General features: G+C 29.6%; 86 protein-coding genes (1 of these 86 running past the window's edge). 67 read left to right on the top strand and 19 right to left on the bottom strand.

Going from position 1 to position 83,797, the window contains the following annotated elements:
* The coding region (locus K354_RS0107360) for a Cache 3/Cache 2 fusion domain-containing protein (RefSeq protein WP_024954862.1) at positions 1-1,260 on the bottom strand (1,260 nt) is incomplete at its 3' end.
* A gap of 133 nt (positions 1,261-1,393) precedes the next feature.
* On the opposite strand from K354_RS0107360, the gene K354_RS0107355 reads away from it, so the two are divergent.
* From K354_RS0107355 to K354_RS0107300, 12 genes are all read left to right on the top strand, one after another.
* On the top strand, positions 1,394-1,678 hold the full coding sequence (locus K354_RS0107355; RefSeq protein WP_024954861.1) for a DUF362 domain-containing protein: 285 nt from the start codon (positions 1,394-1,396) through the stop codon (positions 1,676-1,678).
* A 172-nt stretch (positions 1,679-1,850) separates the two neighbouring features.
* On the top strand, positions 1,851-2,264 hold the full coding sequence (gene ndk / locus K354_RS0107350; protein WP_024954860.1) for a nucleoside-diphosphate kinase: 414 nt from the start codon (positions 1,851-1,853) through the stop codon (positions 2,262-2,264).
* A gap of 6 nt (positions 2,265-2,270) precedes the next feature.
* Positions 2,271-2,624, top strand: coding sequence for a YceD family protein (locus K354_RS0107345; protein ID WP_024954859.1), 354 nt, complete (start codon positions 2,271-2,273; stop codon positions 2,622-2,624).
* A gap of 114 nt (positions 2,625-2,738) precedes the next feature.
* On the top strand, positions 2,739-2,891 hold the full coding sequence (gene rpmF / locus K354_RS0107340) for a 50S ribosomal protein L32 (RefSeq protein ID WP_024954858.1): 153 nt from the start codon (positions 2,739-2,741) through the stop codon (positions 2,889-2,891).
* The gene (gene plsX, locus K354_RS0107335; protein ID WP_024954857.1) at positions 2,892-3,881 is read left to right on the top strand and encodes a phosphate acyltransferase PlsX; all 990 of its coding nucleotides are present in this window, start codon (positions 2,892-2,894) and stop codon (positions 3,879-3,881) included. It begins immediately after the preceding gene.
* A gap of 10 nt (positions 3,882-3,891) precedes the next feature.
* Positions 3,892-4,890, top strand: coding sequence for a beta-ketoacyl-ACP synthase III (locus K354_RS0107330; protein WP_024954856.1), 999 nt, complete (start codon positions 3,892-3,894; stop codon positions 4,888-4,890).
* Between the two features lie 102 nt (positions 4,891-4,992).
* Positions 4,993-5,940 (top strand): AAA family ATPase, encoded by a 948-nt coding sequence (locus K354_RS0107325; protein ID WP_024954855.1) that lies wholly within the window; start codon positions 4,993-4,995, stop codon positions 5,938-5,940.
* Entirely contained in the window at positions 5,937-6,728 is a 792-nt protein-coding gene (locus tag K354_RS0107320; RefSeq protein ID WP_024954854.1) for a DUF58 domain-containing protein, read from the top strand. Before K354_RS0107325 ends, K354_RS0107320 begins: the two co-directional genes overlap by 4 nt.
* The gene (locus tag K354_RS0107315; RefSeq protein WP_024954853.1) at positions 6,716-7,057 is read left to right on the top strand and encodes a hypothetical protein; all 342 of its coding nucleotides are present in this window, start codon (positions 6,716-6,718) and stop codon (positions 7,055-7,057) included. Before K354_RS0107320 ends, K354_RS0107315 begins: the two co-directional genes overlap by 13 nt.
* The gene (locus K354_RS0107310; protein ID WP_024954852.1) at positions 7,047-7,955 is read left to right on the top strand and encodes a vWA domain-containing protein; all 909 of its coding nucleotides are present in this window, start codon (positions 7,047-7,049) and stop codon (positions 7,953-7,955) included. The genes K354_RS0107315 and K354_RS0107310 overlap by 11 nt, the downstream gene beginning before the upstream one ends.
* Positions 7,952-9,640, top strand: coding sequence for a VWA domain-containing protein (locus tag K354_RS0107305; protein ID WP_024954851.1), 1,689 nt, complete (start codon positions 7,952-7,954; stop codon positions 9,638-9,640). The genes K354_RS0107310 and K354_RS0107305 overlap by 4 nt, the downstream gene beginning before the upstream one ends.
* Entirely contained in the window at positions 9,624-11,036 is a 1,413-nt protein-coding gene (locus tag K354_RS0107300; protein WP_024954850.1) for a BatD family protein, read from the top strand. The genes K354_RS0107305 and K354_RS0107300 overlap by 17 nt, the downstream gene beginning before the upstream one ends.
* On the opposite strand, the gene K354_RS0107295 is transcribed toward K354_RS0107300, so the two are convergent.
* Entirely contained in the window at positions 11,014-11,841 is an 828-nt protein-coding gene (locus K354_RS0107295) for a prephenate dehydrogenase (RefSeq protein WP_024954849.1), read from the bottom strand. The two genes, K354_RS0107300 and K354_RS0107295, sit on opposite strands and share 23 nt — an antisense overlap.
* A gap of 144 nt (positions 11,842-11,985) precedes the next feature.
* On the opposite strand from K354_RS0107295, the gene bamA reads away from it, so the two are divergent.
* A complete protein-coding gene (gene bamA / locus K354_RS0107290; RefSeq protein ID WP_024954848.1) occupies positions 11,986-14,199 on the top strand; it encodes an outer membrane protein assembly factor BamA in 2,214 nt (737 codons plus the stop codon).
* A 9-nt stretch (positions 14,200-14,208) separates the two neighbouring features.
* Here bamA and K354_RS0107285 read toward each other — a convergent pair whose 3' ends face one another.
* From K354_RS0107285 to K354_RS0107265, 5 genes are all read right to left on the bottom strand, one after another.
* Positions 14,209-15,681 (bottom strand): Ppx/GppA phosphatase family protein, encoded by a 1,473-nt coding sequence (locus K354_RS0107285; RefSeq protein WP_024954847.1) that lies wholly within the window; start codon positions 15,679-15,681, stop codon positions 14,209-14,211.
* The gene (locus K354_RS0107280; protein WP_024954846.1) at positions 15,681-15,932 is read right to left on the bottom strand and encodes a YfhL family 4Fe-4S dicluster ferredoxin; all 252 of its coding nucleotides are present in this window, start codon (positions 15,930-15,932) and stop codon (positions 15,681-15,683) included. Before K354_RS0107280 ends, K354_RS0107285 begins: the two co-directional genes overlap by 1 nt.
* A 56-nt stretch (positions 15,933-15,988) precedes the next feature.
* Positions 15,989-17,314, bottom strand: coding sequence for a sensor histidine kinase (locus K354_RS0107275; protein WP_024954845.1), 1,326 nt, complete (start codon positions 17,312-17,314; stop codon positions 15,989-15,991).
* A complete protein-coding gene (hsrA, locus tag K354_RS0107270; RefSeq protein WP_024954844.1) occupies positions 17,293-17,964 on the bottom strand; it encodes a homeostatic response regulator transcription factor HsrA in 672 nt (223 codons plus the stop codon). Before hsrA ends, K354_RS0107275 begins: the two co-directional genes overlap by 22 nt.
* A gap of 77 nt (positions 17,965-18,041) precedes the next feature.
* A complete protein-coding gene (locus K354_RS0107265; RefSeq protein ID WP_024954843.1) occupies positions 18,042-18,368 on the bottom strand; it encodes a dihydroneopterin aldolase in 327 nt (108 codons plus the stop codon).
* 75 nt (positions 18,369-18,443) lie between these two features.
* Between K354_RS0107265 and K354_RS0107260 the strand changes: the two genes are divergently transcribed.
* Entirely contained in the window at positions 18,444-19,520 is a 1,077-nt protein-coding gene (locus tag K354_RS0107260; protein WP_024954842.1) for a YjgN family protein, read from the top strand.
* 38 nt (positions 19,521-19,558) lie between these two features.
* A complete protein-coding gene (locus tag K354_RS0107255) occupies positions 19,559-20,521 on the top strand; it encodes a M48 family metallopeptidase (RefSeq protein ID WP_169733424.1) in 963 nt (320 codons plus the stop codon).
* On the opposite strand, the gene plsY is transcribed toward K354_RS0107255, so the two are convergent.
* Entirely contained in the window at positions 20,508-21,134 is a 627-nt protein-coding gene (gene plsY, locus K354_RS0107250) for a glycerol-3-phosphate 1-O-acyltransferase PlsY (RefSeq protein ID WP_024954840.1), read from the bottom strand. The genes K354_RS0107255 and plsY overlap by 14 nt on opposite strands.
* A gap of 86 nt (positions 21,135-21,220) precedes the next feature.
* Here plsY and nadA point away from each other — a divergent pair, with 86 nt between their 5' ends.
* From nadA to K354_RS0107155, 19 genes are all read left to right on the top strand, one after another.
* Positions 21,221-22,213 (top strand): quinolinate synthase NadA, encoded by a 993-nt coding sequence (gene nadA, locus K354_RS0107245; RefSeq protein ID WP_024954839.1) that lies wholly within the window; start codon positions 21,221-21,223, stop codon positions 22,211-22,213.
* 2 nt (positions 22,214-22,215) lie between these two features.
* Positions 22,216-23,049, top strand: coding sequence for a carboxylating nicotinate-nucleotide diphosphorylase (gene nadC / locus K354_RS0107240; protein WP_024954838.1), 834 nt, complete (start codon positions 22,216-22,218; stop codon positions 23,047-23,049).
* A gap of 9 nt (positions 23,050-23,058) precedes the next feature.
* A complete protein-coding gene (gene flhB, locus K354_RS0107235; protein ID WP_024954837.1) occupies positions 23,059-24,120 on the top strand; it encodes a flagellar biosynthesis protein FlhB in 1,062 nt (353 codons plus the stop codon).
* 1 nt (position 24,121) lies between these two features.
* On the top strand, positions 24,122-24,898 hold the full coding sequence (locus K354_RS0107230; protein WP_024954836.1) for a hypothetical protein: 777 nt from the start codon (positions 24,122-24,124) through the stop codon (positions 24,896-24,898).
* Between the two features lie 61 nt (positions 24,899-24,959).
* Entirely contained in the window at positions 24,960-25,898 is a 939-nt protein-coding gene (locus tag K354_RS0107225) for a DHH family phosphoesterase (protein WP_024954835.1), read from the top strand.
* Positions 25,899-25,973: 75 nt separating this feature from the next.
* The gene (gene pgp6, locus K354_RS0107220) at positions 25,974-27,338 is read left to right on the top strand and encodes a peptidoglycan metallopeptidase Pgp6 (protein WP_024954834.1); all 1,365 of its coding nucleotides are present in this window, start codon (positions 25,974-25,976) and stop codon (positions 27,336-27,338) included.
* Between the two features lie 104 nt (positions 27,339-27,442).
* Positions 27,443-27,934, top strand: a complete 492-nt coding sequence (locus tag K354_RS0107215) for a septum site-determining protein MinC (RefSeq protein WP_245600586.1) — start codon at positions 27,443-27,445, stop codon at positions 27,932-27,934.
* A gap of 2 nt (positions 27,935-27,936) precedes the next feature.
* Positions 27,937-28,821 (top strand): UDP-3-O-acyl-N-acetylglucosamine deacetylase, encoded by an 885-nt coding sequence (gene lpxC / locus K354_RS0107210; RefSeq protein ID WP_024954832.1) that lies wholly within the window; start codon positions 27,937-27,939, stop codon positions 28,819-28,821.
* A 71-nt stretch (positions 28,822-28,892) separates the two neighbouring features.
* Positions 28,893-29,276: a hypothetical protein gene (locus K354_RS0107205; RefSeq protein ID WP_245600585.1), complete on the top strand. Its 384-nt coding sequence runs from the start codon at positions 28,893-28,895 to the stop codon at positions 29,274-29,276.
* Between the two features lie 9 nt (positions 29,277-29,285).
* A complete protein-coding gene (thrB, locus tag K354_RS0107200; RefSeq protein WP_024954830.1) occupies positions 29,286-30,170 on the top strand; it encodes a homoserine kinase in 885 nt (294 codons plus the stop codon).
* Positions 30,171-30,473: 303 nt separating this feature from the next.
* Positions 30,474-33,074, top strand: a complete 2,601-nt coding sequence (infB, locus tag K354_RS0107195) for a translation initiation factor IF-2 (protein WP_024954829.1) — start codon at positions 30,474-30,476, stop codon at positions 33,072-33,074.
* Between the two features lie 3 nt (positions 33,075-33,077).
* The gene (rbfA, locus tag K354_RS0107190) at positions 33,078-33,455 is read left to right on the top strand and encodes a 30S ribosome-binding factor RbfA (RefSeq protein ID WP_024954828.1); all 378 of its coding nucleotides are present in this window, start codon (positions 33,078-33,080) and stop codon (positions 33,453-33,455) included.
* On the top strand, positions 33,445-33,876 hold the full coding sequence (locus K354_RS0107185) for an LSm family protein (RefSeq protein ID WP_024954827.1): 432 nt from the start codon (positions 33,445-33,447) through the stop codon (positions 33,874-33,876). Before rbfA ends, K354_RS0107185 begins: the two co-directional genes overlap by 11 nt.
* Positions 33,870-34,883, top strand: coding sequence for a bifunctional diaminohydroxyphosphoribosylaminopyrimidine deaminase/5-amino-6-(5-phosphoribosylamino)uracil reductase RibD (gene ribD / locus K354_RS0107180; RefSeq protein WP_024954826.1), 1,014 nt, complete (start codon positions 33,870-33,872; stop codon positions 34,881-34,883). The genes K354_RS0107185 and ribD overlap by 7 nt, the downstream gene beginning before the upstream one ends.
* Positions 34,871-35,614 carry a sulfite exporter TauE/SafE family protein gene (locus tag K354_RS0107175; protein WP_024954825.1) on the top strand — a complete coding sequence of 248 codons (744 nt, stop codon included), beginning with the start codon at positions 34,871-34,873 and terminating at the stop codon, positions 35,612-35,614. The genes ribD and K354_RS0107175 overlap by 13 nt, the downstream gene beginning before the upstream one ends.
* Positions 35,615-35,731: 117 nt before the next feature.
* Positions 35,732-36,832: a M20 family metallopeptidase gene (locus K354_RS0107170; RefSeq protein WP_024954824.1), complete on the top strand. Its 1,101-nt coding sequence runs from the start codon at positions 35,732-35,734 to the stop codon at positions 36,830-36,832.
* A gap of 11 nt (positions 36,833-36,843) precedes the next feature.
* Positions 36,844-37,791: an ATP-grasp domain-containing protein gene (locus K354_RS0107165; protein WP_024954823.1), complete on the top strand. Its 948-nt coding sequence runs from the start codon at positions 36,844-36,846 to the stop codon at positions 37,789-37,791.
* Positions 37,769-39,280, top strand: coding sequence for a helix-hairpin-helix domain-containing protein (locus tag K354_RS0107160; RefSeq protein ID WP_037940437.1), 1,512 nt, complete (start codon positions 37,769-37,771; stop codon positions 39,278-39,280). The genes K354_RS0107165 and K354_RS0107160 overlap by 23 nt, the downstream gene beginning before the upstream one ends.
* 3 nt (positions 39,281-39,283) lie before the next feature.
* The gene (locus K354_RS0107155; RefSeq protein ID WP_024954821.1) at positions 39,284-41,875 is read left to right on the top strand and encodes a M14 family metallopeptidase; all 2,592 of its coding nucleotides are present in this window, start codon (positions 39,284-39,286) and stop codon (positions 41,873-41,875) included.
* A gap of 6 nt (positions 41,876-41,881) precedes the next feature.
* On the opposite strand, the gene K354_RS0107150 is transcribed toward K354_RS0107155, so the two are convergent.
* Complete coding sequence (locus tag K354_RS0107150; protein WP_024954820.1) at positions 41,882-42,196, bottom strand: DUF309 domain-containing protein; 315 nt, start codon at positions 42,194-42,196, stop codon at positions 41,882-41,884.
* Positions 42,197-42,340: 144 nt separating this feature from the next.
* Between K354_RS0107150 and K354_RS0107145 the strand changes: the two genes are divergently transcribed.
* From K354_RS0107145 to K354_RS0107115, 7 genes are all read left to right on the top strand, one after another.
* Positions 42,341-42,775, top strand: a complete 435-nt coding sequence (locus tag K354_RS0107145) for a MarR family winged helix-turn-helix transcriptional regulator (RefSeq protein ID WP_024954819.1) — start codon at positions 42,341-42,343, stop codon at positions 42,773-42,775.
* Positions 42,772-44,001: a TolC family protein gene (locus tag K354_RS0107140; protein WP_024954818.1), complete on the top strand. Its 1,230-nt coding sequence runs from the start codon at positions 42,772-42,774 to the stop codon at positions 43,999-44,001. Before K354_RS0107145 ends, K354_RS0107140 begins: the two co-directional genes overlap by 4 nt.
* Positions 43,998-45,137, top strand: a complete 1,140-nt coding sequence (locus K354_RS0107135) for an efflux RND transporter periplasmic adaptor subunit (RefSeq protein WP_024954817.1) — start codon at positions 43,998-44,000, stop codon at positions 45,135-45,137. Before K354_RS0107140 ends, K354_RS0107135 begins: the two co-directional genes overlap by 4 nt.
* Positions 45,138-48,257, top strand: coding sequence for an efflux RND transporter permease subunit (locus K354_RS0107130; protein WP_024954816.1), 3,120 nt, complete (start codon positions 45,138-45,140; stop codon positions 48,255-48,257). It abuts the gene before it with no gap.
* A gap of 163 nt (positions 48,258-48,420) precedes the next feature.
* On the top strand, positions 48,421-49,989 hold the full coding sequence (gene mnmL, locus K354_RS0107125; protein WP_024954815.1) for a tRNA modification radical SAM protein MnmL/YtqA: 1,569 nt from the start codon (positions 48,421-48,423) through the stop codon (positions 49,987-49,989).
* Between the two features lie 53 nt (positions 49,990-50,042).
* A complete protein-coding gene (locus tag K354_RS0107120) occupies positions 50,043-50,963 on the top strand; it encodes a manganese-dependent inorganic pyrophosphatase (RefSeq protein WP_024954814.1) in 921 nt (306 codons plus the stop codon).
* 2 nt (positions 50,964-50,965) lie between these two features.
* Positions 50,966-51,721, top strand: a complete 756-nt coding sequence (locus K354_RS0107115; protein ID WP_024954813.1) for a hypothetical protein — start codon at positions 50,966-50,968, stop codon at positions 51,719-51,721.
* Positions 51,722-51,724: 3 nt separating this feature from the next.
* Here K354_RS0107115 and K354_RS0107110 read toward each other — a convergent pair whose 3' ends face one another.
* Complete coding sequence (locus tag K354_RS0107110; RefSeq protein WP_024954812.1) at positions 51,725-52,798, bottom strand: methyltransferase; 1,074 nt, start codon at positions 52,796-52,798, stop codon at positions 51,725-51,727.
* Positions 52,799-52,876: 78 nt separating this feature from the next.
* On the opposite strand from K354_RS0107110, the gene K354_RS0107105 reads away from it, so the two are divergent.
* Genes K354_RS0107105 through fabG form a run of 10 tightly spaced genes read left to right on the top strand, consistent with a single transcriptional unit; the run spans position 52,877 to position 59,488 of the window.
* Positions 52,877-53,116 (top strand): hypothetical protein, encoded by a 240-nt coding sequence (locus K354_RS0107105; protein ID WP_024954811.1) that lies wholly within the window; start codon positions 52,877-52,879, stop codon positions 53,114-53,116.
* Between the two features lie 12 nt (positions 53,117-53,128).
* Positions 53,129-53,380 carry a phosphopantetheine-binding protein gene (locus K354_RS0107100; RefSeq protein ID WP_024954810.1) on the top strand — a complete coding sequence of 84 codons (252 nt, stop codon included), beginning with the start codon at positions 53,129-53,131 and terminating at the stop codon, positions 53,378-53,380.
* Positions 53,367-54,464 carry a beta-ketoacyl-[acyl-carrier-protein] synthase family protein gene (locus tag K354_RS0107095; protein WP_024954809.1) on the top strand — a complete coding sequence of 366 codons (1,098 nt, stop codon included), beginning with the start codon at positions 53,367-53,369 and terminating at the stop codon, positions 54,462-54,464. The genes K354_RS0107100 and K354_RS0107095 overlap by 14 nt, the downstream gene beginning before the upstream one ends.
* Positions 54,461-55,102 carry a beta-ketoacyl synthase chain length factor gene (locus tag K354_RS0107090; protein WP_024954808.1) on the top strand — a complete coding sequence of 214 codons (642 nt, stop codon included), beginning with the start codon at positions 54,461-54,463 and terminating at the stop codon, positions 55,100-55,102. Before K354_RS0107095 ends, K354_RS0107090 begins: the two co-directional genes overlap by 4 nt.
* Entirely contained in the window at positions 55,099-55,431 is a 333-nt protein-coding gene (locus K354_RS0107085) for a hypothetical protein (RefSeq protein WP_024954807.1), read from the top strand. Before K354_RS0107090 ends, K354_RS0107085 begins: the two co-directional genes overlap by 4 nt.
* Entirely contained in the window at positions 55,418-55,732 is a 315-nt protein-coding gene (locus K354_RS0107080) for an ApeI family dehydratase (RefSeq protein ID WP_024954806.1), read from the top strand. Before K354_RS0107085 ends, K354_RS0107080 begins: the two co-directional genes overlap by 14 nt.
* Entirely contained in the window at positions 55,719-56,423 is a 705-nt protein-coding gene (locus tag K354_RS0107075) for a glycosyltransferase family 2 protein (protein WP_024954805.1), read from the top strand. Before K354_RS0107080 ends, K354_RS0107075 begins: the two co-directional genes overlap by 14 nt.
* Positions 56,420-57,283, top strand: coding sequence for a lysophospholipid acyltransferase family protein (locus K354_RS0107070; RefSeq protein WP_024954804.1), 864 nt, complete (start codon positions 56,420-56,422; stop codon positions 57,281-57,283). The genes K354_RS0107075 and K354_RS0107070 overlap by 4 nt, the downstream gene beginning before the upstream one ends.
* 1 nt (position 57,284) lies before the next feature.
* The gene (locus tag K354_RS0107065) at positions 57,285-58,802 is read left to right on the top strand and encodes an HAL/PAL/TAL family ammonia-lyase (RefSeq protein WP_024954803.1); all 1,518 of its coding nucleotides are present in this window, start codon (positions 57,285-57,287) and stop codon (positions 58,800-58,802) included.
* Positions 58,799-59,488 carry a 3-oxoacyl-ACP reductase FabG gene (fabG, locus tag K354_RS0107060; RefSeq protein WP_024954802.1) on the top strand — a complete coding sequence of 230 codons (690 nt, stop codon included), beginning with the start codon at positions 58,799-58,801 and terminating at the stop codon, positions 59,486-59,488. The genes K354_RS0107065 and fabG overlap by 4 nt, the downstream gene beginning before the upstream one ends.
* Before the next feature lie 56 nt (positions 59,489-59,544).
* Here the strand turns inward: fabG and K354_RS0107055 are convergent, their stop codons facing one another.
* Together K354_RS0107055 and K354_RS0107050 are read right to left on the bottom strand one after the other, a co-directional pair.
* On the bottom strand, positions 59,545-60,078 hold the full coding sequence (locus K354_RS0107055; RefSeq protein ID WP_024954801.1) for a hypothetical protein: 534 nt from the start codon (positions 60,076-60,078) through the stop codon (positions 59,545-59,547).
* Positions 60,075-60,524: a hypothetical protein gene (locus tag K354_RS0107050; RefSeq protein WP_024954800.1), complete on the bottom strand. Its 450-nt coding sequence runs from the start codon at positions 60,522-60,524 to the stop codon at positions 60,075-60,077. The genes K354_RS0107055 and K354_RS0107050 overlap by 4 nt, the downstream gene beginning before the upstream one ends.
* A 179-nt stretch (positions 60,525-60,703) precedes the next feature.
* Here K354_RS0107050 and K354_RS0107045 point away from each other — a divergent pair, with 179 nt between their 5' ends.
* From K354_RS0107045 to K354_RS0107030, 4 genes are all read left to right on the top strand, one after another.
* On the top strand, positions 60,704-61,126 hold the full coding sequence (locus K354_RS0107045; protein ID WP_024954799.1) for a hypothetical protein: 423 nt from the start codon (positions 60,704-60,706) through the stop codon (positions 61,124-61,126).
* Entirely contained in the window at positions 61,119-61,553 is a 435-nt protein-coding gene (locus tag K354_RS0107040) for a hypothetical protein (RefSeq protein WP_024954798.1), read from the top strand. Before K354_RS0107045 ends, K354_RS0107040 begins: the two co-directional genes overlap by 8 nt.
* Positions 61,537-63,615, top strand: a complete 2,079-nt coding sequence (locus tag K354_RS0107035; protein ID WP_024954797.1) for an MMPL family transporter — start codon at positions 61,537-61,539, stop codon at positions 63,613-63,615. Before K354_RS0107040 ends, K354_RS0107035 begins: the two co-directional genes overlap by 17 nt.
* Before the next feature lie 74 nt (positions 63,616-63,689).
* Complete coding sequence (locus K354_RS0107030; protein ID WP_024954796.1) at positions 63,690-64,853, top strand: AMP-binding protein; 1,164 nt, start codon at positions 63,690-63,692, stop codon at positions 64,851-64,853.
* Here the strand turns inward: K354_RS0107030 and K354_RS0107025 are convergent.
* From K354_RS0107025 to K354_RS0107015, 3 genes are all read right to left on the bottom strand, one after another.
* Positions 64,850-65,662: a DUF4197 domain-containing protein gene (locus K354_RS0107025; protein WP_024954795.1), complete on the bottom strand. Its 813-nt coding sequence runs from the start codon at positions 65,660-65,662 to the stop codon at positions 64,850-64,852. The two genes, K354_RS0107030 and K354_RS0107025, sit on opposite strands and share 4 nt — an antisense overlap.
* 57 nt (positions 65,663-65,719) lie before the next feature.
* The gene (locus tag K354_RS0107020) at positions 65,720-66,115 is read right to left on the bottom strand and encodes a hypothetical protein (protein ID WP_024954794.1); all 396 of its coding nucleotides are present in this window, start codon (positions 66,113-66,115) and stop codon (positions 65,720-65,722) included.
* Between the two features lie 70 nt (positions 66,116-66,185).
* Entirely contained in the window at positions 66,186-67,463 is a 1,278-nt protein-coding gene (locus tag K354_RS0107015; RefSeq protein ID WP_024954793.1) for a coproporphyrinogen III oxidase family protein, read from the bottom strand.
* 276 nt (positions 67,464-67,739) lie between these two features.
* Between K354_RS0107015 and ubiE the strand changes: the two genes are divergently transcribed.
* The 5 genes from ubiE (at position 67,740) to K354_RS0106990 (ending at position 72,258) form a co-directional block, all read left to right on the top strand.
* A complete protein-coding gene (gene ubiE, locus K354_RS0107010; RefSeq protein ID WP_024954792.1) occupies positions 67,740-68,459 on the top strand; it encodes a bifunctional demethylmenaquinone methyltransferase/2-methoxy-6-polyprenyl-1,4-benzoquinol methylase UbiE in 720 nt (239 codons plus the stop codon).
* A 40-nt stretch (positions 68,460-68,499) separates the two neighbouring features.
* Complete coding sequence (gene xseA, locus K354_RS0107005; RefSeq protein ID WP_024954791.1) at positions 68,500-69,747, top strand: exodeoxyribonuclease VII large subunit; 1,248 nt, start codon at positions 68,500-68,502, stop codon at positions 69,745-69,747.
* A gap of 78 nt (positions 69,748-69,825) precedes the next feature.
* Entirely contained in the window at positions 69,826-70,515 is a 690-nt protein-coding gene (locus tag K354_RS0107000; RefSeq protein ID WP_024954790.1) for a response regulator transcription factor, read from the top strand.
* A complete protein-coding gene (locus K354_RS0106995; RefSeq protein WP_024954789.1) occupies positions 70,505-71,926 on the top strand; it encodes an ATP-binding protein in 1,422 nt (473 codons plus the stop codon). The genes K354_RS0107000 and K354_RS0106995 overlap by 11 nt, the downstream gene beginning before the upstream one ends.
* Before the next feature lie 89 nt (positions 71,927-72,015).
* Entirely contained in the window at positions 72,016-72,258 is a 243-nt protein-coding gene (locus tag K354_RS0106990; protein ID WP_024954788.1) for a hypothetical protein, read from the top strand.
* A gap of 68 nt (positions 72,259-72,326) precedes the next feature.
* On the opposite strand, the gene K354_RS0106985 is transcribed toward K354_RS0106990, so the two are convergent.
* From K354_RS0106985 to K354_RS0106970, 4 genes are read right to left on the bottom strand one after another with little or no spacing between them, the layout of a single operon-like run.
* Positions 72,327-73,361, bottom strand: a complete 1,035-nt coding sequence (locus K354_RS0106985) for a sensor histidine kinase (protein WP_024954787.1) — start codon at positions 73,359-73,361, stop codon at positions 72,327-72,329.
* On the bottom strand, positions 73,348-73,992 hold the full coding sequence (locus K354_RS0106980; RefSeq protein ID WP_037940433.1) for a response regulator transcription factor: 645 nt from the start codon (positions 73,990-73,992) through the stop codon (positions 73,348-73,350). Before K354_RS0106980 ends, K354_RS0106985 begins: the two co-directional genes overlap by 14 nt.
* Positions 73,989-74,246 (bottom strand): hypothetical protein, encoded by a 258-nt coding sequence (locus tag K354_RS0106975; protein WP_024954785.1) that lies wholly within the window; start codon positions 74,244-74,246, stop codon positions 73,989-73,991. Before K354_RS0106975 ends, K354_RS0106980 begins: the two co-directional genes overlap by 4 nt.
* On the bottom strand, positions 74,243-74,662 hold the full coding sequence (locus K354_RS0106970) for a hypothetical protein (RefSeq protein ID WP_024954784.1): 420 nt from the start codon (positions 74,660-74,662) through the stop codon (positions 74,243-74,245). The genes K354_RS0106975 and K354_RS0106970 overlap by 4 nt, the downstream gene beginning before the upstream one ends.
* 276 nt (positions 74,663-74,938) lie before the next feature.
* Between K354_RS0106970 and K354_RS0106965 the strand changes: the two genes are divergently transcribed.
* From K354_RS0106965 to K354_RS14090, 7 genes are all read left to right on the top strand, one after another.
* Entirely contained in the window at positions 74,939-77,053 is a 2,115-nt protein-coding gene (locus K354_RS0106965) for a multiheme c-type cytochrome (RefSeq protein WP_024954783.1), read from the top strand.
* A gap of 72 nt (positions 77,054-77,125) precedes the next feature.
* Positions 77,126-77,914 carry an FKBP-type peptidyl-prolyl cis-trans isomerase gene (locus tag K354_RS0106960; RefSeq protein ID WP_024954782.1) on the top strand — a complete coding sequence of 263 codons (789 nt, stop codon included), beginning with the start codon at positions 77,126-77,128 and terminating at the stop codon, positions 77,912-77,914.
* 26 nt (positions 77,915-77,940) lie between these two features.
* Positions 77,941-78,618, top strand: coding sequence for a 4Fe-4S dicluster domain-containing protein (locus K354_RS0106955; RefSeq protein ID WP_024954781.1), 678 nt, complete (start codon positions 77,941-77,943; stop codon positions 78,616-78,618).
* Between the two features lie 2 nt (positions 78,619-78,620).
* The gene (gene nrfD / locus K354_RS0106950) at positions 78,621-79,562 is read left to right on the top strand and encodes an NrfD/PsrC family molybdoenzyme membrane anchor subunit (RefSeq protein ID WP_024954780.1); all 942 of its coding nucleotides are present in this window, start codon (positions 78,621-78,623) and stop codon (positions 79,560-79,562) included.
* 27 nt (positions 79,563-79,589) lie between these two features.
* Positions 79,590-82,271 carry a cytochrome c biogenesis protein CcsA gene (gene ccsA / locus K354_RS0106945; protein WP_024954779.1) on the top strand — a complete coding sequence of 894 codons (2,682 nt, stop codon included), beginning with the start codon at positions 79,590-79,592 and terminating at the stop codon, positions 82,269-82,271.
* Between the two features lie 33 nt (positions 82,272-82,304).
* Positions 82,305-82,808 carry a CopD family protein gene (locus K354_RS0106940; RefSeq protein ID WP_024954778.1) on the top strand — a complete coding sequence of 168 codons (504 nt, stop codon included), beginning with the start codon at positions 82,305-82,307 and terminating at the stop codon, positions 82,806-82,808.
* An 11-nt stretch (positions 82,809-82,819) separates the two neighbouring features.
* Positions 82,820-83,797 carry the 5' portion of a coproporphyrinogen III oxidase family protein gene (locus tag K354_RS14090; RefSeq protein ID WP_084607337.1) on the top strand. 303 nt of this gene lie beyond the right edge of the window, so the window shows 978 of its 1,281 coding nt (coding positions 1-978); it begins with the start codon at positions 82,820-82,822; its stop codon lies beyond the right edge, outside the window.

Here is an 83,797-nt window from a genome sequence, read left to right as displayed (position 1 = left end):
TGTTGTAGTATTTACTACATCAGTTGACTCTTCTAAGAGTTTTCCTACTTGAAGTGATGTTGTTGAGAGTTCATGTGCTATGGAAGAGTTCTCATTTGATAGGTTTTTTGCATCTGCTATAAGTATTCTTACTTTTTCTATGAAGGCGTTGATACCTTCACTCGCTTGTGCTATTTCATCACGTCCTATAATTTCTAATTTTTTAGTTAAATCTCCATCACCACTTGAAAGATCATTTGTCCTATCTATAAGATTATTTAGTGGGGTTGAAACTACTTTTTTTGCAACTAACCAAGTAATTAACATGATAATTAAAGTCATAATTATCGCTGCTATAATTAGATTTTTTCTTAATTCTACATTTGCTTTTTCAAAATCTGCTAAATTGACTTCACCTACAACTACCCAGTTCCATTTAGGAAAGGTTTTGAATCCTGCGGCTTTTTCTATACCATCTTCTTTAAAAGTAATATAACCATCTTTTTTTGCAATAATTTGTTTTACAATATTTGAGTCAGCCATTTTCCCAGTTTTTGATTTATGAATATCATATTTTTTTGTTTTTAAATTAATAGTGTAAAATGAGCCATGTTGGCCTATTTTCATTTTTTTCATTTCTTGTTTTAATGTCTTAAGTCCTTTTGTAAAATCATAACCAATAAAGAGTATACCTATGACATTATTTTCTTCATCAAGTATTGGAGAATAGACTGTGATATAATCTTTTCCAAATAATCTAGCATTTCCAATATATGTTTTTTTGTCCATAATATATTTATATGCTGGACTCTTAGCCCCACCAAGATATGTTCCCATAGCTCTTGTTCCATCTTCTTTTAATAAAGAAGTTGAAATACGTACAAAATCATCACCATCTTTTGCAAAAACTGTAGCAACATCGCCCGTTAAATCAGTAAATTTTCCTACTGCAGCAAAGTTGTTATTTATTTGACCTTCACTACTTGCTAATAGTGGAGTAGAAACTCCATTTACATCAATTTTTTCTTCAGGAATAATATAAAAACCATAAAAATTTTCTTTAAAAATATTAAATAGTTTTATTGAACTGTTTTCTAAAGCTTTGTTATAAGTATTTATAGTTTGAACCATACTAGTTACATTTGAATTTAATTTTAACTCTGTTTCTTCATGTATATAGTTATTTAAATAGTTACTTATATAGGCTATAAAACTGATCATTGAAACAATTATTACAATAACTTGAACATATGTCACCTTTTTAGTAATTGAACTGAACATACCCATTATCCTTTTTATTTTAGTAATACACTATACTACAGTTATAATTAATTGTTATTAAATAAATTTTTAATATATCTTTAACTAAGTTTTGCTATAGTTTCTCATAATTAAATTTTCTAAGGAGATAGAAATGTCAGTAAAAATTACAGATACATGTATTAGTTGTGGCGCTTGTATTGATGAGTGTCCAGTTGAAGCAATCGTTGATGAAGATGATAACCCAACAGGTGAAGATATTTATTATGTATTTGCAGACAAATGTGTTGAGTGTGTAGGTCATCATGATGCACCTGCTTGTGCTGAAGCATGTCCTACTGAAGGATGTATAGTTTGGGATGCTCCATTTGATGGACAACCAAGTCGTGATGAAATCGGAAGCGATATGAGAAATGGTGAAACTCCTTGTGTTGAATAAACACAATTAGGTAAAAAGGGGACGACCCCCTTTTTACTTCTTTTTATTTGAACTAATTTGATAATTTTAAAATAAATTCGTATATTTAATGGATTTTAAATCTTTTTTCTGCTATACTCCCACGTTCTGACCCCACATAATATTATATTAATTAAAAACTAGGAGTTTATTTATGGAACAAACTTTATCTATTATCAAACCAGATGCAGTTGCTAAAAACGTAATTGGAAAAATTGTTGACAGATTTGAATCAAACGGATTAAAAATTGCAGCAATGAAAAAATTACAATTAAGTGCTGCTGATGCAGGCGAATTTTATGCAGTTCATGCTGAGCGTCCTTTCTTTGGCGAGTTAGTAGAATTCATGACAAGTGGTCCTGTTGTAGTAATGGTACTTGAAGGTGAAAATGCATTAGCTAAAAACCGTGAGTTAATGGGTGCAACTAACCCTAAAGAAGCAGATGCTGGAACAATTAGAGCTGATTTTGCTGAAAGTATTGATGCAAATGCAGTTCACGGAAGTGATTCACTAGAAAATGCAAAAATTGAAATCAACTTTTTCTTTTCTGGAAGAGAAATTCAGTAGTTTCATATGCAAATAGTTTTCAAAAAAGTTCCAACAAGCGGAGTTGATTTTGAAACTTCTATTAAAGATATTAAATTTTATGGTACAGCAAATAAAGAATCAAAAAATTTAGTACAATGTATTGGTAAAATAGAGGGAACTTTAGATTACCAATGCGATAGATGTGGCAATGATTTTCCTTTACATGTAAAAGAAGACGTAAAATTATTTGCAAGTGACGGAGTTTATAAAAGTGATGATGATTTGTTAGATGTTATAGAGTTTTTTGATGAGTCAATAAATTTTGATACAATGTTAGAAAGTGAATTAGGAACTTTACAAAGTGACTATTATTACTGTTCTACATGTAAAGAAAACTAACAAATACAATAGAGGTGAAAGTTTAGCTTGTTCTAAACTTTAAAAGAAAATATACAAATTTTATTCGGATTTTCTTCGAATAAAAAAAAATAAAATCTATTCTAGGAGAATAAAATGGCAGTTCCAAAGAGACGTGTAAGTAAAACAAGAGCAGCAAAACGTAGAACACATTATAAAGTGACATTACCAGTACCAGTTAAAGATTCTGATGGTACATGGAGAATGCCTCACCATGTTAATAAAACAACAGGCGAATATAAAAACTAGATGATACGTATCGCAATTGATGCAATGGGTGGTGACTTTGGTCCAGAACCTATTATAGAAGGCACTATTAATGCTCTTAAAGAAAAAGACTTTAATGCTATCTTAGTAGGTAAGATTGAAGAAATTAGACCACTCATCCCTGCTTCATATCTTGATAAAATTTCATTTGTTCAAGCAGATGATATTTTAGATATGAGTGATGGTGCAACTGAAGCACTAAAAAGAAAAGAAACTTCAATTTATAAAGCTGTTAATTTAGTACGGGAAAAAGATGCAGATGCAGTAGTATCTGTAGGACATAGTGGTGCTACAATGAGTTTAGCAACACTAAGAATTGGTCGCCTAAAAGGCGTTTTGAGACCGGCAATTGCAACATTAATGCCAAGAGCTTCTGGTAAACCATCATTAGTTTTAGATATTGGTGCAAATGTGGATTGCAAGGCTGAACATTTAGCACAGTTTGCTGTTATGGGTGAAGCATATGCAAAAGATGTTTTAAAAGTTGAAAATCCTAAAGTTGGTTTGTTATCTAACGGTGAAGAAAAAAGCAAAGGTAATGAAGTAACAAAAGGTGCTTATGAACTATTGCAACATATGGAAAGTTTTCATGGGAATATTGAAGGTAATGATGTTTTTGATGGTCCTATAAATGTTATTGTATGTGATGGTTTTGTGGGTAATATACTTTTGAAAACCAGTGAAGGTGTAGCTGAATCTATAACAAAAATTATAAAAAACAATATTGGCAAATCTCCTTTAGCAATTGCTGGAGCACTTTTGATGAGAAGAGTATTTAAAAGTCTAAAAAAACAAGTGGATTACGCAGAGTATGGTGGGGCTCCTCTTTTAGGAATAAAAGGGTGTGCAATCATAGGCCATGGTAAAAGTAATTCAAAAGCAGTTAAGAATGCTATTTTTCAAGCTATAATGTTCTCTGATTCAAATATAAATGAAGATATCCAAATAGGATTATCTAAACTAGAAAATTAAAGGACACTTTTTGTACGCTGCACTGAGATCTATCGGAAGTTATATTCCTGAAAATATTTTAACAAATCAAGATTTAGAAAAAATGGTAGACACCAGCGATGAATGGATAGTAAAACGTACAGGTATTAAAGAGCGTCGTATAGCAAATGATGACGAAGTAACAAGTGACTTAGGCTATAAAGCGGCCTTAAAAGCAATAGATAGAGCTGATATAAATATAAATGAAATTGATATGGTCATTTGTGCTACTTTGTCACCAGATTATTTAACTATGCCTTCAACGGCAGCTATGATAAGTAAAAAACTTGGGATTACAAATGTAATGGCATTTGATATAAGTGCTGCTTGTACAGGTTTTGTTTATCTACTTTCTTTAGCAAAATCTTTTATAGAATCAGGTGCAAAGAAAAATATACTTATAATTGGTGCTGAAAAAATTAGTAGTGTAGTTGATTATGAAGATAGAACCACATGTATACTTTTTGGAGATGGAGCAGGTGCTGCTGTTATTGGTGCAACTGAAGATAAAAATGAAGCTATAATAGATGTTTTAGCAAGTGCTGATGGTAATTATGGTGATCTTCTTATAACACCAGGCTGTGGTTCAAAAAATCCAATACGTGAAGATAATGTAAAAGATAAACTTCAATATATGAAGATGAGTGGTAATGAAGTTTTTAAAGTAGCTGTTAAAACTCTTACAAATGATGTTATTGAAATATTAGAAAAAAATAAGATAGATGCTAGTGAAGTGGATATGTTTATTCCTCACCAAGCAAACTATAGAATTGTCGAAGCAGTTCGAACAAAACTTAACTTTCCTCTTGAAAAAACAGCACTTACTGTTTCAAAATATGGAAATACTTCTTCCGCCTCAATCCCTATGGCTATGAATGACCTTTATGAAGAAGGTAAAATCAAAAAAGGTGACTTGATGTTGCTCGACGCTTTTGGTGGTGGATTTACTTGGGGTAGTGCTCTTATTAGATTTGCAGGGAAAAACTTTTAATATACACAATTATTATAAGAATTACTATTAGTTATAGAATAAATTAACTTTTTATTAACTTCTCTTAGATAAAATTACTTCTTTAAAAAAAGAAGAGGTAAAATGAACGTGCAATTACAAAATGTAAAAGATGAAATTCAAAAACTAATAGTTGGACAAAGTAGTGTTATTGATTCGCTACTCATTGCTCTTATTTGTGAAGGACATGTTCTTCTTGAAGGCGTTCCTGGACTTGCTAAGACCACTATGATAAATACTTTAGCAAAAACTTTAGGATTAGAGTTTGGTAGAGTACAATTTACTCCTGATCTTTTGCCGAGTGATATAGTGGGTGCTCAAATTTATAATCCAAAAAATAGTGAGTTTGAAACAAAACATGGACCTGTTTTTACAAATCTACTTTTAGCAGATGAGATTAATAGAGCTCCTGCAAAAGTACAATCTGCCTTACTTGAGGCAATGCAAGAGAGACAAGTAACAATCGCTGAAAACTCTTATAAACTACCTTATCCATTTTTTGTTTTAGCAACACAAAATCCTTTAGAATCAGAAGGAACCTACTCACTTCCTGAAGCCCAGCTTGATAGATTTATGATGAAAATCAATGTTGGTTACAATACAAAAAAAGAAGAAATAGAGATAGCAAAACGAGTAGCATATAAATCAAAAATAGAAATACAAAGTGTAATGAGTCAAGATGAGATTGAGAGTTTAAAATCAAAACTTGATGAAGTTCATGTTGATGAGCAGATAGAAGAGTATATGGCAGATATTATATTTGCAACGCGTGAGCCTGAAAACTATGGTCTTGGTGAATTAAAATCACTTATAAGATTTGGAGCGAGTCCTCGTGGGACTATAGATTTACATAAAGCAAGTCGAGCTAAAGCACTTATAAGTGGTAGAGATTATGTCACTCCTGTTGATGTTGTATTTGTTTGTAAAGATGTTTTAAGACATAGAATTATTTTAGGATATGAAGCAGAAGCAGATGATATTTCAACTGATACTGTGATAGACAAAATTATAGAGGCATTGCCTATACCGTGAAAGATTTTGAACTTAAAAAAATCATAGCAAAATCAAAAAAATATATTTATGGGGAACTCTTAGGAGAACATAACTCAAAGCAGATAGGCGATGGTTATGATTTTGCCAAAATCCGTCCTTATGAGTATGGGGAAAATATAAGAAGAGTAGATCCATATGCAAGTGCAAAAACAGGTGAAATATATTTAAGAAGTTTTTACGAGAGTCGAGAAGTCAATGTAGAAGTCATTGCTCTTATGAGTGGGAGTCTTTTTTTTGGAACTAAAAAATTAAAACAAGAAAAAGTAGCCGAAGTCATTTCGATTTTAGGTTTGTCTGCTATTAAAAACTCAGATACTTTTACACTTTCACTCTTTAGTGATAGATTGATTGAGAAGACACGCCCTACAAAAAAAGAGAGTGGAGTGATAAATGCAACTGCAAAAGCTTTACATGTAAGTGTTTTAAATGAGCAGATTGATTATGAAAAATTAAGAGAGTATGGACTAAATTCCATAAAAAAACGTTCCTATCTTTTTTTAGTAGGTGATTTTTTAGAGATACCAAATTTAAAAGCGTTGAGTGCAAAACATGAAGTTGTGGTTGTAAGAGTAAGAGATGCCTTTGAAAATGATCCAAGTATTATAGGTGAGATTGGTATAGTCGACCCAAGTAGTGGTGAAAAAGCAGATGTCATTTTTGATAAAAGAAGTGTAGAAAAATATAAAAAAGATCTAAAAAAAGCAGATTTGAAATTTGGTGAATATCTAAAAGATTGTGGCATAAGGTTGATAGATTGGAAGGGTTAAGAGATATAAAGGGATTAATCAGTATTGAAGATTATTCTTTGTATATATTTATAATTATAGTGTTTTTAGCACTGATTGTTTTATACTTTTTAATCAAAAAAATTGTTTTGAAAAAAAGAGCTAAAGACCCTATTAAAATTGCAAAAAAAGAGTTAAAAAATCTAGATTTAGAAGATACTAAAACAAGTGCATATACTCTTAGTAAGTATGCACCTTTGTTGAGTGAAGAAGATTTTGCTTATCTTAAGAAATATAAATACAAAAAAAATATAGAAGAGTTTTCTAACGAGGACTTAGAAAAAATCAAAAGGTTCATTGATGGAATTTGAGTATCCTTATGTTTTTTTAATACTTTTTGTTTTTATTGTGAGTAGTTTTATTTGGAAACCCAAAAATGCTTACATGTATATGCCAAATTTTTCAAAAATATCTTTACATGTAAAAAGAGATTATTTCAAAGAAGTACTTAAATGGTTAACTCTTATAACTCTCATAATTGCTTTGGCCTCACCAATTAGCAAAATTGATAGAAGTTCTACAAAACCAGCACATGCTGTAATGTTACTTATGGATGTGAGTGACTCGATGCAAGGAAGAATGATTGCAAATTCTTTTGGTGAAGTTGATAACAAATTAAATATTGCAAAAAGAAATGCTAGTAAATACATTAAAGAGAGAATAAATGATCATGTTGGAATAATTGTTTTTGGGGATTTTGCTTATGTGGCATCTCCTCTTAGCTTTGATCATGAAAGTAGTGCAAGTTTACTTAACAATGTAAAAAGAGGAGTCGCTGGAAGTAAAACAGCTATGTATGATGCATTGTTTTTATCAGCAAGACTTTTAAAAGAGAGCAAGGTAAAAGAAAAAGTTGTGATTTTGTTAACAGATGGTTTTGATACAGCAAGTAAAATTCCTTTTGAAGCAGCCTTAAGGGCAATACAAAGTGAAAAGCTTAAAGTTTTTACAATAGGAATAGGAAGATATGGAGATTATGATGAAAGGGCTTTAAAAATTATTGCTCAAAAAAGTGGTGGAGAGTTTTTTTCTGTTCGTGACTCAGATAATTTAGAAAAAATTTATAATTACATAAATAAACTACAAAAAAGTGAACTCGATGAAAAGGCACAGTATAATACTAATTATCTTTACATGTATCCTCTTTCTTTAGCGCTACTTTTTATTTTTATTTATATAGTTTTATACTCAAGAGGAGCTAGAAAATGAGTTTTGTGTATCCTTGGGTATTAGTACTTCTATTCTTAGTTTTATTTTTTTATGGAGCTAAAAAATCTTCAAAAATAGAGCAAGTTTTTTCAAAAGAGATACTCCAAAAACTTCAAATTAATTCAGTAAAAGTGTTTGGTAAAAATATAAGATTTTATCTTTTAGTTATCTCTTTTGTTTGTATGGTTTTTGCATTAGCGCGTCCAGTAGTAGTCACAGATAAAATGAGCCAAATTGATGTAAAAAGTTTTAACCTTGTGATTGCTCTTGATATTTCACGCTCAATGAAAGCAAACGATGTTTTCCCAAATAGAATAGATTATGCAAAAAAAGCAATTTACGATTTAATGGATAAAATACCTGAAGCAAATATTGCTGTTATCGCTTTTACGAATGATGCATTTTTAGTTTCTCCTTTTAGTAATGATTTTAAAAGTATTAAATTTTTACTCTCTAATTTAGATACAAACTCACTTAGTTCAAAAGGAAGTCAAATTCTTTCTGCCTTAAGTGCAGCAAAAAAAGTGTATGAATCTACACAGGATAAGAAAAAAGCTGTTCTTTTAGTGAGTGATGGAGCAGATGGGAGGAATATTGATAAAATTAGTGAGTATATTAAAGAAAATAGATTTGTTTTACATGTACTCAATATTGGAACCAAAAAAGGGAGTACATTAAATAATGATAATGGTGGACTTGTAAAAGATAAACAAGGAAATATTGTTATTAGTAAAAGAGATGATAGTGTGGCAAAAATAGCAAGTATGAGTGGAGGAGCATTTTTGAGTTCTACTGGAAGTCTTTCAAAGTTAGATTGGTTGAGCAAAGAAATAAAGAGTTCAGTAGATAAAAAAGAGGTCAAACGAGACAAGTTTGAGGGTGCGCAAGAGCTTTTTTATTATCCTTTGATACTTTGTGTAGTCTTGTTGTTTTTTGTCTTTAATTCACCGCGTATTCCTTTAATGATGTTACTTTTAGTTTTACATGTAGATAGTAAGGCTGGTATGTTTGACTTTATAGATATTCATAAAGCTAATACAAGTTATAAAAACAAAGAGTATCAAAAAGCAGATGAGTATTTTTCTAAAATTGGGTCTGATAGTGCAAAATATGATAAAGCCAATGCCTTATATAAACAAAAAAAGTTTAAAGAGGCTTTAACAACATATAAGAGTATAGAAAATTTTAAAAATGAGCAAGAGTTTAAAAGACTTCATAATATTGGGAACTCTTATGCAAATCTTGGAAAAATAGATGAGGCAATTAAGAGTTATGAAAAAGCTTTGAAATTAAAAAATGATGAAGACACTCAAGCTAACTTAGAACTAATGAAAAAAAAGAAACAACAACAAAAAAAGAAGCAAGATAACAAGAATAATAAGAAGAAAAAAGATAATCAAAAAAATAAAGATAAGAAAAAAGAAAAAAAACAAAATAAGCAACAAAATAAAGATAAGAAAAACAAAGACGATAAAAAATCAGAGAAGCAAAAAAAGCGAAATAAAGAAAACGAAAAAAAACAGAATAAAAAAAGTGAACAAAAAAACTCAAAAGTACAAAAGAAAAAAACGAAAAAAATGAGTGAAGAAGAAGCAAAAAAATGGGAAAAAAGAATGAATGAAAATAAATTTAAAACACAACCTATGAAGCTAAAAAAAGGAGAGCAAAATGAGATTAGTTGGTAGCCTGTTTTTTCTTTTTTTATTAATCAACAATCTTTTTGCCGCAGAGGCATTTGTAAATAAAACAAGTGTGGTTGCAGGTGAAAGAGTAGTTCTTGTTTTAAAAGCAAATACTTCTGATGTGAAATTTCCAGATATATCTGATATTGGTGGTTATGAGATAACTTCAACAGGTACACAAGAAAGAAGAGCTGGAATAAATGGTAAATGGACAAGAAGTATTGAAAAGCATTATACTTTTTTGCCACTTTCAAGTGTCGATATACCTTCTTTTAAAATAGAAGTAGATGGAAAGGAAGAAATTACAAAACCTTTACATGTAGAGGTAAAAAAAGCAGATATAACTAATAGTCCTTTTCTTTTAGAAATGAAAATAAAAAAAAGTCATGTTATGCAATTTGAGGCAGTCCCTTTGGAAGTTATTTTTAAGAGAAAAGAGACTGAAGAGGTAAAAGATTTGAGATTTAGTCCTCCAAAATTTGCAAATTTTTGGGTTAAAGAGGGAAAAAAAGTACAACCGACGAGAGAAAATGGTTTTGTTGTTCATAAGATGAATTTTTTTATATTTCCACAAAAAGCAGGAGATTTTAAAATAACTCCTTCAAGAGTAGATGTAGGAGTTCTTAGTCCAAGAAGAGATATGTTTAACATGTTAACAAATCAATTAGTGTGGAAATCTGTTATTTCAAATGAGATACCTTTACATGTAGATGAATTAAAAGGAACAAATCTAAATGGTGATTTTACAATAAGCACAAGTGTTGATAAAAACAGTATTGAGCAAAATAAAGGCATAAATTTAACTTTAAAAATTAGTGGAAGTGGTAATTTTGATGATATAGAAGCATATAAATTAGGTATTGATGGAGCCAATATTTATGCAGATAAACCAGAAGTGAAAAGTTTTGCTGCTAACCAAACGATACAAGGAGAATTCACACAAAAATTTTCTATTTCTTCTATGAATGATTTTACGATACCTTCTTTAGAGATAAAATATTATGATGCAACAACAAAAAAAATAGTAACTAAAAAGACAGAACCAATACAAATACATGTAGATAGTACTCAAGTTGAAAAAGAAGTACAAATAGGTGCTGTAAAAAAAGAAGCACCAACAATAGTAAGGAAACAGAGTGATAATACAAGCATTGTAGTAGCATTTATTAGTGGTGTTTTAGTAACTATTTGTATTATAATATTAGTGTATTTTTTTAGGAAAAAAGAGTATGTTTTACCAAAATTTGAGAATGATAGAGAATTGTTAAAAAAGATGTTGCAATATAGAGGGAAAAGCCAAGAAATAGATAAACAAATCTTGGCTTTAGAGGAAAACTTATATTCCAATGGGAAAAATAAAATAGATAAAAAAGTTCTTAAAGAATTTTATGTAGAGTAGTGGCATCACCCATCCACTGCTCTAATTTTTCGTAATTATCTTCTTCAATCATAGTTTTGCATTTTTTTAATTCTTTTTCAAATAAATCAATTGAGGAAATTAGATTTTTCTTATTTTGTTTGAAAATATCAGACCACATAAATGGCGAACTCTTTGCAAGTCTACTCATATCTCTAAAACCACCAGCAGCGAGAAGAAGAATACTTTTGGGGTCTTCTTGTCCTATAACACTATTTGCTAAAGCATAACTTATTGCATGAGGTAAATGAGAGATAAAACAAGCATGTTCATCATGTTCTTTTGCATCCATAAAAACTATTTTCATTCCAATATGAGAGAAAATTTGTGTTGCTCTGTTTTTATGAAGATCAGAATTGTTTTTTGTATCACAAAAGACAACGATGTTATCGTGGTAAAGCGTTTTAAATGCAGCGCTTGGACCAAATTTTTCTGTACCACACATTGGATGAGCAGCAATAAAATTTTCTCTAATCGAAGCAGGTACATTTTTTATAATTTCTTCTTTGGTACTTCCTAAATCAATTACAGTAGTTTTGGGGCTAATATCTTCTAATAATTTAAGAGTACTAATAATAGCTTCAACAGGAATAGCTAAAAAGATAATATCACATTTTTTAATTTCTTCAAATGAAGCTATTTCATGTACTAGCCCAAGTTCTAAAGCCTCTTCACAGGTTGTTAAGTTTCTACTATATCCTAAAATATTAGATGCCAATTTAGTATCTTGCAAAGCAAGTCCTAAGGAGCCTCCCATAAGACCTAAGCCTATAATTCCAATTTTCATATATGATGTCTCCTTTTTATTGAAGCGAATACTTTATATAGAATAATTTATATATGTGAAAAAAATTATATTTTTACTCTTGATTAATTCTAAAAATGGTATTATATCCACTTTATATAAAACTAACAACTAGGATTAAACACAATGAGAAAACTTTTACTATTGTCTTTTATTATAGTCTCATTTTCACAAGCAGCTATTGTGAAGAGCTTAAAATTTGATGGTTTAATTCATCTCTCAGAAGAAGTAGCTTCTGAAATGATAGGAATAAAACAAGGTGATTTTGTTAATATTGAAATAATAGACAAAGCAATTAAGACTTTATATAAACAAGGGTATTTTAAAGATGTTTGGGTTGAAGAGGCAGGACATGGTGATCTTGTATTCCATTTTAAAGAAAAACCAACAATTTCAAAAATAGAGTTAGATGGTATTAGTGACAGTGACAAGGAAAAAATATTTGAATTTCTTGGTATGCAAAAAGGTGAAGTTTATGATCTCGATAAAGCAACTTTAAGTGAATTAAGGGTTGTAAAGTTTTATGAAGCCCAAGGTTATTTTGATACAGTAGTTGAGCATAAAAAAGAAGTTTTAAATGAAAATTCAATAGTTATAAAATTTCAAATAAACCGTGGTGAAGAAGTATCTATTGAAACAGTAAATATGTGTGGATCAAATGCTTTAGAATATAGTGATTTTGAACCAAAAATGGCAAATAAAGAAGCTGAGTGGCTTCCTTGGATGTGGGGTTTTAATGATGGAAAATTAAGACTCAATGATTTACAATATGATCCTGCTAGAATAAAAGATGTTTATATGCAAAATGGTTATTTGGATGCTAAAGTGAGTGAGCCATTTTTAAAAGCATATTTAGATAGTTATACTGCAACTTTGACTTATAATATAAATGAGGGACAGCAGTATAAAATTGATGTAGTAGATATTATCATACCAAAAGGCTTTATTGAAGTAGAAACTCTTAAGGATGAAATGGTCTTAAAAAGTGGAGATGTTTTTGATGTTGAAAGATTACGTAGGGATGTAAAAAGAGTAGAAACTAAAGTAGCAGATCTCGGATATGCATATGTAAGAGTAATTCCAGATATAAAGAAAAATACTCAAGGTGCATTAGCTTCTATTACCTTAAGAGTAATACCAGGACAAAAAGTCTATATCAATGATGTAAGAATTTCTGGAAATAGTAGAACCATAGATAGAGTTGTTAGACGTGATGTGTTCTTAGCCGCAGGAGATTTATATAATCGTACGGATTTACAAGATACAAAAAGTGCTTTAAAAAGAAGTAGTTATTTTGAATCTGTTAATATAAAAGAAAAAAGAGTCAGTAAAGATAAGATTGATTTAGTCGTTGAAGTCACAGAAGCATCTACCGGAAGTATTGGTGGAGGAATCGGATATGGATCATCAGATGGACTTCTTTTGAGTGCTAATTTATCAGATACAAATATTTTTGGTTCAGGGATTACTGCTAGTGTAGATGTGGAGAGAAGTGATAAAGAGTTAACAGGAAGAATATCTTTAACAAATCCAAGAGTTTTTGATTCTGTATATAGTGTTGGTGGAAGTATTTATTCTGAAGATTCAGATTATGCTGATTATGATGAACAAACAATAGGTTTTAATGTAACTGTAGGAAGACGTTTTGGTAGAAATATAAAAGGTTCTGTTAGTTATGTTCTTGAACAAACGGAGCTTTCTGATTTTGGTGAAGGGATAGATATGAGTTTATATACGGAAGATAAAACTATTAAAAGCTCAATAATACCAGCTATCACTTATAATACAACCGATGATTATTATCTTCCTAGACGAGGTATGATTTTTAAAAGTTCTTTAGAATTTGCTGGTCTTGGTGGAGATGAAGAGTTCATTAAAAGTATTACAAAGTTTAATTACTATTTTGGACTAAAAGACTTATATAAATATGATTTAATTTTAAGATATAAATCACAATTTCAGTATGTATCTGATAACGGCTATTTACCAATAAATGAAAAAGTTTATATGGGTGGTGTTAGGAGTGTAAGAGGATATGATTCAAGCTCTATTTCTCCTAAAAATAGTTATGGGAGCTTAACAGGTGGTACTATGATGGCTGTAAATACCATTGAAGCTAGTTTTCCTCTTGTTGAGAGATTAAAGATGCGTGGAGCATTGTTTTTTGATTATGGTATGATGGGTGAAGATGATTTGAATATAAAAAGAGGTGGTACAGGAGCAGTTATTGAGTGGGTTTCTCCTATGGGACCTATTTCACTAATATTTGCTCAGCCATTGTTTAAAGAAGCTGGTGATGATACTGCTAGCTTTGAGTTTACTATGGGAAGACAGTTTTAATTAACTGTCTTAACTATTTTCTACTACGATTGCAAAAGAGGCTGGTTTAACTAGCCTTTTTATACTCTCTTTTGCTAAAAAAAGTTGTTTAGGACTTTTTATAGTAAGTGTATGATTTTCATAATTAAATTTGAGTTTGTGGTTTCCAAAATCTGAATTAAGAGATTTTGCAAGTGAGATTATAAAACTTAACCAATTTACTATTTCAATTTTAGGTAATAAAATTTCATAAGCTTTTATATCTTCAAAACTAGGAAGTTTTTTAGTATGATACTTGACTAAAATGGCAATTAGAACTCTTTCTTCGTGAGAAAAGTTATAGTTTAAGTTATTAATTATAAAATAAAAACTATGAAGGTGTTCTTGATAAAAACTAAGGTATCTTCCTATATTGTATAATTTTGCAGCAACTCTTAACTCTTTTTTATATATAGGGTCTATTTGGTGAATATACTCTAATGCATCAAAGAGTTCAATAGCTGTTTTACTTACATATTGACTCTCTTTTGTATCACTTATAAATCTATCACTAAGACTTTTTACACTAACTTTAAAATTTGCAGGAAATTTTTCATTTGATGAGCGTAGTAAGTCTTGAAGATAAACTCCTTCTCTAACACCTGCACCATTTGTAATTATATGTTTTGCATCCAGAAGGTGAATTAAAGAATTAAAAATGCTACAACCTTCTCTCATAGTATCATATCTATCTTTTTTTACATTAAGGTCTTTTAATTCTAATACATCACATTGTGTAATTTGCTTTAAAAGATAGTGATACTCTTCTATATTGTATTCGAAACCATGGAGCGTTTTAAGTGGATAGTCCATCTTATCCATGACCATATTAGAAAAAGCCCTTATTGTTCCACCAATACCTATAATAGTACCTGACTTAAAGTGTTCTGGTAAGTCTTGTATTTTTTCAATAATATATTCTTGCGCTTCTTTTGATTCATTTTTTTTATCAAAAAAAAGTTCTTTTAATCTAACAGTTCCTATATCTATAGAAATAGTATCAACTATTTTTCCATCTTTTATTTTAGCAAGTTCTGTAGAACCACCACCTATATCAATTGTTGTTGCATCTTCGATGGGTTTTAAAAGGTTTATTGATGAAAGAGCTCCATAATAAGCTTCCTTTTTTCCATCTATAATCTTGATATTGAGATTTAAATTTTTTTTTATTTTTTTTACAAACTCTTTAGCATTTGGAGCATCTCTTAGTGCAGATGTTGCAACGCAAAAAGTTTTTTGGCATTTTAGGTTTTTAATAATATGCGTAAAATCTTCTAATGCATTGTAAGCTCTTTGCATAGGTTCTTCTTGGAGAAGACTACCATTTTCATACGCACCTTCTCCAATTCTTATGCGACTTTTAATCTCTTTAATGAGGTGAAAAGCATAAGGACTACTTTTTTCAAAAACAACCATTCTAGCTGAGTTTGAACCAATATCAATAATGGCTGTTCTTTTAGCCATTACTCTTCACTATTTACTTGTTCAAACTTTAGTTTTAGCTCTGCCATAGTTTCAACATTATCAGGATCTGGAACAATACACTCTACTGGACAAACAGCTATACATGAAGGTTCATCATAGTGCCCAACACATTCTGTACAAATATCGGGATCTATTATATATATAGGATCCGACTCTTCAATAGCATAGTTTGGACATTCATCTCTACAAGCATCACATGCTATACATTCATCTGTTATCATCAATGACATTTTTATCTACCTTAAAATTTTTTCAATTTTATACACTAAAACACCTTTGATAGAATTTAAATATCACATTTAGTAGCGTTTTTCGTCAATTTTTTCTTAGAAATTGGAATATGAAGCGAGGCAATAGCTCCATTTGTATCAATTCTATTTTTTATTGTAATTTTTGCACCAATAGCATCAGCTGCTCCTTTTGCTAAAAATAGTCCAAGTCCAGCACCTTCTTTTTTCCCATATCTTTTAAAAGGAGCAAATAAATCTTTATTTTCATCAATACCTTCACCTGAATCAAGAACACGAATATTGATTCCAAATTTATCAGGAAAACTTTTTATCTCAATTTCAGAATCTTTAGGTGTAAACTTAATTGCATTTTGTACAAAATTTTGTAAAATATGTAAAAGAAGTGTAGGCTGAATGAGAATTGGAAATGAGGTTGGCGTAAAATTTGTAATTATTTGTTTGTTTTCTTGATGAGCAAGTATTTTAAAGTTGTTTGCATGTTCTTCTAAAAAAGCTATTAAATCAATTTCTTGAGGCTGTTCAAATTGTGCACCTTCAAGTCTACCTATTTCTAAAATATTTCCTATCATTTTATTCATATCATCTATAGTTTTATTGTTTTGCTTCAAAGTATCTACGTATTTCTCATTATCTCTTGGTTTGAGGAGTGTAACCTCATTTTTTGTTTTCATGACTGCTAAAGGCGTTTTAAGCTCATGGGCAGTGCCTATAAAAAGTTCTTTTTGGTATTTAACAAAAGTATGAATTCTATCTACGAGTTTATTTATACTGTGTGCGAGTGGTTCAAATTCTTCAGGGATATTTTTTGTATTAATCGATTGAAAAAAATTCTCATCCATAGCGGCTAATTTTGTCGTTAAAGAGTGTATAGGAATGATAAGCATATGTGAAAGAAGAAAAGCATAAAATAAGACTAAAAATATAGTAATAAAGTTAATCACTAGAATATTTCTAAAAACATTTTTTAAAAGATTATCAGTATTTGAAATATTTTTTGTCACTGCTAGAAAAGTAGATTTTTTCTTATCAAAAGGATAATATATTGTTAAAAAGTTTTGCTTATCTACTTTATGTTGTTCAAAGCTTATTTTATGTTGTTTATTTACTTTAACTACTATTTTAACTTTTGCATTTTCTGGTACAAAATTTTGTTTAAACATATCTATTGTAACAGTATTTATACCTTTTGAATATTCAGCTGCAATACTTGTAGCTTCTTTTGTAAGTTCTAGGTTTAAATTTTCATAAATAGAGATTTTAACATAATTGTAGAGAATAGCAGAAAAGATTACAATTAGTGTGGACGAAGCCAACACTAATTGTAATGCAAATTTATTTCTTATACTTTTTTTGGAAAACAAAATCTATAACCTCTACGTCTTACCGTTTCAATTGTAGAGATTTCTAATGGTTTATCCATTTTTTGACGAATTTGATTAATAGCAACTTCAATTACATTTGGAGTAACTAATTCTGGTTCTTCCCAGATAGCGTCTAAAAGTTGTTCTTTAGATACAATTTGATCACTATGACGAGCTAAGTGAGTAAGTACTTCAAAAGGTTTACCTTTAAGTTCAATTTCTTGACCTTTATAAGTGATTTTTTCTTCATCTGGATCAATTGTTAAGTCATCAATTTTGATTACATTAGTTCCACCAAAACGAAGTCTTGCTTCTATTCTAGCTACCAAAATATCAAAATCAAATGGTTTTTTGATATAGTCATCTGCACCAGCTTTAAGTGCTTTGATTTCGCTCTCTTTATCATCTTTTGCTGAAAGAATTACTGCAGCTGTTCTTGGTGATTTTTGTTTTACAAGACTAATTAAATCTACACCATCACCATCTGGAAGCATCCAATCAGTAAGTACTAAATCATAATTTCTAATACCTACATAATATTCTGCATCTTTATAATTTTCAGAACTATCAGTTTGGTAGCCAAACTCTTGTAGTCCTTCAGCGATTGTTTTATTTAGAGTTACTTCGTCTTCTACTATTAAAATTCTCATTTTATTCCTTAGGGGTTCAAATTAAGTTTGGATTATAACATAATTTTAGGTAAATTTAAAGTTTTTTTAATAAAATTTTAATATATTTTTTCTAGTTCTACAGAAACTACCGTATTATCGAGTATCTTTGGTTTTGAAATTTTCAGTTTCATTGAAGATATTAATGGAAACTTAGACTTTATTTCTTCATTTAACTTTAAAAGCGCATCTTCAATGAGTAAAAACTTGTTTTTTTTCATGCTGTTTTCTATACATGTGCTCACTTCTGCATAGTTAATAAATTTATTTTTTTTATAAGTGTAGTTGATTTCACAATTTATTATTACTTTTTGAGGAGTTTTTCTTTCTTCTTCTAAAATACCAATTATTGCTTTAAATGTTAAGTTTTCTATATATATTTTCATGAAAGTATTTTATCATAAAACTTGAATATAATTTATTATAATGATAGTATTATCAAAATTTATAAGGAGAATAGTTTGAAAGAAGAAAAAGATTATTTACCATTGGAGTTTAAGGGAAATGCAAAGGAGTACTTTAAGATATACATAGTCAATCTTTTTTTATCAATAATTACTTTAGGAATATATTCAGCTTGGGCGAAAGTGAGAAAAAATCGATATTTGTATTCTAACACTTATATGGAGGGTTCTTCATTTGAATACACTGCAAATCCTGTAAACATTTTAAAAGGAAGATTACTTGTTGTTGGGGCATATGCTCTTTTTATAGTATTTTCAGATATTTTACATTTGCCTATCATTAGCATGATAATTGCTTTATCTTTTGTTGTTATAGTTCCTTATCTTATACATTTAGCATTTAAATTTAGATTACGTTATGTTAAATATAGGGGTATAAATTTTTCTTATCAAAATAAAACTAGTAATTTTTACAAGTTTTATATTCTAAATATTATTTTGTTAAATATAGTTACTTTAGGACTTGCTGGTCCACATAATTTGAATAAATATTTTCATTTATTTTTAAATGGTGCACATTTTTCAAATAAGAAATTTGAATATGAAGGAAAATCTTGGCCTTTTTATAAAATGTGGTTAAAGGTGTATGGAATAACTCTTATTTTCCCTATTTTTTTTATTTTAGCAGGATTTTTTGGCGTTACATTACCTGATGGTGGACAAAGCTTGAGTACTTATTTAAAAGGCTTAGATAAAGACTCCACAGTAATTATTATAGGGATATTTTTATCTATATTTTATTGTGTGTTTATCTTGATAATAATGTCTTTAGCAGGAGTATATTATGCTATGCAAAGCAATTATATTTATAAAGAAACTGATATATTAGATGTAGAGTTTAAATCAGAGTACAATCCGTTTAAAATGGGGTATATTTATGCTAGTAACATAGTGGCGATATTTTTTAGTTTTGGACTATTGGGAGCTTGGGCTACTATAAGATTACAAAGGTATAAAACAGAAAATTTTTATCATACCCCAATAGGTGATTTACAATTGCAAAGAATATCCAACAATCAAGCATCATCACTTGGAGAAGAGAGTAGTGAATTTTTTGATATGGACTTAGGGTGATACTTAAAGGATTATTGCATAATACTACATCTACGGAGGTGGATGTATCGTTTTTAGAAGATGGAAATGTCCATATAAAAGGTAAAGATTTATCTTTACATGTAAAGTTAAATGAACTTAGTATCTCTGATAGACTTGCAAATATCCCAAGAATTATGGAAAAAGAAGATCAATTTACACTTGAAATTAGTGACAATGATAAGGTAGATGAGTATCTTCAAAAACATACCAAAAAAAGTAATATAGTTCATTTACTTGAAAGTAAAATGAAATATTCAGTAATTTTTTTATTTACAATAGTTTTCTTGTTGTATGGATATTTTTTTCATGGAACGCATTTTATAGCTTCTATTATTGCTCCAGTAGTCCCTAAAAGCTATGTAAAATATATTGGAGAAAAGAGTTTTGAATATATTGATGAAAATTTACTTTTTAACTCAAGGCTTAGTAAAAATCAAAAAAAATTAGTCCAAAATTCTTTTAATAGAATTAATAAACAAAAAGAGTATAAACTCTTTATAAGAAGTAGTTCAAAATGGATTGGAGCTAATGCTTTAGCTTTGCCAAATGGGTACATCATAATAACTGATGAAATGGCAGAATTAACCAATTTTAATCAAGATGCACTTACGGGTATTTTTGCACATGAAATAGCTCATATAGATAAAAAGCACTCTTTAAAAAATATAGTACAGACATCTTTATCTTCAATAGTAATATTTCTTTTTAGTGGTGACATAACTGATGGAGTAGCAACTATATCTTCAGCCCTTTTATATTCTAAATACTCAAGAGAATTTGAAGAAGAAGCAGATAATGAAGCAATAAAGACTTTAAATAAATTACATATATCAACAATTCCTCTAGCCAATACATTTAAAAAAATTGCTAAGGAACATAATGTGAGTAAGGATGAAAACAGTTATTTTAGTTCTCATCCTTCTTTATTTAAAAGGGCAAAAAAGTTAAGAGAAAATTCTCTTGAGACTATACAACCTTAGATTCTTCTCCATTAAAGAGCCTCATGATATTTGGTATATGTTTATAAATAATTAAAAATGAAATTATAAGTATAGGTGCATGAGTTTTTATAACAGGAATATCAGGATGAATGATAAATGATGAAACTATTAATGCAATTAAAGCAATAAGTGAAGAAAGTGAAGAAATTTTAAGGACTTTTCCTACGATGAACCAAGCAGCAAAAGCGATTAGAGTTTCTATAGGTATCATATAAATCATAACACCAAATCCTGTAGCAACACCTTTTCCACCTTCAAATTTGAGATAAGGACTATAACAATGTCCTACTATACTAAGTATTGCAATCATCCAAAGTGTTTCATGGCTAAGGTCTAAAATAGAAGCGATTATTAAAACAAGCATGCCTTTAAGAGCATCTAAAATAAGTGTAGCGATAGCTATTTTTTTGGCTAAAGTTGGATTTGATTCTTTTAAAACTCTTAAAACATTGGTAGCTCCAATACTTTTACTACCACTTTCTCTAATATCAATTGAGCTAAATTTTTTAGCTAAAATAAGTCCAAAAGGGATGCCTCCTACAAGGTACGCAATAATATAAAATTGAATATTAATATTTGAAAATAATTCCATGTAAATCCTAGGGTTAAAAATATGGAGATTATTATACATAATTTGTTATAATGCTAAGCTTTATAATTATGTAAGAGGATTTTATATTGAGTAGCAATACATTAAAAGAAGAAATTTTAAAATTAAAAGAAGATTTAGACGTTACTATAGTGGCGCATTTTTACCAAAAAGATGAAGTTTTTGAATTGGCTGATTTTACAGGGGATTCTTTAGAACTTGCAAAGTTTGCTGCACGTGATAAAAACCCTAATTTAGTATTTTGTGGAGTAGGTTTTATGGGGCAAAGTGTAAAAATCCTTGCCCCAAACAAAAGAGTTCTTATGCCTAAGATGGCATGCTGTGCTATGGCCAAAATGATAGATGTGAATTATTATGATGATAATGTAAATATTTTGCAAAAGAGTGGAATAAAAAAAGAAGATATTATGCCAGTAACTTATATCAACTCCTCTGCTGAAGTAAAAGCAGCTGTAGGGAAAATGGGTGGATATGTGTGCACAAGCTCGAATGCAAAAACTATTATCACAAAAGCATTACAAAGTGGCAAAAAAATACTTTTTGTACCAGATCGTTGTTTAGGCCAAAATATAGCAATAGATATGGGGTTAAAATCTTGCGTGGTAGGTGATGGAAGTGATCCTAAAGCTGCTGATATTATTTGCTATAATGGTTTTTGTTCAGTGCACCAGCTTTTTGATGTCGAGGATATAGAATTTTATAGAGAAAAGTATCCAGATATTTTAATTGTAACACATCCTGAGTGTAAACCAGAAGTATGTGCAGCGTCAGATTTTGTTGGCTCAACTAGTCAACTTATTAAATATATAAAAGAACTTCCTGTTGAGCAAAAAGTAGCCGTTGGAACGGAATATAATATGGTTAATAGATTAAGAGAAAAAAATACGTATGTCTTATCTTCTTCTAAACCAGAGTGCCCAACTATGAATGAAACTCGATTAGAAGATTTGAGAGATACTCTTTTATTGATTAAAAAAGGTGACTATGAGGGTGAAATACTTATTAGTGAAGAGACAAGAAAATATGCTTTTGAAGCATTAAATAGAATGTTTGAGATATAAATATGATAAAACGTTTCGTTAAAAAAGCATTACAAGAAGATATTGGTCGTGGAGATCTATTTTATTTAGTTGGTAGTAGTAAAAAAGCAACCGCAAAGATAATTTGCAAAGATAGTGGAGTTTTAGCAGGTGTTACTTATGCAAAAGCTCTCTGTAAAGTTGAAAAACTGGTGTATAAATTCCATAAAAAAGATGGTGATATTTTAGAATATGGTGATGTAATAGCTACTCTCAAAGGAAAATCAAAAAAGCTTTTGATGTGTGAAAGAACTATCTTAAATCTTTTACAACACTCTTCAGGAATTGCAACAAATACAAATAAATATATACAAGCTTTAAATGGTACAGAAGTAAAAGTACTTGATACAAGAAAAACAAGACCAAATTTAAGAATATTTGAAAAGTATTCCGTAAGATGTGGTGGTGGTAATAATCATCGTATGGGGTTAGATGATTGTTTGATGATAAAAGATACACATTTAAAAACAATTGAAAATTTAAATAGTTTTATTATAAAAGCAAGAACAACATTGCCTTATACAACAAAAATAGAAATAGAGTGTGAAAGTATAGAATTTGCAAAAGAAGCAATGGCTTGTAATGTAGATATGATTATGTGTGATAATATGAGCATTGAAGAGATTAAAAAAGTTGTTACATGTAGAGATGATATTGCTCCTCATATCCTTTTAGAAGCTAGTGGCAATATAACACATGACACCATAGAATCTTATGCAAGAAGTGGTGTTGATGCTATTAGTAGCGGAAGTTTAATCCACCAAGCAGTTTGGCTTGATTTTTCTATGAAGATAACGCATAAAGAAAAAGAAGTTTAAAGGGAGTTTATGGCTGACGATCAGGAAAAAACAGAGGAACCCAGTTCCAAAAAGATTGAAGATGCCAGAAAAGAAGGAAATGTTCCTAAAAGTCAAGACACTAGTAGTTTTGTGACACTCGTTGTTGCAATTGGTGCTTTTTTAGCACTGTTCCCTTTTATAAAAGAGAGGATGTTTGGTTTATATAGATTTACTCAATCCTTTGTAGGTGTAGATTTAGATAAAAATACTGTTCATATTGTAATGATAACAATTTTTCAAGAGTTTGCTCTTATGATTTTGCCTTTAGCAGCTATAGTAGCAATTTCAGGTGTTTTAGCCTCTGTTATGCAGTTTGGTTTTATAACTACTACAAAACCGCTTATTCCTGATTTGAAAAAAATTGATCCAATTAAGGGTATAAAAAATCTTATAAGCATGAAAAAATTAGTAGAGTCTATAAAAACTATAGTAAAAGTGGGACTTGTTTTAACTGTTGCTTATTATTATCTGTTTGATTTTGTTCATGAGTTACCTTCAGTTATCTTTTTCCCTATTTATGATCAGCTTTTATGGCTAAGAGATAAAGCTTTAATTTTAATTGCTGTGATGTTGATGCTTTTTTTAGGCTTGGCCTTGTTTGATCTATTTTTTGTTAGATACAATTATTTTAAAGATTTACGTATGAGTAAACAAGAAATAAAAGATGAATATAAGCAGATGGAAGGTGATCCCCAAGTAAAAGCACGTATTAGAAGAGTGCAAATGGAAATGGTTAAAAAAAGAATGATGCAAGATATACCTAGTGCAGATGTTGTTATAACAAATCCAACTCACTTTGCAGTAGCAATTAGATATGATACAGAAAAAGAGAATGCACCAAAGGTTGTGGCAAAAGGGGTTGATCACTTAGCATTGAAGATAAAAGAGATAGCAAGAGAACACAATATTCAAGTTGTTGAAAATCCTCCATTAGCTAGAGCATTGTATAAAGAGTGTGAAATAGAAGATATGATACCAGAAACTCTTTATAAAGCAGTTGCTGAGGTACTTGCTTTTGTGTATAGAAGTTCTCAAAAAGATAGGAACTAATATGGAAATTATAAAAAAAAGTTGGGATAAAATTTTAGTTTTATTTTTATCAATCTTAGTGGTATATTTATCTGTATTTTCTAATATAGATGAGAAAACAGACAGTAGGATTGATATTTCTTTTAAACAAGCAGTAAGCGTTTTTGCGAGTGCTAAAGCGTTAAATGCAGCAATATCTTTAGTGCAAGGAACTGAAGTAGGACCTCCTGGAGTTACTATAACCATAGGAGAAGTGTTAGATCCTATTAATGATTTAGTTGAACAATTTTCTTGGGTAATGTTAGCTTCTTTAACGTCATTAGGGATACAAAAAATTCTTATGAATATAGTTACATGTAATGGTTTTGATATAGTACTGATTTGTATTTTATTTATGGCAAATGTAGTTTATTTTTATAAGGATAAACTCAAAGGAAGGTTATTTTTTAAATTTACTTTTGTTTTGATTTTTTTACGATTTAGTATTCCTTTTATGAGTTATGCTAATGAATATGTTTATGTAAATTTTGTAGAACAAGAATATAGTGTAAAAGTATCTCAAAATATAGTGCATAATGCAAAAGAAAAAATAGATAAGTTTGATGATAGCAAAGCAAGTTATTTTTCATCTTCATACTATAAAAAGAAACTTTTAGATTTTGAGAGACTTATAGAAAGTACTGGTCAACATATAGTTGATTTGATAATTATTTTTTTATTTCAAACTATTTTGTTTCCTCTACTATTTTTGTTTGTTTTATATAAGTTCGTTATCTATTTATTTAACTTTAATTTGTAGAATAACCTAAAATTTATACTAAGTTAAGTATACTAACAGCTTTTAAATAGACGGAGTTTACATGTATAAAAAAGCATGGGATAAAATTATAAGTGCAAGACACACTGTTATAGTTTCTCATGTACATCCAGATGGAGATACGATTGGTTCTAGTCTAGGTTTGTATAGTGTTTTGAAAAAAGTGGGATGTAGGGTTTCATTATTTAATGAGACTAAAGAAGAATTACCAAAAGAGTTTGATTTTTTAGAAGGTTACTCTAAGATACAAAATAAACTTCCTAAATCTTTTGATTTGTTAGTAAGCTGTGATTGTGGAAGTTTAGATAGATTGAAAATCAAAAAAGGTGATTTTGAAATTATCAATATAGACCATCATAAAAGTAACGAACTTTTTGGTGATATTAACATAGTATTACCTGAAGCTTCTAGTGCTGGTATGGTTGTGTATAAACTTTTAAAAGAAAATGATATTGATATTCCAAAAGAGAGTGCAATATCACTTTATACATCCATAGCTGAAGATACAAATTTTTTTAGATATGGTGGAGTTGATGAAAAAACTTTTGAAGCAGCAGCAGAGCTTATTCGATGTGGAGCAAATGCACAAGAGATAGCACAAAAAGTAAAAAGTAGACAATCTTTAGCAAAGATTAGATTAATAGCCTATATGTTGAGTAATTTTGAGTTACATGTAGATGCTACTATAGCTTCAATCATATTTGATAAAAAGATTTTAGAAGAGACTGGAGCAAAAAGAAGTGATACTAAAAATATTATTAGTATGTTAAGAGATATAGCTAATGTGAAAGTAGCATTGATGGTTTTAGCCCAAGATGAATTTTGTAAAATTTCATTACGTTCAGATGGAGATATAGATGTATCCAAAATTTCTATTATGTATAATGGCGGTGGACATAAGGGTGCAGCGGGTTTTAATGTGAATAGTAGTGATACAAAAGCTACATGTAAAGAGATAACAGACCAAATAAAAGCACTATAAAAGATTTATTGCTTTTATTTATAAAATGAAGAAAATTAAATGATAAATTTTGTTCAGTAAACAGGAGATAGGTAAATGAGAAGAAAAAGAAGTTCATCAGGTATTATAATTATGATTTTGTTAATTTTACTTACAGCATTATTAGCATATTTATATAACTCTAAAATTTTTGAAAGAAATGTACCTAGTGTGGAACTGTTAAAAAAAATAGATTGGAATTTAAAGAAACCAATTGCAGTGAAGATAAGTGATGAAAGTGGTATAAAATTTGTAAGAGCAACTTTGAGTGATGGTAAAAATAGTATTGTACTTTTGAAAAAACTTTTTGAAATATCACAAGAAGAGTTTACTCTAAATATAGAGTTTCCAAGAACAGGCTTTGTTAGTAATAAAAAACATTTTGAACTGACGATAGAAGCTGTAGATTCAAGTAAATGGAACTTTTTTTCAGGAAACAAAGCAGTTAAAACATCTATTATAAATGTAGATACAAAAAGACCAGAATTGTTTATTGTGAATAATTCCTATAAGATTCTTAAAGGTGGAGTTGCTACTGTTGTATTTAAAGCAAAGGATGAAAATTTAAAAGAATTATATATACAAACAAATTTTGATAAAAGATTTTACCCAACACCTTTTTATAAAGATGACCATTATGTTTCACTTTTAGCTTGGCCAAGTGATAAAAAAAATTTTAAAGCTACAATTATTGCTCAAGATAAAGCAGGTAATATTTCAAAAAGTAGAGTAAGATTTTATTTAAAAGGGAAAAAGTATAAGGTTTCAAAATTAAAATTAAGTGACAATTTTTTAAATGGCAAAATTGCAGATTTGGCTGAAGAAGAACTTCCTTCAGCTAAAAGTATGGATAAAATTGAAAGATTTAAATATGTCAATGAAGATTTAAGAGATAGTAATGAAAAAGTTATAGAAGAGGTAACTTCTGAAGTTCCTACTGAAAAAATAAATGGTTTTAGTTTAAAGCCTTTTTATCCTTTAAAAAATGCAGCAGCAGTTGCTAGTTTTGGTGATCATAGATTTTTTAGTTATGAAAAAAAGCAAGTAAGTGAATCGTATCATTTGGGGTTAGACTTAGCAAGTACTGCAGAAGCTGATGTTATTGCCTCAAATTCTGGTACTGTTGTTTTTGCAAAGTATAATGGCATATATGGAAAGAATATAATTATTTCTCATGGTTTAGGTGTGTATTCTTTATATGGGCACAATTCAAGCTTTTTAGTAGACGAAGGTGAAAATGTTAAAGCTGGTCAAGTTATATCAAAAACAGGAGTTACAGGACTTGCACTTGGAGATCATTTACATTTTGGAATATTGGTTCAAGGAGTTGAAGTTAGGCCAGAAGAGTGGATGGATAAAAACTGGATGAAAGATAATGTTTTTGATGTTATGAAATCAGCAAAAAAGATTATAGATAGATGATAGTAAAACAAAAGAATTTACGTGTTTTTCACATAAATATTGATAATAATGAGAGTTTCCTTGAATATTTTAATAAAAATAGAGTATTATTAAAGGAATTCTTTTTGCTTATAGATGGTGAAGTAGATGAGCAAGTAGTAATTTTTTTAGAACATGAGGGTGTTTGTTTTAAAGATATTAGTAATTGTTCATTAAAATTGTCAAGTGTGAAAAAAGATGTTGAGATACCTGTTCAAGAAGAAGAACCTAAAGAACAAGAGCAAAAAGAGGCAATCTCAAAAGTTATTTCAAAAGATAAGTTAAAGGTATTTGATAGACCAATTCGTTCTGGTGAAGAGATAAATGAAGATTTACCAGTGGTTGTTTTTGGACGTATTAATAGTGGAGCAAAACTTTTTTGTACACAAAGTGTTTCAGTATATGGCACAATAGATGGTTTAGTTCAATGTGATGGAGATTATATTGTACTAAATGGCATTGGAAATCATGGGAATGTGATTTTCAATGGAGAAATTATAGAAAAAGAGAGTTTAGTACAAGATAAGTTACAAAAAATAACTTATAATGGTTCAAAAGTAGATATAAAGGAAATTTAGAGGTGAGACAAACTACTGTTGCTAAAAAGGTTGAGAGTGTTGGTATAGGGCTACATAAGGGTGAGCCTATAAAAATAACATTAGAGCCATTAGAAGCAAATAGCGGTATAGTTTTTTATAGAACTGATGTGGGGATGAGTGTAAAAGCAAGTCCTGAAAATGTAGTCAATACAAATAATGCAACAGTCATAGGCGATGGACAAAACTATATATCTACAATAGAACATTTACTCTCAGCGATATATTCATATGGAATAGATAATATATTAATCACTTTAGATAGTGCAGAAGTTCCAGTAATGGATGGTAGTGGAATTAGTTTTTGTATGATGTTAGATGAAGCTAAGATGAGAGAATTAGATGAGAATAAAAGTGTTTTAATTATCAAAAGAGAAGTCGAAGTTGTAGATGGTGAGAAATTTGCAAGAGTAAAACCTTCACGTAAACCAATATATAATTTCACTATTAACTTTACTCATCCTATTATCGGAAAACAAGATTATCAATTTGAATTTAGTAAAAAAGCGTATATAGAAGAAATTGCGCGTGCTAGAACATTTGGATTTTTAAAAGATGTACAGTATTTAAGAAGTAAAGGTTTAGCCCTTGGAGGTTCACTTGAAAATGCTATTGTTCTTGATGATAAGAAGATTTTAAATCCTGAAGGATTAAGATTTCCAAAAGAGTTTGTAAAACATAAAATTTTAGATGCTATTGGAGATTTAGCACTTTTAGGAGCTCCTGTTGTAGCTGATTATGAATCATATGCAGGGAGTCATAATTTAAACCATTTACTTACTAAAGAGATACTTAAAGACCCAAAAAATTATGAAGTAAGGGATTTCGCAAAAGTAGATGATTTAGCATACATAGAGGTGTTCGCATAAAATCGGTAGTAGATATTGTTGTTATATCTTTAACTTCACCACTGCAAGTGGGTATATATGAAAATAATATATTGATTAAAAGTATATGTAGTGAGCAACAAACGAGTGAAGCCTTGCCTTTAATATTTAAAGATATACTTGAAGAGTTTACATGTAAAAGAATTTTCTTTGCAAGAGGTCCTGGTAGTTTTATGGCTATTAAGATAACTTATATACTTTTAAGAACTTTATCCATTGTAAAAGGTATTGAACTTTTTGCTACAGATGGATTTAATTTCAATCAAAATAGTCCTATAAAAGCTATGCGAAAAATGTATTTTGTGAAAGAAGATGAACTAATAAAAACAGAATTTATTGAAGATGAAATAAAATGTGATTTTTATCTTCCACAAAATTTGAAAATAGAAAATTTTAGTAAAGATATAGAACCATTATATATCTTGCCAGCAGTTTAAAGGGGTTTAATGCGTATAAAGGTACCAGCAACAAGTGCAAATTTAGGACCAGGTTTTGACTCTCTTGGTCTAGCAATATCATTATATAATTACGTAACTATTAAACCGTATTCTTGCCAAAGTGTCTCTATAAAAGGTGAAGGTGAAAATAGATCACGTTTAAAAGTAAATAATATATTTGTATCTATTTTTAATGAAATTTATCAAGATTTAGTAGGAAAAAAAGATAATTTTAGATTTGAATTTGAAAATTATATACCTTTTTCAAGAGGATTAGGAAGTAGTTCAGCAGTTATTGTTGGGGCAATTGCAAGTGCGTACCATATGGCAAATGTTAAAGTAACAAAACAGAGTGTTTTAAATAAAGCTCTTGAATATGAAAGTCACCCAGATAACATAGCTCCAGCAGTGTATGGTGGATTTACAACTTCTGTTATTGATGAAGGTGTTGTAAAGACTTTAAAAAAAGATTTACCTAAAAATATCAAAGTAGTGATGGTTATACCTGATCGTGCGATGTCTACAGCACATTCTAGAACACAACTTCCAAAATCTTATTCAATGAAAGATGTAATTTTTAATAGTTCACGTGTTGGTTTAATGAGTGCAGCATTTTTTAGTGAAAATTGGGAACTTTTAAGAAGTGTAAGTAAAGATAGAATTCATGAGAACAGAAGAATGAAAAAAATGAAAGAACTGTTTGAAGTAAGAAAAATTGCATTAGCAAATGGAGCTTTAATGAGTACATTATCCGGAAGTGGGTCATCTTTTTTTAGTATGACTTATGAAAAAAATGAGCAAAAGTTGATTGAAAAATTAAAAAATAGATTTGAAAATTTTAAAATTGTATCATTTGATTTTGATAACCTCGGTTATGAAATAATCGAAAGTTAAAAAACAGTTTAATTTTGGTATAATCATGTGCAAATTAAAAAAACCCATACGAATGTGTATTATCTGTAGAGGACGATTTGAACAAAACACTCTAACCCGCTTTCAAATAAATAATGGAAAAGTAACCCAATTTTCAAAAGTAGGTCGTAGTTGTTATATGTGTTTAGATTGTTTTAAACTCGATGAGAAACGCATAGTACGAGTAATAAATAGTAAATTTAAATTAAAATATAAAAAATTAGAAGAGTTTGGGGATTTTTTCTCAAGCAAAGTGCGAGAGCACAATTAAGGAGACTGGACCATATGACTAAGGTGCGTATACACGAAATAGCAAAAGAGCTTGGAATTAAAAGTAAAGAAGTTGTTGAAAAAGCAATGGATTTAGGATTAGAAGTAAAGGCTGCTTCTAGTGCTGTTACTGAAGAACAAGCCGAAAAACTTATGAATTATGTTTTAACAGGCGTAAATGAGAATGATAAAACAGCTAATCCAAAAGTTGAAAAAATAGTAGAAGAACCTAAAAAGTCTGAAGAAAAACCAAAAGAAGAATCTATAAAAGCTGTTAAGACAGTAGAAAAGAAAGTAGATCAAACAGTTAAAGTAGAAACTGAGCCAGTTAAAACCTCTCCTAAAGTTGAAGAACCAAAAGTAGAAGTTCCTGTAGAAGAGCCTAAAAAAGAGAGTTTAGCAACCGCTAGTGTACGTAAACGTAGAGGTTTAGTAATTGTTAAAAAGAAACGTCCAGAAAAAGTTGTAGAGAGTCCAAAAGATTTTCCATCTCCATATGCTAAAAAGAAAAATTCACAAACTTTAGAATCTGTTCTTGGAAATAGTAGTGAAGCTGTAAAGAAAAAGAAAAAAGTAAAAAAGACTCCTGCAGAGAAAAAAACTTCAGCTGAGAAGATAGATATTGCATTTAGTGATATGGCAGATATTAAGATGGACTTGGAAGATAATATGGTAGTTTTACCAGATTTTTCTGTTAAAATTGAGCCTAAAGTAGAACAAAGAACTAAAAAGAATAGTGATCCATCTCAAATTAGAACTACAAAAAGACCTAGTTTTATCCAACCGCAAGGTATTAAAAGACGTGGAAGAAAAAAACGTGTTAAAAAACAAATAGATACTGATAATGTAGTTGTATCTTCAATAGAAATTCCTGAAGAGATTCGTGTATATGAATTTGCTGAGAAAATTGGAAAACAAGTTAGTGAAGTTATAAAAGAGCTATTTTTACTAGGTATGATGGTTACTAAAAATGATTTCTTAGATAAAGATTCTATAGATATTTTAGCTGAGACTTTTGAAGTTGAAGTAACTACAATCGATGCTCAAGAAGAGTTTGATTATGTTGGAGCTTATGAAGAGTCAAATGATGAAGATTTAATAGAACGCGCACCAATTATTACTATTATGGGGCATGTTGATCATGGTAAAACGTCACTTTTAGATTATATTAGAAGTTCAAAAGTAGCAAGTGGTGAGGCTGGTGGAATAACTCAGCATGTTGGTGCTTATATGGTAGAAAAAAATAGTAGAAATATTACATTTATAGATACTCCAGGTCATGCTGCTTTTACTGAAATGAGAAGTCGTGGTGCACAAGTAACTGATATTGTTATTGTTGTTGTTGCTGCAAATGATGGTGTAATGCCTCAAACAATAGAAGCAATTGAACATGCACGTGCAGCAGAAGTTCCTTTTATCATTGCTATGAACAAAATGGATCTTGAAGCGGCTAACCCAGATATGGCAAAAGCAGGTCTTGCAGAAGTGAATGTAACTCCAGTTGATTGGGGTGGAGAATATGAATTTGTTGAAGTTTCAGCAAAAACAGGAAAAGGTATTGATGATTTATTAGAAGTTATTCTTCTTCAAGCTGATTTATTAGAATTAAAAGCAAATCCAAATAGAGAAGCAAAAGCAACTGTAATTGAGAGTTCAGTAGAAAAAGGTCGTGGTCCTGTTGCTACTATTGTAATCAATGAAGGAACTCTTAGAGTAGGTGATACTATTGTTGCAGGTACTGGTTATGGTAAAGTAAGAGCCTTACTTGATGATTTAGGAAAACCAGTAAAAGAAGCAAAACCAGGTGAGCCTGTTGTTGTTTTAGGTTTAAGTGAAGTACCAGGTTCTGGTGAGCATTTAGTAAGTGTACAAAATGATAAAATAGCTCGTGAATATGCGCAAAAACGTGCAGATTATTTACGCCAAAAAGAGTTATCAAAATCTACTAAAGTAACTTTAGATGAGTTAAGTTCAAAAATTGCTGAGGGTGCTATTAAAAACTTACCAGTTATCTTAAAAGCAGATGTTCAAGGTTCTCTTGAAGCTATTAAAGGCTCTTTAGCAAAAATTAAAAATGATGAAGTGCAAATAAACGTTATTAGTTCTGGTGTTGGTGGAATTACTGAAAGTGATGTTGCTTTAGCTGAAGCTAGTGAAAATTGTGTGATTTTAGGATTTCATGTTCGTCCTACTGGAAGTGTTAAAGAAAAAGCAAAATCAAGTGGTGTTGAGATAAAAACATATAATATTATTTATGACTTGATTGATGATGTAACAGGACTGGTTTCTGGATTACTTTCTCCTGTTATAAGAGAAGAGAATATTGGACAAGCACAAGTTAGAGAAGTATTTTCTGTACCAAAACTTGGTTCAATCGCAGGTTGTATCGTAACTGATGGATCAATTAACCGTGGTGTTAAAGTTCGCCTTATTCGTGAAGGTGTTATTGTATATGAAAGTACAGTATCTTCATTGAAGCGTTTCAAAGATGATGTGAATGAAGTGAAAAAAGGTTATGAATGTGGTATTGGAATTGATGGTTTTAATGATATTAAAGTCGGAGATTTCATTGAAAGCTTTAAAGAAGTAGAAGAACAAGCTAAATTAGAAGTATAAAACGTGAGTGAAAAAAGTATAAAACTACAAAGAACAGAGAGTGTTTTGAGGGAACTTATCCCTGAAGCACTTTCTACTTTAAATGATGAGATGTTACGAGGACTTTGCGTTATAGATGTAGAGTGTACTCGCGGAAAATATGATGCTACAGTTTATCTTGATAAAATGATGTTTGATGAAGAAGAAAAAAAATATATTATAAACCATCTAAGAAAAGTTAATTCCGTTTTAAAAACTTATTGTATGCAGAGTGAAGGTTGGTTTAGATGTCCCAATTTTAGATTTAAATTTGATGATAAATTAGAAAAACAAAATCAAATGGATGCTTTGTTTGAACAAGTTGCAAAAGAATTAAAAAAGGGAAATAAAGATGACAACTAAAGAAACTATTGTAAATATTCTTCATGATTGTGATGTTGAACTTTATGACCTAGAAACTGTAAGTGAATTTGAACAAAAGATTTTTAGAATTTATATAACAAGTCCAGAGGGAATTAGTTTAGATAAATGTGCAGAAGTAACCCGTATACTTTCTCCAATTCTAGATTTAGAACCACCAGTAAATGGTGTTTACACTTTAGAAGTGAGTAGTCCAGGAATTGAAAGACCACTAAAAAAAATTGAGCATTATAAAGGTTCAATTGGCCAAGATATTAAAGTTAAGCTTATAAATACTGATAAAATTATAGGTAAGTTGGAATCTATGGAAGATGGAAAAATAACAATTATTGAAGAAGATGGTGAAGTGACAACTCTATCTCTAGATGATATAGAAAAGGCTAGAACTTACTATAAATGGTAAACATAGACGAATATTTTATGCAACTTGCCCTTGATAAAGCGTGGGCTTATCAAGGGTTGACTTTTCCAAATCCAGCTGTCGGTACAGCAATAGCAGATAAAAATTCAAATCTTATAGCAACAGGTGTTCACCAATTTGCAGGTTTACCTCATGCAGAAGTAAATGCTATAAAAAATGCTTATCTAAAAATTTCACATGATACAAATATAGAAAATATAGTTAACTCTCACGAGATACATGATTATTTATTAAAAAATCATAATGGAATTTTTAGTGATAAAACTATATATGTCACACTTGAGCCTTGTAATCATATAGGAAAAACACCAGCTTGTTCACAGCTAATAAAAGAGTTGAAATTTAAAAGAGTTGTAATAGGCTCGTTAGATATAAATAAGCAAGCAAGTGGTGGAGTCAAGACTTTAGAATCTGCTGGAATTAATGTTGATATAGGTATATTAAAAGAAAAATGTGATGAATTATTAGAGTCATTTAGTATATGGCAAAAAGATACTTTTGTCTTTTTTAAAATAGCAATGAGTAAAAACAATGTTATCGACGGTGGCATAATTACAGGAAAAGCTTCAAGAACTCATGTTCATGCCTTACGTGACAAGTGTGATTTACTTGTTATTGGTGGTAATACAGTACGAGTTGATAGACCTACCTTAGATGCTAGGATGGTCAATGGTAAAGCACCTGATGTTTTAATTTACTCAAAAGAAAAAAACATCGATAAAAATATACCTCTTTTTAATATAAAAAATAGAGAGGTATTTATAGAAGATAATTTAGATAAAATAAAAGAGTATAAATTTGTTATGATAGAAGGTGGTTTTGGAATGTATGAAGCTATTAAAGATATGGTTGATTATATTTTAGTATATCGTTCAAGTTATGAGAAAAATGGCAATAAAATTACTCTAGAACAAAATCTTAAAGAATTTTTTAGTATGCCTATTGAAAATGATACCTTAACATGGTATAAAAAGACATGGAGAATTTAGTCTTATTTGAAATAATTGTTTTTTTTGGAGCAGGTTTAGCACATGGCATATTAGGATTTGGTTTTCCTATGGTCGCAACTCCTCTTTTATCTATCTTTTTAACTCTTAAAGAATCTGTTCTTTATACACTTTTCCCAACGATGATTGTCAATGCTAATGTAATAAAAAAAAGTGGGAATTTTAGAGAAGTTTGGCAAGAGTATTGGTTACTTATACTTTTTGTTCTTATAGGAAGTTTTATTGGAACAAATTTTCTTATTGTATTTTACAATGATGCGTATACTCTTATTTTAGCTTCAGTAATACTTTTATATTTAAATACAGGTCATATGAAATTTTCTCTTTATGAGAGTATACAAAAAAATCCAAAACTACTAATGATTAGTTTTGGATTCTTCAGTGGGATTGTAAGTGGACTTGTAAATATAATGATTCCAGTGCTTATCATTTATATAATAGAAAGTAAAATACCAAAAGAAAAGTCCATTATTGTAATGAATTTTTGTTTTTTTATTAGTAAAGCAATTCAAATAGTTATATTTGGTATATATGGAAGTTTTTCTTCAAAGTTTTTATTACTTATGATACCGATTGTAACAATCTCTTTAATTGGATTATTTCTAGGATTAAAAATTAGAGCTAAGCTTGATGAAAACTTGTATGCAAAGATATTACGGCTTAGTTTATGGATTCTCTCTTGTTACCTCATAATTAAATTTTTTATAAAATAATATAAGTAAAAACAATAATTATTTATAATTAATTGTTTTTTATTAAAAATGATTAATTATATCTTGATTATTAATCATTCATAGTATATAATAATTTACTTTAGATAGGAAATTATTATGAAGTATCTATTAGATTTAGAAAAAATCGTTACTATAAATTCATATACGCAAAATAAAGCTGGTGTAGATGAAGTGAGTCAAATTATGTCTGGATGGTTAGAAGAGTTAGGATTTAAAACAATTACTTATAACAGAGAACTTATAGGTGATCATCATTTACATGTAAGCCCGAAAAAAGAAAATTTACCAAATATATTGCTTTTAGGACATAATGATACAGTTTTCCCAAATGGCTATTTTGAAGGATTCAGTGAAGACGATGAGTATATTTATGGGCCAGGTGTCTGCGACATGAAAGGTGGAAATATAGTTGCACTTGAAGCACTTAGAAATATATACAAACAAAATCAAAAAATAACAAATATTGATTATTTATTAGTTTCAGATGAAGAGACAGGTAGTGATGATTCTTCTCTTTTGACTTCTTCATTAGCAAAAAATTATGATTACTGTTTTGTATTTGAAGCTGCAGGAGAAAAACTTGAATTAGTAACTGCAAGAAAGGGTGTAGGAAGATATATTATAAGAGTTGAAGGAAAAGCATCTCATGCTGGTACTTCATACCAAAAAGGAATTAATGCAAATCTAGAAGCTGCATATAAACTTCAAGAGTATTCAAAACTAATGGATTTTGATAAAGGGACTATTGTTAACGTTGGGAAAATTGAAGGGGGAATAGGTATCAATACAGTATCTCCTCATTGTGAAATGATGATGGAGTTTAGATTTAATACTGAAGATGAAAAAAAACGTATTATAAAAGAAGTAGAAAGAATTACAGATTTTTCATATGTGGCTGGAACAAAATCAACTGCAAATTGTGTAATTCAAAGAAATGTTATGCAAGAGAATAAAAAACAGTTTGAGTTAATAAGACTTTTTGAAAGACTAATTAACGAAAGAATATATACACAAAGGAGAGGTGGTGTAAGTGATGCTAATATAATGGCACACATGGGAGTTACAACTCTTGATGGCTTCGGTCCTTTTGGTGATGGGGATCATACAAACAATGAAAGAGCATTAAAAAGTTCGTTTATTCAAAGAATAAAAATGATGACGACTATTCTAAGCTATTTTCAAAAGACCAATATATAAATGAGGTTGTTATGTATAAAAGAAAAATTGGGATGTGGTTATATTCAAATGGTGGTGGAGCTGTTATTCAAGAAAAAATAGTAAAAAAGCTTCGAGAAAGAGAAATCCAAACAATTACTGATTTAAATTTAAGAAATGCTTTAGCAAAAAATAAAAATATAGTTTGCAATGATGTTAATATGAATCAATTAGATCTTTATTTTTCTTATAATGCAGGAGAACAAACACAATACCAAATGTATTTGTATAAGGCATTAAATAGAATAATCCCCACTTTAAATTCTTATGAATCATTTGAATTAACAGAAGATAAATTTCAAACTTCTTTTTTACTTAGTAATAATGGCATAAAAACAGCAAATTATAATTTATGTCATAGAGATGATATTCATTATTTACAGTTTTTAATTGCAAATTGGAAAAAGATGGTATATAAACCTACAGATGGTTGGGGTGGTGTAGGCCTTACTAAAATAGATAGTCAAGAAACATTAGATATGGTAATGCCTTTTTTAAATCAAATGGATTTAAGGTACTTTTATGTTGAAAAATTTATAGATTACGACAATACAGATTATAGAGTAGATGTTGTTAATGGAAAATTGGTGGGTTGTTATGGAAGACGTGCTGGAATAGGTGATTGGAGAACAAATATTACAAGTGGAGGTTCTATTTTTAAAAGAGAATTGAATGATGAAGTTGCTAATTTGGCACTTCAAGCAGCCAAAATAGCAGGTTTGGATATAGCTGGAATTGATATTATATATGATAGAGAACATGAAGAATATTTAGTATTAGAAGTCAATGGTATCCCTGCATTCGCAACACCAGAACAAGAGAAAATGGGATTAAATTTTAATGATAAAAAAATAGATTTGATAGTTGATTTAATAGATAAAAAAACTCAAAAAGCGATACAAAAAGAAAGGATATTTGATGAGCAAACAGAAGTTGCCTAAATTAGGATTTTTATATTTAGATTATGTTTTAAGATTTTTTGATCAGTCAAATTTTAAGGGCTGGCCAGACCCTATAGAAAGTGTTATATACCATTGGAAAAATGATAAAAATAGATTTATAAAAGAAATGAAAAAAAAGAAAATAGATATATTAATAGGAAATATTCCAGCTACTGCGTATGATACTTTTGTTCAAATTGCAAAAGAATTACCACATGTTAGATTTGTACCATCCATTCAAACACAATTTCCAAATAAATCAAAAGAAAATGTGACTCTATTTTGTAAAAAATATAATCTTTCTACACCTAAAACAAAAATTTTTTATAATAAAAAAAAGGGTTATGAATATTTGAAAAAAAAGGCAAAATATCCGCAAGTAATAAAAAGAAGTTATGGTCCATCAAACTATGGAGGATATTATGTTCATAAAGTTAATAACTATAAAGAAGCTCAAGAATTAATAGAAAAAAGAAAATATAATCCTATATATACACAAAATGCAATTAGTATGAAGAATTCCGGAGATTTAAGAATAATGTTAATAGGGCACAAGCCTATATGTGCTTTTTGGAGATATTCTGCTAAGGGAGAATGGATAACAAATACTAGTCAAGGTGGAAGTATGAGTTATGAAAATGTTCCTATGAGTGCACTTGAACTTGCAGTTGAAACAAGTAAGGCAGCAAAAGCAGAATTTTGGGCTTGTGATATAGTTATTGATAAAAAAACAGAAAAACCCTATATCTTAGAGTGTGCAACTGCATTTGCAGCTTTTCCTTACATAAGAGATTGGATTTGTCAGTATTTGATGTGGGATTTTTCTAAGGGGGTTTTTCCAAAACCTCATGTTCCTCTTTATTCATGGGAAGAGTTAGGTAAGATTGATTCTAATTTGTTAAGAACAATGAGATATATTGGGTTTAGTAGATATAAACCAAGTTGTGATGGAACATATTTTATTAAAGATATAAATGATACGTTTGATATGGAGATAGCTGAACAAAGTCAAGAATATGATATGCCAAAACTTGTTGAACCTAAAGATTTACCAATAGAAGATGAGTTATTAAAAGAGCATGATAATCAAGAGGTTTGTGTGATGAAAAAAATAAATTTAAATGAGGCAACTTTAACAGATATAATGACCCTACATGGGATGGAAGAAGATTTGGCGATTGAAATTTGTGAGTATGCTAAGTGTAATATTTTAACAGATACTTCTGATTTACTTGATATTGAATCTATTGATGAGCATATGATTTTGATATGGGATGAAAGTTTAGATGACATGAGATATAATATTAATAAGGTTGACAGTGAATCGTTAAAATCAATTAAAGGTATAGGCGTAAAGTTAGCAAAACTTATTTTAGATAAAAAACAAGAGTTAGGGAGATTTAAATCTATCGATGAATTAAGAGCAATAGAAGGAATTGGCAAAAATAAAATTTGTGAGATGAAATCAAGATTTAAAATAGGAGAATAAACTTTGAAAAAATTATATAAATCGTATAATGAATCTACAAATATTTTCCAAGAGTATGAAAAAACATATCCTAAACATTTTAAAATAGAATCTATTGGTCAAACGTGGGAAAAAAGAGAAATTAATGTAATAACGATTTCTAAGGATATAAAAAGTGCAGATACAAAACCAGCACTATTTTTCACAGGAACTATACATGCAAGAGAGTGGATAGGGCACGAACTTGCTGTTGAATTTACCAAATATATATTGGAAAATTTAGAACAAGATTTGATGCTTCAGCTCTATTTAGAAAAAGCCACCATATATATGGTACCTTGTGCAAATCCAGATGGTTATGAATACTCAAGAAGTCATTTTAATTTTTGGAGAAAAAATAGAAGAGAAAATGCTGATGGAAGTTTTGGGGTAGACTTAAATAGGAACTTTCCCATTGGATTTGTAAGTGGAACGAAACCAAATTCAAATGTTTATGGAGGTCCAACTCCATTTTCTGAACCAGAAACTATAGCACTCAGAGATTTTGTTGAATCTCATTCAAATATAACTATTGCACTAGATTATCATTCACAAGGAAATGTATTTTTCCCAGCACATGACTTTAGGCATGAAGACGCAATTGATACAACAGATATTAATATTTTATGTGCCAATATGGCTGAAAAAATTAGAAAAGTCTCCTATAGAGAGTATGGGATACATCAAGGAAAACCTCCTGCAAAACTTATCTCTGGAAGCGGTAGAGAATTTTATCATTCAAAAGGAATACTCTCAAGTGTAGTTGAAGTTGGTACCAGGAATATTTCTGATTATATGGGAAATATGAATGAGCATTTAAGAGAGCACATCGAGGCACTCCTCTCAGCATTAAATGATGTACCAAATTATGGAGAAAAAGCAAAATTAAAAAGAGTTGACTCCTTTGAAATTAATAGTGTTGGCTCTTCAAGTGTAAGTTTAAAATGGACCTATAATTCAAAAAAAGATGTCTATTTTGAATTATATAGAAGTAGAAAAGATAAAAGTTTTTGTATGGGCTCAAACCTTGTTACAAGAACAAAGTCTTTAGAATTTACAGATTTACATTTAGAATCATGTACTGATTATTACTATAACATCAGAGCGGTAAATAAATCACGTACCATAAAATCAGCTTTTTATCCACAAATAAGAGTGCGAACAGATACAGATTTTGATGAATTTACAAGAACATACCATGCACAAGCATCAAAGACGGGCTATGTAGCAGAAAAATTAAAAAATAATGCTCAGCATTTTGGTGTTAATTCTTTATTTGTTGGCGTTGATCAACTCAAAGGAGTATCATATGCTATAGTGACTATAAATCCTTTAAGAATACCCAAAAATATTACAATAAAGTCTGCATACTTTAGTCTTTATCCTATAAACAGAGTTTCTGCTACAATTGAAAAATATGGTGAATGGAACGTAGGACTTGTAGACCCTCAAAGTATCAAGGATATAACAAATTTTGATGAAGTTGATAATATGAAAATTATTTCATATGTAGGTAAACCTACAAAATCACATCAACTTACTCAAGGGATTTGGAGAAAATGGGATTTTTCAGGGCTAGAATGTGATGCTTTAAATGAGCAAATTCAAAATGGACTTATAACCTTTAGAATAGAAGGTCCTAAAGAGTTAGAAGCTGGTAGAAGTAAACAGATGATGCAATGGGACTTAGGATATGGTAAGTTTAGTGGAGGTTTAGAGTATAGACCAAGATTAGAGTTAACATATAAATTAGAACCAGAAATCACAACAATATATCCAAAAATAATTCATACAATAAGCAAAAACAAAATACAAGAGAATGAGCTTATATCTGGATTTGATAAGGATGGATCAAAAATATATTCTACTATGGAGTTTAATTTAGGAACTATTCCTCCATATAATGAGACAATGATAGTGAATGCATACCTTGAATTAAATTCAACGAAGATATATTTAAAAGATGATATTAGGTTTCATTTAGAGTTTGTAGATGAGAGTATCGATAAAGATTTTGAGGGTATTAGTAATAGAGAAGTAATTCAAAACATAGGATATGATGTTAGTGCAAATGAGTTAAAGAACAATCAAACACAATATTTTATGTTTGATGAATTCTCAAATCGTGAATTAAATCAAAAATTAAAAGATAGAAGCGATGTAGCTTTTGTTTTAAAACCCACGTCTTCAAAAAAATCTATTAAAGATAAAATTGTTGCATGGGAAGTGAATAATAAAGATTTGTCTCCTAAACTCATAATAGAGCATATTGCAAAAAGAAGATTTCCTGTTGCACAAGTAAAAAATGCAAAAGTTTTTATTGAAAATGGAAAAATTAAACTTACTTGGGAAAATCCTACTGAAAATGGATTTAGGGGTACAAAAGTTATAAAAAATCCATATAGATTTCCTGCTTCTCAAAAAGATGGACAAAAGATTTATGCAGGACCTGATAATTATACATATGATGATTTTGGGGCACTTGATATAAGTAAATATTTTTCAATTTTTACTTATGATGATGTACCCAATTATTCAGAACCTGTTGTTATACAGTATATTCCTGAAAACAAATAGATTGAGCTAAAAAAACTCTTTATACTTTACATGTAGAAGTTCTCTAGCTTCTTTGTAAAGTAAAGTATAGTTTGAATCTATTTTGTCTATAAGAGAAGAGTATTTTAAAAAAGTTTCCCATACTTGGTTGGCTGGGTCAGTTCTTTTCATGACTTTAAGTGCTAAGGCAGTCGAACCATTGATAAGACCTTTTAGGATAAAACTCTCTTCTCTTTTTTTAGGTATATTTTTCCACTCTCTCCATTTGTCTTCTAAAACTTCATGGCCTTCAACAAAATCATTGTTATACACTACTTTTAGAAAATTTTCTAATTCTCTCATTGTTTCTCTTTTGTATTTTGAATAAACTATTATATCTTTTTATAAAAAGTTAGATATTAATTTATTTCTTGACTTTTAAGGTTTATTTTTATATAGTTGCATAGCCAAAGGTTGTATATGCAACTATTGCATAAAGGAGGTATTTTGAAAGAATTAGTCAGTTGTATAGGATTTCAGCTTAAACTCACCAAAAATATTATGGAAAATGAACACAATATATATTTGAAAAAATTTGGAATTAGCAGTGAACAAGGGCTTCTTTTAAAGTTGGTTTATGAAATGCCAGGTTGCACACAAACACAAATATCAGAAGTTTTACATAAGGATAAAACTACAATAACAAGAATGATAGATTGCTTAGTAAAAAAAGATGCATTAGTAAGAAAAAACTCAGAAGAAGATAGAAGAGTTTATAAAATTTATGTTACTAAAAAAACAGCAAATAATATAGAAGAGCTTGCTCCTATTTTTGAGAAAAGAGAAAAAGAGTTAAGAGAAATAGTAGATGAAAAAGATTATGAAACAACACTTAGAGTATTAAATCAAATAAAAGAATATTACAGAGGATTAAATAAATGAAACGTTTAGCATTACTATGTTTTATAGTTCCTGCATTGTATGCAGAAGGATTGCAGTCGTTGATGGATTTTGCTATTAATAATAACCATATGGTAGCATCAAAAGCATTGACACAAGAGTCAAAATCAAAAGATATAGAAGTTGCACAAAGTGCTTATTATCCAACTATTGATTTAGGTGGAGCATATCAAAATTCTGATCAAAAATCTGTAGGGATAGCTGGTGATATATATAAAGGCTATGCAACAGTTGGAGTTGATTTATATGATGGAGGAAAAAAACATAATACGATAGAAAAAAATAAAGCTTTATTAAAATCGTCAGAGTATGATACATCATCTTATAAAAAGAATTTACAACTTTCAATTGCTGAAGATTTTTATAATATAAAAAGTGAAGAAGCAAATTTAAATGCATTGAATGAAAAAAATATCCAATTAGAAGCTGAACTTGAAAGAATTAAGAAGTTTTATGAAGTTGGAAGTGCAACTCAAGATGAAATTGATAAATTGCAAGCTGCTTTGAGTGACAATATCTATCAAATAGAAGCAACAAAATTTCAAGTTTTATCTTTAAAAAGGCTTCTTAGTATAAAAATTGGTAAAAAAATTGAGACATTAGATAATTCTATTGTTAAGGTTCCAACTAATATACAAAAAGAATTAAGTGATGATATAAAAGTACTTCAATCTAATGCATCGTCATTTAAGTATTCAGCTAAAACAATCAACTCTGGGTATCTTCCTCAAATTAGATTAGAAGATACTTATAATGTATATGATTATGGAAGAAGTGATTCTACTCATCCTGATGGATTAGATAATCAAAATGTATTACTTCTAACATTTAACGTAAAGCTTTTTGATAATGGAAATCTTAAAAAGCAAAAAGAATCAATTTTGATTCAAAAAATGGCATTAGAGAGCCAAATAAAACAAGCTACTGAAGAACAAGATATAAATATAGAATTGGCATTATCTAAAATAAATACGACTAAAGCACAAATCAATAGTGCTAAAAGTTCATTAGAGTCTGCAATTAGTGCATATAAAATTATTGCTGAAAAGTACAAAGCAGGTTCAGTTAATAATGTAGATTACTTAGATGCATTAAGTGTAAAAACAAATGCTAAAGCCCAGTATGAAACAGCATTAAATAATCTTCAAATTGCATATGCTTCGTACTATTACTATACAAATAAAAATATTAAGGATTATATAAAATGAAAAAACTAAAACAAGGACTAATAGTATTAGTAGGATCACTTTTACTAGTACCTACTTTAGCACAAGCAACAGATAATAAAGGTGCCAAAGCACCACAAAGACAAGCTCCAAAAGCAGATATATATATTGTTCCTGCACCAAAAGACTTACCAATACTATTAAAGTACCCAGCACAAATTAAATCATTTCAAAATGTTAGTGTGGTTTCAAGAGTTTTGGGGGTACTAGAAAATAAGTATTTTGAAGAAGGACAAAAAGTAAAAAAAGGTGATTTGTTATATAAAATTGAGGATAATATATATAAAGCAAAAGTAGATGCAGCTAATGCTTCTGTAAAAATGAGTGAAGCAACTTTGGATAATGCTGAGCGCAATTGGAAAAGAGTTAAGAGATTATATGCAAGAAAAGCAACAACGCAAGAAAAAAGAGATGTAGCATGGTCTTCTTATAATGAAGCATTAGCTTCTTTATCTTTATCAAAAGCAGAATTACATCAAGCACAAATAGATTTTGATTATACGCAAGTTAAAGCGCCTATAGATGGTACTATAGGATTAAAAAAAGTTGATGTTGGAGATTTAGTTGTGTCAAATCCTCCTACATCTCTTGTAGAAATTACTCAAAATGATAAAGTATTTGTAGAATTTTCTATGCCTTTTAGTGATTATGTAAATATAAAAAACAATATTTGGACAATGCCAGAAAACAAAGTGATTAATGTAACTTTAGAGATAGATGGAAAAGCAACAAAGAGAAGTGGTGCAATAGATTTTATGGATGTAAATGTCAATAAAGAAACATCAACAGTAAAAATGAGAGCCGTGGTAGACAATAGTGATGGGTATCTTATGTCCGGAAGTTTTGTAAGAGTTTTATTAAATGATATTACACAAAAAAATATCATCACAATACCTCAAAAAGCGGTACTTCAAAATCCTCTTGGAACTATTGTATTTATTGAAGACAAGGGTGTAGTTGCTATTAGACCAGTAAAAATAGGTAATGAATCAGGAGATAAGTTTGTTCTAAATGGTGGACCACTGAAAAGTGGAGATAAAGTTATTGTAAATAATTTCTTTAGAGTAAAACCAGGTGCTCCAGTCGTGGTAGATAAAGTAATTAACAAGGAACAATAGATGTTTTCAAAATTTTTTATAAATAGGCCTATTTTTGCTACTGTTATAGCATTTTTGATAATAATAGCAGGAGTTGTATCTATACAAGTGTTGCCTGTAAAGCAATATCCTGCAGTTGCACCTCCTCAAATTAAGATAACTGCTACTTATCCAGGTGCAGATGCACAGACACTTTCCAAAACGGTTTCAAGTACACTTGAAGATGCTATTAATGGTGTTGAACATATGACATATATGACTTCAACAGCAGCTCCAAGTGGTATTCTTTCTATGAGTGTTTATTTTGAAGTTGGTACAGATGTTTCACAAGCAAAAGTAGATATTAATAACCGTGTGCAATTAGCACTGAGTAAATTACCAGAAGAAGTACAAAGACAAGGAGTAAGTGTTAAGGAGCGTTCTCCTGATATGATTAAAGTTGTATCTTTTTTCTCTGATAATCCAGAACATGATATATTGTTCATTTCAAACTATATTAGCATTAATATTATTGATGAGTTGAAGCGTATTAACGGTGTAGGAGAAGCTACAGTTTTTGGGCAAAATGATTATGCTATTAGAGTATGGATAGATCCGGCTAAATTAGCACATTATAATTTAACACCTACAGATATAAGTAATCAAATATCAAGTCAAAATAATCAATACGCTGCAGGAAGTGTTGGTTCTGAACCATTAGAAAAAAAGGCACCATTTACATATGTTGTTTCCACCGAAGGTAGATTTAAAACTGTTCAAGAATTTGAAAATATTATTATTCGCTCAAATACAGATGGATCAACATTACGTTTGAAAGATGTTGCTCGAATTGAACTTGGCTCAGATACATATTATACAAGTGGAAAGTATTCTAAAAAACCTATGATGCCAGTTGGTGTCTTTTTATCTTCAGGTGCAAATGCACTAGATGTTTCAGCGGCTATTGATAAAAAGTTAGAGGAGTTAAAAGCTACTTTTCCAAAAGGTTTAGATTATGCAATGACATATGATACAAGTATATTTGTAAAGGCTTCAATTCAAGAGGTTATAAAAACACTCTTAGAAGCAGTTGTTTTTGTAACTATACTTATATATCTTTTTTTAGGGAATTTTAGAGCGACTATTATTCCTGTGCTAGCAATTCCTGTTTCTATTATAGGTACTTTTGCAGGATTATATGTTGCAGGATTTTCTATTAATCTTTTAACCCTTTTTGGTCTTATCTTGGCTATTGGTTTGGTTGTTGATGATGCCATTATTGTTATAGAAAATGTTGAGAGGATATTAAAAACAAAAGCTGTAAGTGTCAAAGAGGCTACGACAGAAGCAATGAAGGAGTTGACAACTCCTATTGTAGCGATTGTATTAGTACTTTCGGCTGTTTTTATACCAGCAGCACTCAGTGGTGGATTTAGTGGTGTTATGTATAAACAATTTGCTATTACTATTGTTATAGCAGTTGTTATTTCAGGTATCGTTGCACTTACTCTAACACCTGCACTTTGTGCTGTATTTTTAAAAGAGCATGAAAGTGAACCTATTTGGCCTCTTAGAAAATTTAATCAATTTTTTGATTGGCTTACAAAGATATTTATTGGTATTACGCGACAAACAATAAAATTATGGGTATTCTCACTTTTACTTTTTGGTGGACTTTTATATACGACATATGGCACAATGCAAAAAATACCATCAGGTCTTGTCCCAGCTGAAGATCAAGGGATATTGTTAGTAATAATTAATATGATGCCAGCAACTTCATTATCAGAATCTATTAAAATAGTAGATGGGATAGAAGATGCATTTTTAAGTCATAAAGATATTGAATCCACGGGAGTTATCACCGGACTTGATTTAACAACATTTGCATATAAAACAGATTCTTCAGTTATGTTCGTGCCTCTAAAACCTTGGGAAGAGAGAAAATTACCAAACCAAAGTTCACAAGCACTAGCAGGACAATTTTTTATGAGAATGATGCAAAATAAAGATGCTTTTGTTATTCCTCTTAGTCCTCCTCCAATTAGTGGGATGAGTATGACAGGTGGATTTGAAATGTGGATACAAGATAGAACAGGTGGAGATTTACAAACGCTTAATAAATATACACAGCAGATTTTAGCTGAAGCTAGTAAAGATCCAAGAATAACAGGTTCTAGATCATCACTAAATGCAAATGTTCCTCAGTACTCGTTGAGTATAGATAGAGAAAAAGCAAAAGCTATGGGTGTAAGTCTAAAAGATATTTATGTAACTCTACAAAGTACTTTTGGAAAAGGATATATCAATGATTTTAACCTTTATGGAAGAACATATCATGTTAATATCCAAGCAGATTCAAAATTTAGAGCAACTAAAGATAACTATAAAGATGTTTTTGTTCGCTCAAACAATGGTGAGCTTATTCCTTTGAGTACTTTTGTAGATACAAAAAGAGTAGTAAATGCAAGTATTATTCAGCGTTTCAATATGTTTAATGCGGCAAGAATTACAGGAAATCCAGGAATAGGATATGCATCAAATGATGCAAACCAAGCAATCGAAGAGATAGCAAAAAGAATTTTACCTGAAGGGTACACTATAGCATGGGCGGGAACAACTCTTCAAGAAAAACAACTTGAATCTAAAGGAAATTATACTGTTGTTTATGCGGCAATTTTTATTTTCTTAATTCTAGCAGCGTTGTATGAGAGTTGGAGTATTCCTATGGCAGTTATTCTGTCTATTCCTTTTGCAATATTGGGAGCTGTAATAGCAGTTTTGCTAAGAGGCTTAGAAGCTGATGTATACTTCCAAGTAGGACTTGTTACTCTTGTTGGGCTTTCTGCGAAGAATGCTATTTTAATTGTAGAGTTTGCAATGGATAAACTGCGCGATGGAATGAGTCTATTTGATGCAACAATAGAAGCTGCAAGGTTAAGATTTAGACCTATTGTTATGACTTCTTTGGCTTTTATAGTAGGGACTCTACCTTTAGCAATTAGCTCAGGTGCAGGGAGTGCAAGTCGTCATATCATTGGAACAACAGTTGTTGGTGGTATGGTAGCGGCTACAGTGATTGGTGTTTTATTTATTCCACTTTTCTTTTATTTAGTTGTGAGAATAAAACAAAAATTTAGTTTTAAAAAAGAAACTAAATAGTAAAAACAAGGAAAAGGTACTGTGAAATATGGTACCTTTTTCACTTCAAAACAGTCACTTAACAAACAAGGAAAAGCGTGATATCTAAGAAATACGAATTTATATTTTTTGGACTTTTAATGTCTAGATTTATGTCAAGAGTTATCTTTTTTCTTATAAAAACATGAGTCAATTACCCTATTATTCTTATCGTAATTATATGATGGATACTTATGGAAAGGTACTCTACTCTATCCCTATTGATTTAGATTTGGGATGTCCTAATAGAAAAAGTGATGGCAGTGGAGGGTGTACTTTTTGTCCGCAAAATGGTGCTCGTTCTGCCCAAAGTCTGGATGCTAAAAGTATAGAAGAGCAAATACACAAATCTGTTGCATTTGCTAAAAGAAGATATAAAGCAGAGCATTTTATGCTTTATATCCAAGCTTATACAGGTACATTTACAACTTTATCTCAGCAAAAAGAGACTTACTCAAAACTTTTAAAATTTCACGATTTTGATGCGATTAGCATAGGAACTAGACCTGATTGTTTGAGTGATGAGACTTTAAAATATCTGCAAGAGTTAAATAAAGAGATAGATGTCATAGTAGACCTTGGTGTTCAAACCCTCAATGATGAAACACTTAAAAAAATCAATCGTGGACATGATAGCAAATGCAGTCTTGAAGCGATACAGAAACTTCAAAGTTATGGGATAAAAATTTTTGCTCATGTGATTGTAGGACTTCCAAATGAAAACAGATGTGATTGGGAACATACAGTAAAAAAACTTGTTACATGTAAAGTAGATGGTATTAAGATTCATAATCTACATGTAATCAAAAATACGCAACTGCACGATGAGTATACAAAGAGAAAATTTAAAATATTTGATGAGTATGAATATGCAGAAGAACTTATATATTTATTAAGATTGATACCTTCAAATATCCCTATTATAAGAATCGCAACGGATACTCCTAATAAAGATTTAATAGCACCTCTGTGGTATATGGAAAAAGGACAATTTGGAGAGTATATAGTACAAGCTATGCAGTACAGATATGGAAAAGCAGATACTAATCGTGAGTTTTGGAGTGAAAAATATAAAGATTTTTACTATCCAAGAAGTGGAGCAAAAGCACAGGCTAAAAAGCTTTTTATCGACAAATCAGATTTACAAAAACGCCTTACATGTAAGGATGTAAAACTTTTAGATATAGGCTTTGGTTATGGAATTAATTCACTTGAAGCTATAAAACTAAAGAAAAAAAATTCTTTACATGTAAAAGCACTTGACCAAGATAGAAGTATATTAAAAGAAGCAGATAATCCCTTACTTCATGCTCTTTATGAGAAAAGTTATTATAGTGATGAAAACAATAGCCTAGAGTTTATTGTTGGAGATATACGCTATAGTCTTAGAAAACTTGATGAGAAATTTGATGTTATCTTTTTAGACCCATTTAGTGAAGATAAAAATCCTTCTATGGTAAGTATTGAAGTTTTTAAAATACTCCATGATTTACTTCATGAAGATGGTGTTCTTGTTTGTTCTACGTCACTTCATACAGTGAGAGTAGCCCTTAGTCAAGCTGGATTTAAAAGCCAAATAGTAACTCTAAAAGATATTAAAGGTTTAGTTGCTACTAAAGGTTATGAACACATAGAAGGAGTGCCTTATAGCGATCCCTATTTGGTATATACAGATAAACAGATAGCAAAATATAGGGAACATTTAAAAGCATAAACTTTTCATAATCACAAAAACTATATAATAAGAAAAAAATAAAAGGTTAGTTTATGGCAGCATATGTTTTTGGGCATACAAACCCAGATAGTGATTCTATTGTAGGGGCAATTTCTTTAGCGTATTTGAAAAGTCAAATTGGAGAAGAGTGTATCCCTACTCGTCAAGGTGAGATTAGTCCTGAGACACAGTTTATACTTAATAAGTTTGGATATGAGCTTCCACTTCTTAAAACTGAGTACGCTGGTGAAGATGTTTATATTGTGGATTATTCTGATTTAGCACAAGCTCCTAAAGATATATTAGAAGCAAATATAAAAGGTATAGTAGACCATCATAAACTAGGGGATATTACTACATCAGCTCCACTAGAGTGTTGGATACGTCCTGTTGGTTCTTCAAATACAGTGATAAAAGAGATGTATGATTATTATGCAGTGGATATTCCTAAAAATATAGCAGGTATGATGCTTTGTGCAATACTCAGTGACACTGTTATATACAAATCACCAACTTGTACTCGAAATGATACAAAAGCGTGTAAAGAGTTAGCTGAGATTGCTGGGATAGAAGATGTAAAAGCACTTGGGATGGAAATGTTTTTAGTAAAATCTGCAGTACAAGGTGCAACTCCCAGAGAACTTACAACTCGTGATTATAAAGATTTTGATATGGGTGGTAAAAAAGTGGGTGTAGGTCAGCTTGAAGTTGTTGATTTAAGTGTATTTGATAATATGAAAGATGATTTATTTGCAGATTTAAAAGCTTTAAAAGATGAAGGTAATAGACATACAACAATGCTTCTTTTAACAGATATTATGGAGGAAGGATCACAACTTTTGGTAGTAAGTGATGATGATAGTTTAATTGAACGTGCATTTGATGTGAAATTAGAAAATTCTCAAGTTTGGTTACCAAAAGTTTTGAGTAGAAAAAAACAAGTTATTCCATTTGTAGAAAAAGTATTCGCATAAACATGAAAAGAGAGTTTTTAGTTCATAAATGCAAAGAATTGCATGAGTATTTACAAGAAAAATCTAATTCTTGTACACTTTATAAGTATGCTGATAAAAATTCTTATAAATATGAGTTTGAAGACCGTATTTATGTACTTGAACAATATAAAAACTCTCTTTCTAACTTAAATAAACTTATTCTTATTGCTAAAGAGAAGGTTAGTATAGATAAAAAAATACAAAAACTCCAAGAAATTACAGATGACAAAAGGTATCAATCCAAATATTTAAAACTTTTTGGAAACCCTAAAAATTATGATTTTGATGTAAGTTTAGTTTTAAAAAAATGTGATGCAGTAGGATTGTCTCGTTTGGATTTACATTTTCATATTGGTATGAGTTGTTCTAAAGTATTTAGAGTACTTTTGTACAGACTTAATCAAATCTTTATTTTGCAGTACGAGGCATATAGAAAAAATGATATTGATACAGAATATAAAGATTTGGAGAAAACTCATACGAAATTATGCAGTATATTAAAGCTTGCTTACGAAGTTTTTGATGAAAAAATTATAAAGTGTATAGAAAAAGATTTTGAAAATTTAGACAGCCTTTTAGATTATCAAGAAACTTATGAAAGATATGTATTAAATTTTCAAACATTTGTGCATGAAGAGAGTTTTTATGACACTATGCTAGCTCAAGAAGCTATCTACTTTTTTAATAAAAAAGAGAAGGTATTTAAGCTAGCGAAGTCTATTAATAAAATAAAATAAAATTTATTTGCATATTATAATGCTTTGGCAAATCCCTATATTATCCATTTGGTTTACAATTTTTAATCCAGCTTTTTCAATATAGTTTTGCATATCAGTTGCATTAAACATTTTACTATAGCCATTGGCTAATGCAGTAAAGTATGGTGAAGTATTGATAATACAAAAAGAGGAAGTTTCAAATCTTTGTTTATCCCAAAGTGGTTCCATAATACATACTTTTCCATTAGTATTTATTGCCTCTCTCGCTCGTTTTAAGATAGCAATAATGTCTTCTTCTCTAAAGCAATCTAAAAATTGACTCATCCAAACAATATCATAATTTTTAGGAAGAGATAATTGGTGGTCTAGTATGTTTGTTGGAAAAAAATCTATCTGATTTTCAAGACTGTTTTTTGCAATATTAGGTTTTGCAAGTGATACTTGTTCAGGAAGATCTGCAATAGTTATTTTTATTTTTTTATTTTTTTTTGCAATATTCATAGAAAACTTTCCAGTATTTCCACCTATATCTAAAATCGTATTTGGTTTCATATCTAAGAGTATATCAACAGCTTCATTTAAAGCTGTATCAGAGTAGTAGTGGTCAAATTCAAACCAACTTTTTTTAGCTTTTTGAGGAAGAGTTGAGAGTTTTGGATAGATTGTAGAACTATCATCGCCAAAAGTTTTATATAAACCTATTGGGGCTTCTTGCTTTAATGATTCTTCTAGATGGAAAAGTCCTTCATAATTGACATAGTGATTATAGTTCATATTGATTTTTGTCATTGTATCATTTTGTAAAAAATAGCCAGTTTTTGTTATACGATATTTATCATTATTTACTTTGACAATGTCGGCACTTAAAGAAGTTTCTAAAAGAGTTTTAATTGCATATTCACTTAAATCTATTTTTTTTGTCAACTCTTTTAAACTTATTCCCATTTTATCATTTTTTTGTAAAATTTCTAAAATACCAAAGTCTCTCATCGATTTTGTTACTTGAAAAATAATAGGAGCAAATGCTATTTTTTGAGCTTCATATTGAGCTTCTAATGCGGACTTTGAGTCATTTTTTCTAAAAAGATTATTCATTGCTTCACTTTTGTTTTTTGAAGTATATTCATTTTTAATATAAATTTAGCTAAAATCTATCTTTTTAAGGAGCTAATCATGAAAATATTATTGAAAATTTTATTTGTAGCATTTTTGTCTATGAGTTTTTTAGAGGCAGGAGCAGGTGGTGATGCTTGGAGAAGTACGAAAGAAGCAACTAAAGATGCTTGGAAGAGTACAAAAAAAGCAACTAAAGATACGTGGAAGAGTACAAAAGATACAACCAAAGAGATAAAAAAAGAGACAAAAGAGACTAGTAAAAGCGCTTGGCAAAGTGTAAAAGATTTTTTTCAATAAGGGCAAAAAAGAATGATAACGGGCGATCAGTTAAAAGAAGTAATAATAAAGAATTTAAAATTAGAAGATATAGAAGTCAGTGATATAGAAGATGATATGGCATTGTTTGGTGAAGATGGTTTAGGACTTGATTCTGTGGATTCAATCGAATTAGTTTTGACACTTGAAAAAGAGTTTGGAGTAAAAGTTGCAGATTCTAAAGAGTATGAAAATATCTTTGCAACATCTAAAACTCTTTTAGATTATATAAATGCAAATCAATAGGGTTTTTGTAAATTCTTATAGGGCAGTATGCTCAGCTGCTTTAAATGCTGAGGATTTATTTAAAGTAGTTTGCACACAAAAAAGTGGTATTAAAACAAGTACAACTTTTTATGCAGATAAAACTGTAGGCATTGGGATAGTTAAAGTTGATCTTGAAAAATCTCTTTTAGAGGAAATTGGAACAGTTCTAAAAAATAGTAATTTAGATAATTTTGAAGAGACACTTTTAGTTATAGGCTCATCTGTTGGTGGTATGAGACTAAGTGAAGAGAAATATTTTCAAGATAATAGTTATAAAAATATCAATCCAGCTTTACATGTAATAGATTCTATTAGTTATAAAATATCACAAAAATATACATTTAAGGATGATTTATCATTTTCGACAGCATGCACGTCGAGTGCAAATGCACTTGGTTATGCCTATGAAGTTATATCTAAAGGTGTTTATAAAAATGTTTTAGTAGTTGGTTATGATACGCTTTGTAAAACAACAGTTGGTGGATTTTATGCACTTGGTGTTTTAAGTGCTAATAGATGTAAACCTTTTGATAAAAATAGAGATGGCATGAATGTGGCTGAAGGATTAGGAATTTTACTTTTACAAAATAAACAAATAGATACATCTGTTGAATTTTGTGGGGTGGGTTATAGTTCTGATGCTTTTCATATGACTCAACCAAATCCTGAGGGTGCAAAAAAAGCTATGCAAAATGCTCTTACATGTAAAGGTTTGCAACCTGAAGATATTAGTTATATAAATGCACATGGAACAGGAACAAAAGCAAATGATAGCAGTGAAATAAGTGCAATAGAGAGTCTGTTTGGAAAAAGCGTCCCAGTAAGCTCTACGAAATCTATTACAGGACATACTTTAGGGGCTGCAGGTGCACTTGAAGCTATACTTTCAGTGGTGTCTCTACAAAAGCAGATAATAATGCCAAATAGCAATTTAGAATATCCAGAAGCTGAAGGTATGAATTATGTTTTAAAAGCAGAAGAAAAAGAGATAAATTATATTTTAAGTAACTCTTTTGCTTTTGGAGGAAATAATACATCACTCCTTTTTGGAACAATAAAATGAAAATTAATTTAGAAATACTTTCAGCTGCTCATTTACTTGGAAAAAAACAAATAGAAAATCTTCATACAAAAGAGTTAGTCCCTAAAATGATTATTAGAAGAAGACTTACCCGAGCAGCGAAAATAGCGATTGAACTTCAAGATATGGTTGGATTTAAAGATGGCAGAATTATAAATGGAACTAATTATGGTGAACTTGAGGTTACAGTAAAGATATTAGAAGCAATTAAAGAAAATCAAAGTATAAGTCCAACAAATTTTCAAAACTCTGTTTATAATACAGCAGTCTCTTATCTTTCAATTTTAAGTGAAAATAAACATGAGATAACAACTCTCTCATGTGGGGACAAAACAGCGAGGTCTGTTTTAAAAGCAGGTGCAATCAAAGCGCTTGATGGGGATGAAATATTGCTTTTATGTTTTGAAACGATAAATATAAAAAATATAGAAGAAGTCAATTCTTATATTGAATATTTGGAGAGTGGGGTAGCTTTAAAAGTAAAAGCTACAGATAAAAAAGCAAATATTCAAGTTGAAAAAAGTGATATTGTAGGAGTTCCAAACTCTATTAGTGAACTTTTGCAAGTTGCACAAAAAGCACAAAATATGAAAACTCCTATTGTGGAAGTAAGCATATGAATCTTCCTCATTTAGCCCCAATTCTTTTTGCAAAAAAAATTATAGAAAAAAATGAAAAAAGTGCAAGAGTAGAGTGTGAATTTCCATATCCTCCCTCACTACCTATGCTTTTAGAAGCTGCTGCACAATCGAGTGTTGCTTTGAATACAAATGATAAAAAAGAGGGTTTTTTAGTGGCTGCAAGTTCTTTAAAGTTACATAAAAAAGTAGAAAATCAAAGTGTAGAGATACAAGTAAATGCACAAATGCAAATGGGTAATATGCATCTTTTTTCTTTTGAAGTAAAAAATATTGCAGAAGGAAAGTTTACAGTTTATGTTAACGACTAATTTATATAATTTAATCAACAAAAAAGAGCAAAATTTTCAAATCCAATTAGCCAATAAGAATCATGCTGTTTTTCAAGCGCATTTTCCAACAAATCCTCTTTTACCTGGATTTATGATGATAGAGATTTGTGCAGAAATTTTAAACCATGAAATACAAGAGATAAAAAAATCAAAGTTTATGAATCAAGCATTACCAGAAGATATATTAGATTTTTTAATTATATATAAAAATAGTACTGTTCATGTTGAGATAAAAAATGCAGAAACAAAGATTGCGAGTATAGTATATGAAAAAGTCTGAAATAATTGTTGTAGTACCTACATATAATAATCCAAACTCCATAGACAAAGTAGCTGAGGATGTACTAAACCATGGTTATAAATTACTTATCGTAGATGATGGCTCAACTCCTAAAGTAGCATTAAAAGAAGAAGCAAATTTAAGCATTATTAGGCATGAAGTAAATCGTGGAAAAGGTATGGCAATTATTACTGGGGCAAAAGAGGCTAAGAGATTAGGTTATAAATACTTTATCTCATTAGACGGTGATGGCCAACATTTAGCATCTCAAATAGAGTCTATTTTACAAGAGTGTGATGATAAAGACCAAATTATTATAGGTGCAAGAAATTTTGATATAAAAGATGTTCCAAATGGCTCAAAATTTGGAAGATGGTTTTCAAATATGTGGGCTTGTTGGGATACGGGCCAGCATATAGAAGATTCACTCTCAGGATTTCGTCTTTATCCCACTAGCATACTTGATTTAAGTATAAAAACTGAAAGATTTGATTGGGAAATGGAAGTTTTAGTAAAACATGCTTGGAAAGGTAGGCTTATAAAGGAGAAAGTGATTGAGTGCTATTATCCTCGTCCTGAAGAGAGGGTAAGTCATTTTAAAAAGTTTTGGGATACTGCGGCTATTGTTTGGGTGCATATTCGATTATTGCCTTTAAAATTTATACTTAAAAGACTACCGAGTAATAGATGAAAGTTCGTCAAAGAGGAAGTGGATGGAGTATAAAACTCGTATTTAACTTGTATAGATTATTTGGTTACAAATTTATTTATTACCTCATGTACCCTGTTTCGTACTTCTATTATTTAAAAGCAAAAAATGTTAGAAATGCTTTAGTTATATATTATAAGCATATTGGAAAGGAGTTTACTCCTTCTGTTCATCATGAGCATTTAAGACATTTTGCTATTTGTATGTGTGATAGATTTGTTTCTGTTGTATCGCCCGAAGAGTATACATTTATAGCAGATGATATAAAAAAAATAGAAAATGAATTAAAAAAAGGTGGTCTTTTACTCTGTTCTCATTTTGGTGGTTGGGCTAGTATTGCAAATTGTTTGGATAACTGGGACATTCAAGTCAATATTATTATGCAAGAAGTTTTAATCCAAAGCATTAAAAGTATAGAAGAAACACTTGAAACAAAAAAGCAACCAAAAATAAAAATTATAGATATTGCAAAAGAGGATATAGGTGTTTCAATTGAAATTGCAAGAGCTTTAAGTAACGATGAAATTGTAGCTATGATGGCAGATAGAGGAGTGAGTGAAAAAAGTAAAAAAGGAATAGAGTTTTTTGGAGATACGGGGTATTTTAATAAAAATCCTTTTGAGATAGCCTATAAAACACAAAAACCTTTAAATGCAATTTTTATTAATTATGTTAAACCTCAAACATATATGATAGATCATATTAAAATAGATATAAACTATAATGAAAAAAAAGATATAGAAGTAGAGAGGTGCATGAAAATATATGCAAAAAGATTTGAAACGAATATAAAAAAATACCCACAAGACTGGTTTAATTTTTATAATTTTTGGGAGAAATAGTTTGGTAATAGATAGTAAATATAAAAAGTATGAAGAGATAGTAAAAGCAAGAAGTGTAAAACTCTCTAGTGATAAAAAGTTTATCGAACATTTTCTTTTAGGACATGAGTTTTTAATGGAACAAATTCGTGGAGGAAAACCTGTATATGGTGTAACTACAGGATATGGTTCTAGTGGAAAAAATTATCTCACATATGATGATGCACAAACTTTACAAAAAAATTTATACCGTTTTCATGGATGTGGTGTTGGTGAAAATTTGAGTTATGATACTGCCAGATATGCGGTTTTCATTAGACTTGTTTCGCTCTCTAAAGGACATTCTGGGATTTCATTTGAGCTTTTAAAAAGACTTGAGATGCTTTTAGAAAAAGATATGATTCCTATTATCCCTTCACAAGGTTCAGTTGGAGCTAGTGGGGATTTAACACCTCTGTCTTATATCGCTGCAGTCATTGCTGGTGAGAGAGAAGTTTACTATAAAGGTGAAGAAAGAACTAGTAAAGAAGTACATAATGAGCTTGGAATTGAGCCTTATGTATTTAAACCAAAAGAGGCATTAGCCCTGATGAATGGAACAGCTATTATGAGTGCTATTGCTATTACGAGTTTGAAAAAATTTGAAATTTTATTAGATAGTATGGAGTCTTTTGTAGCAGGGATGTATGAGGTACTTTTAAGTGATGATACGCCTTTGAGTGAATTTGTACATGATGAGTCAAAACCTTTTAGTGGACAGATAGAAGTAGCAAAAAATATCAGAAAAAAGATTCAAGGCTCAAGTCTTACTCACGGTCGTGATGATAGATATGACAAGTTTTTTAACGACAATGAACTCAATATTCAAGATACATACTCTATTCGTTGTGCTCCACAAGTTTTAGGAGTTGTAAGAGATAATTTGGAGATTTCAAAAAATTGGGTAGAACAAGAGATAAACTCAGTTAATGATAATCCTCTCATAGATGGTAAAAACAAAAAACTTTATACTTCAGGAAACTTCTATGGTGGATACATAGCTCATGCTATGGATACACTGAAAATCTCTATGGCAAATGTTGCTGATTTACTCGATAAAGAGTTTGCACTTTTAGTAGATGACAAGTTTAACCGTGGCATTGGAGAAAATCTCAAAATAGCGACCCAAAATTATTATCATGGTTTTAAAGCGATGCAGATAACTTTAAGTTCTCTTAGTGCAGATATTATTAAAAATACAACTGCAGCATCAATCCATTCTCGCCCAACAGAATCACTCAATCAAGATAAAGTAAGTATGGGAACAACAGCAGCACTTGATTTTAAAAAGATGAATAAAGTTTTAGAAGATATGTTGAGTATAGCTTTTATTGGACTTGCTCAAGCTATTGACATTAGAGGAGCTGAAAAAGTTTCTCCTGCTTTGTTACAATGTTTTGAAACTTTACGTCAAGAAGTTTCACCACTTATCGAAGACAGACGTATGGATGTAGATATCAAAAAAGTTAAAAAAATGTTGAATAAAGGTCTGTTTGCATGAAACGTGTATTAGTTACTGGTGCAACTGGAGAGATTGGAAGTGCTATAGTGCGAGATTATGCTCAAAATGGATATTTTGTATATATTCATTATAGAGGAAGTCAAGAAAAAGCTCAAAAACTCTTAGAAGAGATAGACAATGGAGCACTTATACAATTTGATGTGAGTGACAAGCAAAGTATCAAAGAAGCATTAAAAGACTTAAATGTAGATGTTTTAGTCAATTGTGCGGGTATTATAAAAGATAAACTTTTTTTCTTTATGGAAGATGATGATTGGGAAGATGTTATTAAAACAAATCTTGATGGTTATTATCATGTTACAAAACAGATAATAGTAGGTATGATAAAAAACAAATCAGGCTCAATTGTAAATGTTACTTCTATTTCAGGACTTGTAGGAAACATAGGACAGACAAATTATAGTGCAAGTAAAGGTGGTATTATCGCTTTTACAAAAGCACTTTGCCTTGAAGTTGCAAGATATGGCATACGAGTCAACGCAATTGCACCAGGAGTGATAAAGTCACAAATGGTAGAAGAGGTTGATAAAAACATAGTAAAAATGATACCAGCAGGTCGTTTAGGAGAACCAGAAGAAGTGGCTGAGGTAGCTTACTTTTTAGGAGATAAGGCAACATATATTAATGGAGAAGTTATTAATATTAGTGGTGGGATGGTTAGATAATAAATTTATTTTCCTCTACTTTATTTAGCTAAAGTAGAGGAAATGATAGAATGAAGTTATTTATTTAAATCTAGTTTTGAAATAAGATTAAGACCATTTTCTATATTGATATGAGCAGCATCTTGAGTTGCTATAACTAACCTATTTATTCCAGAAGAGGCATCGTCAGTGGTTTTTGTAGAAGATGTAGTTATTGATTTTTTCCAAATAATTTTTCCATTATTGTTGTTTTTAATAACCCAAGCAATTTCTACATTCACTGTCATATCTAAACCAGCAACAGGTTGACCAACTTTTACAATAAATAATTCTAAGTTATAATCTGCTTGATCAGGAACAACTTTATTGAATAATTGAGTGTTGAGGATACTGGTTTTAACAGCATCTATTAAAAGAGGGTCAGATATTTCGGGAATACCAAGAGGATCTTTTATTCTTCCTCCATGAGAATCAACAGCTACAGTAGTATTGAATTTATGTGCAGTATCAACTGATTGAACAGCCATACCATTTGCAGTAATATTTTGAACTGAACAACCTGAAAATAAAAAAATACTCAGAATTAATATATAAGTTAAATTGATTTTCATTTTGTTTCTCCATTTATTTTTGCAAATAGGTTGTTGATTATCTCAATTGACATTTCTTGAGGTGATTTTCTAGCTAAAGAAGTGCGGATACTTTCTCCAGCAACATATGGATATTTATCTTTTGCATCTCGAAATTCAATATTTAATTGTATTAAATAATTTGTAATATCCCAAAACCATCTATCTTCATATGTTACAATAGTATCTATATTATCAGGGATATAACTTCCGTCTCCAGATGAAGAATTATAACCTTTATCTTTTAGTACATTACTGATTATAACATCTATATTTCTTTTGTCACTTGGTTGGTGTAGAACGTAAAAATTTTTAAGATTTACATCGTTATGGTAAGGCACAACTTTTGCAGTATTACTTGTAACAGCACAGCCAGAAAATACAAGGGCTGAAAAACTTATTAATACTATAAGCATTATTTTTTTCATTTTCTCTCCTAGAATATTATTAAAGATGGAGTTTATCATTAATTTTAATTTTAGTCAATTTAATACATAACTGTTATTCGCTCAATAAAATGTTATAATAAAGTAAATATTATAGAAGGTAATAACTATAAGTTGGTTATTTTAAAGGTTTAGTTCTTGTTTTTGGATAAAAAAATTATATGAAGATAGTGATACAAGTACTTTATCCTCTTTTTATATTCTTTATACTTAGATATCATGGTATTGGTTTAAATGATGCTATATATTTTAAAGCTTTACCTCTTTTAATGTCTTTGTATGTGACATATTTGATGGTAATTTCCCATCTTAAAAAAAACTCACTTATTGTAAAGTATGCACATAAATTTTCAAAAAAAGAGTTGAGTGAAAATGAAAGAGAGTATATACGTAAATCTACTCTTTTTTGGATAGGTGTTTCTTTCGTTAATGTCTCTTTACATGTAGTAGTTCTTTTGTCTTCAAATGATTACTACTGGATAAGTTATGCAACATTTGGCTGGTATTTTGTTTTTATAATTGGTGGAGTTTTACAGTATCTTCATAGAAAATTTATTTTTCTCAAAAGGCTTGAAAATGTATAAAATTTTATTCATACTACTATTGTTGGTCTTACATGTAAATGCAAATGAGAGTTTTAAAGAGACGAGATATATTTATGCAATAGATAAAAAAATAGAGTTTCAAGGAAGTATCACTTTTCTTGAAAAGAGTATTGATATAGTCTATACAAAACCAAAAGAAGAAAAAGTTACGTATCTCAAAGAGGATGAAAATCTTCAAAGAAAAACTTTTTATATGATATTACAAGCGATTCATAGTAGTAATGAAGCTCTTTTAAATGAGTATTTTGAGATAAAAAAAATTCAAACAAAAGAAGTTTTGACTCCTGTTGGAATTTTACGAGATTATATAAGAGAAGTAGAGTATAAAAAAGAAGAGAACATTTTAGAGTTTATAAAAATACAGATGCAAAATGATGATTGGATTTTGATTGAAACATTGCGTTAAATATTTAAATATACTTATATTTTTAGCACTCTTGGGCTTATTTTTTGTAGTTGCCCCCTATAATAAACTCTCAACCAATCTCATATCCCTTTTACCACAAAACGAAGAGACAAAACTTTTAAAAGTATATGAAAACTTTCAAAGTTCTCGGGAAATTTTAGTGGCTATCAAAAGTGAAAACATTAAAGATATAAAAAATCTTGAAAAAAGAGTTTTACAAAACTCCTTTATAAAGCTCAAAAAAAACTTTTTTACCAACAAAGAGTATAGAGAGTATATAAAAAAGTACCAGTTTTATTTACAAAACTTTGATGCAAAAAATTTAGAAAATATTGAAGTAAAATTACAAAAGAGTTATGAGAATATCCTCTTAAATCCCTATTACAACGCAATAGATAAGAATGACCCTTTAGAGCTTTTTTCAAACAGAAAAATCAACACCCCAATAGAGTTTAAAAATGCTCACTATTATCTCAAAGATTATGGATATATGAGTATTTTTACTTTTGAAAATGGAGTGGAGTTTCAAAAAGTTTATAATGTGTTTGAAAAAGAGTTAAAAGCGGATGTCAAAGTTTTTAGTCCTATCTTCTATTTTGTGCAAAATGAAAAGATTATCAAATCACAAGTAAACTTTTTAGTTTTTATTGCTTTATCTATTTTGATACTTTTATATGTTGTGATTTTGAAAAATATCTTTTTACTTTTTAACACGATATTGACACTTTTAAGTGCTTCAATACTTGCTTTATTGGTAGTTACTTCTGTTTATGGAGAAGTTTCTATATTTGTTATGGTTTTTGGAATGGCGATTAGTACTATCGCTATTGATTATATGTTTCACAACTATTTTTGTGGTTTTTACGAGAAAAAAAGTGGCTTTAATAGGGCTGTTTTTTATGGATTTTTGAGTACTTTTATAGCATTTTTTATCATATCGTTTGTCGATTTTGCTTTTATAAAACAGGTAAGTTTTTATGCTTGTATTTCATTAGGATACTCTTATATTGTTTTTACTTTTTTATTTCCTAAAATTGGCTTTACATGTAAAGAGATAACTCAAAAAATACCACATTTAAGTTTGCTTAAAAATTATAAATATTTTGTCTTTATTCTCTTGGCTGTGATTGTTTATAGTTCTTTACATGTAAAGATGGATTTGAATATAAAAAGTCTTGATTATGACAATGTAAAACTAAAAAAATTAGAAAACTTTTTTACAAATAAACTTCAAAACAAAGACACAATTCCTTTTATCATAAAAGCTAAAACTCTTGAAAGTCTTATAGATAAAAGTGTCGAGTTTAGAGCTTTACATGTAGATGCAATTGTTCCTCTCTCAAATCTCATAAGTAAAAAAGAGTATGATAAAAAACACAAACTTTTTAGTGAGATTGATTTTTTACATGTAAAAGAAAAAATTTCTACTCATGCACAAGGCATAGGCTTTAGAAAGGGATTTTTTCAAAAGAGTTATCCTGAAATATTACTGAGTCCACAAAAACCTAATATAGATGAAAAGAGTATTCGAAAGTATGGTTTTGATGTTGAGTTTGATGGGGAATTTTACTATAGTTTTGGGTTTGTTAAAAAAGGTGAAGTGGCTGATGGAGTTTATCTTGTAAGTTCAGCGAGCCTTTTTCAAAAATCCTTAAAGCTAGTATATAAAGAGTTATTTGTATGTGGATTTATAATCGTTTTGAGTATACTTTTTATTCTTTTAAGAGTAAGCAGAGAAAACTTTTTTAAAGCACTGAGTTTTATTCTTTTTCCTATTGCTTTGATACTGTTTATTATCTCTTTGGGAGATGTGAATATACTGCAGATTTTTATGCTATTTGTCGTGGTTTCTCTTAGTATAGATTATGGGATATATATGAGTGAAAAAAAGGTAGATGAAAATAGCCAAAGAGCGATAGTGTTCTCTTTAATGAGTACATTTGCTGGTTTTGGGGTATTGATTTTTAGCACTATTGGAGTGTTGTTTTATATAGGTCAGGTTGCAACATTGGGATTGTTGGCTATATTTATTTTATTGGTTATAGGGAATAAGAATGAATAATTCTATGCATAGCATAAGCTTTAGTGAGAGGAATTTAACTTTGGACTTGTTCGAAGTTAAAGGAGAAGGTTAATATGAAAATTGAAATTTTAGATGATGATTTGAGCAGAAGAGTTTATGATGTTGAAAAGTTTGAAAATAGTGAGGAAGATATAGTCTATATTGACTCTTCAGATAAAGAAAACTCAGCCGTAGAGATTTTAAAAGCGTATAAAAATGGAGTCAAACAAGTACTCTTTGATGCATCAAACCAAAGTATTCAAGAGCTTTTAAAAGAAGTGGATTTTAAAGATGTTGATTTTTCTATGTTGCTTTTTAGTTCAGGCACAACAGGAAAACCAGTAGGAGCTTTTAAAACGAAAGAAAATTTGGAGATAGAAGTAAAAGGTTTTATGAAAATAATAGAACAGTACCAACCTAAAAAAGTTATTGCAACTGTACCTTTTGTTCATGTTTATGGAATTCTTACAGCTATTATTTTACCTTATCTTTCCGGAATAGATCTTTTTTTTAAAAAGCATTTTTTACCACATGATTTACTTGAAAGTATCGAACCAAATTCGTTTGTTGTAACAACTCCTTTGTATATCAAATCTCTTTTAAGACTTGGAGAAACGAAGGATTTAAGTGATGTTCTTTTTGCAAGCTCAACTGCCCCTCTTGATGAAAAAAGTGCAAAAGAGTTTATTGAAAAGTTCAATACCAATCTTATACAACTTTTTGGTTCAACTGAAACAGGAGGAATAGCATATAAAGAACAAAATGATACTTTATGGAAAGCCCTTCCAAATGTAAAAGTCTCAACCAATGAAAAAAGTCTTTTAAAAATCAATTCACCATTTATCTCTGAACTCTTATATGAAGATGGTTTTAAAAATACCAATAAAGAAGTTCAAAGTTTTGATTATGTTGAGTTTGAAGGAGAGAGATTTAAAATCATAGGAAGAGATTCTCAGATATTTAAAGTCGCTGGAAAACGATTTTCAACTCTACATGTAGAAGAGATTTTAGAGAGTATGAGTAGTGTAAAAAAAGCTTTTGTTGTAGTTAAATACAATGAAGGTGAATTAAAAGATGAAACATTAGAAATCTATCTTGAGAGTGTAAAAGCGATAAGTTTAAAAGAAATCAATAAGATACTAAGAGAAAAGATAGGAAATATAAAATTCCCTATCAAATTAAAAGTTGTTGAGAAAATTCCAACAACAGCAGTTGGTAAAAAAATAATACCTCTTTAGTCACCAAATACTTGTTTTAAAAGTGAAGTTGTTTGTGCAACGGGGTTTTTTCTTATGTCTGCTTCTTTTTGAGCAATCATTTTAAATAAGCCTTCAATTGCTTTGTTCGTGATATAATCATCAAGATTTTCATCTGAACTACTAGGTAGAAATTTATTAGCACCAAACTGCTTTGCAAATTTCATTATATCAGTACTCTCTACTAAATCTTTGCCATAAGTTCTATAAGTATCATTAAATATTTGATAGTACTTAGCAACACTGTTTTCTTTCATACTCTCTTGAATAATTGGAGTGATGATTTGTTTCAAAGAAGTGCTCGTATTTTTTTGAAAATACTTCGTTGCTGCTTTATCATCTCCTGCTAAAATATTCTTAGCATCGTCAATATTCATGTTAGTTATCGCTTTTGCAAAGATAGTTGCAGTTTTTGGTGCAGCATTTGAGGCTGCTTTGTTCATAGAGTTGATTAAATCATCAGCTACTTTTTCTCCACCAGCTTTTCTTATAAGACCTTCTGCTTTAGCTAAATTTTCAGGAAGAGGAATCTTTGCTATGGCACTGTTTAAATAACCATTGTCTTTGCCAAGCTCTTTTATTGCATAATCAACACCAACATTTAATGCTTCTTTTAAACCACTCGTTATAGTAGAATTTTGAAGTGTTGATGGAGAAGAACTTGTTGTTTGTTTTGTAGAAGTCTCTTGCTTAGGTGCTAAAACTTTTTCTGCACTGTTGATAAGACTTCCAAAGTCAAAACTAAATACGAGCGTACTTAGCGTTATAAGTGCTAAGAAAATTTTTTTCAATGTAGACCTTTATTTGTTAGAGATGATAGGAAGTTTATGCTTCCTATCATAAAAATATTAAAGTGTCCCTAGACGTACTTGAATCGCGTTATTTAAGTTTTTTACCCAACCGTTGTAGTTTGTATGAATTACTCCTGTTGATGCATCATAATTTAACTCTTTACTATTCATATACTCGATTCTATAATTTTTAGTCGTATATGGAATTTTTATTTGAGCCATATGTGTTCTAAGATATATAGTACCAATGATTTCACCATCTTTTACTTTTTTCATTTGCCATCCAAGACTAGCACCAGCGTTGATAATTTCTTTAGCAACTTTATCTAGTGTGATTGTAGAAGCATTTGGAACCACAGGACTGTTATAATTTCTTATAGGAGCCGTTCTACATCCAGTAAACAACGCCATTACTAAAGCAATTAAAAAACCAAGTTTTAAAATTTTCTTCATTTCTTTCCTTCTTAATAAATTTCATCTATTGTATATAATAAATTATTAACTTTTACTTATTCAAATAGTATTATTTCACTGTAGCAACATTTTTTTCTCTAAATAGAGCTCTTACTTTATCCATACCACTATAAAACTCTTTCATCATTACTAGAGTCAAATATTTCCCAAAATCAGTTGGATATATATTGTCGTTAGATATTTGTATAGCATTTGCTTTTTCTAACATATATAATTCTTGTTTTAAAATTTTGCGTAAAGAAACATTAAATGTTTGATCAAATTTCTTTATATCTACAAGACCATTAAATAACCAAAGTAAGAATTGGTATTGGATACGCTCTTTCAATTCAAAAGTACTTGTTGCTATGATAGCATGAGGTCTCTTATCTACAAGTTCAGCATATTGTGCTAAATCAAAGGCATTTATATAAAGTGAATCATTAATAAAACTAAAAGCACCACTTCCTATACCTATGTATTCATTATGCTGTGTTACGTATTCATCGTTTAGAGATGTTTCTTCTTTAGAAAAAGACCAAGAGTTGTTATTGTGATAGTCTTTTAAACTCTCTTTTATGAGATTATAAAAATGGTATTCTTTTGAATTATTTTTTGAATTAAATGCTTTTGTTATAGCATTACTTGTCATATCTGTACTCATAAGAGGATAAGTTGTAATTTGGTTTACCCCTAAGTTTTTTGCACATTCCAAATCATTCAAAAGGATTTCGTCTGTTTCTGTAGGAAAATTAAAGATTAAATCTATATTAGTAATTGGCAATATACCATTCATTGCTAAGATTTTTTCTTGCACTACTTTAGAAGAGCCAAATTTAGTAGATCTAGAAACTTTTTGTAAGATATTATCATCAAAGCTTTGAACACCTACAGAGATTCTTTTTATAAGTCCTTGAAAGTTTTTTAAAGAATTCGCTTCTATATGATTTGGATCACTTTCACAAGAAATATCTTCTATGTTAAAAAGTTCTTTTGCAAGTTCAAGTGTTTTAATTAACTCTTTTTCATTAATAAGAGTTGTTCCTCCTCCTACATATAAAGAATTAAATTTAAATCCTTCTTCTTTTACTTTTCTCATTTCAATTCGTAAAGATTTGAAATACTGTGTGGCAGTCTCTTCATCATATTTATATTTGTGAAAAGAACAATATGGGCAAAATGTATGGCAAAATGGAACGTGTATATACAATAGATATGATTTTTCTTTGTTAAAGTTACGTACTACTTCTTCGTCTATAAGTTTAATCTTAAGATGGTTATCCATAGAATTTTGCATAATCTTTTTTACACTTAATATAGCTGTTTTTTGTACAATTTTTTTTAGCATTGTGTACTCCTGTGTATAGATTATAAAAAATTACTGTAAATTTTATGTAAGCAAATTTTTATGCAAGTTTTAAAAACCATAGTTTACAGCAACTTTACTTATGTTTTCTAAAATTTTTCAAAGGTTTATAATTATTATATTTATATACTCTCTAATGTATGTGATACTAACAATCAAAAATAGGTTTTTATCTTTTAAATATGTTGTCTTTTAAATTGTATTAAACCTTTCAGAAAACTTATTGTATAATCCTATCTTACTATAAAAGAAGGTACTATCTTGGATAACGAAAATAAACAGCAAAAAATAGTAGAAATGTTCAATAATATTGCTCCAACATATGATAAAGCAAATAGAGTTTTAAGTATGGGTGTGGATATACAGTGGAGAAAAAAAGCTTGTGATGAGACTTTTAATAGATATAGAAAAAATATAGATTTGATTGTAGATGTCGCTTGTGGAACAGGTGATATGATGGGATATTGGCAAAAACAAGCAGATAAAAGTGGACGTAAAATAGAAAAACTTTTAGGTGTTGATCCTTCTACTGGTATGGTTGAAGTTGGGAAAGAAAAATTTCCTGATTTTGATTTTGTTATTAGTGAAGCTACTAGTATTCCTCTTGAAAATGAGAGTGCAGATATACTTAGTATATCTTATGGGATTAGAAATGTTGTTAAAAGAACAGAAGCATTTAAAGAGTTTGCAAGAGTGATAAAAACTGGTGGATATGTTGTTATCTTAGAATTTACAAAAGATGAGAATAATGGTTTTCTTTGTGGTATAAAAGATTTTTATCTTAATAAAATTTTACCTAAACTTGGTGGATTTATCTCTAAAAATAAAGAAGCATACGAGTACCTACCAAACTCAATTGAAGGATTTTTAACTTCTAGTATGCTTCAATTAGAACTAGATGAAGCTGGATTTACCACAGAATTTGTAAAAAGTTTCTCTATGGATATCTCAACATTAGTAATTGCAAAGAAAAGATAATGAAAAAAAGTTATTTTTTCTTTTGCGAAAAGCAAAGATAATGAATTCTCTATCTGTCTCAAGTTTAAATAATCAGATTAAATCTCTACTTGAGACAACTTTTTTACATGTAAGTGTTGAAGGAGAAGTTTCTCGCATAACTTTTCATAATTCAGGACATGTATATTTTACTCTTAAAGATGAAAATTCGACAATCTCTTGTGTGATGTTTCGCGCAAATGCTATGAAGATGAAATTTCGCCTTGAAGAAGGAATGTCTGTTGTCCTTCATGGCTCAGTTTCTGTTTATACTCCTCGTGGAAGTTATCAAATAAATTGTACAAAAATAGAACCAGCAGGAGCAGGTGCTTTAGCCCTTGCGTATGAACAACTCAAAAAGAAACTTTTAGCAAAAGGGTATTTTGAAAACAAAAAAGTACTTCCAAAGAGTATTAACTCTATAGCTTTAGTTACATCAGCGACTGGTGCAGCCTTGCAAGATATGTTGCATGTGGCGAGTAAGCGTTGGCCTTTAGTCAAAATCACTGTTATTGATACAATTGTTCAAGGTGAAAGTAGTGCACAGATTATCGCACAAAATATCCAAAGAGCAGATGCCTTACATGTAGATGTTATTATCGTAGGGCGTGGTGGTGGAAGTATAGAGGATTTGTGGGGCTTTAATGAAGAAGTTGTAGCAGATGCCCTGTTTCATTGTGTGACTCCTGTGGTGAGCGCTGTGGGTCATGAGATTGATTATGTGATTAGTGATTTTGTAGCAGATTTAAGAGCACCAACACCAAGTGCAGCGATGGAAATGGTACTTCCAGATAAAACAGAGATGCTTATGCGACTTGATGATATGAGTGAGACTCTGAACTCTTATATAAAAAGAGTTATTTATAACAAACAAGAAAAACTAGATTCTTTAAACAAAATGTTTATAACACACTCTTTTGAATCAAAAATAGATATCAATGAAAAAGAGGTGGATTTACTCACTAAAAGGTTTGAGCAAAGTTTTCAATACTTAGTTGAAAATAGACAAAATAGCATTGATAATTTACAACATGATTTAAATTTTTCTATGCAAAAACTCTTACATGTAAAAGAAAATATGCTTAATTCTCTGCAAGGCATATACGCTGGAAGTGACCCTAGCTTATCTTTAAAAGAAGGCGTTGCTCAAATCGTAGTGGAGGGGAAAAGAAGTACACTTAAAGCTTTACATGTAAACGATATTTTTGAACTACAAAGCCAAAAAGAGAGTGTAGTTGCCAAAGTAATATCTAAAAATAATATAAAATAAAAAATTTAATTATATTTTACTTTTAAGAGTTATTTAGATAATATTTGAAATGATTTTTTACGAAGTTGGTTTAGCCTTATGAATGATTGTTCTTATTTAGATATATTAGCAGATAAACAAGTACTTTGCGCTGATGATGAAAAAGGTGTTCTTAATAATATTGTTGAAATATTGGAAATGTTTTTTCAAAAAGTTACTGGTGTAAATGATGGGGAAAAAGCTCTTTTTGAAGCTAAAACTAATTTATACGATGTATTGATATTTGATATTTCTATGCCAAATATGGATGGACTTGCAGCTATAAAAGAGATTCGTAAAATAAATAAAAAAATTCCAATTATAATATTATCAGCTCATATGGAACAAGAGTACTTGTGGAGAGCAGTTGATTTAAAAATTACCAAGTATTTGACAAAACCTTGTGATAGAAAAGCACTTTTTAGTGCATTAAATGAGGCAGCGTTAGAGCTTGTTGATTATAATGCTACTCGTAAACTCTCAGATAATTGTGCCTATAATTACTGTACAAAACAGATAGAGAAAGATGATGAAGTTATTAATTTGTCTAAAAGTGAAAGTCGGCTTTTAGAATATTTTTTAAAAAGAACAAATGAAATAGTAACGTACGAATATATACTTGATTATATGTGGGAGTTTGAAAAACCTAGTAAAGAAGCTATAAAATCTATCGTAAAAGAATTGAGAAAAAAAATTGATACTGATTTTTTAAAAAATATTTACGGTGTTGGATATATGTGTGAAGTATAATTTTAAATTAATTATAGGTGGTTTTGTACTGCTTTACGCAATTATAACCCTACTTTTTTTTAATTTTTATAAAGATTTAGCACTTAAAGATACAAGACAAGAAGCCATTTCTACATTAAATACAATGAATGCAATTAGAAATTATGTCGAAGAAGTACAAAGACCAATTGTAAATAAGTGGAATGATGAAATGGGAACTCAAAGAGAATTTGATTCGAGAATTCTTTCATCTTCTTATATTACGCAGTATATCTATGATAGACAATTATTAAATAAAGAATTAAAGTATGAGTATAAGTTAGTTGCCACAAACCCCCTTAATCCAATGCATCAAGCAAATGAATATGAAGCTAAAATCTTAAATAAATTTCGCAATAATGAATTAAAAGATTATTTTTCAGTTCTTGAAGAAAAAGATAAATCATATTTTTTTATAGCAATGCCTATTGCACGAAATAAAAAATCATGTTTAGAGTGTCATGGTGACCCAAAAGATAGCCCTTATGGAATGGTAGAACAGTATGGAAATACTTCAGGCTATTATGAAAAGGTTGGTGATTTACGAGCAATGATTTATTTGAAAATTTCAGTTGCAAGTATTTTAAAATATCATAAAGAAGAGTTTATTACTGGTGGTTTAGCCATGTTTATAGTGTTTGTGATTTTTATACTTCTTATTTATATTATTTCAAAAAAAGATTTAAATTTACAAGATAAAAAAGAAAAACTTTTTGTTCATCAAAATAGATTGGCTGTTATGGGAGGAATGATTGGTAATATTTCTCATCAGTGGAAGCAGCCTCTAACACAGCTTTCTTATATTTTAATCAATCTTGAATTACAAGCGCAAAAAAATATTTTAACAAATGAAAAACTTTCATCAAAAGTTGATGAAGCAAATGAGCAAATTACTTTTATGTCTGATACTATTAATGACTTTAAAAACTTTTTTTCACCCAAAAGAGTTAAAAGTAAAAGTCCAATTAAAGAGATTTTAGAGCACTCTAAAAGACTATTACAAGCCACTTTAAATAAAAATAAGATAGAAGTAATCCTAAATGTAGAAAATAACTTTATATTTCATGGTTATCAAAATGAAATGTTACAAGTATTTGTTAATATCATGAATAATGCAAAAGATTCATTTGTTTCAAAAGATATTAGTGAAAGAGTAATCAAAATATCTGCATTTAGTGAAGATAACCACAATATTATTACCCTTCAAAATAATGCTGGTGTGATAGATGAAAAAGTTATAGATAAAATTTTTGAGCCATATTTTTCTACAAAAGATTTAAATGTTGCTACTGGAATAGGACTTTATATTTGCAGAGTAATTGTAGAAAGTTTTAATGGAACAATAAGCGTGCATAACTTAGAAGAAGGAGTTGTTTTTACTATTAAATTTTAATACGTTCTTATTGCGTTATAAACTTACACTTAACTAACACTTTTTACTTATACTTTCAACACATTTTAACTAAAACAAGGAGTATTAAGATGAAATTACGTAAGTCAATAGCAGTTCTAGCTATTATAGGAGCAACAAGTTTATTTGCTACAGGAATAAGTGGTGTTAGTACATTAGTAGACCAAATCAATAACACTAAAGACGCACAAGTAAAAAGTCAATTAATGAAAAAACTTCATGATGAACTTTCAACTATGAATCAAAAAGATCTTCCAGCTGCACAAGAAATTGTAAGTAAAAAATTAAAAATGTCTAAAGTTACAGAAAAATAACATTAGACAATTTTATACTAATCATCCAAATGACTGCATACCTTTGGATGATTTTTCTTCTTTTAAGACTATTTAAATTCCAGTATAATTTTTGTTCCTTTTCCTATTACACTTTTTATATCAATTGTTATATTTAAAGTCTCACATAGTTGTTTTACGATACTCATTCCTATACCAAGACCATTTGTAGTTTCTTTATAATAACGTTGAAATACTTTTTTTGTATTTTTAATGCCTATTCCAGTATCTTCTATGATAAGTTTTTGTTTTTCAATAGTGATATTTACAAGGCCATCTTTTTTATTGTATCTGCACGCATTAGTAAGAAGATTATCAACAATACGCTCAACACCATTTATATTGCTTTGAATTACTAAGGGAGTTGTGTTTTGTGTAAAATGTATTTTAGGATAAAGTTTTTGCAGAATTTCAACTTTTGTATGAATTAAATCTTCAAGCGATATTGTTTCATCTTTTACTATTGTATTTGGGCTCATAAATTCTAAATTTTTATATAAAGATGCAATATTTTTTGCACTAAGTTCTATTCGTTCAATCTCTTCAAAATCTCCACGTTTTTTTAGTAATTTTGAATTTAGCAAAATAGATGTTGCAGGTGTATTTAAATCATGAATTAAATCTTTTAAAAAATCTTCTAAAAGATGAAGAGCTTCTTTCATTGGCTTTATAGAGTACATAGCAAATCCGATAGAAAGGAAAAGTAGTAAAAAGAAAACAATAACACTAAATTTTAATATTTTTACTAAAAATTCATGATAAATTTTTTTATACTTTTGTTTATCGTAAATTACTTTTAAAAGATAAGGTCCAGTAGAAGGTATTTGAAAATAAGCACAAAGTCCTTCTTGACAGTGATAAATTTTAAATAGTTTTTTTTGTTTATCATCTTGTACAATATCAAGAGAAAATGTATCTCCTTGAAAATCAAAGGTATAATCTTTCATTTGATACAAAATATTTTGTTCTATATCTTTGATTTTGTCCTCGTGATACATGTAAAGAACAATACTAGCAAAGATAACAAGGGGAATGAAAAAAAGATAAATTGTAGTAAAAAGAGATTTTTTTTCATAATTTTTCAAGTTTATATCCTATCCCTTTAGTATTTGTTATATTTAAATTTAAAAGTTTTTTCAATTTACTAATTAAAACACGAAGACCAGTATCACTAGGTTTATTCATATAATCAAAAAATGTTGATTTATTAACTGTGATATCAATATTTCTTATAAGTAAGGAAAAAACTTCTTTTTCTACACTTCCTAAAGCTACCTCTTTTCCTCCTTTTAACACTCTATTTTCTAATAAATCATATGTTATATCATTGTACTGTATAACAGGGTTTTTGCGTTTTAGAGTAGCTTGAATACGGGCTAATAACTCATCAAGGTCAAAAGGCTTTTTGATATAGTCATCACAGCCACAGTTAAAACCTTCTAAAGTTGATTTAATATCTCTTAAAGCTGTGATAAAAAATGTAGGTGTATCATCTTTAGCTTCTCGTAAGAGTTTTAACGTATCCATACCATTGAGTAAAGGAACGTTAATATCAAATAAATACAGATCAAATTTATTCTCATAAGTAGCATTAATCACTTCTTCACCATCATTTACTAATGTGACATCGTAATTTTCTTCTTCTAAAATTTGTACCATTGTTTGGGCCAAAATTGTATCATCTTCTAATAGTAAGATTTTTATTTTATAAGTCATGGATTTAGTTGTGAATCATCATAAATATGAAGAGGCATTTTTTGTTTTGCTTTGATTATAGCATCAGCTTCTTTTCGTTCTTTTTTATTAGTTGTTGCTAATTCTTGTTTTAATTTTTCGATAAGTTCTTTTTTTTCTTCTGGTGTAGATGCTTGATTAACTTTTTCAAGTAAGTTGTCTATTTTTGTATTTTGTGCATATATATTTATTGCTGTAAGTAAGAAAAAAATGGTAATAAATTTAAAAAAAGTCATTCTTTCTCTTTTTGATTTTTTTCTAAAATTTTAATAGTATTATTGATTTTTTCAATAGGAGAGATTGTAAACTTAGACACATCACATTTATATTTTTTTGCTAATTTGTACTGTAAAGTGTAAGAGTCTTGTGCAGCATTAATATTTTTTGCAAAAATAGTTTGAGATTTGTTTTTAATTAAAAAAAGTTGTGCTTTAGCCCCAATAATATCTTTTTGTAGAAAATACCCTTTTTCAAACTCTTTTTCAATATATTTTGAAGCAAAAGTCATAATTTGTTTATGTTTAGTACAATATTTATAATGAGTATTTTTTTTAGGAGGAACACTAGGTTTTTCTTGAATATTAATTTGACCACATCCAGATAAAACTATCATAAAGCTTAGTAAACAAGATAGTTGTCTTAGAGTAGGCATTTTTAGGTTTCCTTTAGATTAAAATTCATTCTTATGAAAGGTCTTATTATATTGCAAACAATATTAAACTTCAAGATAAAGAGAATAAGACTTGATAAAAAGTAATTTTAATAAATATAATTATTATTTTATTTTAAGTAATAAATTATAATTCCCCCTTTTCCCCTCTTTTTTGTAGTTATAATTTTCTCATAATTCTGATAAGTATATTTTGAAGATATTCATTGGGTCTTTAGAATGTAATTAGATGAGTTAGAACTAAAAAAAGGAGGAATCATGAAAAAATTAAGCAAAAAGTTAATGCTTAGTTTATTGGTAGGTATGAGTATAGCGACAAGTGTTGCTATTGCTTCTTCTGGCACAGAAGGAAAAACCATACAGATGAGCCACGATGCTATAGAGATAATGGCAAATCCAGATGGAACAAAAGCTACCAGAGGTATAGTTTCTCTTCAAGATTATATCGTTGAAGAGAAAGAGAGATATGATTGGATTTTTAAAAATCATCCAATTTTTAAAACTTATTTGCCTAAGGGTAAAGTTGTAGGTAAGTTAAAATCTGTGGATCGTGGGCTAGAGTTTTCTCATGCAGGAAACGGGAAAGACTTTCAAAAGTACAGTAAGAGAAAAGGTATTACTGCAACTATGTATCGTCTTCCAACACAAGATCCATTGGTTTTCCCAAATAAGTTTATTGGACCAGAAAAATGTGGAGAGTGTCATGCTGTACAGTATGAAAAATGGAGTCGTTCAAGACACTCAACCACAATCAGATTTCCAGGTGAGCATCCAGAAGTAAGTAATGATTTAGAAAAGTCAGTATTCGGCAAAAATACTGCTTCAATACTTCCTAAAGGAGTCACAACTGATAGCATATATGCTACCGTAGGACATCTTAGAACAAAGTTAGGATTTTTTGATAAATGGTTACTTAGAGGAACTTATCATGTAGTTGGTGGTTTACTCAAAGATGAAACAGGTACAATTGTAGCTGGTGCAAATCAATTTCAGAGAACTTGGGCCAATGATTTAACCCCAGAAGTTGCTAAGAAAATTAGAAAATTTATTCCTGAATTTCCTGTTACATTAAAAGAACATGGAGATAATGGTGGATATGTAAGAGGTTTGGCTTCATATTCTGCAAGATATAAAAAATCTATGTCAATTCAAGCTGCTTCATCTTATTGTCAAGTATGTCATCCATGGAAATTTGACTTTAAAGATAAAAAAGAGTTCTATTCTGCATTAGGTGATGCAAAAAAATTACATGATCACACAATTTCAAAAGGAATTAGTTGTGAAGAGTGTCATGGAGCTGGTGGTCACTTAGATGGTGCTCAAGGTTTAATGACTTCAAATTGTGAGAGATGTCATCAAAGATTTAGCTTTAGACCATTTTTAGCTGAAAAATTTAGAAAATCTAAAAACCCAGCTATAAGTCATAGAGCAGCTGAACTTGGAATGACTTCTAAGTTTAAATCAGCAGGCCCTGGTTGTGGTACAGAAGGTTCACAATCTTATTTTACAGCGCATTATGAAGCTGGTATGAGATGTACTACTTGTCATGATCCTCATGATGTAACAGGTTATGTTGAAACTAAATCAGCTAAAAAAGGTGGAGTTTATCAAGATACTGGTGATTATCTAAGTTCTTTTTATTCAAAACCAGCAATCAGAAAAGATTGTAAAAGTTGTCACAAAGCAGCAGCGTATATTAAAGAAAACACAAAAGATACTCATAGCAAAGTTAGTTGTAAGTCATGTCATATGCCTTTTACAATGAGTTGTGAAAACTTCTATGCTGTTCAATATCAAGATCATGCTGGATTTGATACTCAAAGAAGATCTCATATCTGGAAAATCAATGTTGATGCAAAAAGCAAAACAATGAATCCTCCTCCAGGTGCTCCAAGAGTTCAGCAAGTTCCTAAAAAGTATAAAAACTGGTATCTAGCTAAGAATGAAAAAGGACATAACTATATCGATTTGATGTGGGCATGTGGTAAAACATCTTGGGCAGATAAAGATATGGTTGATAACAAAGGTTGTCATAGTATCGTTCAGTCAACACTTAAAAATACTTTACATTTTAAAGATCAGCAAAGAGTATATGATGAAGTAATGGGATGGCAAAAACCTATTAAGAAATTATATGCAGAAGTAACAGTTTCTATAAAAGGAATCTATGAAATGCTAGATGTTACTAAGTTAAGTGTTTCTGATAAATCAAGAGTTAATGAGTTAATTGAAAAAGCTCAAGATGCTATGGATTTAATCAAAAAAGACGGTTCTTGGGGTGTTCATGGATTTAAATACACTGAGAGAAGAGCAAAAGCTGCTAAATCTTATGTTGAGCAAGCTCAACAAATTTTAGAGAAAGCTTCTAAATAGTCTACTTTTATGTAGATAATAAGGGGTTACATGTAAAAGTGTAACCCTTTAATTTAATTAAGGGATAAGTTGATGAAATTAGCAGAAAAAAAAGTATATTTGATTTTACCTATGCTTTTAGCTTTAGTGGGAACACAAAGTTTTGCATCTGAATTAAAAACAAGTGTACAAAAAGAGTCTTATAGTATAGGAGCTTCCACTGGTAATTATATTGTAAACCAAGTATATGGACAGGTTCAAATGGGAGCTAAAATAGATATGGATTCCGTATTGGAAGGTTTTAATGATGCTCTAAAAAAGAAATTAAAACTAAATGAAGAAGAGATTATAACCAATTTAAATAATAGAGCAGAGTATTTAAATAAAGCAAAAAAAGAGAAAATTTTAAAATTACAGCAAGATAATAGTAAAAAAGAAAAAGATTATCTTCAAAAAAATAGTAAAAAAGATGGTGTAAAAGTTACAAAGTCTGGTTTACAATATGAAATAATAAAAGATGGAAAAGGACAGACTCCTAAACCAGAGAGCATAGTTGTTATTAACTATAAAGCATCACTGATTGATGGATATGTATTTGATAGTACTTATGAAAGAAAATCTCCAGCACATTTATCTATGATTAATATAGTAGAAGGTTTGAAAGAGGGCTTGATGTTTATGCATGAAGGCTCAAAGTTGAAGCTGACGATTCCAAGTAAATTAGGCTATGGGGATGTTCAAATGAGAGATATTCCACCTAATTCAGTTTTAACATTTGAAGTAGAGTTGCTCAAAGTTTTAAAACCTGGGGCAATGAAACAAAAGAAAAAATTTGAGATGATGAGTGATACAAAAGACTATAAAAAGAAAACTTTGAAGTAATGTAAAAGAGTTTATAGGAGGCAAAAATGGGTAATAAAAATGATAGAAGAACTTTCCTAAAGGGCATAGGTTTTGGTTCAGTTCTTCTTAGCACTATGCAATATAGTTTAAGTGCTAATGAAGAAAATCAAAAAGTTGACAAAAGTCCCCATTATGGGATGGTTTTTGATCAAAATAAATGTGTTGGTTGTACTGATTGTGAAAATGCATGTGCAGAGATAAATTTAGTACCAAAAGGGCAAAAACGTCTATTTGTTCAAGATAAAACTGATCAGAATCATACTGATGAGAAAAGATATGTTCGTGTTTCTTGTCAACAGTGTGAAGAGGCTCCTTGTGTGCAAGCCTGTCCTACAAATGCTTCACATAGAGATTCAATAACAAATATTGTTACTATGAATGCGGATGATTGTATAGGATGTAAGTATTGTATTGTTGCTTGCCCTTATGATGTTCGTTTTATTAATGAAGAGACAAAAGCTGCTGAAAATTGTAATTTTTGTTTAAATAGCAATTTTAAAGAAGGCAAAAAACCAGCATGTGTTGAAGCTTGTAAGTATACAGCTTTAGTATTTGGAGATTTAAATGATGAAACATCTTATATAAATAAATTATTAAGAGTGAAAGATTCTGTTCGTATGAAACCAGGTTTTGGTACAAAACCTAGTTTAAGATACATACCTATTGTTAAGTTAGGAGTTTAATCATGAATGAATCAATTAATTTTACAGTTGGTTTCACTGAAGGGATAGGTTGGCATTGGCCAATTGCTGTTTATTTGTTGTTAGCAGGTATTTCTGGAGGAGCATTAATATTAGCTTTAGCAATCCGGTTTTATAAAAAGCAAACTGAAAATACAGCAGTATACAAATCGTCTGCTTTAATTTCTTGTTCGACAATTATGTTAGGAATGGTTTTTTTAGTAGCAGATTTGGAAAAACCTTTTGTTTTTTGGAAGATTTTAATAAATTATAATTTTTCTTCTGTTATGTCTATTGGTGTTGCTGCGATATCCGTGTATATTCCTTTAACATGTGTAATAGTTATATATGCTTTTGAAAAAGAAATTAAATCACTTTTTGGATTTTTATCTCCAATTATAGATTTATTAAAAATAGTAAGAAGTCCTCTTGAAGGTGTGACAGTATTTTTTGCTGTGATTATATGTGCTTATACAGGGTTTCTAATTTCAATATTAGTTCGTTTTCCTATGTTAAATACTGCAATTTTACCAGCCCTGTTTGTAGTTTCTGGACTTTCAGTTGGTGTTGCATCGTTGAGTTTAGTATCACATAAATTATTTAAAGAAGATATGCATTCTGGCGATATGAAAATTCTTCATAAAGTTGAATGGCCAATAATGTTTGTAGAAGTAATGTTTTTAAGCATGCTTTATGTTGGTTTATTAGTAGGTGGAGCATCAGGACATGTTGCTATAGAAGGATTTCACAGTGGAGTCTGGGCAAATGTGTTTTGGTTTGGTGTTGTAGGTATTGGTTTTATATTACCACTAGTTTTAAATTTTGCCTTAGGAAAAAAGATGTCAAATTCATTAGCGGTATTTTATACATCTGGACTTTCTAGTTTAGTTGGCGTTTTTTGTTTACGTCTATTTATAGTGTATGCAGGGCAAATTTTTAGCGTATAAATTGTTTAGTTTATTTCAAGGATAAGTATGGGTTTTTTCAAAAAAGTGTTTTTCTCTTATAGTTTTGTTATTTTAATGCTCTTTATATTAGGAGTTGGGGCAGCTATTGCTACATTTATAGAAAATGATTATGATAGTCAAACTGCTAAAGTATTAGTTTATCATGCGCTTTGGTATGAAGTGGTTATGGTGTTTTTAGCTGTTTCATTAATAGGGTTAGTATATAAGAGAAAAATGTGGAGAAGACTTGGAGCTTTTGTGTTTCATGTAGGATTTGTTGTTGTCTTAATTGGTGCTGGAGTAACAAGATATTTTGGTTACGAAGGAGTTTTACATGTAAGAGAAGGTATGAGTGAGTATAAAGTAATATCAGAAGAGTCATACCTTCAAATCAATACGGAAAATCAAAGCTACGAGCATCTACTTGCCCTTGGAAAAATAGGAAATAATAATTTTAAATTTGAAGATAAAATAGAAGGTAAAAACTTTATTGTAGAATTTAAAGAGTATCAATATTTTAAAATTACAAATGTAGATAAATTAACTTTAAAAGTCACTTATAATGGACAAGTAAAAGAGATAGAAGTAAGAGGGGGACATGGTAGTATTGAGCCTCCAAGTAGTCTTTATTATGATGGTTTAGAAGTTCAAGTATCTTGGGGTTCAAAGTTGATTAATTTACCTTTTAAAATTAAATTAGAAGATTTTCAAATAGATAGATACCCTGGCTCTATGAGTCCTTCTTCATATGCTAGTGAAGTAACACTAATAGATGAAAAAGAAAATATTAATGTTAAACATAGAATTTTTATGAATCACCCACTCTCTTATAAAGGTTTTAAATTTTTTCAATCATCATATGACAGAGATGAGTTAGGCACAATTCTTTCTGTTAATAATGATCCAGGTAAATGGCCTACATATTTAGGCTATTTCTTGTTGAGTTTAGGATTTGTATTAAACTTTTTTACAAAAGGAAGTAGGTTTTCTAGACTAAAAAGTTTTTTACACAAAAGTAATTTGTCTCTTATGATAGTTGTTCTTATGAGTTTCTCAACTTGTTTAAAAGCGGATGCTTTGGCATATATTGAAAAATACAAAGTGAATTCTCTAGAACACTCAAAAGCTTTTGGAAAACTTTTAGTGCAAGATTATAATGGTCGTATTAAACCTATGAGTACAGAGTCTATTGATGTTATGCACAAAATGTCAGGAAAAGATTCATTACTTGGTTTAAAACCAGAGCAAATTATGTTAGGGATTTTAGCAGATCCTTTAGTTTGGGAAGATGTAAAATTAATTAAAATAAAAAATAAAAAAATAAAAAAACTTATAGGTATTCGTCAATCAGAAAAATATATATCTTTTTCTGATATTTTTAAAGAAAATGGAGAGTATAAACTCAAAAATGAAGTTGATGAGGCTAATGCAAAAGCACCTGCTAAAAGAGGAACTTTTGATAAGGATCTCATTAAATTAGATGAAAGATTAAATATATTTTATATGGCATCTAAAGGATTTTTTACTAAGTTTATTCCAAAACCAAATGATGAAAAAAATACATGGTATAGCCCTCAAGATGCTAGTGCAGAGATATGGTTAGAACAAAATATCCGTGAAACTTTGTATACATATATAAAAGCGTTAAAAGTAGGCATAAAAAATAATGATTGGGCTGAAGCTAATAAAGCATTAAAAGCGTTAAAAAATAATCAACTAAAATACAGTAGTGATATATTGCCAACAAAAAGTCAATTAGATGTTGAGATTTTATTTAATAAATTGAAAATATTTCAAAAGCTTATAAGTTTTTATTTTATCTTGGGATTTATTATTTTAGTAATTGCAATTATCTCAATATTTTTTGAAAAAAATTATAGATATTTAAATAAAATATTTTTTTATCTTTTACTTTTTGGATTTCTCTTTCATAGTGCTGGAATTCTTATGAGATGGTATATTTCAAATCATGCTCCTTGGAGTGATACTTATGAATCACTAATATATATTGGATGGTCAACACTTTTAGCTGGTCTTATAGTGTTTAGAAAATCATTATTAGCATTATCTGCATCAGCACTTTTAGGTGGAGTCATTATGCTTGTAGCGCATCTTAATTTTATTAGTCCTCAAATTACAACGCTTGTTCCTGTTTTAAAATCGTATTGGTTAAGCATACATGTATCAGTTATTACTGCTAGTTATGGATTTTTAGGACTTGGTGCTTTACTTGCTTTTATTGCACTAGTATTGATGATATTTAGAAATCAAAAAAATGAAATTAGATTAGATATTCAAATAAGACAGATTTCAGCAATTACTGAAATAAGTTTAATAATAGGTTTGTCGTTATTAACAGTGGGTAATTTTATTGGTGGTGTTTGGGCAAATGAATCGTGGGGAAGATATTGGGGTTGGGATCCAAAAGAGACATGGTCTTTTATCTCAATTGTTGTTTACACCATGGTTTTACATCTACGTTTCATTCCAAAGCTGAATACTATTTATGTATTTTCAGTGGCTTCAGTTATTTCATTTGCATCAATTATAATGACGTATTTTGGAGTCAATTTTTATCTCTCAGGTCTTCATTCATATGCCTCAGGAGATAAGGTACCTGTGCCTAATTTTGTATATTATATGATTTTGATAGTTCTTATAATAGCATCATTAGCTTATAGAGGTCGAGCGGTTAAAGTAATTAAATAAAATGAGTTTAAAACTCAAAAATAAGGATAGATTGTGGAGTATTATACATATATATTGACATTTCATTTTATGTCAGTGATGTCGTGGATGGCAGTAATGTTTTATTTGCCAAGGTTATTTGTTTATCATAAAGAACATAGTCATAAAAAAGAGTTTGTTCAAGTAGTTGAGATTCAAGAATACAAATTATATAAATACATTGGTTTACCAGCTTTGTGGGCTTCTATTGCCAGTGGTGGATTAATATTGTATTTAAATCCATATCTTTTACAAGAATCATGGATGCATTTAAAAATTTTAGCGTTAGGTTTTTTAATAATATATAGTTTTAGTATGGAATACTATAGAGTAAGTTTAGCAAAAAATGAGTGTACAAAAAGCGGTCATTTTTTTAGAGCATATAATGAAGTACCAACTTTGTTATCAACATTGATTGTAAGTTACGTAGTTATAAAAGATTCTTTATTGTGGTATTCGTTAGCCGTAATTATTATATTTGGATTTATTATTTATAAAATAGCAACCCTTAAAGATTGAAATAAAAAACAATGAAAAAGATTATAGAAACAGCCTCATTATTTAGTAGTGCAGAAGCAATAAGAAAATCTATGGCTTCTAATTTGGATTTAGGTTATACAACATCACCTACAAAACATATTTTTGATAAAAATAAAAGTTATTTTTTATATATACATGTACCTTTTTGCCATGAATTTTGTACTTTTTGTACTTTCCACAAATTTAAATACAATGAAAGTACATGTAAAGAGTATTTTGCAAATGTAAGATTAGAATTATTAAAAGCAAAAGAAGAAGGATTTTCTTTTGACACTTTATACATTGGTGGAGGGACTCCTCTAATCGATGAAAAAGAACTTATGCTAACGTTAGAGTTAGCAAAGAAACTTTTTGATATCAAAGAAGTTTCATGTGAGAGTACACCAAATCATATAGATGCAAATATCCTTACAAATTTTAAAGGACTTATTGATAGACTCTCTATTGGTGTTCAAACTTTTGATAATAGCATATTAAAAAAGATTTCAAGATATGATAAATATGGTTCATCTGAAATTTTGCAAGATAAAATTTCTGCTGTTGTAGGAATTATCCCTATTATTAGTTTAGATTTAATTTTTAATTTGGATATGCAAAATGAAGAGATGCTAAGACATGATTTACATATAGCAAAACAATTAGATGTTGAACAAATCACTACATATCCTCTTATGAATTCAAAAGCCATAAATCAGTCAATGTTAGAGCATTTTTTGACTTTGAAGAAGAGTAAAGAGTTTGAGTTATATAATATTATAAGAGAAGAATTAGCGGATTATAGTTTAAATAATGCATGGTCATTTTCTAAAACAAAGACAAATATTAGTGATGAATACACAGTTACGAATAGTGAATATATAGGTATAGGCAGTGGAGCTTTTAGCCATATTAATAATCAATTACATGTAAATGCTTATGATTTAAATCAATATAAAGAATTAGTTACCAATAATACTAATGCCATTATT

Origin of the sequence: Sulfurospirillum arcachonense DSM 9755 (assembly GCF_000597725.1) — a bacterium.
In the GTDB taxonomy this organism is placed as follows: domain Bacteria; phylum Campylobacterota; class Campylobacteria; order Campylobacterales; family Sulfurospirillaceae; genus Sulfurospirillum_A; species Sulfurospirillum_A arcachonense.
Note: the sequence above shows the minus strand (reverse complement) of the source record. Positions and strands in the feature narration are given on the sequence as shown.

What these genes read in the sequence shown, in the direction of transcription:
- K354_RS0107355 (WP_024954861.1), top strand. Translation starts at nt 1,394, where the DNA reads ATGTCAGTAAAAATTACAGATACATGTATTAGTTGTGGCGCTTGTATT.
- ndk (WP_024954860.1), top strand. Translation starts at nt 1,851, where the DNA reads ATGGAACAAACTTTATCTATTATCAAACCAGATGCAGTTGCTAAAAAC.
- K354_RS0107345 (WP_024954859.1), top strand. Translation starts at nt 2,271, where the DNA reads ATGCAAATAGTTTTCAAAAAAGTTCCAACAAGCGGAGTTGATTTTGAA.
- rpmF (WP_024954858.1), top strand. Translation starts at nt 2,739, where the DNA reads ATGGCAGTTCCAAAGAGACGTGTAAGTAAAACAAGAGCAGCAAAACGT.
- plsX (WP_024954857.1), top strand. Translation starts at nt 2,892, where the DNA reads ATGATACGTATCGCAATTGATGCAATGGGTGGTGACTTTGGTCCAGAA.
- K354_RS0107325 (WP_024954855.1), top strand. Translation starts at nt 4,993, where the DNA reads ATGAACGTGCAATTACAAAATGTAAAAGATGAAATTCAAAAACTAATA.
- K354_RS0107310 (WP_024954852.1), top strand. Translation starts at nt 7,047, where the DNA reads ATGGAATTTGAGTATCCTTATGTTTTTTTAATACTTTTTGTTTTTATT.
- K354_RS0107305 (WP_024954851.1), top strand. Translation starts at nt 7,952, where the DNA reads ATGAGTTTTGTGTATCCTTGGGTATTAGTACTTCTATTCTTAGTTTTA.
- K354_RS0107300 (WP_024954850.1), top strand. Translation starts at nt 9,624, where the DNA reads ATGAGATTAGTTGGTAGCCTGTTTTTTCTTTTTTTATTAATCAACAAT.
- K354_RS0107295 (WP_024954849.1), bottom strand. Translation starts at nt 11,841, where the DNA reads ATGAAAATTGGAATTATAGGCTTAGGTCTTATGGGAGGCTCCTTAGGA.
- bamA (WP_024954848.1), top strand. Translation starts at nt 11,986, where the DNA reads ATGAGAAAACTTTTACTATTGTCTTTTATTATAGTCTCATTTTCACAA.
- K354_RS0107285 (WP_024954847.1), bottom strand. Translation starts at nt 15,681, where the DNA reads ATGGCTAAAAGAACAGCCATTATTGATATTGGTTCAAACTCAGCTAGA.
- K354_RS0107280 (WP_024954846.1), bottom strand. Translation starts at nt 15,932, where the DNA reads ATGTCATTGATGATAACAGATGAATGTATAGCATGTGATGCTTGTAGA.
- hsrA (WP_024954844.1), bottom strand. Translation starts at nt 17,964, where the DNA reads ATGAGAATTTTAATAGTAGAAGACGAAGTAACTCTAAATAAAACAATC.
- K354_RS0107265 (WP_024954843.1), bottom strand. Translation starts at nt 18,368, where the DNA reads ATGAAAATATATATAGAAAACTTAACATTTAAAGCAATAATTGGTATT.
- plsY (WP_024954840.1), bottom strand. Translation starts at nt 21,134, where the DNA reads ATGGAATTATTTTCAAATATTAATATTCAATTTTATATTATTGCGTAC.
- nadC (WP_024954838.1), top strand. Translation starts at nt 22,216, where the DNA reads ATGATAAAACGTTTCGTTAAAAAAGCATTACAAGAAGATATTGGTCGT.
- flhB (WP_024954837.1), top strand. Translation starts at nt 23,059, where the DNA reads ATGGCTGACGATCAGGAAAAAACAGAGGAACCCAGTTCCAAAAAGATT.
- K354_RS0107230 (WP_024954836.1), top strand. Translation starts at nt 24,122, where the DNA reads ATGGAAATTATAAAAAAAAGTTGGGATAAAATTTTAGTTTTATTTTTA.
- K354_RS0107225 (WP_024954835.1), top strand. Translation starts at nt 24,960, where the DNA reads ATGTATAAAAAAGCATGGGATAAAATTATAAGTGCAAGACACACTGTT.
- pgp6 (WP_024954834.1), top strand. Translation starts at nt 25,974, where the DNA reads ATGAGAAGAAAAAGAAGTTCATCAGGTATTATAATTATGATTTTGTTA.
- thrB (WP_024954830.1), top strand. Translation starts at nt 29,286, where the DNA reads ATGCGTATAAAGGTACCAGCAACAAGTGCAAATTTAGGACCAGGTTTT.
- infB (WP_024954829.1), top strand. Translation starts at nt 30,474, where the DNA reads ATGACTAAGGTGCGTATACACGAAATAGCAAAAGAGCTTGGAATTAAA.
- K354_RS0107185 (WP_024954827.1), top strand. Translation starts at nt 33,445, where the DNA reads ATGACAACTAAAGAAACTATTGTAAATATTCTTCATGATTGTGATGTT.
- ribD (WP_024954826.1), top strand. Translation starts at nt 33,870, where the DNA reads ATGGTAAACATAGACGAATATTTTATGCAACTTGCCCTTGATAAAGCG.
- K354_RS0107175 (WP_024954825.1), top strand. Translation starts at nt 34,871, where the DNA reads ATGGAGAATTTAGTCTTATTTGAAATAATTGTTTTTTTTGGAGCAGGT.
- K354_RS0107170 (WP_024954824.1), top strand. Translation starts at nt 35,732, where the DNA reads ATGAAGTATCTATTAGATTTAGAAAAAATCGTTACTATAAATTCATAT.
- K354_RS0107165 (WP_024954823.1), top strand. Translation starts at nt 36,844, where the DNA reads ATGTATAAAAGAAAAATTGGGATGTGGTTATATTCAAATGGTGGTGGA.
- K354_RS0107160 (WP_037940437.1), top strand. Translation starts at nt 37,769, where the DNA reads ATGAGCAAACAGAAGTTGCCTAAATTAGGATTTTTATATTTAGATTAT.
- K354_RS0107150 (WP_024954820.1), bottom strand. Translation starts at nt 42,196, where the DNA reads ATGAGAGAATTAGAAAATTTTCTAAAAGTAGTGTATAACAATGATTTT.
- K354_RS0107140 (WP_024954818.1), top strand. Translation starts at nt 42,772, where the DNA reads ATGAAACGTTTAGCATTACTATGTTTTATAGTTCCTGCATTGTATGCA.
- K354_RS0107135 (WP_024954817.1), top strand. Translation starts at nt 43,998, where the DNA reads ATGAAAAAACTAAAACAAGGACTAATAGTATTAGTAGGATCACTTTTA.
- K354_RS0107130 (WP_024954816.1), top strand. Translation starts at nt 45,138, where the DNA reads ATGTTTTCAAAATTTTTTATAAATAGGCCTATTTTTGCTACTGTTATA.
- mnmL (WP_024954815.1), top strand. Translation starts at nt 48,421, where the DNA reads ATGAGTCAATTACCCTATTATTCTTATCGTAATTATATGATGGATACT.
- K354_RS0107120 (WP_024954814.1), top strand. Translation starts at nt 50,043, where the DNA reads ATGGCAGCATATGTTTTTGGGCATACAAACCCAGATAGTGATTCTATT.
- K354_RS0107115 (WP_024954813.1), top strand. Translation starts at nt 50,966, where the DNA reads ATGAAAAGAGAGTTTTTAGTTCATAAATGCAAAGAATTGCATGAGTAT.
- K354_RS0107110 (WP_024954812.1), bottom strand. Translation starts at nt 52,798, where the DNA reads ATGAATAATCTTTTTAGAAAAAATGACTCAAAGTCCGCATTAGAAGCT.
- K354_RS0107105 (WP_024954811.1), top strand. Translation starts at nt 52,877, where the DNA reads ATGAAAATATTATTGAAAATTTTATTTGTAGCATTTTTGTCTATGAGT.
- K354_RS0107100 (WP_024954810.1), top strand. Translation starts at nt 53,129, where the DNA reads ATGATAACGGGCGATCAGTTAAAAGAAGTAATAATAAAGAATTTAAAA.
- K354_RS0107095 (WP_024954809.1), top strand. Translation starts at nt 53,367, where the DNA reads ATGCAAATCAATAGGGTTTTTGTAAATTCTTATAGGGCAGTATGCTCA.
- K354_RS0107090 (WP_024954808.1), top strand. Translation starts at nt 54,461, where the DNA reads ATGAAAATTAATTTAGAAATACTTTCAGCTGCTCATTTACTTGGAAAA.
- K354_RS0107085 (WP_024954807.1), top strand. Translation starts at nt 55,099, where the DNA reads ATGAATCTTCCTCATTTAGCCCCAATTCTTTTTGCAAAAAAAATTATA.
- K354_RS0107080 (WP_024954806.1), top strand. Translation starts at nt 55,418, where the DNA reads ATGTTAACGACTAATTTATATAATTTAATCAACAAAAAAGAGCAAAAT.
- K354_RS0107075 (WP_024954805.1), top strand. Translation starts at nt 55,719, where the DNA reads ATGAAAAAGTCTGAAATAATTGTTGTAGTACCTACATATAATAATCCA.
- K354_RS0107070 (WP_024954804.1), top strand. Translation starts at nt 56,420, where the DNA reads ATGAAAGTTCGTCAAAGAGGAAGTGGATGGAGTATAAAACTCGTATTT.
- fabG (WP_024954802.1), top strand. Translation starts at nt 58,799, where the DNA reads ATGAAACGTGTATTAGTTACTGGTGCAACTGGAGAGATTGGAAGTGCT.
- K354_RS0107055 (WP_024954801.1), bottom strand. Translation starts at nt 60,078, where the DNA reads ATGAAAATCAATTTAACTTATATATTAATTCTGAGTATTTTTTTATTT.
- K354_RS0107050 (WP_024954800.1), bottom strand. Translation starts at nt 60,524, where the DNA reads ATGAAAAAAATAATGCTTATAGTATTAATAAGTTTTTCAGCCCTTGTA.
- K354_RS0107045 (WP_024954799.1), top strand. Translation starts at nt 60,704, where the DNA reads ATGAAGATAGTGATACAAGTACTTTATCCTCTTTTTATATTCTTTATA.
- K354_RS0107040 (WP_024954798.1), top strand. Translation starts at nt 61,119, where the DNA reads ATGTATAAAATTTTATTCATACTACTATTGTTGGTCTTACATGTAAAT.
- K354_RS0107030 (WP_024954796.1), top strand. Translation starts at nt 63,690, where the DNA reads ATGAAAATTGAAATTTTAGATGATGATTTGAGCAGAAGAGTTTATGAT.
- K354_RS0107020 (WP_024954794.1), bottom strand. Translation starts at nt 66,115, where the DNA reads ATGAAGAAAATTTTAAAACTTGGTTTTTTAATTGCTTTAGTAATGGCG.
- K354_RS0107015 (WP_024954793.1), bottom strand. Translation starts at nt 67,463, where the DNA reads ATGCTAAAAAAAATTGTACAAAAAACAGCTATATTAAGTGTAAAAAAG.
- xseA (WP_024954791.1), top strand. Translation starts at nt 68,500, where the DNA reads ATGAATTCTCTATCTGTCTCAAGTTTAAATAATCAGATTAAATCTCTA.
- K354_RS0107000 (WP_024954790.1), top strand. Translation starts at nt 69,826, where the DNA reads ATGAATGATTGTTCTTATTTAGATATATTAGCAGATAAACAAGTACTT.
- K354_RS0106990 (WP_024954788.1), top strand. Translation starts at nt 72,016, where the DNA reads ATGAAATTACGTAAGTCAATAGCAGTTCTAGCTATTATAGGAGCAACA.
- K354_RS0106980 (WP_037940433.1), bottom strand. Translation starts at nt 73,992, where the DNA reads ATGACTTATAAAATAAAAATCTTACTATTAGAAGATGATACAATTTTG.
- K354_RS0106975 (WP_024954785.1), bottom strand. Translation starts at nt 74,246, where the DNA reads ATGACTTTTTTTAAATTTATTACCATTTTTTTCTTACTTACAGCAATA.
- K354_RS0106970 (WP_024954784.1), bottom strand. Translation starts at nt 74,662, where the DNA reads ATGCCTACTCTAAGACAACTATCTTGTTTACTAAGCTTTATGATAGTT.
- K354_RS0106965 (WP_024954783.1), top strand. Translation starts at nt 74,939, where the DNA reads ATGAAAAAATTAAGCAAAAAGTTAATGCTTAGTTTATTGGTAGGTATG.
- K354_RS0106960 (WP_024954782.1), top strand. Translation starts at nt 77,126, where the DNA reads ATGAAATTAGCAGAAAAAAAAGTATATTTGATTTTACCTATGCTTTTA.
- K354_RS0106955 (WP_024954781.1), top strand. Translation starts at nt 77,941, where the DNA reads ATGGGTAATAAAAATGATAGAAGAACTTTCCTAAAGGGCATAGGTTTT.
- nrfD (WP_024954780.1), top strand. Translation starts at nt 78,621, where the DNA reads ATGAATGAATCAATTAATTTTACAGTTGGTTTCACTGAAGGGATAGGT.
- ccsA (WP_024954779.1), top strand. Translation starts at nt 79,590, where the DNA reads ATGGGTTTTTTCAAAAAAGTGTTTTTCTCTTATAGTTTTGTTATTTTA.